General features: G+C 65.9%; 96 protein-coding genes and 1 pseudogene (1 of these 97 running past the window's edge). 43 read left to right on the top strand and 54 right to left on the bottom strand.

Features of this window, described 5'->3' with window-relative positions; all coding sequences use genetic code 11:
• Window positions 1-696, bottom strand: partial view of a ketol-acid reductoisomerase gene (gene ilvC, locus LC062_RS11215; protein WP_181758580.1) — the 5' portion only. The gene continues 324 nt to the left of window position 1, outside the view; only the first 696 of its 1020 coding nucleotides appear in the window; the start codon lies at window positions 694-696; its stop codon lies off the left edge, out of view.
• A gap of 39 nt (window positions 697-735) precedes the next feature.
• Window positions 736-1404: a TetR/AcrR family transcriptional regulator C-terminal domain-containing protein gene (locus LC062_RS11210; protein WP_224911124.1), complete on the bottom strand. Its 669-nt coding sequence runs from the start codon at window positions 1402-1404 to the stop codon at window positions 736-738.
• A gap of 228 nt (window positions 1405-1632) precedes the next feature.
• Here LC062_RS11210 and LC062_RS11205 point away from each other — a divergent pair, with 228 nt between their 5' ends.
• On the top strand, window positions 1633-3351 hold the full coding sequence (locus LC062_RS11205; RefSeq protein WP_224911123.1) for a hypothetical protein: 1719 nt from the start codon (window positions 1633-1635) through the stop codon (window positions 3349-3351).
• A gap of 278 nt (window positions 3352-3629) precedes the next feature.
• Here LC062_RS11205 and LC062_RS11200 read toward each other — a convergent pair whose 3' ends face one another.
• Window positions 3630-4541, bottom strand: coding sequence for a PhzF family phenazine biosynthesis protein (locus tag LC062_RS11200; protein WP_224911122.1), 912 nt, complete (start codon window positions 4539-4541; stop codon window positions 3630-3632).
• 252 nt (window positions 4542-4793) lie between these two features.
• Between LC062_RS11200 and trhO the strand changes: the two genes are divergently transcribed.
• Complete coding sequence (gene trhO / locus LC062_RS11195; RefSeq protein WP_224911121.1) at window positions 4794-5600, top strand: oxygen-dependent tRNA uridine(34) hydroxylase TrhO; 807 nt, start codon at window positions 4794-4796, stop codon at window positions 5598-5600.
• Here the strand turns inward: trhO and LC062_RS11190 are convergent.
• The 3 genes from LC062_RS11190 to LC062_RS11180 form a co-directional block, all read right to left on the bottom strand.
• Entirely contained in the window at window positions 5580-6461 is an 882-nt protein-coding gene (locus LC062_RS11190; RefSeq protein WP_224911120.1) for an SMP-30/gluconolactonase/LRE family protein, read from the bottom strand. The two genes, trhO and LC062_RS11190, sit on opposite strands and share 21 nt — an antisense overlap.
• A 31-nt stretch (window positions 6462-6492) precedes the next feature.
• On the bottom strand, window positions 6493-6972 hold the full coding sequence (locus LC062_RS11185) for a response regulator (protein WP_224911119.1): 480 nt from the start codon (window positions 6970-6972) through the stop codon (window positions 6493-6495).
• An 88-nt stretch (window positions 6973-7060) separates the two neighbouring features.
• Window positions 7061-7762 (bottom strand): Lrp/AsnC family transcriptional regulator, encoded by a 702-nt coding sequence (locus LC062_RS11180; protein WP_455678353.1) that lies wholly within the window; start codon window positions 7760-7762, stop codon window positions 7061-7063.
• Here LC062_RS11180 and ald point away from each other — a divergent pair.
• Window positions 7727-8860 carry an alanine dehydrogenase gene (ald, locus tag LC062_RS11175; protein ID WP_224911118.1) on the top strand — a complete coding sequence of 378 codons (1134 nt, stop codon included), beginning with the start codon at window positions 7727-7729 and terminating at the stop codon, window positions 8858-8860. The genes LC062_RS11180 and ald overlap by 36 nt on opposite strands.
• 171 nt (window positions 8861-9031) lie before the next feature.
• Here ald and LC062_RS11170 read toward each other — a convergent pair whose 3' ends face one another.
• The 12 genes from LC062_RS11170 to LC062_RS11115 form a co-directional block, all read right to left on the bottom strand.
• Window positions 9032-9301, bottom strand: coding sequence for a glycine zipper domain-containing protein (locus LC062_RS11170; protein ID WP_224911117.1), 270 nt, complete (start codon window positions 9299-9301; stop codon window positions 9032-9034).
• 164 nt (window positions 9302-9465) lie between these two features.
• A complete protein-coding gene (locus tag LC062_RS11165) occupies window positions 9466-9735 on the bottom strand; it encodes a glycine zipper domain-containing protein (protein WP_224911116.1) in 270 nt (89 codons plus the stop codon).
• A 51-nt stretch (window positions 9736-9786) separates the two neighbouring features.
• Window positions 9787-10059, bottom strand: coding sequence for a glycine zipper domain-containing protein (locus LC062_RS11160; protein ID WP_224911115.1), 273 nt, complete (start codon window positions 10057-10059; stop codon window positions 9787-9789).
• A gap of 176 nt (window positions 10060-10235) precedes the next feature.
• Window positions 10236-11903, bottom strand: coding sequence for a glucose-6-phosphate isomerase (pgi, locus tag LC062_RS11155; protein ID WP_224911114.1), 1668 nt, complete (start codon window positions 11901-11903; stop codon window positions 10236-10238).
• A 35-nt stretch (window positions 11904-11938) separates the two neighbouring features.
• The gene (gene eda, locus LC062_RS11150; protein ID WP_224911113.1) at window positions 11939-12577 is read right to left on the bottom strand and encodes a bifunctional 4-hydroxy-2-oxoglutarate aldolase/2-dehydro-3-deoxy-phosphogluconate aldolase; all 639 of its coding nucleotides are present in this window, start codon (window positions 12575-12577) and stop codon (window positions 11939-11941) included.
• Between the two features lie 131 nt (window positions 12578-12708).
• Entirely contained in the window at window positions 12709-14544 is a 1836-nt protein-coding gene (gene edd / locus LC062_RS11145) for a phosphogluconate dehydratase (protein WP_224911112.1), read from the bottom strand.
• Between the two features lie 164 nt (window positions 14545-14708).
• Window positions 14709-16181, bottom strand: a complete 1473-nt coding sequence (gene zwf / locus LC062_RS11140; protein WP_224911111.1) for a glucose-6-phosphate dehydrogenase — start codon at window positions 16179-16181, stop codon at window positions 14709-14711.
• Window positions 16181-17152 carry a carbohydrate kinase family protein gene (locus tag LC062_RS11135; RefSeq protein WP_224911110.1) on the bottom strand — a complete coding sequence of 324 codons (972 nt, stop codon included), beginning with the start codon at window positions 17150-17152 and terminating at the stop codon, window positions 16181-16183. Before LC062_RS11135 ends, zwf begins: the two co-directional genes overlap by 1 nt.
• 47 nt (window positions 17153-17199) lie before the next feature.
• A complete protein-coding gene (locus LC062_RS11130) occupies window positions 17200-17982 on the bottom strand; it encodes an ATP-binding cassette domain-containing protein (protein ID WP_224911109.1) in 783 nt (260 codons plus the stop codon).
• Window positions 17979-19055, bottom strand: coding sequence for an ABC transporter permease (locus LC062_RS11125; RefSeq protein WP_224911108.1), 1077 nt, complete (start codon window positions 19053-19055; stop codon window positions 17979-17981). The genes LC062_RS11130 and LC062_RS11125 overlap by 4 nt, the downstream gene beginning before the upstream one ends.
• Before the next feature lie 110 nt (window positions 19056-19165).
• On the bottom strand, window positions 19166-20182 hold the full coding sequence (locus LC062_RS11120) for a sugar ABC transporter substrate-binding protein (RefSeq protein WP_224911107.1): 1017 nt from the start codon (window positions 20180-20182) through the stop codon (window positions 19166-19168).
• A 35-nt stretch (window positions 20183-20217) separates the two neighbouring features.
• Window positions 20218-21537, bottom strand: coding sequence for an ROK family protein (locus LC062_RS11115; protein ID WP_224911106.1), 1320 nt, complete (start codon window positions 21535-21537; stop codon window positions 20218-20220).
• A 258-nt stretch (window positions 21538-21795) separates the two neighbouring features.
• Between LC062_RS11115 and ade the strand changes: the two genes are divergently transcribed.
• From ade to LC062_RS11095, 4 genes are all read left to right on the top strand, one after another.
• On the top strand, window positions 21796-23514 hold the full coding sequence (gene ade, locus LC062_RS11110; RefSeq protein ID WP_224911105.1) for an adenine deaminase: 1719 nt from the start codon (window positions 21796-21798) through the stop codon (window positions 23512-23514).
• Window positions 23515-23760: 246 nt separating this feature from the next.
• The gene (locus LC062_RS11105) at window positions 23761-25425 is read left to right on the top strand and encodes a long-chain-fatty-acid--CoA ligase (protein ID WP_224911104.1); all 1665 of its coding nucleotides are present in this window, start codon (window positions 23761-23763) and stop codon (window positions 25423-25425) included.
• Window positions 25426-25644: 219 nt separating this feature from the next.
• Entirely contained in the window at window positions 25645-26874 is a 1230-nt protein-coding gene (locus LC062_RS11100; RefSeq protein WP_224911103.1) for a sensor domain-containing diguanylate cyclase, read from the top strand.
• Window positions 26875-27018: 144 nt separating this feature from the next.
• Window positions 27019-27891: a helix-turn-helix transcriptional regulator gene (locus tag LC062_RS11095; protein WP_224911102.1), complete on the top strand. Its 873-nt coding sequence runs from the start codon at window positions 27019-27021 to the stop codon at window positions 27889-27891.
• Window positions 27892-27916: 25 nt separating this feature from the next.
• On the opposite strand, the gene LC062_RS11090 is transcribed toward LC062_RS11095, so the two are convergent.
• The gene (locus LC062_RS11090; protein WP_224911101.1) at window positions 27917-28882 is read right to left on the bottom strand and encodes a DMT family transporter; all 966 of its coding nucleotides are present in this window, start codon (window positions 28880-28882) and stop codon (window positions 27917-27919) included.
• Window positions 28883-29290: 408 nt separating this feature from the next.
• Here LC062_RS11090 and LC062_RS11085 point away from each other — a divergent pair, with 408 nt between their 5' ends.
• Window positions 29291-31594: a xanthine dehydrogenase family protein molybdopterin-binding subunit gene (locus LC062_RS11085; RefSeq protein ID WP_224911100.1), complete on the top strand. Its 2304-nt coding sequence runs from the start codon at window positions 29291-29293 to the stop codon at window positions 31592-31594.
• 233 nt (window positions 31595-31827) lie between these two features.
• Entirely contained in the window at window positions 31828-32814 is a 987-nt protein-coding gene (locus tag LC062_RS11080) for a DMT family transporter (protein ID WP_224911099.1), read from the top strand.
• Between the two features lie 59 nt (window positions 32815-32873).
• Here the strand turns inward: LC062_RS11080 and LC062_RS11075 are convergent, their stop codons facing one another.
• On the bottom strand, window positions 32874-33110 hold the full coding sequence (locus LC062_RS11075; protein ID WP_181758608.1) for an Lrp/AsnC ligand binding domain-containing protein: 237 nt from the start codon (window positions 33108-33110) through the stop codon (window positions 32874-32876).
• A gap of 304 nt (window positions 33111-33414) precedes the next feature.
• Here LC062_RS11075 and LC062_RS11070 point away from each other — a divergent pair, with 304 nt between their 5' ends.
• Window positions 33415-34587 carry a TRAP transporter substrate-binding protein gene (locus LC062_RS11070; RefSeq protein WP_224911098.1) on the top strand — a complete coding sequence of 391 codons (1173 nt, stop codon included), beginning with the start codon at window positions 33415-33417 and terminating at the stop codon, window positions 34585-34587.
• Window positions 34588-34613: 26 nt separating this feature from the next.
• Here LC062_RS11070 and LC062_RS11065 read toward each other — a convergent pair whose 3' ends face one another.
• The gene (locus LC062_RS11065) at window positions 34614-35333 is read right to left on the bottom strand and encodes a TetR/AcrR family transcriptional regulator (protein ID WP_224911097.1); all 720 of its coding nucleotides are present in this window, start codon (window positions 35331-35333) and stop codon (window positions 34614-34616) included.
• Between the two features lie 345 nt (window positions 35334-35678).
• Between LC062_RS11065 and LC062_RS11060 the strand changes: the two genes are divergently transcribed.
• The 3 genes from LC062_RS11060 (at window position 35679) to LC062_RS11050 (ending at window position 41932) form a co-directional block, all read left to right on the top strand.
• On the top strand, window positions 35679-36890 hold the full coding sequence (locus tag LC062_RS11060; RefSeq protein ID WP_224911096.1) for an efflux RND transporter periplasmic adaptor subunit: 1212 nt from the start codon (window positions 35679-35681) through the stop codon (window positions 36888-36890).
• Window positions 36887-40060, top strand: a complete 3174-nt coding sequence (locus LC062_RS11055; RefSeq protein WP_224911095.1) for an efflux RND transporter permease subunit — start codon at window positions 36887-36889, stop codon at window positions 40058-40060. Before LC062_RS11060 ends, LC062_RS11055 begins: the two co-directional genes overlap by 4 nt.
• 549 nt (window positions 40061-40609) lie before the next feature.
• Window positions 40610-41932, top strand: coding sequence for an OmpP1/FadL family transporter (locus LC062_RS11050; RefSeq protein WP_224911094.1), 1323 nt, complete (start codon window positions 40610-40612; stop codon window positions 41930-41932).
• Between the two features lie 366 nt (window positions 41933-42298).
• Here LC062_RS11050 and LC062_RS11045 read toward each other — a convergent pair whose 3' ends face one another.
• Window positions 42299-43078, bottom strand: coding sequence for an SDR family oxidoreductase (locus tag LC062_RS11045; RefSeq protein ID WP_224911093.1), 780 nt, complete (start codon window positions 43076-43078; stop codon window positions 42299-42301).
• Between the two features lie 218 nt (window positions 43079-43296).
• On the opposite strand from LC062_RS11045, the gene LC062_RS11040 reads away from it, so the two are divergent.
• From LC062_RS11040 to LC062_RS11030, 3 genes are all read left to right on the top strand, one after another.
• On the top strand, window positions 43297-44097 hold the full coding sequence (locus tag LC062_RS11040; protein WP_224911092.1) for a UDP-2,3-diacylglucosamine diphosphatase: 801 nt from the start codon (window positions 43297-43299) through the stop codon (window positions 44095-44097).
• Entirely contained in the window at window positions 44094-45134 is a 1041-nt protein-coding gene (locus LC062_RS11035; protein WP_224911091.1) for a glycosyltransferase family 4 protein, read from the top strand. The genes LC062_RS11040 and LC062_RS11035 overlap by 4 nt, the downstream gene beginning before the upstream one ends.
• 74 nt (window positions 45135-45208) lie before the next feature.
• The gene (locus LC062_RS11030) at window positions 45209-46195 is read left to right on the top strand and encodes a threonine ammonia-lyase (protein WP_224911090.1); all 987 of its coding nucleotides are present in this window, start codon (window positions 45209-45211) and stop codon (window positions 46193-46195) included.
• A 35-nt stretch (window positions 46196-46230) separates the two neighbouring features.
• Here the strand turns inward: LC062_RS11030 and LC062_RS11025 are convergent, their stop codons facing one another.
• Window positions 46231-47280, bottom strand: a complete 1050-nt coding sequence (locus tag LC062_RS11025) for a DUF2336 domain-containing protein (protein WP_224911089.1) — start codon at window positions 47278-47280, stop codon at window positions 46231-46233.
• Between the two features lie 358 nt (window positions 47281-47638).
• Between LC062_RS11025 and LC062_RS11020 the strand changes: the two genes are divergently transcribed.
• Together LC062_RS11020 and LC062_RS11015 are read left to right on the top strand one after the other, a co-directional pair.
• Window positions 47639-48091: a hypothetical protein gene (locus LC062_RS11020; protein WP_224911088.1), complete on the top strand. Its 453-nt coding sequence runs from the start codon at window positions 47639-47641 to the stop codon at window positions 48089-48091.
• Between the two features lie 82 nt (window positions 48092-48173).
• Entirely contained in the window at window positions 48174-48617 is a 444-nt protein-coding gene (locus tag LC062_RS11015) for an integrase core domain-containing protein (protein WP_224911087.1), read from the top strand.
• Here the strand turns inward: LC062_RS11015 and LC062_RS11010 are convergent.
• Together LC062_RS11010 and LC062_RS11005 are read right to left on the bottom strand one after the other, a co-directional pair.
• Complete coding sequence (locus LC062_RS11010; RefSeq protein ID WP_224911086.1) at window positions 48567-49163, bottom strand: isochorismatase family protein; 597 nt, start codon at window positions 49161-49163, stop codon at window positions 48567-48569. The two genes, LC062_RS11015 and LC062_RS11010, sit on opposite strands and share 51 nt — an antisense overlap.
• A gap of 240 nt (window positions 49164-49403) precedes the next feature.
• Window positions 49404-50651 (bottom strand): protein phosphatase CheZ, encoded by a 1248-nt coding sequence (locus LC062_RS11005; RefSeq protein ID WP_224911085.1) that lies wholly within the window; start codon window positions 50649-50651, stop codon window positions 49404-49406.
• 135 nt (window positions 50652-50786) lie between these two features.
• Here LC062_RS11005 and LC062_RS11000 point away from each other — a divergent pair, with 135 nt between their 5' ends.
• On the top strand, window positions 50787-51947 hold the full coding sequence (locus tag LC062_RS11000) for an MFS transporter (RefSeq protein WP_224911084.1): 1161 nt from the start codon (window positions 50787-50789) through the stop codon (window positions 51945-51947).
• A 571-nt stretch (window positions 51948-52518) separates the two neighbouring features.
• Here LC062_RS11000 and dgcA read toward each other — a convergent pair.
• Both dgcA and dgcN read right to left on the bottom strand, forming a co-directional pair.
• Complete coding sequence (gene dgcA / locus LC062_RS10995) at window positions 52519-53502, bottom strand: N-acetyl-D-Glu racemase DgcA (protein WP_224911083.1); 984 nt, start codon at window positions 53500-53502, stop codon at window positions 52519-52521.
• Window positions 53499-54512, bottom strand: coding sequence for an N-acetyltransferase DgcN (gene dgcN / locus LC062_RS10990; RefSeq protein ID WP_224911082.1), 1014 nt, complete (start codon window positions 54510-54512; stop codon window positions 53499-53501). Before dgcN ends, dgcA begins: the two co-directional genes overlap by 4 nt.
• 158 nt (window positions 54513-54670) lie before the next feature.
• Here dgcN and LC062_RS10985 point away from each other — a divergent pair, with 158 nt between their 5' ends.
• The 4 genes from LC062_RS10985 to LC062_RS10970 all read left to right on the top strand — a co-directional run bounded on the left by LC062_RS10985 (window position 54671) and on the right by LC062_RS10970 (window position 59035).
• Window positions 54671-55816, top strand: a complete 1146-nt coding sequence (locus LC062_RS10985) for an ABC transporter permease (RefSeq protein ID WP_224911081.1) — start codon at window positions 54671-54673, stop codon at window positions 55814-55816.
• Window positions 55817-55819: 3 nt separating this feature from the next.
• Window positions 55820-56623 (top strand): ABC transporter ATP-binding protein, encoded by an 804-nt coding sequence (locus LC062_RS10980; RefSeq protein ID WP_224911080.1) that lies wholly within the window; start codon window positions 55820-55822, stop codon window positions 56621-56623.
• Window positions 56624-56641: 18 nt separating this feature from the next.
• Entirely contained in the window at window positions 56642-58291 is a 1650-nt protein-coding gene (locus LC062_RS10975) for an MlaD family protein (RefSeq protein WP_224911079.1), read from the top strand.
• A 159-nt stretch (window positions 58292-58450) separates the two neighbouring features.
• Entirely contained in the window at window positions 58451-59035 is a 585-nt protein-coding gene (locus tag LC062_RS10970) for an ABC-type transport auxiliary lipoprotein family protein (RefSeq protein WP_224911078.1), read from the top strand.
• Window positions 59036-59583: 548 nt separating this feature from the next.
• Here LC062_RS10970 and LC062_RS10965 read toward each other — a convergent pair.
• Complete coding sequence (locus LC062_RS10965) at window positions 59584-65898, bottom strand: apolipoprotein A1/A4/E family protein (protein WP_224911077.1); 6315 nt, start codon at window positions 65896-65898, stop codon at window positions 59584-59586.
• A gap of 214 nt (window positions 65899-66112) precedes the next feature.
• Here LC062_RS10965 and LC062_RS10960 point away from each other — a divergent pair, with 214 nt between their 5' ends.
• The 3 genes from LC062_RS10960 (at window position 66113) to LC062_RS10950 (ending at window position 67571) form a co-directional block, all read left to right on the top strand.
• Window positions 66113-66463, top strand: coding sequence for a hypothetical protein (locus LC062_RS10960; protein ID WP_224911076.1), 351 nt, complete (start codon window positions 66113-66115; stop codon window positions 66461-66463).
• Between the two features lie 302 nt (window positions 66464-66765).
• Window positions 66766-67128 carry an Hpt domain-containing protein gene (locus LC062_RS10955; protein WP_224911075.1) on the top strand — a complete coding sequence of 121 codons (363 nt, stop codon included), beginning with the start codon at window positions 66766-66768 and terminating at the stop codon, window positions 67126-67128.
• A 122-nt stretch (window positions 67129-67250) separates the two neighbouring features.
• Window positions 67251-67571 carry a 2Fe-2S iron-sulfur cluster-binding protein gene (locus tag LC062_RS10950; RefSeq protein WP_224911074.1) on the top strand — a complete coding sequence of 107 codons (321 nt, stop codon included), beginning with the start codon at window positions 67251-67253 and terminating at the stop codon, window positions 67569-67571.
• A gap of 511 nt (window positions 67572-68082) precedes the next feature.
• On the opposite strand, the gene LC062_RS10945 is transcribed toward LC062_RS10950, so the two are convergent.
• Window positions 68083-69327: an MFS transporter gene (locus LC062_RS10945; RefSeq protein WP_224911073.1), complete on the bottom strand. Its 1245-nt coding sequence runs from the start codon at window positions 69325-69327 to the stop codon at window positions 68083-68085.
• Between the two features lie 281 nt (window positions 69328-69608).
• Here LC062_RS10945 and LC062_RS10940 point away from each other — a divergent pair, with 281 nt between their 5' ends.
• Both LC062_RS10940 and LC062_RS10935 read left to right on the top strand, forming a co-directional pair.
• The gene (locus LC062_RS10940; protein WP_224911072.1) at window positions 69609-70034 is read left to right on the top strand and encodes a DUF2267 domain-containing protein; all 426 of its coding nucleotides are present in this window, start codon (window positions 69609-69611) and stop codon (window positions 70032-70034) included.
• 46 nt (window positions 70035-70080) lie between these two features.
• Window positions 70081-70857, top strand: coding sequence for an AraC family transcriptional regulator (locus LC062_RS10935; RefSeq protein WP_224911071.1), 777 nt, complete (start codon window positions 70081-70083; stop codon window positions 70855-70857).
• 102 nt (window positions 70858-70959) lie between these two features.
• Here the strand turns inward: LC062_RS10935 and LC062_RS10930 are convergent, their stop codons facing one another.
• The 9 genes from LC062_RS10930 to LC062_RS10890 form a co-directional block, all read right to left on the bottom strand.
• On the bottom strand, window positions 70960-73113 hold the full coding sequence (locus LC062_RS10930; protein ID WP_224911070.1) for a methyl-accepting chemotaxis protein: 2154 nt from the start codon (window positions 73111-73113) through the stop codon (window positions 70960-70962).
• Window positions 73114-73311: 198 nt separating this feature from the next.
• Complete coding sequence (locus LC062_RS10925) at window positions 73312-74496, bottom strand: vWA domain-containing protein (RefSeq protein WP_224911069.1); 1185 nt, start codon at window positions 74494-74496, stop codon at window positions 73312-73314.
• A 62-nt stretch (window positions 74497-74558) separates the two neighbouring features.
• Window positions 74559-75662, bottom strand: coding sequence for a YcjF family protein (locus LC062_RS10920; RefSeq protein ID WP_224911068.1), 1104 nt, complete (start codon window positions 75660-75662; stop codon window positions 74559-74561).
• A complete protein-coding gene (locus LC062_RS10915; protein WP_404829707.1) occupies window positions 75659-77128 on the bottom strand; it encodes a YcjX family GTP-binding protein in 1470 nt (489 codons plus the stop codon). The genes LC062_RS10920 and LC062_RS10915 overlap by 4 nt, the downstream gene beginning before the upstream one ends.
• A 76-nt stretch (window positions 77129-77204) precedes the next feature.
• Window positions 77205-77819: a SixA phosphatase family protein gene (locus tag LC062_RS10910; protein ID WP_224911067.1), complete on the bottom strand. Its 615-nt coding sequence runs from the start codon at window positions 77817-77819 to the stop codon at window positions 77205-77207.
• A gap of 108 nt (window positions 77820-77927) precedes the next feature.
• A complete protein-coding gene (locus LC062_RS10905) occupies window positions 77928-78146 on the bottom strand; it encodes a helix-turn-helix domain-containing protein (protein ID WP_224911066.1) in 219 nt (72 codons plus the stop codon).
• 12 nt (window positions 78147-78158) lie between these two features.
• The gene (locus LC062_RS10900) at window positions 78159-78728 is read right to left on the bottom strand and encodes a DUF2975 domain-containing protein (protein ID WP_224911065.1); all 570 of its coding nucleotides are present in this window, start codon (window positions 78726-78728) and stop codon (window positions 78159-78161) included.
• Between the two features lie 217 nt (window positions 78729-78945).
• Window positions 78946-79491 carry a hypothetical protein gene (locus tag LC062_RS10895; RefSeq protein WP_224911064.1) on the bottom strand — a complete coding sequence of 182 codons (546 nt, stop codon included), beginning with the start codon at window positions 79489-79491 and terminating at the stop codon, window positions 78946-78948.
• 5 nt (window positions 79492-79496) lie between these two features.
• The gene (locus tag LC062_RS10890) at window positions 79497-80342 is read right to left on the bottom strand and encodes an AAA family ATPase (RefSeq protein WP_224911063.1); all 846 of its coding nucleotides are present in this window, start codon (window positions 80340-80342) and stop codon (window positions 79497-79499) included.
• A gap of 277 nt (window positions 80343-80619) precedes the next feature.
• Between LC062_RS10890 and LC062_RS10885 the strand changes: the two genes are divergently transcribed.
• The 3 genes from LC062_RS10885 (at window position 80620) to LC062_RS10875 (ending at window position 85546) form a co-directional block, all read left to right on the top strand.
• A complete protein-coding gene (locus LC062_RS10885) occupies window positions 80620-82035 on the top strand; it encodes a flagellar hook protein FlgE (RefSeq protein WP_224911062.1) in 1416 nt (471 codons plus the stop codon).
• Window positions 82036-82118: 83 nt separating this feature from the next.
• Complete coding sequence (flgK, locus tag LC062_RS10880; RefSeq protein WP_224911061.1) at window positions 82119-84002, top strand: flagellar hook-associated protein FlgK; 1884 nt, start codon at window positions 82119-82121, stop codon at window positions 84000-84002.
• A gap of 8 nt (window positions 84003-84010) precedes the next feature.
• Window positions 84011-85546 carry a flagellar protein gene (locus LC062_RS10875; RefSeq protein WP_224911060.1) on the top strand — a complete coding sequence of 512 codons (1536 nt, stop codon included), beginning with the start codon at window positions 84011-84013 and terminating at the stop codon, window positions 85544-85546.
• Window positions 85547-85850: 304 nt separating this feature from the next.
• Here the strand turns inward: LC062_RS10875 and flaF are convergent, their stop codons facing one another.
• From flaF to LC062_RS10850, 5 genes are all read right to left on the bottom strand, one after another.
• Complete coding sequence (gene flaF, locus LC062_RS10870) at window positions 85851-86219, bottom strand: flagellar biosynthesis regulator FlaF (protein WP_224911059.1); 369 nt, start codon at window positions 86217-86219, stop codon at window positions 85851-85853.
• Entirely contained in the window at window positions 86101-86595 is a 495-nt protein-coding gene (gene flbT, locus LC062_RS10865) for a flagellar biosynthesis repressor FlbT (RefSeq protein WP_224911058.1), read from the bottom strand. The genes flaF and flbT overlap by 119 nt, the downstream gene beginning before the upstream one ends.
• Before the next feature lie 198 nt (window positions 86596-86793).
• Complete coding sequence (locus LC062_RS10860) at window positions 86794-88182, bottom strand: flagellin N-terminal helical domain-containing protein (protein WP_224911057.1); 1389 nt, start codon at window positions 88180-88182, stop codon at window positions 86794-86796.
• Window positions 88183-88406: 224 nt separating this feature from the next.
• Window positions 88407-89795 carry a flagellin N-terminal helical domain-containing protein gene (locus LC062_RS10855; protein ID WP_224911056.1) on the bottom strand — a complete coding sequence of 463 codons (1389 nt, stop codon included), beginning with the start codon at window positions 89793-89795 and terminating at the stop codon, window positions 88407-88409.
• A 220-nt stretch (window positions 89796-90015) separates the two neighbouring features.
• Complete coding sequence (locus LC062_RS10850) at window positions 90016-91404, bottom strand: flagellin N-terminal helical domain-containing protein (protein WP_224911055.1); 1389 nt, start codon at window positions 91402-91404, stop codon at window positions 90016-90018.
• Between the two features lie 333 nt (window positions 91405-91737).
• On the opposite strand from LC062_RS10850, the gene LC062_RS10845 reads away from it, so the two are divergent.
• From LC062_RS10845 to LC062_RS10830, 4 genes are read left to right on the top strand one after another with little or no spacing between them, the layout of a single operon-like run.
• A complete protein-coding gene (locus tag LC062_RS10845; RefSeq protein WP_224911054.1) occupies window positions 91738-92607 on the top strand; it encodes an N-acetylneuraminate synthase family protein in 870 nt (289 codons plus the stop codon).
• The gene (locus LC062_RS10840; protein WP_224911053.1) at window positions 92604-93797 is read left to right on the top strand and encodes a polysaccharide pyruvyl transferase family protein; all 1194 of its coding nucleotides are present in this window, start codon (window positions 92604-92606) and stop codon (window positions 93795-93797) included. The genes LC062_RS10845 and LC062_RS10840 overlap by 4 nt, the downstream gene beginning before the upstream one ends.
• Complete coding sequence (locus LC062_RS10835; protein ID WP_224911052.1) at window positions 93794-94546, top strand: class I SAM-dependent methyltransferase; 753 nt, start codon at window positions 93794-93796, stop codon at window positions 94544-94546. The genes LC062_RS10840 and LC062_RS10835 overlap by 4 nt, the downstream gene beginning before the upstream one ends.
• Window positions 94543-95250 (top strand): acylneuraminate cytidylyltransferase family protein, encoded by a 708-nt coding sequence (locus LC062_RS10830; RefSeq protein WP_224911051.1) that lies wholly within the window; start codon window positions 94543-94545, stop codon window positions 95248-95250. Before LC062_RS10835 ends, LC062_RS10830 begins: the two co-directional genes overlap by 4 nt.
• A gap of 21 nt (window positions 95251-95271) precedes the next feature.
• On the opposite strand, the gene LC062_RS10825 is transcribed toward LC062_RS10830, so the two are convergent.
• The 5 genes from LC062_RS10825 to LC062_RS10805 form a co-directional block, all read right to left on the bottom strand.
• Window positions 95272-97092 (bottom strand): tetratricopeptide repeat protein, encoded by a 1821-nt coding sequence (locus LC062_RS10825; protein ID WP_224911050.1) that lies wholly within the window; start codon window positions 97090-97092, stop codon window positions 95272-95274.
• A gap of 84 nt (window positions 97093-97176) precedes the next feature.
• The gene (locus tag LC062_RS10820) at window positions 97177-97551 is read right to left on the bottom strand and encodes a flagellar protein FlaG (RefSeq protein ID WP_224911049.1); all 375 of its coding nucleotides are present in this window, start codon (window positions 97549-97551) and stop codon (window positions 97177-97179) included.
• A gap of 399 nt (window positions 97552-97950) precedes the next feature.
• Window positions 97951-98448 carry a flagellar protein FlgN gene (locus LC062_RS10815; RefSeq protein WP_224911048.1) on the bottom strand — a complete coding sequence of 166 codons (498 nt, stop codon included), beginning with the start codon at window positions 98446-98448 and terminating at the stop codon, window positions 97951-97953.
• Window positions 98445-98771, bottom strand: coding sequence for a rod-binding protein (locus LC062_RS10810; RefSeq protein ID WP_224911047.1), 327 nt, complete (start codon window positions 98769-98771; stop codon window positions 98445-98447). The genes LC062_RS10815 and LC062_RS10810 overlap by 4 nt, the downstream gene beginning before the upstream one ends.
• A complete protein-coding gene (locus tag LC062_RS10805; protein WP_224911046.1) occupies window positions 98771-99883 on the bottom strand; it encodes a flagellar basal body P-ring protein FlgI in 1113 nt (370 codons plus the stop codon). Before LC062_RS10805 ends, LC062_RS10810 begins: the two co-directional genes overlap by 1 nt.
• 257 nt (window positions 99884-100140) lie before the next feature.
• Between LC062_RS10805 and LC062_RS10800 the strand changes: the two genes are divergently transcribed.
• From LC062_RS10800 to LC062_RS10790, 3 genes are all read left to right on the top strand, one after another.
• Window positions 100141-100560 carry a flagellar assembly protein FliX gene (locus tag LC062_RS10800; RefSeq protein WP_224911045.1) on the top strand — a complete coding sequence of 140 codons (420 nt, stop codon included), beginning with the start codon at window positions 100141-100143 and terminating at the stop codon, window positions 100558-100560.
• 182 nt (window positions 100561-100742) lie between these two features.
• Window positions 100743-101159, top strand: coding sequence for an RNA polymerase-binding protein DksA (dksA, locus tag LC062_RS10795; protein WP_224911044.1), 417 nt, complete (start codon window positions 100743-100745; stop codon window positions 101157-101159).
• A 504-nt stretch (window positions 101160-101663) separates the two neighbouring features.
• Window positions 101664-102749, top strand: a complete 1086-nt coding sequence (locus LC062_RS10790) for an HD-GYP domain-containing protein (protein ID WP_224911043.1) — start codon at window positions 101664-101666, stop codon at window positions 102747-102749.
• A gap of 292 nt (window positions 102750-103041) precedes the next feature.
• On the opposite strand, the gene flgH is transcribed toward LC062_RS10790, so the two are convergent.
• The 4 genes from flgH to flgF are packed head-to-tail and all read right to left on the bottom strand — an operon-like array spanning window position 103042 to window position 106333.
• The gene (gene flgH / locus LC062_RS10785; RefSeq protein WP_224911042.1) at window positions 103042-103794 is read right to left on the bottom strand and encodes a flagellar basal body L-ring protein FlgH; all 753 of its coding nucleotides are present in this window, start codon (window positions 103792-103794) and stop codon (window positions 103042-103044) included.
• On the bottom strand, window positions 103791-104762 hold the full coding sequence (gene flgA, locus LC062_RS10780) for a flagellar basal body P-ring formation chaperone FlgA (protein WP_224911041.1): 972 nt from the start codon (window positions 104760-104762) through the stop codon (window positions 103791-103793). The genes flgH and flgA overlap by 4 nt, the downstream gene beginning before the upstream one ends.
• 28 nt (window positions 104763-104790) lie before the next feature.
• The gene (gene flgG / locus LC062_RS10775) at window positions 104791-105573 is read right to left on the bottom strand and encodes a flagellar basal-body rod protein FlgG (RefSeq protein ID WP_224911040.1); all 783 of its coding nucleotides are present in this window, start codon (window positions 105571-105573) and stop codon (window positions 104791-104793) included.
• A gap of 22 nt (window positions 105574-105595) precedes the next feature.
• The gene (flgF, locus tag LC062_RS10770; RefSeq protein ID WP_224911039.1) at window positions 105596-106333 is read right to left on the bottom strand and encodes a flagellar basal-body rod protein FlgF; all 738 of its coding nucleotides are present in this window, start codon (window positions 106331-106333) and stop codon (window positions 105596-105598) included.
• A gap of 278 nt (window positions 106334-106611) precedes the next feature.
• On the opposite strand from flgF, the gene LC062_RS10765 reads away from it, so the two are divergent.
• The 5 genes from LC062_RS10765 to LC062_RS10745 all read left to right on the top strand — a co-directional run bounded on the left by LC062_RS10765 (window position 106612) and on the right by LC062_RS10745 (window position 113604).
• The gene (locus tag LC062_RS10765; protein WP_224911038.1) at window positions 106612-107118 is read left to right on the top strand and encodes a flagellar basal body-associated FliL family protein; all 507 of its coding nucleotides are present in this window, start codon (window positions 106612-106614) and stop codon (window positions 107116-107118) included.
• Window positions 107119-107125: 7 nt separating this feature from the next.
• Window positions 107126-108355 carry a flagellar motor switch protein FliM gene (gene fliM / locus LC062_RS10760; RefSeq protein WP_181758660.1) on the top strand — a complete coding sequence of 410 codons (1230 nt, stop codon included), beginning with the start codon at window positions 107126-107128 and terminating at the stop codon, window positions 108353-108355.
• Window positions 108352-108837 (top strand): DUF6468 domain-containing protein, encoded by a 486-nt coding sequence (locus LC062_RS10755; protein WP_224911037.1) that lies wholly within the window; start codon window positions 108352-108354, stop codon window positions 108835-108837. Before fliM ends, LC062_RS10755 begins: the two co-directional genes overlap by 4 nt.
• Window positions 108834-109607, top strand: a complete 774-nt coding sequence (locus LC062_RS10750) for a MotE family protein (RefSeq protein ID WP_224911036.1) — start codon at window positions 108834-108836, stop codon at window positions 109605-109607. Before LC062_RS10755 ends, LC062_RS10750 begins: the two co-directional genes overlap by 4 nt.
• Before the next feature lie 172 nt (window positions 109608-109779).
• Window positions 109780-113604, top strand: coding sequence for a hypothetical protein (locus tag LC062_RS10745; RefSeq protein ID WP_224911035.1), 3825 nt, complete (start codon window positions 109780-109782; stop codon window positions 113602-113604).
• A gap of 9 nt (window positions 113605-113613) precedes the next feature.
• Here the strand turns inward: LC062_RS10745 and fliP are convergent, their stop codons facing one another.
• Entirely contained in the window at window positions 113614-114330 is a 717-nt protein-coding gene (gene fliP / locus LC062_RS10740) for a flagellar type III secretion system pore protein FliP (RefSeq protein ID WP_224911225.1), read from the bottom strand.
• Between the two features lie 47 nt (window positions 114331-114377).
• Window positions 114378-115343 (bottom strand): annotated as a pseudogene (locus tag LC062_RS10735) (hypothetical protein); the annotation flags it as partial.

Genomic DNA, 115343 nt, shown 5'->3' with positions numbered 1-115343 from the left:
CACTTCGTGCAGGCACTCGAAATAGGCCATTTCCGGGGCGTAACCGGCCTCGACCAGGGTTTCGAAGCCGGCGCGGATCAGCTCCACGAGGCCGCCGCACAGGACTGCCTGCTCGCCGAACAGGTCGGTCTCGCACTCTTCCTGGAAGGTGGTCTCGATGATGCCCGAACGGCCGCCGCCAACGCCGGAGGCGTAGGCCAGGGCGATGTCCAGCGCGTTGCCGGAAGCGTCCTGATGGACGGCGACCAGGCACGGCACGCCGCCGCCCTTCTCGTATTCGCCGCGCACGGTGTGGCCCGGGCCCTTCGGCGCGATCATCAGGACGTCAACGGTGTCCTTGGCTTCGATCAGGCCGAAGTGAACATTGAGGCCATGGGCGAAGGCAATCGCGGCGCCGTCGCGGATGTTGGCGGCGATGTGGTCCTTGTAGATGTCGGCCTGGAGCTCGTCCGGGGTGGCCATCATCATCAGGTCGGCCCAGCCGGCGGCGTCGGCCACGCTCATCACCTTGAGGCCGTCGGCCTCGACCTTCTTGGCGGTGGTGGAGCCCGGACGCAGGGCGACGACCACGTCGGAAACGCCCGAATCCTTCAGGTTCAGCGCATGGGCGCGGCCCTGCGAACCGTAACCGATGACGGCAACCTTCTTCGACTTCAGCAGATTGAGATCGGCGTCGCGATCGTAATAAACGCGCATGTTGGTAGCTCCCGTTTGGCGTTTTCGAAATGGCCGGAGCTAAAGGGCGCCGGCCGGGGTGTTCTCCTGGTCGCGGGGCGTGCCCGTGGCCGGGTAGAGGGTGAGAAACTGGTCGATGGCGGTGCGTGCATGGGCCGCGAAGCCGTCGCGCGCGCCGTCCGGGCTTTCGCCCAGCAGCCAGCGGCCATGCTGGTCGCGGACGATAAGGCCATAGAGCGTGCGGTAGGCCTCGGTCATGTCGTCGCAGGCGATGTGGCCCTGGGCCTGGCCGGCGCGCAACAGGTCCCGGGCGCGCTCGGCGATGCGGCCCCGGCCCCGGTCCAGCAGCAGGCGGCCAAGGGCGGCGCCTTCGCGGCTGGTCTGGCTGATCGCCAGCCGGTTGAGCGCCAGCGACGTCTCGCCGGCAAGCACGGTCAGGAGGTCCTCGGCGAAGGTCACCAGCCGGGCGCGGAACGCGTCCGCCGTCATCCGCTCGGCGCTCTCATGCGGGACCCGGACCTTGGCGGCCTGATGGGCGACGATGGCGGCCAGCAGCCCATCCCGGTCGCCGAACCAGCGGTAAAGGCTTTCCTTGGAGCAATTGGCCGCCCGGGCGAGCGCCGCCGTGGTCAGCGCCTTCTCACCGCCCTCCACGACCAGACGCAGCGCCGAGGCGAGAACCTCGTTCTGGCGGTCGTTGAACTCTTCGGGGGCGGGGGCGCTGATCATGGAAAGCGGCGGGGCTCGTCGCGTCGGTCGAGATGGGGTGTTTGATGTGTACCGTACCGTACGGTTCGGCTGCACCATGACCCGGAACGCCGCCGCCGTCAAGCGGCAAGGGGTGAGGGGAGGGGACATGCTGTTCAGGATGCGCGGATCGGGCCGGCGGCGATTGCAGAGGGGGATAAACGCTGCATAGCGGTTGCGCGTCGTTGGTTGCGCGGTGAGACTGTCAATATGGATGGGATGGGCAAAACAAGCGGCGTCACAGAACGCTTCGACAAGAAAGAGCTTGAGGCTTGGTTGCGAACGCAGCCGGTAGAGGTTTCTGTCGTCCTTGCTGTGCGCTCGGCGCTGCGCGCTTTGCCGCATATCCAGTCGGCGCTCCTTTTGAGGAAGGGCGGGCTCGACACTATCCTGCTGCCACTTATTAGAGCTTCCAGTATGTCCTGGCTCGCTGCGACTCAAGAGTATTTCTTAGATAGGGGAAAAATAGAAAGTATTTCAAAGTCCGCCAACTATGCCGGGATTGATGTCGCGGTTTCCAGTGAGGGAGGTGGATATTATTTGGTTTCAGCGAGATATGCATCTGGCTCTGTAGCGTTTGCGGCGAGCTCTATAAATAATATTTATAATGAGGATTCGCGGAAACTCGCCGAGTATGCGAGCAACTCCATATTTGGATTTATGGAAATTTATGAAATCTCGCCGGGGCCCGATGGCGTTAGGTCGGCGGTTTCTCGTAATTCTCGTGCCGCCGTCAAATTAGATATTCAAAAATTGGAGGCAGGAACGAGTCCTCAGAAGTTAACGTTGACGTCACTATGGCATGGAGGGGTTCCGCAGAGAGAGCGGTCAGAATGGAGGCAATTTCGAAGGTTTTTGCTCTCCCATAACGAGGATTGGGATATCTGGACCGATTGGTATGAAGATCGTCTTGCGGGTAAGCCGGCGATCCCGGTCCTCGACGTCGCGCGGGTGACTTTGCCGGACGGGCTTTGGAAACAAGGCGCGAAGGCGGTCAATGCCGAGTTGAAGCGGATCAGGGCGGACCTCCAGGCCGAGGGGGCGGAGGACCCAAAGGCGGAGACGGGCAACCTGCAGGGCTCAGGCTTGTCCGAAAGCGGGCAAGAGGGAACTGGGCAAGAGCCCAACTGGCACGAGGTGGTGAAACAGCGCCTGCAGGATGAGGCGCCGGTGTCGGCCGTCATCGAGGACGGCAGGATCGCCGCGCGCGACAGCCCGCCGGACGCCAAACCTCCGATTGACCACCCTGAAGATCTTCAGGCACGGCTTCTGGGTCTGAGAGTGGCCGCCGACAAGGTTCTGGCGACGCTTGGCGAGATGCCGCACAATCTTGGGCCCTATCTGGCTCGCGATATTGGTCACTTCTCGAAAGCCGCCAGCCAGTCGCCCCCGGCCTGGTATGCGCTGGACGATGCGGCGGCGTGTCTGCGAGATCATTTGCGGTTGCTTGAGGATCTGGCTTGGCCCGGCGCCACCCGCGAGGATGTGGAGCGGCTGGTCAGGCGCACCGAAGAGCTGCGCCTGCTCTTGCAACCGCAGCAGCCCGAGCCGGCACCCGCAGCAAATGAGAAACCGCCGCTGGAGCTTGATCCCGACAAGGCGACGCCGTGTGCCGTCGGCGAGATCCTGTCGGGAGTGGAGGAGGCAATCCGTGCCGATGGCGGGAGGGTGCTTGCGCCTTCCGCGCAACAGACACTGGAGCACTACACAGAGAAAGCGCGCGAGGTCCTTGCAAGTCCAGATACCAGCGAGGCGTCGGAACCTGTGCGTCAGCGGCGCTTGACCCGTTGGCTGAAAGGGCTTGGGGGATTTGCTGCAAGCACAAGCGGGGCTATCGGGGTGGCTGTGCTCACGGCGCCTGAGGCTGCGTCAACATTGATGATCCGCTTCGAGACGATCTTGAATGCGATTGCACGGCTGTTCACCTGACGTCGCCCGGCGTCCATGCATTTCATGGGGCCGTTTGACCGCACAGATTCCGATGCCTCTCCGACCCCGGGTCGCGCTGACGCTTGCCCGGGGTGACGCAAGAAGAAGCTAATGCGTGGGGACGGAGGTTTCAGCCTGAGAGGGCGCGCGCTCCGGTTGCCCCTCGGCGTCCTCCCGGGCAAGGGCCGAAGGCCCGCGACCCGGGATCGGGGAGCCATGGCGGCCGCAGTCAGTGGGCGGGGGTGAACGCTATCGCCCCCGGTTCGGCTGACGCTGCCTCAGGCGTAGATCTCGCCGCGGGCCATCACCACCGCCTGACCGCCGATGCGCACCGCCTTCAAAGCTGTGTTGGCGATGTCGATTTCCAGGTCGATCAGCGACGGGCGGCCCATATCGAAGCCCTGTTCGATCCGCAGGAAATGGGTGCCGTCGGGCAACCGGTCGAAATGCTGCACCACGCCGGCGAAGGCGGCAGCGGCGGAGCCGGTGGCCGGGTCCTCGGCAATGCCCATGTCGGGCGCGAACATGCGGGCGGAGAAGGTGCTGTCATTGGCCGTCGTCTGGCGGCAATAGACATAGGCGTCATTGTGGTCATGCCGGCCGAAGGCCTCGTCCCAGTGGGTGAGCATGGGCCGGGCCCGGCGCAGGGCATCGAGATGGGCGACTGGGACGAAGGCGAAGGGCAGACCCGCCTCGAAGGAGGAAGGACGGTGGTTTTCGAACCCGACCTCGCTGGGCTCCAGCCCCAAGGCGGCGGCGACGATCTCCTTGTCGGCGAGCGGCGGCGCGGCGCGGGCCAGGCGCGGCACGTCGAATTCGGCAAAGCCGGCGGCACCGTTCTTCAGCACCACGCCGCAGCGGATGTTGCCGATGGTTTCTTCCAGGACCACCATCGCATTCTGGTCCGCGTCGGTGTCGCCGAAGCGCTCCTTGGCGAGCAGGATGGCGGTGCCGATGGTCGGATGGCCGGCGAAGGGCAGCTCCCGGGCGGGGGTGAAGATGCGAAGGCGCGCCGAATGGGCGGGATTCTCCGCCGGCAGCACGAACACGGTTTCGGACAGGTTGAACTCCCGGGCGATGGCCTGCATCCGCTGATCCGACAGGCCGTCGCCATCGAGCACGACCGCCAGTGGGTTTCCGGCGAGGGGCTGATTCGTGAAAACGTCCAGTACGGCATAGCGGCGGGCCATTGGCGGGCGTCCCTTGCTGTTCCATTGAGATCCTGCGATCCGCTCCGGCTTGCGAAGCGGATCGGTGCAGACTGTGGCACGACCGTCGGCGCGTGACCAGCACCGGGAGTGATACGGGTCGGCGCGAGGGACATGAATTTCGCGGGTGCCGGAAACGCTCGCCCACGCGCGGTTTGAACGCGGCCCCGCTTCGGTATAGAACCGCCGGGACCGGCCGAACGTCACGGCCGCTTTCCTGCCCGGGTGCCCTGAATGTCCGACGTTCGCATTTCCGCCTTCTATCATTTCACGCCGCTGGAAGATCATGAGGGCTTGCGTTTGCCGCTCCTCGATCTGTGCCGGGCGGAAGGGGTGCGTGGCTCGATCCTGCTGGCCGCGGAAGGGGTCAATGGCACCATCGCCGGGCCGGAGGCGGGCATCGCCGCGGTGCTGGCGCATCTGCGGTCCGACCCGCGTCTTGCGGACCTGACCGAGAAGGCCTCCCATGCGGAGCGGATGCCGTTCCGGCGGATGAAGGTGCGGCTGAAGCGGGAAATCGTCAGCCTCGGGGTGGAGGGGATCGACCCGCGCCGGGTCGTCGGCACCTATGTGCCGCCGGCCGACTGGAACGCGCTGATTGCCGATCCGGACGTGGTGCTGATCGACACGCGCAACGATTACGAGGTGGCGTTCGGAACCTTCGAGGGGGCGGTTTCTCCCGAAACCCGCTCGTTCCGCAGCTTTCCCGAGTGGGTGCGCAGCGCCCGGCAGGTCGCCAACAAGCCGAAGGTGGCGATGTTCTGTACCGGCGGCATCCGCTGCGAGAAGGCCAGCGCACTGCTGCTGGAGGAAGGCTTTGGCGAGGTCTATCACCTCGAAGGCGGCATCCTGAACTATCTGGAGAAGGTGCCGCGCGAGGAAAGCATGTGGCGCGGCGATTGCTTCGTCTTCGATGAGCGGATCGCCGTCGATCACGATCTGGCGCCGACCTGGGGCCGGGAAGCGCCGGCGGAAGCGCATGCGGTGCTGCCCGCCGACGTGATCGCCGAAACGCCCCGGTCAGATACGGAACAGGTGTGACGCAAGGCCCTTCACCGACGGGGTGAGCGCCATCAGGCCGCCGGAGGTGGGATAGGCACTGAGCAGCGCCGCATCCGTTTCCGGCCGCAGGCTGGTGATCACCAGCTCATCGAGGTCTGGCCCGCAGAAGCACGGCATGGTTGGTCGGGGCAGTGGCAGCGGGATCGTCCGGATCAGGCTGCCGTCCGGGGCGAAGCGGTTGAGGCAGCCGGCCGAGACTCCCGCCGACCAGTAGCAGCCCTCCGCATCCATGGTGGCTCCGTCCGGGCGTCCAGCGTCATTGACAACTTGCGCGAAGCGCCGCCGGTTGGAGATGTCACCGGTCGCCACCTCGAAGTCCCAGCAGTCGATCCATCCCGGGCGTGTGTCGGAATGGTAGAGCGTCGCGCCATCGGGCGACCAGGCCAGGCCGTTGGAGGTGCGCAGCTCCCCCACCATGCGGGTCAAGGCGCCGTCCGGCGTGATCCGGTAGAGGGAGGCGATGGGCTGGCGGTCCGGGCGGTCGTCCATGGTGCCGACCCAGAAGGCGCCGTCCGGTCCCACCTTGCCGTCGTTGAGACGGGTGCGCGGGTCGTCGGCCTCCACATCGGTCAGAAGATCGAAGCGCCCGGTCGGCAGGTGATGCAGCCCGACCTTGTCACGCAGGGCAATGACCAAGGTGTCGACATCGGAGGTCAGGCCGAGCGAGCCGATCGTATCTGGCATGGGCCAGCTCATGTGCCGGCGGTCCAGCCAGTCCAGCGCGTGCAGGCGCTGGCCGGTAATGTCGCACCAGTAAAGGCGGGACAGCCGATGATCCCAGACCGGCGATTCCCCCAGCCGGCAGGTGGGGACATCCAACAAGGCGATTTCCTGGCTCATGAGAGCGTTCTGACATCTCGTGGGGCGTGGTTCAACCGGCGGCGGAAAGCTGTTGTGGCGGGGCGCCATCCTCGTGCAGCCAGGTGCGAAAGACATGGGCGGCAAAGGCGTCGAGCGCGGCCATGGTATCGGGCTTTGCGATCACCGCATCGGCACCGGCGCGCAGGGCTTCGCCATGGGAGCGCGGATCGTCGGCGGTGGTCAGGAACACGACGGTCACCCCGGCAAGTCCCGGGCGGGTGCGCAGCCGGATCAGCGTTTCGATGCCGCTCAGACCGGGCATGTTGATGTCGAGCAGGATCAGGCCGGGTGGGGCGATGCCCGATTGCAGGCGCGCATCAAGGTAGCGCAGCGCCTCGGAGCCGGTGGTGGCACAGGCCACCGTCAGCGGCCGCGCCCACGGGCACGCCTTGCACAGGCTGCGCGTCACCAGCCACAAGTCGTCCGGATCGTCATCGACGAGCAGAAGCGGCGCCGTGAAGTTGCCGCTCTGGGCGTGCGTGGTCGTCATGAGAAACCCGTTGATCCCCTGCCTGCAGAATCGACCTTAGGTGTATATGGTAGAGGTAACCTATACACTCTCCCACAAACCTATACGTTCATTTCGCTTTTGCCTGTTGTGGCAGGTCGGGACCCGCCTCGGGAAGGGGGAAGGCGGTGTTTTTCGACACCGCGCGAATGGCGAAGGAGGTGCGCATGCGCGATACACCCGGCAGGCGGGCAAGATGATCGCGGTGGATGCGCTCGAAATCGACCGGATCGGCGGCGGCAATGCGCAGCAGGTAATCCGCGTCGCCAGCCATCAGGTGGCATTCCATGATTTCCGTTGACCGGGCGACCGCCTCTTCGAAGGCGCTCAGGGTCTCGTTCGATTGCGATTTCAGGGAGATCTCGACGAAGATGTCCATGCGCCGGCCGATCTTGCTTTGATCCAGCAGCGCGACATATCGATCTATGATGCCGGCTTCTTCCAGCGCCCGGACCCGGCGCAGGCAGGCGGAGGCCGACAGGCCGACAACCTCCGCGAGATCGGCGTTGGCGATGCGTCCGTCCCGCTGCAGGCGTTCCAGAATGCGGCGATCGATCCGGTCGAGGGGCATGGAATGCCTTTCGCAGAATATGCGGTCGGTTTTTTGTTTCTTGCAATAATATTGCGTTAAATGCGCATAAAGTGTCAAGTTCGCAACCGAATTCGGAAGAAAAAGACGTATACTGTCAGCATAAGACTCGTGGCGTACAGAGCCCGGGCGAGAGAGGAGACAGCCATGCGTATCGGTGTGCCGAAGGAAATCAAGAATCACGAATATCGGGTCGGCCTGACCCCGGATGCGGTTCGGGAGATTGTCGCCCATGGCCATGAGGTGGTCGTGGAGAGCGGCGCCGGTATCGGCATCGGCGCTTCGGATCTCGATTATGAAGCGGCGGGCGCGCGGATCTTGCCGGATGAGGCGGAGGTGTTCGCCGCTGCCGGCATGATCGTCAAGGTCAAGGAACCGCAGGCGTCGGAACGGGCATTGCTGCGCCCCGATCATGTGCTGTTCACCTATCTGCACCTGGCGCCGGATGCGCCGCAGACGGAAGATCTGGTCAAGTCCGGAGCCACCTGCATTGCCTATGAGACGGTAACGGACGCGCGCGGTGGCTTGCCGCTGCTGGCGCCCATGTCTCAGGTGGCCGGCCGGCTGTCGATCCAGGCGGGGGCGACCGCGCTGGAACGGGTGCATGGCGGGCTTGGCGCCCTGATCGGCGGGGTGCCCGGAGTGGCGCCGGCGCGGGTGGTGGTGGTCGGCGGCGGCGTCGTCGGCGGCCAGGCGATCACCATGGCGCTCGGCCTTGGCGCGGATGTGACCGTGCTGGATCGCAGCCTCGACGTGCTCGGTGAGTTGTCGGCGCGGTTCGGCTCGGCGCTGCGCACGGTCTATTCGACCCGCGCTGCGGTGGAACAATATGTGCTGGAGGCGGATCTGGTCATTGGAGCGGTGCTGGTGGCCGGGGCGGCGGCGCCCAAGCTGGTGACCGCCGAGCATGTGCGGCGGATGAAGCCCGGCTCGGTGCTGGTCGATGTGGCGATCGATCAGGGCGGCTGTTTCGAGACCTCCCACGCCACCACCCATGCGGAGCCGACCTACATGGTCGATGATGTGGTGCATTATTGCGTTGCCAACATGCCCGGCGCGGTGCCGCGCACCTCGACCTACGCGCTGACCAACGCGACCTTGCCCTTTGTCCTGGCGCTGGCCGATCAGGGCTACAAGCAGGCGCTTCTGGATAATCCGCATCTGCTGGCCGGCCTCAATGTGCATGGCGGCAAGGTGACCTGCCAGGCGGTCGCCGAGGCGCTGGGCTACGACTATGTCGACCCGCGCGATGCGTTGGCGGATGTGGCCGCCGCGGCCTGAACACCCCAGCCGCCTCGCGTTGACGCCATGGGCCGGGACGCGAGGACCCACGCCAGATAGAGAAAAGCCCCCGGCGCCGGGCGACGGGGGCTTTTCTGCTGTCATGCGGCCAGAGGCCGGCCTACATCCAGCGATCCCGCATCGTGGTTGCGGTGCGGGATCTCGTTCGGATCAGGGGCAAACGACGCGGTAGCGACGGCCGTACTGGTCGGTTGCAATGCAGTTCTTCGGCGTGGTCGCCGCGCCGACGACGCCGCCGCCAACCGCACCGATGGCAGCGCCGGCAAGAGCGGCACCGGCGCCGCCGCCCGTGGCCGCACCGATCACCGCACCGGTGGCGGCACCAAGACCACCGCCGACGAGTGCGCGATCGCGCTGGCTATCGGACTGGCAGGCCGCGAGCAGGAGCGCAGCCGCCGATACGAGTACAACCTTCTTCATTCAATATGCCTCCAGAAAATCAGGGCTTGGGCCCCTCGTATCGATGCGGTCCCGTTCTCCGGGCGCGCACCGACGCATGTCACCGGGCCTGTTGTTCCTGAAAACACCGGCCCGATCCAGTTTTTTATTTGCCATTCTGCTTATGCCCGCAAGATATGGCGGGTTTATGGGCAGGCGACCCGATAGCGGCGGCCATAGCGATCGCGGGCAACGCAATTCTTCGGCGTGGTGGCCGATCCGATCATGGCGCCGCCGACACCGCCGATCACACCGCCGACAAGGGCGCCGCCCACATCGCCGGTTGCCGCCGCGCCGACGGCCGCGCCGGTGGCGGCGCCAAGCCCGCCGCCGACAAGGGTCCGATCCCGCTGGCTGTCCGACTGGCAGGCTGCAAGCAGCAGGGCTGCGGCTGAAACGAGAACAATCTTCACCATCATCGCCTCCAGAGGTTCATGCAAAAAGCCAGTCGTGTCTTGCGCGGCAGGTTACGGGCAGGCAACCCGGTAGCGGCGGCCATAGCGGTCGCGGGCAACGCAGTTCTTCGGCGTCGTCGCCGAACCGACCATGGCGCCACCGACACCGCCGATCACACCGCCGACAAGAGCGCCGCCCACATCACCGGTCGCCGCCGCGCCAATGGCCGCGCCGGTTGCCGCGCCAAGACCGCCGCCGACAAGGGTCCGGTCGCGCTGGCTGTCGGACTGGCAGGCCGCGAGGGTCAGGGCCGTTGCGGCCACAAGCAAAATTCTCAGCGTCATCGTCGTTTCCTGTTTCTGGGCCGTTTTCGTGCCGAGGCGTGCCCCGCAGCGCAGGCCCGTCCGAGCCTCATGACGTATTTCAGCACCAAATGCGGTGTCAGTCTAGGTGGCAGCCTGCGCGAAGCTGTGACGCAGATCATTGGAATGGCGAATTTTTCTCGGGTGTGACGGTCGAGTCAGGTCCCGGGAGTTGTGCTCTCTTCCCGTTTGGCCCGGCGAAGACGCCGCGCCAGCCCGAGGGTGGAGCTGTCGTGGTCCGGCTCCCCCGGTCCTGTCTCCGGCGTCTGGCCGGACAGCAGCGGCAGCAGGGCGCTGGCCAATTCCTTGCCCAGTTCCACGCCCCATTGGTCGAAGGAGTTGATGTTCCAGATCGTGCCTTCGACGAAGACCCGGTGTTCGTAGAGCGCGATCAGCCGTCCGAGCGCGTATGGGGTCGTCTTGTCATGGACGAGGGTGATCGAGGGGCGGTTGCCGGGAAACACCTTGTGCGGTGCGAGCTTTTCGACGACATCGGCGGGATGGCCCTCAGCCGTGAGCTGGCGCCGAGCTTCCACCAGATCGCGGCCGCGCAGGAGGGCTTCGGACTGGGCCAGGCAATTGGCGACCAGCAGCCGGTGATGGTGCGCAAGATCCGGTTCATGGCCTTCGGCTGCGACAATGAACTCGCACGGGATCACGTCGGTGCCCTGGTGAAGAAGCTGGAAGAAGGCGTGCTGGCCATTGGTGCCCGCCTCGCCCCAGACCAGCGGGCCGGTGGCCTCGGTCACCGCTGCGCCGTCGCGGGTGACGCGCTTGCCGTTCGATTCCATGTCGAGCTGTTGCAGATAGGCGGGCAGCCGGGCAAGCCGTTGATCGTAAGGAAGGATCGCGCGCGCGCCGTAGCCCAGCACATTGCGGTGCCAGACGCCGGCAAGGCCCAGCAGCAACGGCAGGTTGCGGGCCATCGGCGCTTGCTGGAAATGGCGATCCATGGCGTGGGCGCCACTGAGGAATGCTTCGAACCGTTCCGCGCCGATGGCGATCATCACCGGCAGGCCGATCGCCGACCAGACCGAGTAGCGTCCGCCGACCCAGTCCCAGAAACCGAACACGCGGGTCTTGTCGATGCCGAACTCGGCGACCCTGTCGAGCGCGGTCGAGACGGCGGCGAAATGGCTGCCGACCGCCTCCTCGCCGAGCGCCTTGGCGATCCAGCGGCGGGCGGTGGCCGCGTTGGTCATGGTTTCGGTGGTGGTGAAGGTCTTGGAGGCAATGATGAAAAGGGTGGTGGCCGGATCGAGTGGCTTCAACGTGTCGGCGATATGGGCGCCGTCCACGTTGGAGACAAAATGGAGGCGCGGGCCATCGGCGTAAGGGGCAAGGGCCATGGTGGCCATCGCCGGTCCAAGGTCCGAGCCGCCGATGCCGATGTTGACCACATCGGTGATGCGGGCGCCGCGATGGCCGGTCAGGCTGCCGCTGCGGAGTGCGGCGGAAAAGGCGCTCATCCGCGCCAGCGTCGTCAACACCTCCGGCATGACGTCGGTGCCGCCGAGATACATCGGCGCGCCGGACAGATTGCGCAGGGCGACATGCAGGGCGGCGCGGTCTTCTGTGGTGTTGACCGGAGCGCCCTGAAACATCGCCGCGCGCCGGGCCACGAGCTGGCAGCTGTCGGCCAGAGCGAAGAGCAGGCCGAGGGTCTCCTCGGTGATCAAGGTCTTGGAAAGGTCGAGGGTGAGGTCCTCAAGGGAGACGGAGAACCGCTCGAACCGGCGATCATCCGCGGAAAACAGGCCGCGCAGGCCGACGGGCTTCAGCGTTTCGGCATGATCGCGCAGGCGTTGCCAATGGTCCGCCGTCATCCCTGTTCTCCTTCCCCGTTTCACGAATTCTGGTGTCAGCGGCCGAGGGCCGCCGCCTGCCGCGCCCGTTGCTCGATCCCGTCCCAGTCGCCGGCGGAAATGGCGGAGGCCGGCGCGATCCAGGAGCCGCCGACGCAAGCGACATTGCCAAGCGCCAGATAGGCCGGGGCATTGGCCGGGGTGATGCCGCCGGTGGGGCAAAACCGGGCCGCAGGCAGGGGAGAGGCGAGCGCCTTCAACAGCGCCAGCCCGCCCACGCCCTCGGCCGGGAACAGCTTCAGCCGGGAATAGCCGGCCTCCAGCAGGCGCATCACCTCGGACGGGGTGGCGGCGCCGGGCAGCAGCGGCACGTCATGTCCGGCGGCGGCGGACATCAGCGCCTCGGTCGCCCCGGGGGCGACGGCGAAACGGGCGCCGGCTTTGGCGACCGCGTCATACTGGCGAGCGTCCAGCACGGTGCCGGCGCCGACGATGGCGCCTTCCACCTCGGCGGCGACCGCGCGGATCGCCTCCAGCGCCGCTTGCGTGCGCAAGGTGATCTCGATGGCCGGCAGGCCGCCGCGCACCAGCGCCTGCGCCATCGGTATGGCCTTTACCGGATCCTCGACGACGAGGACGGGGATAACCGGGCTTGCGGTCATCACCGCGTCGATCCGCTGGGTGTCTTGTGTCATGGCCTCTCCGGCGGTCTGGGCAAGGGCCGCCCGCAAGGGGGCGGGCATGCGTTTGGCCCGTTTCTAGCGCTTCGTCCTTTAAAACTTCGCTTCCGATGCGTGCAATTTTGACAATTTCAATCGCAATCGCGTCAAATTTTGCCGAAATTCGGGCCAAACACATGGGCGCCCTCATCGGCCGGGCTGGCGGCGGCGCGGAAGGCGGCGAAGAGGTCGCGGCCGACGCCGACCGTGTTGCCGGCAAGCTCGGCGGTCGCCACCGGTCGGGCGGCGAAGGTGTCCGGATCGACCAGCACCTCCAGCCGTCCCGCCTCGGCGTCGACGCGGATGATATCCCCGTCGCACAGCCGGGCGATGGGGCCGCCGTCGACCGCCTCGGGGGTGACATGGATCGCCGCCGGCACCTTGCCGGAGGCACCGGACATGCGCCCGTCGGTGACAAGCGCCACCTTCAGCCCCTGATCCTGCAGCACGCCAAGGGCCGGAGTGAGCTTGTGCAATTCGGGCATGCCACAGGCCTTCGGCCCCTGGAAGCGGACGACGGCGACCACGTCGCCGGTCAGCTCGCCGGCCTTGAAGGCGGCAAGAAGATCGTCCTGCGAGGCGAAGATCCGTGCCGGCGCCTCGATCACCCGGCGGTCGGGCCGGACCGCCGAGACCTTGATAACGGCCCGGCCGAGCGAGCCGGACAGGACCGTCAGGCCGCCGTTTTCCTGAAACGGCTGGGCAGCACTGGTCAGCACCTTGGGATCGCCGCTTTCCGCCGGCGCCGGCTCGCGGAGTACGGTGCCGTCCTCGGCAAGGCAGGCCTCCACCGTGTAGCCGTCAAGACCGGTGCCGTTGACGGTGCGCACGTCCTCGTGCAGCAACCCGGCGGACAACAGCTCGCGAATGAGCAGCCCCATGCCGCCGGCGGCCTGGAAATGGTTCACGTCGGCAAGGCCGTTGGGGTAGATCCGCGCCAGCAGCGGCACGGCGGCGGAGAGGTCTGAAATATCGTCCCAAGTCAGGTGGATGCCGGCGGCGCGGGCCATGGCCACCAGATGCAGGGTGTGGTTGGTGGAGCCGCCGGTGGCATGCAGGCCGACGACGCCATTGACGATGGCCCGCTCGTCGATCACTTCGCCGACCGGGGTGTAGGCGTTGCCAAGGGCGGTGAGGGCCAGGGCGCGCTGGGCGGCCTCGCGGGTCAGCGCATCGCGCAAGGGCGTGTTCGGGTTGACGAAGCTGGCGCCCGGCAGGTGCAGGCCCATGATTTCCATCAGCATCTGGTTGGAATTGGCGGTGCCGTAGAAGGTGCAGGTGCCGGGCGAATGGTAGGACTTGCTTTCCGCCTCCAGCAGCTCGGCGCGGCCGATCTTGCCTTGAGCGTAGAGCTGGCGGGTCTGGGCCTTCTCGTCATTGGGCAGGCCCGAGGGCATCGGCCCGGCCGGGATGAAGACGCAAGGCAGGTGGCCGAAGGAGAGGGCGGCAATCACAAGGCCCGGCACGATCTTGTCACAGATGCCGAGGAACACGGCGGCATCGAACATCTGATGCGACAGGCCGACGGCGGCGCTCATGGCGATTACGTCGCGGGAAAACAGCGACAGCTCCATGCCGGCCTGACCTTGCGTGACGCCGTCGCACATGGCCGGGACGCCGGCGGCGACCTGGGCAACCGCGCCGGCCTCGCGCGCCGCCGCGCGGATCAGCTCGGGGAACCGCTCGTAAGGCTGGTGCGCCGACAGCATGTCGTTATAGGCGGTGACGATGGCCAGATTGGGCACCACATCGCCGGAGAGGCGGTCCTTGTCGGTCAGGCCGCAGGCGGCAAAGCCATGGGCGAGATTGCCGCAGGACAGCACCGAGCGCCTGGGGCCGGCCTCGCCGGCGGCGCGGATGCGGTCGAGATAGCGCGCCCGGCTGTCGCGGCTGCGCTGGCGGATGCGGTCGGTGACCTCGCCGATGGTTGCCTGAACGCTCATCTGCCGTTCGTCCTTCCGTCTGTCTTCTGCCCATCCGGTCGCGGTGCCGTCGGGCCTCTGTCAGGGCGCCGCCCCCGGTGGGACGTCGCCTTCAATTAAATCGATTTAAATTCGCTGCCAACCCCAACCCGAATACCCTTCCGGGCCACCTCGGGGGAGGGAGGTCAGATCAGGTCTTCGAACCAGGTGCGGCCGTCACGCTCGATCAGGGCGATGGCGGCGGACGGCCCCCAGGTGCCGGAGGTGTAGCCCTTCGGCGGCTCGCGCAAGTGTGCCCAGGCCTCCAGGATCGGGTCGACCCAGGCCCAGGCCGCTTCCACCTCGTCGCGGCGCATGAACAAGGTCTGGTTGCCGCGGATCACATCCATCAAGAGCCGTTCATAGGCGTCCGGGTTGCGCACCCGGAAGGCCTCGGCGAAGGACATGTCGAGCGGCACCTGGCGCAGGCGCATGCCGCCGGGGCCGGGGTCCTTGATCATGATCTGCATGCGCACGCCCTCGTCCGGCTGCAGGCGGATCACCAGCCGGTTGGAGGAGATCGATCCGGCCTCCTCCTCGAAGATCGAATGGGGGATCGGCCGGAACTGGACCACGATCTCCGACACCCGGTCGGCGAGCCGTTTGCCGGTGCGCAGGTAGAAGGGCACGTTGGCCCAGCGCCAGTTGGCGATTTCCGCCTTCAGCGCGACAAAGGTTTCGGTCTGCGAGCTCGGATCGTCCAGTTCTTCCAGGTAGCCCGGCACCGCGCCGCCGGCCGACGCGCCGGCCCGGTACTGGCCGCGCACGGTGGCGCGCTCCACCATGGCCGGGTCCATGGGTTTGAGCGCTTTCAGGACCTTGAGCTTTTCATCGCGGACGGAATCGGCGTCCATGGATTCCGGCGGCTCCATCGCCACCAGGCAGAGCAGTTGCAGGATGTGGTTCTGGAGCATGTCGCGCATGGCCCCGGCGGTGTCGTAGTAGCCGGCCCGGCCTTCCACCCCCAGCGCCTCGGCAACGGTGATCTGCACATGGTCGATATGCGCCGCGTTCCACAGAGGTTCGAACAGCGCATTGGCAAAGCGCAGCGCCATCAGGTTTTGCACCGTCTCCTTGCCGAGATAATGGTCGATGCGGAAGATCTGGTCCTCGCGGAACACCGCGCCGATGGCCGCGTTGAGCGACCGGGCCGACTGGCCATCCTTGCCGATCGGTTTTTCGATGACGATGCGGGCCGCGTCGCTGGCCAGCCCATGCCGGCCGATGCGCTCGCAGATCGCACCGAAGAAATCGGGCGAGACGGCGAGATAAAAGGCGCGGATCACCTCGGGCCGATCTTCAAGCGCGGCGGCGAGGTCCTCCCAGCCGCGCTCGCCGGTCGCGTCGACGGCCAGATAGCTCAGGCGCTCCAGAAAGCGGGACAGCGCCGGTTCCTCGATATCGCTTACGTGCTCGCGCACCGCCTCGGCCGCCTTGGCGCGGTACTCCGCATCGCTCATGTCGCGGCGCGAGCAGGCGAGAATGCGGGCGTCCTCAGGCAACTGGCCGTCGAGGTCGCGGTGATAGAGTGCCGGCAGCAGCTTGCGGTAGGCAAGATCGCCGGTGGCACCGAAAACGACAAGATCGAACGGATCGACTTCAATGACACGGACAGCCATCAGGGGCCTCTTGTTGCGGAGACGGGAAGGGGGGCGGGGTGGCAGGCGTTGGCAAGCTCCGCGTGCCGGGGCAGGTCGGCCCCGCGCCGGGTGCAGGTGAGGGCAGCGGCGCCGGCGGCAAAGTGCAACAGGTCGCCGAGGTCCCCGGCCTCGAGCCGGGCAAGAGCTGCGGCGGAAAGCTGGCCGCGTTCGGCAAGCCGGGCAAGCATCGCCGCCTGGAAACTGTCGCCGGCGCCGACGCTGTCGACCACCGCGACCGGGTGTCCGGGGATTGCGACATGGGCGGTGCGGGTGAAGGCCTCCGCGCCATCCGGCCCATGGGTGACGACCACGAGCGACGGTCCCTTGCCGAGCCAGGCGGCGGCAAGCGCGGCGGCGTCCTGATCCGGGTAGAGCGTGGCAAGGTCCTCACCGCTGATCTTCAGAAGATCCACATGCGGCAGCAGCGCACCCAGCCGCGCCCGCCAGGCGGCCAGATCGGCGACCACGGTCGGGCGGATGTTCGGATCATAGGCGATCATCCGGCGGCCATGCTCGCGGGCGACGAGGGCGGCGAGGCTGTCGCCGACCGGCGGCACCAGCATGGCGAAGGAGCCGATATGGATGCAGGCGATCTCCGGCGGCAGGTCGGGCAGATCCTCCGGCCGTACCTGCCGGTCGGCGGCGCCGTCTCCGTGGAAGGTGTATTCGGGGCTGCCCGTGGCATTGAGGCCGACAATGCTCAAGGTGGTGGGCGCGTCCGTGGCCAACACATGGTCGAGCCGGACGCCCTCGGCGGCAAGCGTCGTCCGCAGCCGGCGGCCGAACAGGTCGCCGGAGATCGCGCCGAAGTAGGAGACCGGGGCGTTGAGCCGGGCAAGGCCGATGGCGACATTGACCGGCGATCCGCCGATGCGGGCATCGAGGGTCAGGCGGTCGCCGTCTTCCTCGGCGAAGAGGTCGAACAGCGCCTCGCCGCAGACAAGTATCATGGCAAGTGGTCCTTCAGGCGCCGTCCCGGCCGGGACGGCGGCGGATGTCAGGCAGCGGCATCGGCCTCCGGCGGGTCCATCGCCCCGGTCATGATCGCCACCGCGTCGGACATGGAATAGGCCTTGGGATCGATGACGGCAATGCGACGGCCCAGCCGGTGGATGTGAATGCGGTCCGCCACTTCGAAGACATGGGGCATGTTGTGGGAAATCAGCACGATGGGCAGGCCGCGCTGGCGCACGTCCTTGATCAGCTCCAGCACCCGGCGGCTTTCCTTGACCCCGAGGGCGGCGGTCGGCTCGTCCATGATCACCACCTTGGAACCGAAGGCGGCGGCACGGGCGACGGCCACGCCCTGACGCTGACCGCCGGACAGGGTTTCCACCGCCTGATTGATGTTCTGGATGGTCATCAGCCCAAGCTCGGTGAGCTTTTCGCGGGCGATCCGCTCCATCGCCTTGCGGTCGAGCTTGCGCAGGTAGCGGCCGAGGAAGCCGGGGGCGCGAAGCTCCCGGCCCATGAACATGTTGTCGGCGATCGACAGGGCCGGCGACAGGGCGAGATTCTGGTAGACGGTCTCGATGCCGGCGGCCCGGGCCTGCATCGGCGCGGTGAAATGCACCGGCGCGCCATCGAGGCGGATCTCACCTTCGTCCGGGGTGACGGCGCCGGACAGCGCCTTGATCAGGGTCGACTTGCCGGCACCATTGTCGCCGATCACCGCCAGCACCTCGCCGGGGTAGAGGTCGAAGTCGGCCCGGTCGAGGGCGACGACCCGGCCGTAGCGCTTGACGAGACCGCGGGCGGTCAGGATGGGGGAGCGGGTCATGCGGCCACCTTTCTGATCCACTGGTCGATGGCGACGGCCGAGATGATCAGCACGCCGATGAGCAGGTAGGTCCATTGCGGGTCGGTGCCGATCAGCCGGAGGCCGAGCGAGAAGACGCCGACGATGAGGGCGCCGAACAGCATGCCCAGCACCGAGCCGCGCCCGCCGAACAGCGAGATGCCGCCGATCACCACGGCGGTGATGGATTCAATGTTGGTGAACTGGCCGGTGGTCGGCGAGACCGAGCCGAGCCGGCCGATCATCGCCCAGCCGGCCAGGGCGCAGATCAGCCCGGCGAGGGTGTAGACCGAGATGCGGATGCGGGCGACGCGCACCCCGGCCAGTTCCGCCGCGTCCGGGTCGTCGCCGATGGCATAGACATGCCGGCCCCAGGCGGTGTGGTTGAGCACGTAGTTCAGCACCAGCACCAGGACGAACAGGGCGATCACCCCATAGGTGAAGACCGCGCCCTGAATGTTGATCTTCTCACCGAAGAACTGCAGCAGCGCCGCCTCGCGGGCGATGTCCTGGCTGCGGATGGTCTCGTTGGCGGAATAAAGGAAGTTCGACGCCAGCACGATCTGCCACATGCCAAGGGTGACGATGAACGGGGGCAGGCGCATGAAGGCGATCAGCGCGCCGTTGATGAAGCCGCAAAGGGCGCCGCAGGCGAGGCCGCAAAGGACGGCGAGTTCCACCGGCAGGCCATAGCGGAAGGTGAACTGGCCCATCACCACCGAGGACAGCACCATGATGGCGCCGACCGACAGATCGATGCCGGCGGTGAGGATCACCAGCGACTGGGCGCAGCCGACGATACCGACAATGGCCACCTGCTGCAGGATCAGGGTAAGGGTGAAGGGCGAGAAGAACTTCGCGCCGAGAAGGACGCCGAACACCGCGACCGACAGCACGAGGACGATCAGCGGCACCAGTTCCGGATTGGCATGCAGCCGGTGCTGGATCCGGTCGAGCGTCGAGTGCTTGTGACTGTCGAAGCGGGCGGGCGCGTCCGCGCTGGCGCGCAGGCCCTGTTCGAAGTCCCGGGCATTGCCCGTCTCAAGGTCACTCATGGGTCTCCTCCCCGAAAGGCAGCGCCCGCCGGCCGGGCGGGTGGTGGATCGGTCCGCCGACGGGCAGGGGGCTGTCCGTCGGCGGATGGGTCAAAGGTGCGCCAGAGGGTTCAGCCCCAGCACTTGTCGAGCCCTTCCTTCGTGTCGATCGAGGGCACGCCCTCCGCCGGCTTGTCGGTCACAAGGGCGACGCCGGTATCGAAGAAGGCCTTGCCCTCGGTCGGGGCCGGCTTCACGCCGTTGTCCGCATAGGTCTTGATCGCCTCGATGCCGAGGGCGGCCATCAGCAGCGGGTATTGCTGCGAGGTGGCGCCGATGACCCCTTCGGCGACATTGCGCACGCCCGGGCAGCCGCCATCGACGGAGACGATCAGGACGTCGTTTTCCCGTCCCACCGCCTTCAGCGCCTCATAGGCACCGGCGGCGGCCGGTTCGTTGATGGTGTAGACCACGTTGATGGTGGGATCCTTGGTCAGAAGGTTCTCCATCGCCGTGCGGCCGCCTTCCTCGTTGCCGGCGGTCACGTCATGGCCGACGATCCGGGCATCCTCCTCATCGCCCCATTTGGCCGGGTCCTTCACGTCGATGCCGAAGCCGGTCATGAAGCCCTGATCGCGCAACACGCCGACCGAAGGCTGGCTGACCGCGAGGTCAAGCAGGGCGATGCGGGCGTCCTTGGCGGCTTCGCCAAGGGTGGCGGCGGCCCATTGGCCGATCAGCTCGCCGGCCTTGAAATTGTCGGTGGCGAAGGTTGCGTCGGCGGCGGTGATCGGCTCCAGCGGCGTATCGAGGGCGATCACCAGAATGCCGGCGTCGCGGGCCTGGGTCACCGCCTCGACGATGGCCTTGGTGTCGGAGGCGGTGATGAGGACGCCCTTTGCGCCGTCGGCGATGCAGGTCTCGATCGCCGCCACCTGGGAATCGTGATCGCCGTCGATCCGGCCGGCATAGGACTTGAGCGTGATGCCCAGTTCCTCCGCCTTGGCGGTGGCGCCCTCCTTCATCTTGACGAAGAACGGGTTGGTGTCGGTCTTGGTGATCAGGCAGGCCGAGGTCTCGGCGGCCATGGCCGGCAGGGCCGAAAGGGTGCCGAGCAGGGTTCCGGCGAGCATCAGATTGCGAAGCATGTCAGGTCTCCTCCCATTGGTCGCTAGCGACCGCTTCAAGATCCGGCTGCGTGGTCCTCCCTCAGCCGGGTGCGATCCGGGCTCCCCCTCGGCGCGCCCGCTTCCTGCGGTGTCACGCCGGGATGGCCCGGGCTTGCCTCGGCGCCGGTCAGGATCGCGGCGCGCGGGGAATAGTTGACGAACATCGGCAGGCAGGCGGCGCCGATGGCACCGGCATCGCGGCCGAAGGAGCCGCGCGCGACCCGGGGGGCGACACGGGCTTCGGGCGCGGCGGCCGCCAAGGCTTCGGCAAGGCCGGAGACGATCCGATCGGCGAGGCCGCCGTCGATGTCGAAGTCGATGACCACAAGCGGGATATCGAGAAGGGCGGTGGCGGCCGAAACCGCCGGGGCCAGCGCGGCGATGCAATCGGCCAGCCACTCTTCCGCCGCCGGATGGCGCGCCGCGACGATCCGCTCCAGCTCGTCGCGGGACTGGGCGGTGACGCCGCAATGGGTGAGATGGCGGCGCAGCGCCGCCAGCGAGGCACGGGTCAGCAGGATGTCGAGCGGCTTGCCGGGGCGCGGCGCGGAGGCGAGCGTGCTCGGCGGCACCGGCATCATCGCCACATCGGCGGCATTGCCCGTGACGCCCTTCTGGCAATCGCCGCCCATGACGAGGCCGCCGCCGATGGCCGGTCCGAGGAAGAGATAGAGGAAGTCATCGGCGCTCCGTCCGGCGCCGGAGAACAGTTCGGCGATGGTCGCCGCCGTGCCGTCGTTTTCGACGAACACGGGGAAGTCGGTTGCCGCCTCCAGCAGGGCCCGCACATCGACCGCGTCCCACAGATGAAAGACGCCGGCGGGCAGGCCCAGCTCATGCAGCCAGGCGCCGAGGTTGAACGGCATGGCGACGCCGATGCCGGCGATGCGTGCCCGCTCCTGCGGCGGCACCAGCGGCAACAGCGCGTCGATGTCGCGGCGCACCAGCTCGACGGCCATCTCCGGTTCCGGCAGCAGCATGTCATGGCTGCGCCGGCCGATGATGGCACCGGAAAAATCGGCGAGCACGGTTTCGATCGCGGTGCGGTCGAGGCGGACGCCGAAGCCGTAGGCGCCGGTCGGCGAGAGGGTGAGCATGGTCGCCGGCTGGCCGCGCCCGCCATGGCGGCGCTTGCCGAGGGAGGTGATCAGCCCGGCGGCGGTGAGATCCTGGATGATGGCGCCGATGGCGGCGTTGGTCAGCTGGGCCAGCCGGGCGAGATCGGCCTTGGAGGCGCTGCCGACCCGGCGCAGCGCCTGCAACACGATGCGGGCGTTGTAGCGGCGAAGCTGGACCGAGTTCGACCCTTGTCCGACCAGCGGGCGTCTTGCCATCCGGGCGCTCTCCCTGCCGCCGAAGCCTTCTCCGGCGGATGCCGGCGGGCTGCAATTGCCCGCGCGTTATTAATTTCAGGTGATTAAAATAATGCGCCACACGCGACCGGAGTCAACCGCTTTCGTTGCTGCGGCGCAATGTGAGGCGCAGGCTGGTCGACGGGTTGCGCCAGGTCTTAAAACGCGCTCAACTTTCACGAGATTCAGGGCAAGGCTCGGACGGGCCCACAGCGGCGAACAGGTCAGGAGAGACAGCGGATGCAGCGTATTCCTCATGATGGGGCCTTTCTCGAACGAGCGATTGCCGCCGGCCGGGGCGAGGTGCCGGCGGATCTGGTGATCCGCGATGCGCGGCTGTTCTCGGTGATCGACGGCTCGGTGAGCGAGACCGATATCGCCATCGTCGGCGACCGGATCGTCGGCACCCAGCAGCGCTACAGCGGCACGCGCGAGGTGGATGCGGGCGGGCGCCATGTGGTGCCGGGCTTCATCGACACGCATCTGCATGTGGAATCCTCGCTGGTCACGCCGCTGGAATTCGACCGTTGCGTGCTGCCGCATGGGGTGACCACGGCGATCTGCGATCCGCATGAGATCGCCAATGTGCTGGGCGCGGAGGGGATCGGCTATTTCCTGCAAGCCTCCGAGCACACGGTGATGGACCTTCGGGTCAATCTCTCCTCCTGCGTGCCGGCCACCGCCTTCGAGACCGCCGGCGCCCGCCTGGAAATCGAGGACCTGCTGCCGATGCGCGATCACCCGGCGGTGATCGGCCTGGCGGAATTCATGAACTTCCCCGGCGTTCTCGCCCGCGACCCGGCGGTGATCGCCAAGCTCGCCGCCTTTCAGGACGGGCATATCGACGGCCATGCGCCGATGCTGTCCGGCGCCGATCTCAACGGCTATCTGGCCGCGCGGATCCGCACCGATCACGAGGCGACCACGGCGGCGGAAGCGCGGGAGAAGCTGGCCAAGGGCATGACGATCCTGATCCGTGAAGGGTCGGTGTCCAAGGATCTGGACGCGCTGGCGGAAATCCTGACGGCGGAAACCGCCTCCTTTGTCTGCCTGTGCACCGACGACCGCAATCCGCTCGATATCGCCGAGGAGGGGCATCTGGACAGCATGATCCGCCGGCTGATCGCCGGCGGCGCCCGGCCGGTTGATGCCTATCGGGCGGCAAGCTGGTCGGGGGCGAATGCCTTCGGCCTGCGCGACCGGGGGCTGGTGGCGCCGGGCTGGCGCGCCGACCTGGTGCTGCTCGACGATCTCGCCGATTGCCGGGTGCATCAGGTGATCGCCGGGGGGCGGCTGGCCGATGCGGCCGCTTTCGCCGCGCGCGGCGATGTGGCGCCGGTCGGGCTCGACAGTGTGCATGTGCGGACCATCACGGCGGAGGATTTTCGCATTCCCGCCAAGGGCGCCAACGAGCAGCCGGTGATCGGCGTGGTGCCGGGCCGGATCATCACCGAGCATCTGACCCGCTCGCTGCCGGTCTCCGGCGGCGAGACCCGGGCGGATCCGGCGCAGGATGTGGTCAAGGTCGCGGTGGTGGAACGGCACGGGCGCGGCGGCAACATCGGTCGGGGCTTCGTGTCCGGCTTCGGCCTGAAGAGCGGGGCGATTGCCTCCTCTGTCGGCCATGACAGCCACAACATCTGCGTGGTCGGCGCCGACGACCGGTCGATGGCAACCGCAGTCAACCGGATCGCCGCGCTGAAAGGCGGTTTCGTCGTCGCCGATGGGGACCGGGTGCTGGCGGAGCTGGCGCTGCCGCTTGCCGGCCTGATGAGCCTGGAGCCGTTCGAGACGGTGCGCGGCGCGCTGGAAGCCTTGCGCGCGGCAGCGCGGGAGCTCGGCTGCACCTTGCCGGAGCCGTTCCTGCAGGTGGCCTTTCTGCCGCTGCCGGTGATCCCCCATCTGAAGATCACCGACATGGGGCTGTTCGACGTGGATCGGTTCGCGCTGGTCGGGTGAGCCGCGCCCCGACCTCGCCATGGCCGGGCGGCGCAATTTGCATTGGTGCAACCGGTGTGCAGGCGTATCCTTGCGGTGTCCTTGCCGGGTACGCAGGGTTTTCCGTTGACGTAAACGGAAGCATTCGGCATGGTGCGCCCCCAGATGGCCGGGTGCATCCTGTCGTTGCAAGGATGTTCAGGTGATCGGAACCGCCGCAAGGGGGGCGGCGGGGATCGGTTCAGAAAAAGTCAGGGAGGATCCGCGATGACCGACCCACAGGATTGGCTCGCCACATTCCGGCCGAAGCCGCTTCACAGTTATCTCGAAGCGGCGGTGCGCGATCATGGCGACCGGCCGGCCGCCGATTTCATGGGCAAGGTCTGGCGGTACGACGAGATCGGCGCGCTGACGGACAAGGCCGCGGCGGGGCTTCAGGCCCTGGGCGTGCAAAAGGGCACCAAGGTCGGCCTGTGTCTTCCCAACACACCCTATTACACGATCTTCTATTTCGCGGTGCTGAAGCTCGGCGGGATCGTGGTGAATTTCAACCCGCTCTATGTGGAACGGGAAATCTCCTTCCAGGCGCATGATTCCGAAACCCGGATCATGGTCACGCTGGATCTGAAGATCATCTTCGACAAGGTGGAGACGGTGCGGCGCGAAGGGGCGTTCGACAAGATCATCGTCTGCCCGATGGCCGATATCCTGCCGCAGCCGAAGAAGCTGCTGTTCACCCTGTTCAAGGGCCGCGACCGGGCCTCGATCCCCAAGGATGCGGCGCATCCGCGCTTCGCCGATCTGATCGCCGGCGGCAGGACCGTCAAGGCGGCCGACATCGATCCGGACGAGGATGTGGCGGTGCTGCAATACACCGGTGGCACCACCGGCGTGCCCAAGGGCGCGATGCTGACCCACACCAACCTGTCCGCCAACATCGAGCAGATGCGCACTCTGTTCGCCGCCGCCCAGCCCGGGCGGGAGAGGATGCTGTGCGTGCTGCCGTTCTTCCACGTGTTCGCGATGACCGTGGCGCAGAACCTCTCGGTGGTGCTTGGCGCGGAGATGGTGCTGCTGCCCCGGTTCGAGTTGAAGATGCTGCTCGATACCATCGTGCGCAAGAAGATCACCCTGTTCCCCGGCGTACCGACCATCTACACGGCGATCAACAACGGGGAGCAGACCAAGAGCTACGACCTGACGTCGATCAACCTGTGCATCTCCGGCGGGGCGCCGCTGCCGGTGGAGGTGAAGACGCAGTTCGAGACCCTGACCGGCTGCATTCTGGTGGAGGGGTATGGTCTGACGGAATGTTCGCCGGTGGTGGCGGTCAATCCGCTCGACGAGAACCGGCGCGCCGGATCGATCGGTCTTGCCGCCCCTGGTACGTATGTCGAGTTCCGCGATCTGGAGGACCTGTCCCGCCCCGTTGCGGAAGGGGAGAAGGGAGAGCTGGTGGTGCGCGGTCCGCAGGTGATGAAGGGCTATTATCACCGGCCGGACGAGACCAACCGGGCCATCGAGGATGGGGTGCTGCACACTGGCGATGTCGGCTACCGCGATCCGGACGGGTTCATCTATCTGGTCGACCGGATCAAAGACCTGATCCTGTGCTCCGGCTACAATGTCTATCCGCGGGTGATCGAGGAGGCGATCTACCAGCATGAGGCGGTGGAGGAGGCGATTGTCATCGCCGTGCCGGACACCTATCGCGGCCAGTCGCCGAAGGCCTTCATCAAGCTGCGGGAAGGGGCGCAGGTCTCGGCGGAGGAGATGAAGCTCTTCCTGAAGGGGCACCTGTCGCCGATCGAGATGCCGCAGGAGATCGAGTTCCGCGATGCGCTGCCCAAGACCATGGTCGGCAAGCTGTCGAAAAAGGAGCTGGTCGAGGAGGAAGCGGAAAAACGGGCGGCGGCCCCTGCGGACGGCTGACCTGCCATTCGGGAGATGCGGCGACGGCTTCGCGGGCGGCGATGTCGCGCGGGAAGCTTCGCCGCGCCCCGCGGGAGAATGGGACGTTCTGTCTCGCGGGCTTCCCCGCCGCCGAGTTGACGGGGAGGGCCCCCACGGCCGATAAGAGCCGTCCCGCAGCCATTTGTGATTCTCCCGATGCCCTTCTCCTCGGAAAACAGTAAGACGCTGAATTCGTTCGTGAACGCCATTGGCGCCAGCGTTGCCGTCTTCAGCAAGGGCGAGCATGACGCCTATGTGATGCTGGCCGCCAACCGGCAGTACATGGCGATGCTGGAACGGGAGGAGATGGACGGGGTTGTCGCCTACGGGCTGGCGGACATCTTTCCCCGCTATCTCTGCCTGCCCTTGAGCGAGCAGATGGACGAATGCCTGCGCACCCAAAGCCCGGTGGAATCGGAGGTGGTGATCGACCGGGGCGGCCGGGTGAGCTGGTGGCGTTTCGTGTTCTCGCCGGTGTTTACCGAGCGCGGCGCGGCGCGGCGGGTGCTCAACACCTGCATCGACATCACCGAGAAAAAGTCGCTGCAAAGCTCTCTGGCGCAATCGCAGAGCCGGTTCGAATCCGTCGTTGACGCGGCCTATGACGGCATCCTCTCCGTCAACGAGGACCGCGAGATCGTGCTGATGAACACCGCCGCCTGCGAGATCTTCAAGGTCAGCCGGGAAGAGGCCTATGGCAAGCGGCTGGAGACCCTCATTCCGCAGCGATACCGCGAGCGCCATCCAGGCTATGTGGCATCCTTCGGCACCTCGCCGATCATGTCGCGGCCGATGGAAACGCGGGTGACGGTGATGGGCCTGCGCAGCGACGGGACCGAGTTTCCCGCCGAGGTGACCATCGCCAAGATCAAGGTGGGCACGGCGACCGAGTTCATCGCAGTGGTGCGCGACATTTCCGAGCGCGCCCGGCTAATCGAGGAGTTGCAGCGGGCGGCGACCAACGATCCGTTGACCGGCGTCCATAACCGGCGACACCTGTCGAAGATCCTGCGCGGCGAGCTGGAGCGCTGCCGGCGCTTCGGCCATGAGCTGACCGTCGCCATGATCGACCTCAACGAGTTCAAGACCATCAACGACAGTCACGGCCATCATGTCGGTGACGAGGTTCTGGTCGCGTTCACCCAGGCGGTTGGCAAGCATCTGCGGGACGTGGACACGGTCGGACGCTGGGGTGGCGACGAGTTCCTGGTCATCTGGCCGGAGACGGCCGAAGACCGGGCGGGGCGGGCGATCGCGGCGATCCGCGACGAACTGGCCGACATTCAGGAACGGCTGTCGAAGCCGGGCACCGTGATCGAGTTCAGCCACGGCCTGTTTCAGACCGACGGCGCGCTCGACGCGGATGAGGTGGTGCAGCGCGCCGACCAGATCCTTTATGAAAACAAACGCACGCAGCGGGGCGGCTGACCGGCGTCACCAAAGGGCAAGGCGGGAGGTTGTCGGCGGCATGACGCTTGCGGTGGCGGGTCCGGCTTGGCATTGTCGGCGCAGCGGTTTCAGCGTCTTGCGCTGACCCGACACACCGTACCCGAGCCCAGGACGAATGCGCTGATGAGTGGTGATCTGCCGACCTATCTCACCACCCGGGAAATGGCCGATCTCCTGAGGGTCAAGGAGCGGAAGATCTACGATCTGGCCGCCGCCGGGGAGGTTCCGCACAGCCGCGCCACCGGAAAGCTGCTGTTCCCCCGCGAGGAAGTGCTGGCCTGGATCGCCAGTGCCAGCGATGCGCCCGCCGCCGATGCGATGCGTCCGCCGGTGGTGCTGGGCAGCCACGATCCGTTGCTGGAATGGGCCTTGCGCGAATCCGGTTCCGGCCTTGCCGCGCTGTTCGACGGAAGTCTCGACGGGCTCGACCGGTTCGAGGCGGGCGAGGGCATCGCCGCCGGCCTGCATGTGGTGCAGGAGGAGGGGTGGAACACGGAGGTGATCACCCGTCGGTTTCGGTATCGTCCGGTGGTGCTGGTCGAATGGGCCTGGCGCAGCCGCGGCTTTATCGTCGCGCCGGGCAATCCGGCCGGGATCACCCGGCTTGCCGATCTGGCCGGGCGTCAGGTGGTGCGCCGTCAGGCCAAGGCCGGCGGCCAGTTGCTGCTGGAGCGGCTCGTCGCGGAAGAGGGATTGACGCCGCCGGCGGCCACCGGGCCGATGGCCCGGGATGAGCGCGAGGCGGCACTGGCGGTGCTCGATGGCCGGGCCGAGGTTGCCTTCGGGCTGGAAGCCTCGGCACGCCAGTTCAAGCTGGATTTCGTGCCGGTGTGCGAGGAGCGCTTCGACCTGCTGGTTTCCCGGAGGGACTGGTTCGAGCCGCCGTTCCAGGCGTTTGTCGCCTTTTGCGGCACGCCGGCCCTGCGGGAGATGGCCGCCTCCCTCGGCGGCTACCGGATCGAGCAGCTGTGGAGGCCGCATTTCAACGGCGGCTAGAGCCTTGCCAGCCGACCCGTGCCGCTCAGGGCGGGTCGGAGCGCAGGCCCGACTGGGCGGTCACCTTCTTGCCGAGATAGGCCTCGCGCCAGGCCGTGTAGAGCGCGGCGGCGACGATCAGCGTGGCGCCGGCCAGGGTGTGCAGGCCCGGCAGGTCGGAAAACAGCAGGAAGCCGATGGCGGTGGCATAGAGCAGCCGCACGTAGTCGAACGCGGCGATGGCCGAGGCCTCGCCGGCGCGGAAGGCGCGGATGTTGCACATCTGCCCGGCCCAGGAGACGAAGCCGGCGATCACCAGAAGCCCCCATTCGGTCGGGGTCGGGGTCTTCCAGTTGGCGATGGCAAACGGCAGCATGATCACGCCGACGAACACCGCCTGATAGGTCAGGATGGTGACCGGCCGCTCGAATTGCGACAGCTTGCGGATCAGGATCATCACCACGGCGGCGGCCGCCGCCCCGGCAACCGCAAGGCCGGCGTAGATGTCGATGCCACTGCCCGCATCCGGGCGCAGGATCACCAGAACGCCGATGAACCCGGCGATGGTCGCCAGCCAGCGGTGCCGGCCGACGGTTTCCCCCAGAAACAGGATCGCGAAGATGGTGACGAAGAAGGTCTTGGAAAAGGACAGCGCCGTGGCATCGGCGAGCGGCAGGTGAACCACCGCGGTGAAGCCGGCGAACATGGCGACGGAGGCGCAGGCAATGCGCAGGGCATGCAGGTGTCCGTGCCGGGTCACCAGCGATGCGGGCAGGCCGGCGACGATGGTCGGGGCGACGATCATCGCCATGAAGATCTGGCGGATCAATATGATCTCGGTGACATGCAGCCGCGCGCCGAGCAGCTTGATCAGGGTCACCATGGTCGTGAAGAACAGGCCGGCCACCAGCATCCACAAGATGCCGCGCAGATTGCCCGGCAGGGACGACAGGCGGTGATTGACGACATGGAGACGGCGAATGACGCGGGCGTGCGTCCGGGGAGGGGACATGCGGGAAAGGGATCCGGGCAAGAGAAGGTTGCGGCAAGCATAGACCCGCGCGGCCGGGATGTGGAGTGTTTTGTAGGATGATTGGGGGGCTGACCCATGACTGAGGCTGACGTGGCGCGGGATGGCAGGAAACCCGATTTTCGCGTCTTTCCTGACAGCTCATTGTCGACCCTGCGCCACTCGCAGCCAATTTTATGAGTTTGTGGCCTGGGTACTTGGCGCGGGCGGGTGGTTGCCGCTAAGTTTGGCGAAATGGGGCGCGCTGCACGGGGAGGTGGTGCGTAGGGCCTCGGCCTGGCCGGGCGCGCGGCGGTGGCGGCTCCGGGTTCTGGCGAACGGGCCGGGCCACGCTTTCACAGTCCTTGAAATTCCAAAGCGATAGTCGAGATTCCAAGCGAGGCGGACGGTATGAACGAGGTTGTTCCGGCAAAATTCGGCATGGGCGCACCGGTGCGGCGTCAGGAGGACGCGGCGCTGATCGTCGGCAAGGGCCGGTATGTGGACGACATCCAGCCCGAAGGGGGCTTGCACGGCTATATGCTGCGCTCGGCGATGGCCCATGCGCGGATCTCGCTCGATGGGCTCGACGCGGCGCGGGCCGCCCCCGGGGTGGCGCTGGTGCTGACCGCCGCCGAGATCGGCGATCTGGGGCCGATGCCGACCAAGGCGCTGGTCACCCAGCCGGACGGGTCGCAAAATGACGTGCCCCATCACCCGGTGCTGGCCGTGGACACGGTGCGCCACATCGGCGAGCCGATCGCCTTCATCGTCGCCGACAGCCTCAATGCGGCGAAATCGGCCGCGGAGCTGATCGAGGTCGACTATGAGCCGCTGGCGGCGGTGGTGGAAACCGGCGACGCGCTTTCCCCCGGTGCCCCGTTGGTGTGGCCGGAGCGGGGCAGCAATCTCGCCTACACCGTGGAGCGGGGCGATGCGGCGGCCACCCAGGCGGCCTTTGCGGCGGCGCACAAGGTCACCCGCATCGAGATCGTCAACAACCGCCTGGTCGCCAACTACATGGAGCCGCGCGGCTGCATCGCCGAGTATGACGCGGGCACCGAGCGCTATACCCTGACCGTTGGTACCCAGGGCGGGCACGGAATGCGGGACATTGTTGCCCGCGACATTCTCGGCATTGACCCGGCCCGTCTGCGGGTGGTGACGCCGGATGTGGGCGGCGGCTTCGGCACCAAGGCGTTCGCCTATCCGGAATATCCGCTGAGCCTGGTTGCGGCGCAGCGGCTCGGTCGGCCGGTGAAATGGATCTGTGAGCGGACCGAGCACTTCCTCGCCGATGCCCATGGCCGGGACAATCTCTCGGTCGCCGAAGTGGCGATGGATGAAAACGGTCGCTTTCTGGCGATGCGGTTCGAACTGATCGCGGCGATGGGCGCTTACCTGCATCAGTACGGACCGTCGATTCCGTTCGTCGGCAGCTCGATGGCCACTGGCCTTTACGACGTTTCCACCATCCACCTGACCCTCAAGGGGGTCTACACCAATACGGTGCCGACCGACGCCTATCGCGGCGCGGGACGGCCGGAGGCGGCCTATCTGCTGGAACGGCTGGTGGATAAGGCGGCACGGGAGATGGACCTGTCGCCGGCGGAAATCCGGCGGCGCAACTTCATCGCTCCGGAGCAACTGCCCTACACCACCGTGACGGGCCGGATGTATGACACGGGCGCCTTCGCCGAACATCTGGAACTGGCGCTGCAGGCGGTCGACTGGGACGGATTCGAGGCGCGCCGCGCAGCGTCGGCCGCGAAGGGGCGCTATCGCGGCATCGGCCTTGCGACCTATGTCGAAGCCTGCGCCTTCCCCGGTTCGGAGGAGGCGACGGTGGAGCTGGGCACTGACGGCTCGCTGACCCTGTTGATCGGCACCCAGACCAACGGGCAGGGCCATGCCACCGCCTATGGCCAGATCATGGCCGAGCAGTTTGGCGTCGATCTGAACCGGATCACCACGGTGCAGGGCGATACCGACCGGGTGCGCCGGGGCGGGGGCACCGGTGGCTCGCGGTCGATCCCGATCGGCCTGCCTTCGGTTCTGGAGGCCTCGCGCAGTTTGGTGAAGAAGATCAAGGAGCTGGCCGCCGACCGGCTGGAAGCTGGCGTCGAGGACCTGGAACTGGTCGGCGGCAACGTGCAGGTGGTTGGCACCGACCGGGCGGTGACGCTGGCGGAAATCGCCGCCGACGCGCCGGAGCCGCTGAGCGCCCGCGAGGCGGTCAAGCAGGCCGAGGCGACCTATCCCAATGGCACGCATATCTGTGAGCTGGAGGTCGATCCGGAGACCGGCGAGACCACGCTGCTCGACTATGTGATCGTCGATGATTTCGGCGTGGTCGTGAACCCGTTGCTGCTCACCGGTCAGGTGCATGGCGGCGTGGTGCAGGCCATCGGCCAGGCCTTGATGGAACGCACGGTCTTCGATGCGGACGGTCAGCTCGTCACCGCCTCCTTCCTCGACTACCGCATGCCCCGTGCCGGGGACCTGCCGGACATCCGCTTTGCCACCCACAACGTGCCCTCCACCACCAATGCGCTGGGCATCAAGGGCGCGGGCGAGGCCGGGACCATCGGCGCCTGCCCGGCGGTGATGAATGCGCTCGACAACGCCCTGCGTCACGGCGCCGGAGTGGAGCGGATCGACATGCCGGCAACGCCGGACCGGGTCTGGGAGGCGATCCGCGCAGCCAGCGCCTGACGGGGGCCGGAAGCGCGGCTGCCGGGGAGGGACGCGGTTCGGAGACTTTCAGGGCGCGTTCCGGAGGGAGCGTTGTGGTGACCTAAGGTCATGCAATCGGCGCAGGGGAGATCTGTGCCGGACGCGGGTCGGCGCTCTGTCATTCATCATACGAATGGCCTAACCTGAGCCGATCGTCCCTCCTTGCGGATCAGCCTCGGCCCGGGGCCGATCCGTCCCCCCGAAAGGTTGTCATGTCCGTTCGCAGCGCCGATGCGTCATCCCAGGAGCGCCCGGCAGGGCAGGATCTCAATCGCCACAATCCGAAGCTCGGGATTGCACTGAAGATCGGCGCGACGCTGGCCTTCACGGTGATGGTGGTGCTGATCAAGCTGGTGGCGGACCGCTATCCGGTCGGCGAGCTGGTGTTCGCGCGGAGCCTGTTTGGCCTGGTGCCGGTGTTGATCATGGGGCTCTGGCAGGGGGAATCCCTGTCCGTGGTGAAGACGGCCCGCCCGCTGGGGCATATCGGCCGGGCGATCGTCGGCGGGTCGGCGATGGCACTGTGGTTTGCCGCGCTCGCCCGTCTGCCGTTGCCCGATGCAACGGCGATCAATTTCTCCGCGCCGCTGATCATGGTGGCGCTGGCGGCGCTGCTTCTGGGCGAGCGCGTCAGGGTTTACCGCTGGACGGCGGTCGGCATCGGCTTTTGCGGCATCCTGATCATTCTGTCGCCGCACCTGGGCGCGGCGGTTCCCGGCTCGGACGGGGTCAACGGGCTTGGCGCGGCCTTTGCCTTCGGGTCCGCCTGCATGATGGCGCTGGCGATGATCCAGGTGCGCCGGCTGACGAGCACCGAGCGGACCACCACCATCGTCATCTGGTTCGCCGGGGTGTCCTCGGTCCTTGCCCTTTTGACGGCGCCGTTCGGATGGGTGATGCCGAATGCCGAGGATGCGTTGATCCTGGTCGCCGTCGGGCTGTTCGGCGGCATCGGCCAGATCCTGATGACCCATTGCTACCGCTTCGCCGAAGCCTCGACCATTGCCCCGTTCGAGTACACCACAATGCTGTGGACGGTGATTGCCGGCTGGCTGGTGTTTGCCGAGGTGCCGACCATCGAGGTGATCATCGGTGCCTGTTTCGTCATCGGCGCCGGGGTGTTCGTGATCTTCCGCGAACAGGCGCTGGGCCTCGACCGGTCGAAGGAGCGGCGGACGGTGACCCCGTCCAAGGCCTGAGGCGGGAGCGCTGGGCCGGCGCCTTGTATTGGCGCCGGCGGGAAGCGCCGGAATCCGCTTCAGAATGCCTTGAAGGTGATGATCGTCTTGGTGTCGAGAATGCCCTCGAACGGGTGGACCTTCTCATTGACGAAATGGCCGATGTCGGTTTCGTCGTCGACGTAGAACTTGACCAGAAGCTCGTAATCGCCGGCGGTTGAATAGATCTCGGAGGCGATCTCCGCGTCGGCGATGGCATTGGCGACCTGATAGGCCTTGCCGAGGTGGCATTTGATCATCACGAAAAAGGGAACCATCGAATTCTCCGTTGCATGGCCGGCCCGACCGGGCGCGGCACCGGACGCGAAGTCCGCGCCGGGCGTTGCGCGGCGGGCGACTCGGCGACAGTGAAGCGGAAGCGGCCGTCCGGAGCAAGGGGCGGTTGTTCGGGCCGACCACTGCGGGCCTGTCGCGGGCTGTGCTGGGGGATAAGGCGAGGATGGTCTTGCACCCGGGGCGCCGGACCGCCATTTGAGGGGCGCCCGGGCGCGAGCCGGCCCGCCTGCCCCGGGTGCGCAGGTGATTCCACTTGCCGGTAAAATGCTTTAGGTTTCGGTTCGGATGCTCCTTTCGGGAGGCCTTGCCATCGGCGGGCTGGACAACAGGACGGAATGGCCGATGACGACGCGCCGCGATATCAAGCCGGAACAGGGAACGGCGGTGCTCTTGTCACGGCGCGGCGCGCTGGCGCTCGCCGGAGCGGGGGCCGCGGTCGGACTGGCCCGCCCCGCCATTGCCCAGACCACCATCGAATGGAAAATGGCCACGGTCTGGCCGAAGGACCTGCCCGGCCCCGGCCAGTCGGCGCAGCGCATCTGCGATGCGATCGAGGTGATGAGCGGCGGGCGGATGCGCGTGCGGCTGTTTTCCGCCGGAGAGCTGGCACCGCCGGCCGGGGTGTTCGATGCGGTGTCCGGCGGTACGGCGCAGATGGGGCATGCGGCCTCGGCCTTTTGGCAGGAGCGGATGCCGGCGGCGGTGTTCTTTTCCGCCGTGCCCTTCGGCCTGTTGCCGCAGGAACAGATGACCTGGATCGAACTGGGCGGCGGGCAGGGCCTGTGGGAGCGGCTTTATGCGCCCTATGGGGTGCAGCCGTTCATGGCCGGCAATAGCGGCGGGCAAATGGGCGGCTGGTTCACCCGTCCGGTGGAGCGGCTGGAGGATCTCAACGGGTTGAAGGTGCGGATGCCGGGGCTGGGCGGCGAGGTGCTGCGCCGGCTCGGGGCGACGCCCGTGTCCCTTCCAGCGGAAGAGCTGATCCCGGCCCTGCGCAGCGGCCTTCTCGACGCGGCCGAATTTCTCGGTCCGGCCAGCGACCAGGCAATGGGCTTCCAGTCCGTCTCGAAGCTCTACTATGCTCCGGGGTTCCAGGAGCCCAATGGCACCTATGAGGCGCTGGTCAATGCGGTGGCCTTCAACGGATTGCCGGACGACTTGCGGGAAATTGTCCGCGCTGCCTGCCGGGTCGAGACCTCCCGCGCCCTGTCGGAAAGCAACTGGCTCAATGCGGAAGCGCTGCGCCAGTTGACGGAAACCGACGGGGTGGAGGTGCGCCACTATCCGGAGGACGTGCTGCTGGCGCTGCGCTCCACCTCGGCGGATGTGGTGTCTGGGCTGGCGGCCACCAGCGATCTCGCCCGGGAGATCTACAACAGCTACGCCGAGGCGCAGGCCCATCTCGGCCCCTGGAGTGCGGTCACCGAAGGGCTGATGCTGCGGGCCCGGGCGCTGTAATCGGCCCCGCCGGCTGGCGGCGCGCCTCAGCAGTCCCGGTCGTGCGGGGCAAGCAGCTCCGGCGAAAGTTCCCGGAAACGGCCGTCGCGCAGGGCGGCGAGGGCGAAATCGACCATCGGATCGAACATCAGGTCCTGATGTCCCTCGCTGAGACAGCGGCAGCTCTGGGCGACCAGCGCCGGATGGAAGAACATCACCAGCGAATGCTGGAACAGCATCGCCGAGGCATCGGCGTCCTGCTGGGGAAACTCCCCGGTCTCGATGCCCTGGCGGATGGCCACGGCGAAGGTCTCGCGCATGGCCGTCTTGTGCATTTCGATCTCGTCCCAGGCTTCCTCGATCGCCGCTTCGAGCAGATCGTGGATCTTGCGGTTCTCGGTGTAGCGTTCGCGCATGTGGTGGAAATGGCTGCGCACCATCACCCGCAGCCGCTCCGAGGCGGTGGCGCCGGGATTGTCCGCGATGTCCTTCAGCATGACCTCGCGCAGATGCTGGGTGACGACGCCGGTGACCGCCTTGGTCAGCTCGGATTTGGAGGCAAAGAACCGGTAGACGTTGGCCGGTGACATGCCAAGTTCGCGGGCGATGTCGGCGATGGTCGTCTTCTGGTAGCCGTAGATGTGAAACAGGCTGTTGGCCTTGTCCACGATCCGCCGGCGCGTCTCCCGGGCGGCGGCGCTGGTGATGCCATCGCGGGTCGCTGCGACTTCATCCTCTGGTCTTTGCCGTTCCGCTGTGTCCGTCATGGGCTGTCCAATCACATGTGTTCCGCTGGCGGGCGACATTCGTCCGCGCGGCGACCGGCGCTCCGTTCGGGGCCTGCCGCGCCATGCGCGCGCCCCGGGACGCAGACCGAACGCCATCCACCATCCACCATCCAGAAGCCGGATGGGGAAGATTCCATCTCCATTGGAACATGCGAGCCCCATGGAGATCCGTCAACCGCTGACTTCTGATATATATTCTCTGACGTTTATTGACAATCGTCAGTTTTGCGCAAATATAGCAGGCCTGCGCTGCCAGCGACGGGCTGGCGGGACTGCGTCGGCGGGTGACGACCGCCACGCCGGCAACTGTCTGGAGCCATCGCTATGCCAGGACTGACCGATTTCATGACGCCGAGCCGGCGCCGAGCAAGGCACGCCGGATTGCGGCAGGTAGCGCGTGGGCAGGCAGCGCGCGGGGGCGCGCCTGTCGCTCCCCGGCTGCTGGCTCTGGGGCTGGTTGCCGGTCTGCTGGCGGGGTGCCAGCCGGATGCGGCGGAGGATGTCGTGGTGGCGCCGCCGCCGCGCACGGTCTGGGTCGAGCCGGTGGTGGCAGCCTCTGAACAGACGCTTGAGTTTTCCGGCACGGTGCGGGCACGCAGCGATGCGCCGGTGGCCTTCCGGGTCGGCGGCAAGCTGGCCGAACGCACCGTCGATGTCGGCGATCTGGTGACGCGCGGCGATGTGCTGGGCCGGCTCGACGCGGATGATCTTCAGGTGGCGATGCGGGCGGAAACCGCTCGGGCGCGCGCGGCGGCGGCGGAGGCGGAGCGCAGCGCCGACGAGCTGATCCGGTTGCAGGCGTTGAAAGAAAAGGGCCATGTCAGCCAGGCGGCGCTTGACCGGGCGGTGGCCGGCGCCGATGCGGCGGCGGAAAACCTGAAGGCGGCGCGTGAGCGCGAGCGGCTGGCGGAAAACCAGCTGGCCTATGCCACGCTGACGGCCGAGGTCGATGGGGTGGTGACGGCGACCCTGGCCGAGCCGGGCGAGGTGATCGCCGCCGGTCAGCCGATCGTGCGCATGGCCCGCAATGGCGAGCGCGAGGCCGAGGTCGCGATCCCGGAAACCTATGTGAAGGCAATCGGTACCGCCCGGGCCGAGATTACCTTGTGGGTGGCGCCGGATCGGCCGCTGGCCGCGCGGCTGCGCGAGCTGTCGCCCCAGGCCGACCCGGCGGCGCGCACCTTCACCGCCCGCTTTGCCATGGAGGATCCCGACGACCTGGCCCGGCTCGGCATGACGGCGGTGGTCGCGCTCACGCTGAACGGGGCGGAGGGCGAGATGGCGGTGCCGCTCTCCGCCGTCTGGTACAAGGGCGAGGCCGCCCATGTCTGGCGCGGCAAGGAGGGGGCGTCCCATGTGGAGGCGGTGCCGGTGACCGTCTCCCGGCTGTCCGGCGAGCAGGCCTTCGTGACCGGGGCCCTGCACCCGGGCGATCTGGTGGTCAGCATGGGCGTTCATCGCCTCGACCCCGACCTTGAGGTGCGTCTTGAGCGGCGCCCGGCGTCGGCGCGGGTGCAGGTGGGGGCGCTGCAATGAGCGGGTTCAACCTTTCCGCCTGGGCGCTGCGCCATCAGGCGCTGGTGCTGTTCTTCATCCTCGTCACCGCGGCGGCGGGGATCTGGTCCTATACCAATCTGGGGCGCAACGAGGATCCGGCCTTCACCGTCAAGGTGATGGTGGTGACCGCCGCCTGGCCCGGCGCCAGCGCGCAGGAAATGCAGGAGCAGGTGGCCGATCAGATCGAGACCCGGCTTCAGACCCTGCCCTGGCTGGGCCGGCTGGAAACCTACGCCACCCCCGGCTTCATGGCGACGCAGATCGTGCTCGACGATGCGACCCCGCCCTCGGAGGTCGCCGATCTGTGGTATCAGGTGCGCAAGAAGGTGGGCGACATTCGCGGCGATCTGCCCGCCGGCGTGCTCGGGCCGTTCTTCAACGACGAATATTCCGACGTCTTCGTGCAGGTGCATGCGATCACCGCGCCGGATGCCCATTGGTCGGAACTGTCCGACCTGGCGGAGATGGCGCGCCAGTCGCTGCTGGCCGTGCCCGGCGTGGAAAAGGTCCAGCTCTTCGGCGAGCAGGATGAGAAGATCTACGTCGATATCTCCTATGCCAAGATGGCGACGCTGGGCATTCCGATCAGCGCCATTTTCGATGCGCTGGCGCGGCAGAACGCGGTGGTGCCGTCGGGCTCGGTCGACACCCCCAGCGAAACGGTGCAGGTGCGGGTGAGCGGCAAGCTCGCCGGCGTCGAGGCGGTGGCGGCCGTGCCGGTGCGGGCGGGCGAGCGGACCTTCCGCCTGGGCGATGTGGCGCGGATTCACAGCGGCATTTCCGATCCGCAGCGCTTCGCCACCCGCTACAACGGCAAGCCGGCGATCATGCTTGGCGTGGCCATGGCCGATGGTGGCAACGTGCTGGAGCTTGGCGAACGTCTGGCGGAAAAGGTCGCGGAAATCCGCGCCCGGCTGCCGCTCGGCGCCGAGTTGCATCAGGTCTCCAACCAGCCGGAGGTGGTGGAAGAGGCGATTGGCGAGTTCCTCCTGAAATTCGTCGCGGCGATTTCCATCGTCCTCTTGGTGTCGTTCCTGTCGCTGGGCTTTCGCACCGGCATTGTCGTCGCCCTGTCGGTGCCCCTGACCCTTGCCGGCACCTTCCTGGTGATGCTGCAGATGGGCATCGACCTGGAGCGGATCTCGCTCGGGGCGCTGATCCTGTCGCTGGGGCTTCTCGTGGACGATGCGATCATCGCCATCGAGATGATGGTGGTGAAGATCGAGCAGGGCTGGGACCGGTACCGGGCGGCGACCTTCGCCTGGGAATCGACCGCCTTTCCGATGCTGACCGGCACGCTGGTGACGGCGGCAGGCTTCCTTCCGGTCGGCTTTGCCAAATCCTCGGCCGGCGAATATGCCGGCGGCATCTTCTGGGTGGTGACCAGCGCGCTTCTGATCTCCTGGCTGGTGGCGGTGGTGTTCACCCCCTATCTCGGCCTGAAGCTGCTGCCGCGCTCGCTGGAACGCCATGCGGCGGAGCGCGGGGATGTGGACGAGGACGCGATCTATCGCACGCGCGGCTACAATGCCTTGCGCGGCATGATCAACGGTGCGGTGCGCTTTCGCCTGCCGGTCGTGCTCCTGACGGTGGGGCTTCTGGCCACGGCGGTCTACGGCATGGGCTTCGTCAAGAAGCAGTTCTTTCCCAACTCCTCCCGGCCGGAAATTCTCGTTGACCTGCGCGGTCCGGAAGGGGCGGCCTTTGCGGCGACGGAGCGGGAGGTGCGCGCGGTGGAGGCGATGCTCGCCGAAAGCCCGGACCTTGAGTATTTCACCTCCTACATCGGTGCCGGCGCGCCGCGCTTCTTCCTTGCCTACAATCCGGCGCTGCCGAATGCGAATTACGCGATGATCCTGATCCAGACCAAGGGCGGGGAGCACGCCGAAAAGCTGTTGGCGGAGCTGCGCGCCCGGTTCGCGGCCAGCGAAGGGGCGGTGCGTGGGCGCGCCAACCGGCTCGAACTGGGGCCGCCGGTCGGCTATCCGGTGCAGTTCCGGGTGGTGGGGCCGGATATCGAGGAGGTCCGGCGCATCGCCGCACGGGTGCAGGTTGCCATGCGCGCCAATCCCGATACCCGAGATTCCGAATTGCAATGGGGCGAGAAGGTCAAGTCGGTGCGCCTGTCGGTCGATCAGGACCGGGCCCGGGCGCTTGGGCTGACCAGCGAGGAAATCGGCCTCGCCCTGCAGGCGCTGTTGTCGGGGGCGGAGGCGACCAGCCTGCGTGATGGACGGCACTCGGTCGGTGTGGTGGTGCGGGCGGATGCCGCGGAACGGGCAGCGCTCGGTGACATCGGCGATCTGGTGATCGCGGTGCGCAACGGGCAGGCGATCCCGGTCTCGCAGGTCGCGCGGATCAGTTATCAGGCGGAAGAACCGATCCTGTGGCGCCGCAACCGCGAAACGGTGCTGACGGTGCGCTCCGACATCATGCCCGGGGTGCAGGCGCCGGATGTGACGGCGGCCCTGATGCCGCAGATCAAGGCCATCGAGGCGACCCTTCTCCCGGGCTACCGCATCGACGCGGGCGGCGCGGCGGAAGAATCGGGCAAGGCCAATGCGGCGCTGTCCAAGGTCTTCCCGGTGATGCTGCTGGCGATGATGCTGCTGATCATGATCCAGATGCAGTCCTTCTCGAAGATGATCCTGGTGTTCCTGACCTTCCCGCTGGGGCTGGTCGGGGCGGTGGGCGCGCTGCTGATCTCCGGAGAACCCTTTGGCTTCGTTGCCATTCTCGGGGTGATCGCCCTTGGCGGCATGGTGATGCGCAACACGCTGATCCTCGCCGACCAGATCGAGCACGACCTTGCCGCCGGCGCGACCATGCGCCAGGCGATCGTCGAATCAACCGTGCGCCGGGCACGGCCGGTGATCCTGACGGCGCTGGCCGCGGTTCTTGCCTTCATCCCGCTCACCACCAGCATCTTCTGGGGGCCGATGGCGGTGTCGATGATCGGCGGGCTGACGGTCGCCACGGTGCTGACGCTGCTGTTCATGCCGGCGCTCTATGCCCTGTGGTTCCGCCGCCGGCTCGACAGGACCGACGCGCAGGTGCTTGAGCCGGAGGATGAAGGCAACCAGCGGAACGCGGACACGGCAGAACGGAAAACGGACCCCGCGACGGTTCTGCCGCAGGCGGCGGAGTGATGCGCGCCCCGCCGGTTTCAGCCGGCGGGGAGAGCGGGGCCGACCCATGTGCGTCGATGCTCGTTCGTTGCATTTCTCCGCCGCAACCTGAGGCTTTATGCGGGTGCCTGGGATGTGTGCCTGGAGGTCAGATCCACCACGCGAAACTCTGTTTCAATCCGCAATCTCATCTGAATCGCGTTATGCGATTCGCTATCACTGGTTGTTTTGACAGGTGCGATTGTCGCATTTTTGCCACAGCTTCGACCAAATCGAAGAGGTGTTATTTAGGGGTCTGATTTGCCTAAAATATGGGCATTCGTCCGGTCGGTGACCGCGACCGCAATCAAATTGACACAAATCGAACGAATTCTGGCAAATCTCCCACTGATGCCGATTTTGTTCCGTTACGGAATGGCTGAAAGCCGCCAGTTTTCCGGCATGACGGGGTGCCAGGGGGCGCCGTTTCGGGTTTGCCTGACCGGGATTTCCTGCCCAACATGACGCTTACGTTAACGGTGCACAGGGGTGGTGCGCCGCGTTTGCGTTGTTGGGAGGAAAAAACCGGATATGACGAACAGGATTAAGAACGCGCTTCTCGCCGTATCGGCGCTGACCGCTGTCGGGATCGCCACCGAAGCTTCCGCGGGCGGGTTCGCCCTGCGTGAGCAGAGCTCCTATTATCAGGGTATGTCCTTTGCTGGCTATGGCACCACCGGTCCGTCGATCTCCTCGATCTTCTGGAACCCGGCGACGATCACCGGTGCGCCCGACGGGCTGACCTTCGAGGCGCATAACACGCTGATTGTGCCGACGGGGAAGATGGATGGCACCTTCACGTCCTCGGGAGCGGCGCTTCCGCCGTTCGGCATCGTGTTGCCTAACAGTAACGCGCCCTCCGGCGACGTCGCCAATGATGCCTATATTCCGGCGAGCTACACCGCCTACAAGGTGACCGATCAGGTGTTCTTCGGCCTGGCGATCAACGCGCCCTTCGGCCTGTCGACCAAGCCGAACGAGAACTGGGCCGGGCAGTTCTACTCCCGCTCCTCCAAGGCCGCCTCGCTGAATGTGACGCCGATGATCGGCTACAAGTTCAACGAGATGCTGTCCTTCGCCTTCGGCCTGCAGATTCAGCAGTTCGCCGTGGCCCTGAAGACCGGCGTTCCAAACGTTCCGGGCTTCCCGACCGGCTCGCTGGAGGGGGACGATATCGGCTTCGGTGTCACCGCCGGTGTCACCCTCAAACCAATCGAGGGCACGGAAATCGGTCTGGGCTACCGTTCTGGTGTGTCGCATCAACTGAGCGGCACCTTCGTCGCGCCGGGTACCAGCATTCCGATCACGGCCAACCTGATCACGCCGGACATGGTCAACCTGTCGGTCAAGCAGCGGGTGACCGATGCTTTCCGCGTTCTCGGCACGGTGGAATGGACCAACTGGAGCCGTTTTAAGACGCCGCGCGCGCTAGCGCCAAATGGCGCGACGGTGAAGGCATTGCCGTTCAATTACAGCGATGGCTGGTATTTCGCGCTCGGCGGCGAATATGACTTCAACGAGGATCTGACCTTGCGCGCCGGTATCGCCTATGAGCTGTCGCCGATCGACACGGACATTCGCTCCACCCGCCTGCCGGATAATGATCGGCTGTGGCTGTCGGCCGGTGCCAGCTACCAGGTGATGGACAATCTGGCGGTCGATTTCGGCTACACCTACATCCATACGGCCGCCACCCGGGTCAACATCGGGCCGGGCCATCAGGATTATGTCCCCGCGCTTGGTACCTACAGCTCGAATGTCGATGCCAACGTCAACATTGTCTCGGCCTCGCTGCGCTATACTTGGGGCGGGCCGGTCGAGCGGCCGGAGCTGGATCCGATCCGTAAGTACTGAGGCGGGACGCGCCTCTGATCGTTGAGTGTGGACAGGGGGCGTCCACATGACGAAAGGCCGGTGGAGCGATCCGCCGGCCTTTTGCGTGACAGGGAAGCCCTTCGGGGGGCGAAGCGAAGATCCGGGACCGGGGAGCCACGTCTCTCGGCTTCAATCTCCTGAAAATGCGCCTCTTTCGGCTCTCCGATCCCGGGTCGCGCCAAGGCTTGCCCTGGATGACGCCGAGAGATGGGCAAGGGTTGGTTTTCTCTGGATATCGCCCCACGCTCCGCGTCCTCCCGGACGGAGCAGAGATCCGGGACCGGCAAGGCACAGTGGGCGGTTCGGGCATGGCGGGCCGCTCCCATTGCAGGGGAGGCGGTGTGCTCAGAACGCAGCCGGATAGAGACCGCCGTCGACCAGAATGTTCTGGCCTGTGACATAGCCGGCCTGACGCGAGCAGTAGAAAGCGCAGACCTGACCGAACTCCTCGGCGGTGCCAAAGCGGCGGGCGGGGATTTCCGCCGCCTGCGCCGCGCTCACGTCTTCGATGCTGACGCCGCGTTGGGCCGCCGCGCGCTCGAAGCCACCGCGCAGCCGGTCGGTGTCCATCTTGCCCGGGAGCAGGTTGTTGATCGTCACATTGCGGTGGGCGTAGGTCCGCCCGACCCCGGCGAGGAAGGCGGTCAGCCCGGCCCGGGCGCCGCTGGACAGATCGAGCCCCTCGATCGGCATCCGGACCGTGATCGAGGTGATGTTGACGATGCGGCCGAAGCCGCGCTCGGCCATGCCGTCGGCGACCTGCTGAATCATTTCGATGGGCGAGATCATGTTCTGGATGACACCGGAGATCATCGCCTCCCGGTCCAGATCGCGAAAGTCGCGGCGCGGCGGGCCGCCATTGTTGTTGACCAGAATGTCCGGCTGCGGGCAGGCCGCGAGCACGGCCTTCTGACCCTCGGGCGACGACATGTCGGCGGCAACCGCCTCGACCGTGACGTCGAATCGGGCGCGCAGATCCGCTGCTGTCGCCTCCAGCCGCTGCGGGTCGAGACCGTTGATCACCAGATCGCAGCCGGCTTCGGCAAGCGCCTCGGCGCAGCCGCGCCCAAGCCCGCGGCTCGATGCGCAAACGATTGCCTTGCGGCCGGAAATGCCCAGGTCCATGACCTTCCTCCCATCCTGTCTCCAAGCCGCTGCCGGCGCGGATTTCCTTCTTGTCTGATAGCGGGAAACGCGCTCGCCTGTCCATCGCGGCAGCGGTGAGCCGTGGCTCTGCGCGCCCATGCCGGCAAGCAAGCCTCGCGCTCTTTTGTCGGGCGGTGTCATATTTCTGAGACCGAAGTCGCGCACTACTCTCGGCGAACCCACGTCGGGAGGTCATCATGTCCGCCGAGCAAGCACCCAGGCACTACAGAACGCTTTTCCTGTCGGATATCCACCTTGGAACGCGGGGATGTCAGGCGGAACTTCTGCTGGATTTTCTGCGCTACAACGATGCGGAGACCATCTATCTCGTCGGCGATATTGTCGATGGCTGGCGCCTGCGCCGCATGTGGCACTGGCCGCAGCTGCACAATGACGTGGTGCAGAAGCTGTTGCGCAAGGGGCGCAAGGGCGCGCGGATCGTCTACACGCCCGGCAATCACGACGAGTTCCTGCGCGACTTCCTCGGCACCCATTTCGGCGGCATCGAGGTGGTGGACGAGACGATCCACGAGACGGCGGACGGCCGGCGCTATCTGGTGATCCATGGCGACCGGTTCGATGTGGTGGTGCGCCACGCCAAGTGGCTCGCTTATCTCGGCGACTGGGCCTATGTGACCGCGCTCAACCTGAACACCGGGCTCAACATGGTGCGCCGGCGTCTCGGGCTGACCTACTGGTCGCTGTCGGCCTGGGCCAAGCTGAAGGTCAAGAATGCGGTCAATTTCATCGGCAAGTTCGAGGAGACGCTGGCCCAGGAGGCCGAGCGCCAGGGCGTTGATGGGGTGATCTGCGGTCACATTCACCATGCGGCCGACCACAGCGACTATGGCACCCACTACATCAACACCGGCGACTGGGTGGAAAGCTGCACCGCCGTTGCCGAGCATCACGACGGGACCTTCGAGGTGATCCACTGGGCGAAGCGGGGCGAGCAGGCGCGTCTTCCCAAGCCGGCCACCACGCGGGCCGCAGCATGAGGTCTCTGCTGATTGTCTCCGATGCCTGGCATCCGCAGATCAACGGCGTGGTGCGCTCCATTGAGCGCACGCAAGGGGAGATGGAGCGGCTCGGCGTGCGGGTGGAAATCCTGTCGCCGGCGAATTTTCGCACCGTTCCCTGTCCGACCTACCCGGAAATCCGCCTGACACTGGCAACGCCGGCAGTGGTGCGCCGGGAGATCGCCGCGCGGGATTGCGAGCATCTGCATATCGCAACGGAGGGACCGCTCGGGCTGCTGGCCGCGCGTGCCGCGCGCCAGTCCGGCCGGATCTTCACCACCAGCTACCACACCCGCTTCCCCGAATACCTGTCGGCGCGGATGCCGGTGCCGCTCGACTGGTCCTATTCCTGGCTGCGCCGGTTTCACAATGCCGGCCATGGCTGCATGGTGGCGACCGGCACGCTGGAGCGGGCGCTTGGTCGGCGCGGCTTCGTCAATCTGATGCGCTGGTCGCGCGGGGTCGATCACGACCTGTTCCGCCCGTTCGAGGGCAGCGTGCTGCCCGACGACCTTCCAGGACCGGTGTTCATGTATGTGGGCCGGGTGGCGGTGGAAAAGAACATCGAGGCGTTCCTCGATCTCGATCTGCCGGGCAGCAAGGTGGTGGTCGGCGACGGGCCGCAGCTGGCGCCCTTGCGCGCCGCCTATCCGGATGTGCTGTTCACCGGCGCGCGGGTCGGCGAGGATCTTGCCCGCCACTATGCCTCCGCCGATGTGGTGGTGTTCCCGAGCCTGACCGATACATTCGGCAATGTGCTGCTGGAGGCGCTGGCCTGCGGCGTGCCGGTGGCGGCCTATCCGGTGATGGGGCCGGTCGACATCGTCGCCGATACCGGCGCCGGAGTGCTGCACGCCGATCTGGGGCTTGCCGCGCGCGCCGCGCTGCAGATCCCGCGCGCCCGCTGCCGCGAAGTGGCGCTCGGCTATACCTGGGAGCGCAGCACCCGGCAGTTCATCGACAACTGCATGGCCGCCAAGCGCCTGGCCGCCGCCGGTGCTGCCCGGGCGGCATGAGCTGAAACGCGCCCGGCGGCTTCAACCGGGCGGGGGAATGGTGTACCGGTCATATCCTGATGGAGGAAATGACCATGGATGCCATGCTTGCCGGACCGCAGTTCCAGGATGTTCTCGATGCCCGCGCGCGCATCGCCGGGCGGGCGGTGGTGACGCCGCTGCTCAACTCGCCCTTTCTCGATGAACTGACCGGGGGAACCATCCTGCTGAAGGCGGAGACGCTGCAGCGCACCGGCTCGTTCAAGTTTCGCGGCGCCTGCAACCGGTTGTCGATGATCCCGGACGCGCAGCGGCCGGCCGGCGTGGTCGCCTGTTCCTCCGGCAATCACGCGCAAGGGGTCGCCGAGGCGGCGCGGCTTTTCTCCATGCCGGCAACCATCGTCATGCCGGAGGATGCACCGGCCTCCAAGATCGCCCGTACCGAGCGCTCCGGCGCGCGGGTCGTCACCTACCGGCGCGGGGTTGACGACCGGGAGGAGATCGCCCGCACCCTCGCCGAGGAAACAGGTGCCATCCTGGTGCACCCGTTCAACGATGCGGGGGTGATCGCCGGACAGGGCACCGCCGGTCTGGAACTGGCGGAGCAGGCGCGGGCAATGGGGCTGGAGCCGGAAGCGATGCTGACCTGCGCCGGTGGCGGCGGGCTGACCGCCGGCATCGCCCTGGCGCTGGAAACCCTGGTGCCGGATTGCGCGATCCATCCGGTGGAACCGGAGGGGTTCGACGATCATCGCCGCTCGCTGATTGCGGGGGAAATCCTGGCGAACCCGTCGGAGAGCGGATCGATCTGCGATGCGCTTCTGTCGCGCGCGCCGGGAACGCTTGGCTTCGAGATCACCCGGCGACGGGCAAAGGAGGGGCTGGTCGTCAGCGACGCGGAAGCGCTGGCGGCGGTGGCCTTCGCGTTCCGGGAGCTGAAGCTGGTGGTGGAGCCGGGCGGGGCGGTGACGCTGGCCGCCGTGCTGTTCGGCAAGTTGCCGGTGGCCGGGCGCTGCATCGCGCTGACGCTTTCGGGTGGCAATATCGACCCGCCGATGCTGGCAAAGGCTCTGGCGGAATAGCACTTGCCGCGTCGCCGTCTTCCGGGCCGCGTCCGTCAGTTGACGCGGCGCGGGGAGGCGGCTTGTCGCATGGCGCGGAAGCGGTAGACCTCATCGGCGACACCGCTGCCGCTCAGGCCCAGCCAGGCGTGGCGCAGGCGGGCGAATTTCCCATAGGTCTTGTGGCCGATCCCCGTCTCCTTCATCAGCAGGGCGACGGCGCCGTCGGCCTGTGAGGCGAAGGTGTCGCGGATCGCACCCTCGCGCATGTTGAGATGGTGCGCCAGCAACCAGACGATGCCGGCCATGTCCTGGCGGTCGATCAGGATCAGGAGGATCGTCTCGAAGCTGAGTTCTCCGGCGGCGATCTGGATGCGTACCTCGTGCCGGCTGAGGCTTTCGCCATCCACATCGAAATGCGGGTCGCGGTCGTCGGCGACAGCGGTTTCGGCAAGCCGGAAAAGTGCGTCGTCGTTGTCCAGCGCCTGCGACAGGGCCACCGGCATCAGTGGGCAGTTGCTCTGGCCGATCAGCCGCAGATCGTCGCAAAACACCTCGTCGTGGGTGCAGCGGCCGGCCATCGCCCCCATCAGCCGCGCTTCGGAGGCGGAGAGGATCAATGTCGCCAGCAGCGCGCGCACCTCGAACACCGCCCCCGGGTTATGCAGCAGCGCATTGACCACCGGAAAGGCGCCTCTGGCGATCAGCGTGTCGACGATCTCCGCCGGCACACGGCGGCGGCGGGCAATCGCCAGCCGGTGCCGGTCGGAGCGTTGGCGGGCAATGTCGGCAAGGCGGGCGCCGCTGATCACCGGCGAGTGTTCCAGCACCGGTTCGCAGAGTTCGAAGGCCTCTCCGGCCAGCCGGTCGGCCAGCGGGGAGGTGATGCGGTCGGTCTTGGCAAGGCGCACGACGATGTCGAGCCGGGCGGAGCGGTCGAGCTGATCGAAGACATCGAGGACCAGGGCGGAGAAAAGCTGACGTTCCGCCTCCGACGGTTCGCTTTCCTGCTTGTCCGAATATTGCGCGCTCAACATGCGAACGAGCTCGGACCTTGCGGAAGGCGCCTTGATCTTGGCGAGTTTCTCCAGCTTTTCCATGAGCATGGCGGCGATCCGTTCCGTCAGGTCTCGGCGTTATTCGGCCGAAATCCTTTTAATTTTTCTTTTTGGAAACAAACTATCGCAGGGAGATCGTTAAAAATACTTATAGAGCCTCGCGATTTTGCCCTGAGCTTTGGTCTCGCACAGGGTGGCATGAGAAAGTTGACGTTGCGTTTCCCGCCGAACGCGAGGGGATGCCACCCTGTGTCGCGGGATGCCTTGCCCGGAGGGCCGGCGATGGTTGCCGGACGCAGTATGGAAAAGCTGCGCTGCTCCGGTTGATTTTAGAACAGTGCTCTGTACAACCACTCCGCTTACAACATTGATAGAAATACCAGTATGCGAGGTGGAGATGGCTAGAGTGGCGGGAATCGCGGCGGCGCTGATCGTGGCGGGTTGCGTATCGGACGGGGGATCGGAGCGCTCGTGGGAACCGGATGTGCCGAAGCCAAGCCGCGAGGAACTGATCTGCCTGGCGTCCAACCTCACCCCCGGCACTCAGGAGTTCAACCAGTGCCTGGCGATGGTGAAGGTCAGTGAAATGACCGAGGAGGACTACCGCAAGGAGCGCGAACGGCGCGAGACCATCGGCGATGGGCTGGCGGAGGAAATCTGCGACGGGTTCGCGCGGGACCGGATGGGGTATCCGGTCAAGAGGAAGGTGTTCAAGGAGGTGCGCGGCGATTACGAGAAGACCGTCAAGATCACCTACGAGATCGATAGGACGCAAGAGAATCCGCAGGTTATCCTGGCTTACAGGAACGGCATCTGCACCTTGCGCGGGAGCAAGGTGGTGGACTTCAAGACCAACTAGATGTGGGATCTGGGGTGGTTGTTCATCCAGCTTGAAAGTTTGAAGGTGCTTGCGACCAAACCTTCACCGGAAGGCTTCTAGGATGAACAACCCGCTCAAGACGGTCGTGGAGGAGTTCGGCTTGAGTGAGCGCCGGGCCCTGCTCTGGTTCGAGGCGTGCGGCGTCAGGGTCGAGCGTGTGATGACCGTCAACGGGCCGGGCTACATCGCAAAGCTGTTACGAAAAATCCCGAAAAGGCTTTCCATCCGCTACACAAGGACTAGGCTCTACACGCCCAGAACCAACGGCATGGCAGAGCACTTGATCCAGACCATACGCCGGAACCGGCCCTACGCCATCCCGTTCAAGTCGTCACTCTCACGCGAAGCTGATCTGCCGAGATGGTTCGACGGGTACAATCACAAATGGCCCCATATGGGAATCAAGCCCCCCAGTTCAGGCTCTTCACGGAAGTACCGGATCACAAACCACAGGTCAGATTTCCGAAGGTATACATCCGGGGAACCACTTGATCACCTCATCTGAGGTCATGACCTTTGCGTATTCGCCGCTGAGTATGGCCAGAGTCAGGTCGTGAACCGTCTCCGCATTCCACGATTTCCCGTTTAGCCCGACGACCGGTACGGCTGTAGTGGCATCTGACGGCAGGATGATATCATATCCAAGCGCCTTACCGGCGCGCACCGTGGCATCCATGCTGTTGTGGATGACAACCCCCGTCAAAACCAGGCGGTTGGTCCCCGTATCTCTGAGAACCCGGTCCAACTCAGTTCCGATGAACGCGCAGTTCTGCTGTTTGGCTATAACCGTTTCGCCCGCTATCGGTGCAACTTCAGCCTTGATGCCGTTCCACGGACCGTGCGTGTGATAGCTTGACGCCAGTGTCGGCTCGTCATGCTTGATGTGAAGAACTGGCCAGCCGTTCAGTCGCCAGTGCGCCAAAAGACGCATGATCACGGCCAAATATTGGGGATTATTCTTGCCATCCCAGACCGGCTGGTCGATGGCGTCCTGCACATCGAGGATGACGAGGGGACAGGGCGCGGACTGAACATTCATGTTCTGCGACATCTTTCTCACGAGGGACGTTTTTTTGTGAGTGTGATTGGCATCCACTTTTTCTTATCGCATCCAGGAGAGCCGAGTACCATAGGTCTGCTTCGTCCCTCACTCGGGACATAGACTGCCCCTCGGGTGGACATCTGCATTTATGAGTACACGGCCTAACCCGTTCGTCCGGGGGGCGGCAGGCGCCCCCGGATCGTCTCCGCTGAGCGGTCAGAAGAGCGCTTGCTGTGTACGGATTTCGGCCTAGCTGAACAGGGACTGGCGTTCGCCGGGGGACAGGCGATCGAGCGGATCCGGCTCCTTGGGGCTGTCCTCATCGTTCCGCCAGTTCAGATCATCCGCCTCATCGACAATCACCACATCGTCTTCCGGTTCAGCCGGCGCGGCCTCCGCCTCGACATGGTCCGCCTCGACAGGGGATGCGTCCGGTGCCTCGGCCCCGGTTTCGACCTCGGTGCTGGCCTTGGTCTTGTCCGAGACGTCCGGGCTGGCAAAGATATCGGCGCCGACCAGATCCTCGGCGCTGAGGTCGAGGGCGGCCGTGCCGAGCCCGGTATCGGGCGCTGCGGCGGGGGCCGGTGCGGCGAAGACATCGGCTTCGCCATCGGCGCCGCTGGTCTCCTCGTCATCCTCGGCGGTTGCGGTATTGGCGAACAGGGCGTCGAGATCGTCGTCGGTCACGGTCGCTCCGGCGACGAGACCGGCCATGTCGTCCATGCCCTCGAAGGCGGCATCGATCTGCGCTTGCTCGGCGGCGTGCGCATCCGCCGACGGGGTTTCTTCCTGCTGGCTGAACAGCTCATCGACCGTATTCTGGCAGACGCCGCGCCCTTTGAGCTGCGGGCCATTGAGAAGATGCGCATCCGGCCGGCTGTCCTGCCGGATCTCGGTGTCCTCGCCCTTCACGTCCTCGATGCCCCAGATAGAGATCATCAGATTGATGCGCGATTCCAGGTATTGCAGCACCTGAACGATCTTCTGGGTGCGCTGGCCGGTCAGGTCCTGGAACGAGCAGGCCATGAAGATTTCCGTGGCCCGGCCGTCGATGTCGTCGCAGATCGCCTGGTCGGCGCCGCTTTCGCGCAGGGTCCAGGCATGCTCCTGAATGGCCTCGGCGGCGGCGAGAATTTCCTGGGTCGCGCTTTCGGTCTGTGTGACGATGGCATCCAGCTCGTTGGACGCCTCGACGAAGCGGTTCCCCTCTTCGGCCTCATGCTTGATGTTGGCAATCTCGCGCTTGGTGCGCTCGATGGCTTCTTGCATGTCGGCGATATCGAGGCGAATGCGGTCGAGATCGGGCACCGTGCGCTCGCGGGTCATCACCTTTTCGAGGCGGCCGATCGCATCGAGAACGATCTGCGTATCCGGCTTCTGGTTGCGGACCAGATATTCCTGAAGGAACCGGCGACCGCGATCCGTTTCGCTCAACGCATTGAAGAGGGCGTCGTAGTCGCTGTCCCGGATCGCGCTCGGTGTACCGTTTTCTGCCATTCTTCTTCTATCCGCGTCATGTCACACCGCCGGAACGCAGCACTTGGCGTGCGGTTTGCCCGGCTCAATGCTTAATCGCCAAATCCTTAAAATCGGTATAGAAGGGCGCGTCCCTTCCAAACTGGACTTTCGTTCATGCAATTGCGAACCCGGGTGGCGGCCTTCTTCGCCGCCCAGTTTTTCGGCCTTGGCCTGTTCCTGCCGTTCTTTCCGCTGCTGCTGAACGAAGCCGGGCTCAGCGCAGGCGAAATCGGCACCCTCTTGGCGGTTCCGATGATCGTGCGGCTCATCGCCAATCCGCTGGTCAGTGGGCTGGCGGACCGCTACGCCACCCCGGCCAGCGCCATCACCACCTTGTCGCTCCTGTCGCTGGTGGGCTTTTCCGGATTTTTCTTCATTGGCGGCTTCGTGCCCATGTTCCTTCTGCTACTGGTGACCGCTTTCGTCTGGTCACCGCTGATGCCGCTTGGCGACGCGCTGGCCGCCCGGGTGGAACGGGAAGGGGGCGGGGACTATGGCCGCATGCGCCTGTGGGGCTCGGTTTCCTTCATCGTCGCCAACCTGATCGGCGGTGTGCTGGTCGGCGGCTGGACCCGGGAGGTGGTGATCGGCGGCATCATCGCCGGGCTCGTGTGCGCCGTGGCCGTGGGCCGGGGCTTGCCGGGGCGCCCGGAGGCGGCGGTGACGGATGGGGAGGTCCGGAGCTGGACCGGCGTGACGACGGTGCTGACACCGGGCTTCCTCATGGTGCTGTGCGCCACCGGGCTGATCCAGGCCAGTCACGCGGCCTACTATGCCTTCAGCGCGCTGTTCTGGGCGAAGGCCGGCATTCCCGGCTCGGCGGTCGGGGTGTTCTGGGGTCTGGGCGTGGTGACCGAGATCGGTCTGTTCGCCATTGCCGGGCAGCTTGGCCTGCGGCTTGGCATCGCCGGGCTCTTGGGCCTTGGCGCCGCCGGAGCCACCTTGCGCTGGCTGCTGTTTCCGCTGGCCACCGATCCTTTGAGCGTGGCGCTGTTGCAGGCGCTGCATGGGCTCAGCTTCGGCGCCAGCCATCTGGGGGCGGTGGCCTATGTGGCACGAACCGCGCCGCCGCGCTGGGCCGGAACGGCGCAAGGGGTGATGTCGATGATGGTCGGTCTTCTGACCGCGCTGGCCTCGGCGATGGCCGGGCAGCTTTATTCGCTTGGCCCGGAGCTCGCCTTTCACGCCATGGCGGGGCTGTCAGCGGCCGGCGGGGCCTTGCTGGTGGCCAGTGCGCTGCGCCGGCGCTGGCGCGGCGGCGGAGCGGGCCTTTAGGCGGGCGCTCTGCCGGCGTTCGCGGCGGGGGATGTGAAAACGGGCGCGGATCGGAAAGGATCCGCACCCTGAACGTTGTGACAAATCCTCTGGGGGCGTCCTCCCGGACGACGCGCAAGCGGAGATCCGGGATCGGCGAGGCACGGCCTTTCGGTTCCAGCCGATTGAAAACGCACACCTCCTTTCGGCTCCCCGATCCCGGGTCGCGCTAAAGCTTGCCCGGGATGACGCCAAGACATGAGGCGACTCTGGTCTCCGCCGCACCTTGCCCCACTCTCTGCGTCCTCCCGGACGGAGCAAAGCGGAGATCCGGGATCGGGGAGGCACGGTCTCCCGGTTCCAGTCCTATCTTTCGGCACCCCGATCCTGGCTCGGGGGCCGAGAGGACGCGGGGCCATGGGGCATCGACTTCGATCATACGCAAGGAACATCGTCATCTTCAATGTCTGAAGGAGAGACGAACTCACCGCAATGAGTTGATGACGCCAGGAAATGTTTCGCCTCTTGCCAGCAGTGGATGGGCGCGGATCCGAAAAGAGCCGCGCCCGTCTTGTGTGTGCCTGAGGTGGGATCAGCCCCAGAGATCGGCTCCGGCGGGGTACATGGTGCTGCCCTCGAATCGCAGGCCGGGCACCCGGTCGGTGGCCAGGAGCAGCGGCGCGTCGAGATCGACGAAATCGGCCCGCTGGGCCAGGATCATCGCCGGCGCCATGGCCAGCGAAGTGCCGACCATGCAGCCGGTCATGATCGCCAGCTTTTGCGCGCGCGCGGCCTCGAACAGGGCGAGCGCCTCGGTCAGGCCGCCGGTCTTGTCGAGCTTGATGTTGACCGCGTCATAGAGCGGTGCCAGCCGGGGGATGTCGGCGGAGGTGTGCAGGCTTTCATCCGCACAGACCGGCACCTTGCGGGCAAGGCCGGCGAGCGCCGCATCCTCGGCCGCCGGCAGGGGCTGCTCGATCAGCTCCACCCCGGCCTCGGCGCAGGCGCTCATGTGGGCGTCGAAGTCGGCAAGGCTCCAGCCCTCGTTGGCATCGACGATCAGCCGGGCCTTCGGCGCAGCAGTGCGCACGGCGGCGATCCGCTCCGCGTCTCCCGCCCCGCCGAGCTTGATCTTCAAGAGCGGCCGCTCCGCCGCCTTCGCCGTGTCGGCGGCCATCTTCTCCGGCGTGCCGAGGGAGATGGTGTAGGCGGTGACGACGGGTCCAAGCGCCGGCAGGCCGAGCAGTTCCGCGACGGTCTTGCCTGCCTTCTTCGCCTCCAGGTCCCAGAGCGCGCAGTCGAGCGCGTTGCGGGCCGCGCCCGCCGGCATGGCCTGTTGCAGGCCATGCCGGTCGAGACCGCGTTCCAGCTCGGGTGCCAGCTTGCGGATGTCCTCCATCACCCCGTCGACGGTCTCGCCGTAGCGGGGGTAGGGGACGCATTCGCCCTGACCGGCATGATCACCCTCGCGCACGCGCGCCACCACCACATGGGCGTGGGTGCGGCTGCCGCGGGCGATGGTGAAGGCGCCTTCGATCGGCCAGCTTTCGGTTGTGACCTCCAGCGCGATGGTCATGGCGCGCCGAACTCCTGCGCCAGCTGGTCGACCACCTGATCGGCGCCGAAGCGGACCGGATCGCAGGCCGGCAGGCCGTATTCGGCGGAAAGCTCCGCCAATACGCGGCGGGCCTCGGCCTCGTCGAGGGCAGCGGTGTTGACGCAGATGCCGACGCAGCGAATGTCCGGATTGGTGAGCTTGCCGCAGGCGATGGTCATGTCGATCACCTGCTGGATCGTCGGCAGGGGCGTGGAGACGCCGCGCATGGTCTTGCGGGTCGGCTCGTGGCAGACGACGAAGGCATCGGGCTGGGAGCCGTGCAACAGGCCGAGGGTGACGCCGGCGAAGGAGGGGTGGAACAGCGAGCCCTGACCTTCGATCACGTCCCAGTGATTCGCGTCCGCCGCCGGGGAAATCCATTCGGCCGCCCCGGAAATGAAGTCGGCGACCACGGCGTCGAGCGAGACGCCGCGTCCGGAGATGAAGATGCCGGTCTGGCCGGTGGCGCGAAAGTCGGCATCGAAGCCACGGGCGCGCATGGCCGTTTCCAGCGCCAGAGCGGTGTACTTCTTGCCGACCGAGCAGTCGGTGCCCACGGCCAGGAGCCGCTTGCCGCTGCGCTTGGTGCCCTTGCCCGTGTCGAATCGCTCGTCGGAATGGCGCACGTCGAAGAGCTTGCGGCCGGTGCGTTCCGCCGCTTCCCGGATCGCGGGAACGGCGCCGAGGCGCATGTGCAGGCCGCTGGCGACATCCAGTCCCGCTTCCAGCGCGTCCACCACCGAGGCAACCCAATGCTCAGGAAGCACACCGCCGGCATTGACGGCGCCGATCACCATGGTACGCACACCGGCGGCGGCGGCCTCCTTCGGGGTCATCTCGTCGAGCGCGGCATCGGCCTTGCAGCCCGGCAGGCGGTATTGCCCCAGGCACCAATCGCGGCGCCAGTCGACAATGCCAAGACCGGTCTTGGCGGCCAGCGCATCGGGGACATCCCCCAGGAAGAGCAGGTAAGGATGGGCGATTTCCATCGAAGGCTCCTTGAGCGATTGAATGTGTTCCGTTTCCGGTCGCAGCGGGTCTGTTGCCGCCTTGCCGGGCAGAAGGTGCCGCCAATCTGGACGCTGGCAGCGGCTGCAAGGTATACGTGGCCTTCGGGATGGCCGGCAAGAGGCGACGCAAGACAGTCATGACGATCCATGCGGCACAAGATCTACCAAGACTGAGCGTTTCCGGCGATGCGCATACCTGCCGCGTCGTTGCCGAAGGCCCCTGGACGATCTTTCACAGCGAGGTTCTGGAGGCGGCGCTGGCCGATCTTGCCGTGCCGCCCGCGGCGAAGGTGATTCTCGACCTGTCGCGGCTCAATGGCCTCGACACGGCGGGGGCATGGCTGCTGCACCGCCTGCAGGCGGAACTGGAGTTTCAGGGGCGCCGGGTCATCATCACCGGGCTGGAGGGCTCCTACCGCGCGCTGCTTTCCGAAGTGGAGCAGCATCACCCGCCGGAATGGGTGCCGGAACGCCATCCGCTGTCACTGGTGCGGCTCTTGGAGATGACGGGCCGGCAGGTGGTCGAGGTCTGCAAGGATGCGGTCGCGGTGCTGCACATCGTCGGCTCGATGGTGACGGTGCTGTCGGGGGTGTTCGTACGGCCGCGCTGCCTGCGGCTGAAGTCGGTCGCCAACCAGTTCGACCGCTCCTGCATTGGCGCGGTGCCGATTGTCATGCTGATGAGCTTCCTGATCGGCGCGATCATCTCGCAGCAGGGCGGCTTCTATCTCAAGCAATTCGGTGCCGATATCTACGTGGTCGACCTGGCGGGCGTCCTCGTCCTGCGTGAGATCGGGGTGATCCTGACGGCGATCATGGTGGCCGGCCGCTCCGGTTCGGCCTTCACCGCGGAGCTGGGTTCGATGAAGATGCGCGAGGAAATCGACGCGCTGCATGTCATCGGCCTGCATGTGACCGAGGTGCTGGTGATCCCGCGCCTGCTGGCGTTGATCCTGGCGCTGCCGGTGCTGACGTTCCTGTCCGATCTGGCGGCGCTGTTCGGCGCCGGGTTGGTGAGCTGGGTCTATCTCGATATTCCGCCGCGTGTGTTCATCGACCTGATGCAGGTGGCGGTGTCCACGGACACGCTGCTGGTGGGGCTGGTGAAGGCGCCGTTCATGGCGCTGATCATCGGCCTCGTTGCCTGCGTGGAAGGCATGAAAGTGTCCGGATCGGCCGAATCGCTGGGCCGTCACACCACCTTGTCGGTGGTGAAGGCGATCTTCATGGTGATCGTCGTCGACGGTCTGTTCGCGATTTTCTTCTCCTCGATCGGGATCTGACAGATGGCCAATCCGCTGAACGATCCGCTGACAAAGGCCCCGCATGGCGATGACGACGATGTGATCCTGCGCGCGCGCGGCGTCACCGTCGGCTTCGGGCCGGTGCTGGTGCTGAAGGATCTCGATCTCGACGTGCGCAAGCGGGAAATCCTCGGCTTTGTCGGTGGATCGGGGACAGGCAAATCGGTGCTGATGCGCGCCGTTCTCGGGCTGACCCCGCGCCGGGCCGGCAGCATCGAGGTGTTTGGCGTCAATCTGCAGGACGCCGCCCCGGAGGAACGGCTGGCGGTGGAGCGGCGTTGGGGCGTGTTGTTCCAGCAAGGGGCGCTGTTTTCCTCGCTCAATGTGCGGCAGAACATCCAGGTGCCGATGCGCGAGCACATGCGCATGTCGGAACGGCTGATGGATGAGCTGGCGCTTCTCAAGCTGGAAATGGTGGGATTGCCGCGCAGTGCCGCCGAAAAATTCCCCTCCGAACTGTCGGGCGGCATGATCAAGCGGGCCAGTCTTGCCCGCTCGCTTGCGCTCGATCCGGAGCTGGTGTTCCTCGACGAGCCGACGGCGGGGCTCGATCCGATCGGCGCGGCGTCCTTCGATGCCCTGATCCTGAAACTGCGGGAGACGCTGGGTCTGACCGTCTACATGGTCACCCATGACCTGGACAGCCTGCATTCCATTTGCGATCGCGTCGCGGTATTAGGGGACAAGAAGGTCCTGCGAGCCGGCACCATCGAAGAGCTGATGCGCTTCGACAATGCCTGGGTCCAGTCCTACTTCAACGGCGAACGTGCCTTGCGTCGGGTATAGGCATAAATCGAGGTCAGAATGGAAACCCGCGCAAATTATGTCGTCATCGGCGCTTTCGTCTTCGTCACCCTGTTCGTCGGCTTTGCGTTTATCTATTGGCTCGGCAGCCGGGCGGAAGGGCCACGCGCCTTGCCCGTCAAGGTGGTCTTTCCAGGCGCGGTGACCGGGCTTTCGGTCGGCGGACAGGTGCTGTTCAACGGTATCAAGGTGGGCGATGTGGGCAATCTCGGCTTCGATCCGAAGGACCCCAGCGTCGTGATCGCCACCATCCGTGTCAGCCCGACGACGCCGCTGCGCAAGGACGTCAAGGCAACGCTCGGCTTCGGCACCCTGTCCGGCATCGCCTATGTGGAACTCTCGGGGGGATCGCTCTCCGCGCCGTTGTTGCTCGATCCGGAGGCGGAAGAGCCGCCGGTGATCTATGCCGAGCGCTCCGCCTTCGAGGATATCGTCGAAGGCGCCCGCGATATTCTCGGTCGGGCCGATTCCATGCTCGCGGCGGTGGAGACCATCGTCAACGAGAACCGCGACGATGTGGACGAGATCATGACCAATGCGCGGATCTTCTCCGGTGCGCTGGCCAAGAACGCGGATGGGGTCGAGAACTTCATGAGCAGCGTCGCCAGCACCGGTGAGGCGCTGACGCGCCTGTCCGGGCGGTTGGAGGGGCTGGTCGACAGCGCCACGGCGATTGTCGATGCGGTGCCGCCGGAGAAGGTCACCAGCATCGTCAATGACGCGGCGGAGGTGACGCACAAGGTCGCCGGAGCGGCCGATGGGCTGACCGAGTTGCTCAAGACCGCGGAGGCCGCCGGCGCCGATCTGGAGAAATTCACCCGAGGCCTGAACCAGAGCCTCCAGGAATTCGACAAGGTGATCGCCGCGGTCGAACCGCAGTCGATCGCCGAGATCGTTGATGGGGTCGCGGCCTTCGCCAAGGTGCTCGAAGATCGCTCGGCCGATATCGACCGGCTGGTCGTTTCGACGTCGGAGACGATGGCAAACATCGAACAGGTCACCCAGCTTGCCGTCGAGGAGAAGGCGACGGTCAAGGAGGTCATCGAGGACGCCAAGATTGTCAGCGAAAAGCTGGTGAGCACCGTGGAGAGCGTCAACGGTATTCTGGAGGCCGTCGATCCGGCCAAGGTCAGCAACGTGATCGCCTCGGTCGACCAGTTGACCGCAGGCATCGCCGGGCGCACGGAAAAGATTACCACGGCGATCGACGATGCCTCTGAAGCGGTGGCGAATGCCACTGAGTTCTCGCGCAGCCTGAAGGGACGCGGTCCGGAGATCGACCAGATCATGACCGATGCCAAGGACCTGGCGGCCAAGCTGAATGCCAGCGGAACCCGTATCCAGGGGATCGTCGAGAAGGTCGGCGTGATGGTCGACGGCGATGGCGAGGGCTTCATCGCCGAGGCAACCAAGGCAGCGGCCTCGGTGCGCCAGGTGGCAGATGTGCTGGCGGAGCGCGTGGGGCCGATCACGGCGGGCTTGCAGAAGTTCACCCAGCGGGGCTCGGCCGACTTCTCGGCGGCGATGACCCAGCTCAGCCGGACGCTGGTGGAAATCCAGCGCACGGTCACCAATCTCGACCGCAATCCGCAGCGGGTGATCTTTGGTGGGCCGGACAAGCCGACATTCGGCGGGGCGCAGCGTCGATAATGCAGGGGCGGGGGCGACTGGGGGTTGTTGGCAGCTTTTCAATGTTGCTACAAAGCCCCGTTGCCGCTCGGTCCGTTGTCACCGCGGGGCGATTCTCGGGTTGGGGTGGTGCATAGAATGGAAAATGGGGCTGGCAAGACGGGGATTCGGGCGCGCCGGATGGCGGATCTGACCCGGGCGTTCGTTGTTGCGGGACTTCTCGCCCTGACCGGTTGCGCGAGTAGCGGGCCGGATGCGCTCTATGGCCTGACCACGCCGACCGGCGAACAGCTGCGGGTGCGGACGACCAGCCGTCAGGTTCTGGTTCCCGAACCGCGTGCCTTGCAGTCGCTCGACACCAATTCCATCGCCGTGGTCGATGCCGGGCCGGTCTACACCTACTTTCCGAAAGCCGCCTGGACCGACACCCTGCCGAAGGTGGTGCAGGCCAAGCTTGTTCAGGCACTGGAGAACACCGGTGGCCTGCGCGGTGTCGGCCTGCCCGGCGAAGGGCTGTTGATCGATTATCAGCTGCAGACCGACCTGCGCGCCTTCGAACTGCGCATCGATGGCGCGGATCGGGCGGTGGTCGAGGTGATGGCCCGGCTCGTCAACGACCGCAATGGCCGCACCCGCGCCAGCCGTGTGTTCCGCGCCGAGGTTCCCGCCTCCGGCACCGATGTGGCCAAGGCCGTCGAGGCCCTGAACGTGGCCGCCGACCGGGTGCTGCGCGAAATGACCGCCTGGGTTCTGACCCAGGTCTGAGCCGGGCGCCGTCCGGTCCAGTCATCACGAAAATACAGTCAGGCTGCCTGTCCCTCGCCGCAATGAGGGGCGGAAGCGTTGGCGCGCGTGCGGGCTGCCGGGGTGTCTTCTGACAGGCGCTGAAACTACGTGAGGGGAGGAGGGCGAAGGCTGTGCCGCCCCTGAAAACCAGCCCCGTCTCGGCCTCTTCGGTTCTCCGATCCCGGCTCGGGGGCCGGGACGACGCCGAGAGATGAGGCGGGGGTATTCTTCCTCCAGCTAGCGCCTCGCTCTACGCGGCCTCCCGGACGCAAGCGCATGCGAAGATCCGGGATCGGCGCGCCACAGCCTTGCGGCTCCAGCCTCATGAAAATGCCGGCCGTTCCGCTCTCCGGCCCCGGTGGTGCTGACGCCAGGCGGGGGGGAGGGGGCGCGAAGAACCAGGCAGGTCCGTCCTGAAAAAAAAGCCCCGCCGCTGGCTGCGACGGGGCTTTGCTATTGGTTCCCTCCCGAGGGAGGGCCGTTGTCTTGCCCTGCCGCCGGTTGAGGGGCGGCAGGGTTGAGGACGATCAGTCGAGACGCCCGCTGGCATGGGCCAGCATGGTGTAGACCTTGCCCGTGTCGGAGGTCAGGTAGGTCTGGCTCATGACGTTGTCCCGGTCGTTGCGCGAGACCTGCGACAGGAGCTGCTCGAAGTCCTTCAGGTAGCGGTCGACGGCCCCCCGGAATTCCGCGTCGCGCGCGTATTTCTGGCGGATCTCATCGAAGGTCTGCTGTCCCTGCAGGGTGTAGAGCCGGCGGGTGAAGACATGACGCTCACCCTGCTTGTAGCGGTCCCACAGGTCGATGAAGGTCTCGTGATCGATGGCCCGGGCGATGTCGATCGACAGGGAGTTCAGCGACTCCACCATCTGCAGCGGCGAGCGCGGCGACGCCTGGTCCGCTTCGCTCGTCGGCTGCTCGTCCTGGGAGGCGCGGCGCAGCAGGTCGCTGACCCAGCCCTTGCCCTGCTGTCCCTGATCCGCCGCCGGACGCTTCTCGCTCCGCTCCGGCGCCTTGGCCGGCTCGAAGTCGCTCAGGGTCGTGCGGCGCAACTCGCCACGCACCGACTGGGGCGTCGGTGCCTGAGCGGGGGTCGGTGCGGCCGGCCGGGGGGCCGGCTCGGCGGCGCGCGGTGCGGCAAGGGTGCCGGCCGACGCCATGGCCCGTTCGCCAGCCCGGGAGGTGTCGAGGGCATTGCTCTGCCGTGCGACGATCTCCGACAGCTCGCTCAAGGCGCGAACCTGCTCGCTGACCACCTTGCGCAGGGCAGAGGCGGACTGCTCGGCTTCTTCCGGCAGGTCGAGAATGCCGCGCTTCAGCTCGCCGCGGGTCTTCTCCAGCTCGCGATGCACATCACGGGCGACATCGCGCATGCGCGTGGTCGCATCGGTGAAGCGCTCGGAGGCATCGGCGAGGGTCTTGGACATCTCGGCAACGATCTCGTCCTGGGTCGCCCGGACGGCCTCGCGGGCCTTCTGGCCTTCGATGCCGGCGGACATGCGCATGGACTCGAACTGCTCGGTGACGGCCGCGGTGGCGGCTTCCGCCGCCGCGGTCAACATCCGCGTGACTTCGCGGCTCTTGTCATCGGCGGCGTTGAGCGTCGTTTCAAGCTGCTTGGAGAACGTCCGCATCAGGCTGTCGACCGCCTCGGTCTTGGCCAGCAGCGTGTCGGCAACCTCCTCGATGGCGGTCTTGCGCTCGCCCACCCGGGTTTCCACGTCGCGGTTGGTCTCTTCCAGATGCTTGGCCGCATCGGTGAGCTGACGTCCGTGCTCCTCGAACCGGCCCGCCAGAGCTGCAAGGTCGGAAAGGACCGTGTTGGACACCTCCTTCAGCACACCGGTCTGGTCGGTGATGAGGCCGGTCGAACTGGTGGTCTCGGTAACGGCGCGGTCAACGGCGGTGCGGAATTCCCCGGCGCTGCGCGACAGGGAGCTTTCGATCTGGCCCAGGTTGGTCCCGGCGTTCTCCACGACCTCACTGAGCTGCGCGTTCGACTGGGTGAGCCGGTTGAGCAGGGCGGTGATGTCGCTTTCGAGCTGGTCCTTGGTGCCGGACAGGATCTCGGCCGCCGACTTGCTGCGCTCGTCGAGGCGCGCAACCAGCTGGTCGCCTGCCTCCATCAGCGAGCGGGTGGCGTCGAGACCGGTGCGGGCGAAGCTGTCGGCCACATCCCGGCCCTTGACCGTGATGGCTTCGAGGATCGCGTCATGCACCTCGCCGACACGGCCGGTGAGATCCTGCGCGCGAGCCTCGATCGCCTTGACGAGGGCATTGCCATCGGTGGCGACAAGCTCGGACAGGGTGCCGGTGCGCTCCTCAAGCGCCTGATTGAGCGCATCGGCACGGGCGAGCAGATCGTCGGCGACCGCCTGGCCGCGCTCGGACAGAAGCTCGGCCGCTTCGCGAACCGCGCCAGCCACCTTGGAGCGAACCCCATCGGCCTCGCCGGCAACGATGTTCTGGATCTCCTCCATGGTCCGGGCCAGCACGACACGGGCCTGCTCGCTCTCGGCGGTCAGGGTGCCGGACACCTCGGCGACGGTGCGGGTCAGGTCCTCGCGAACCTTTTCGCTTTCGCCGCCAAGCGCACCGCTCATCTCCGACAGGGAGCCGACGAACAGGGTGCGGGCCTTCTCGCTTTCCGCTGCCAGCGACCGGGCCGCTTCGCCGATGGCCGAGAACAAGAGGTCGCGGACCTGCTCGCTCTCGCTCGACAGGGAGCCGGTGGCGGTGTTGAGCGCCTGGATGATGGCGTCGGCCGCTTTCTCGCTCTCGCTCTGCATCGCGCCACGCGCTTCGCCGACCGAGCCGAGAATGATCTGACGCAGACGCGCGCCCTCGCCGCCGAGCTTCTCGGTGGCGCTGTCGAGGGTCGTCTCGACGATCTCACGCAGCTTGTCGCCTTCGCCGGTCAGGATGCCGGACATGCGCTCGACCGTGCCGCCGGCCTCGGTCAGCACATCGGTCAGGATCAGGCGCGCCCGCTCGCTCTCGGAGGAGAGGGTGCCGGAAATCGCCGCCAGACGGTCGGCGAGGATGCGTTCCAGCTCCGCCGAACGGTTGTCGAGGGTCTCGGCGACCTCGAACACCTTGGAGCCGAGCGACACATTGATCTCGGCGATCCGGTCGGACAGGGTTTCGGTGAGTTCCTGGCTCTGACGCGACAGCACCGCACCGGCGTCCGTCAGCCGCTCGTCGAGGGCATGGGACATCTCGTTCTGACCGTCGACGAAGGCGGTGGCGATCTCGCGGGTCCGGGCGATCAGCGTCTCGCTGATCTGACGGGCGCGGGCGTCCAGCGCCTGGTCGATGCGTTCGGTGCCGGTCGACATGGTCTCGGCCAGATGCTCGGCCTTCTCCGACATGGACGTCGCGGCCAGTTCGACCTTCTCGCTGATCTTGCCTTCGAAGCTGGCCAGATGCATTTCGATCGACCGGCCGATGCTTTCCGAGCGCGCCGACAGGCTGTTGCCGATCTCCTCGGCGCGGTTGCCGAGCGAGGCGCTGACCTCCTCCACCTTGGTGGAAAGCTGGAGGGTGATCGCCTCGGAGCGGTCCTCCAGGATATCGGCCATGGCAACGGTCCGGGCGTTGAGGGCTTCGGACAGCTTTTCGGTGCGGCTGTCGATGGTCTCCGCCAGCGAACCGGTGCGCTGTTCGAGGGTGGTCTCGAAATGCGTGGTGCGGTCGCGCAGGGTGGTGTTGATGGCCTCGACGCGGCTGTCGATGGTCTCGGCCAGGGCGCCGGTGCGGGCTTCGAGGGTGGTCTCGAACTGCGCGGTGCGGTCGCCCAGGGTGGCGTTGATGGCCTCGACACGGCTGTCGATGGTCTCGGCCAGGGCGCCGGTGCGGGCTTCGAGGGTGGTCTCGAACTGCGCGGTGCGGTCGCCCAGGGTGACGTTGATGGCCTCGACACGGCTGTCGATGGTCTCGGCCAGGGCGCCGGTGCGGGCTTCGAGGGTGGTCTCGAACTGCGCGGTGCGGTCGCCCAGGGTGGCGTTGATGGCTTCGATCCGGCTGTCGATGGTGCTGGCCAGGGTGCCGGCCCGCGCATCGAGAGAGGTTTCGAACTGCGCAGTGCGGTCGCCCAGGGCCGTGGTGATCGTCTCGATCCGGTTGTCGATGGTGCGGGCCAGGGTGCCGGCGCGCTCATCAAGGGAGACCTCGAACCGTGCCGTGCGGTCGCCCAGGGTCGCGCTGATCGTGTCGATCCGCGTGTCGAGGGTTTCGCCAAGCGCGGAGGCGCGCAGATCGAAGGTGGTGTTGAGAGACTCGATCCGCCCGTCGAGGGTCTCGCCGAGATCCGCGGTGCGCCGCTCGAAGGACGACACCAGCGAGGTGCCGCGCTCGTCGATCAGGAACTCCATCCGCTGCAGATGACCAGAGAGGCCCTCCTGCAGGCTGGCGCCGCGTGCACCCAGGGTGTTGTCCAGCTTGTCGCCGATGGCGGTCAGCTCGCCGGCAACCCGCTCGCCGCGCGACCCGATCAGGTGGGCCAGCTCGGTGCCGGTCTCCGACAGGGTGAGGGCGAAGCTGGAGGTGTGCTTCTCCAGCGAGGTGTTGAGCGAGGCGGCCGCCGTCTCCAGCGTCTCGCGGAACGAGCTGGTCTGGCTGTCGATGAGCGTGGCCATTTCGCGGCTGCGCTGCTCCAGACGGCTGTCGAGGGCTTCGCCATTGACGGAGATCGCCTGGTGGATCTTCTCGCCGACGGAGCCGAGCCGGTCGGCCAGCTCGGTGCCGCGCACGGTGATGGTCTCCGACAGGCTGCCGGCGGTCTCGTCCAGCTTGGAGGCGATTTCGCCGCCGCGCAGGGACAGATCGACAACGATGGACTCGCCGGTGCCGCGCAGGATCTCGGCGACCTCGTTGGTGCGCGAGGAGAGGGTCTCGACGATCTCCGCGCCCTTGACGGAGATGGTGTCGGTAACCTCCTGGCCGCGCAGGGAAATGCTCTCCACCACCCGGTCGCCGGTGTTGGCCAGCGAGGTGTCGAGGCCGGTGACGCGCTCGTCCAGGGTGGACAGCAGTCCCTCGGTGCGGGTGGTGATGGTGTCGATCAGCTTGCCGCTGGTCAGCGACAGGTTGGCGGTGATCTCGTCGCCGCGCTGAGCGATGGTGTCGCCGACGGTGGTGCCGGTCAGCGTCAGTGCCTCGGTGATCTCCGTGCCGCGCTGCGACAGGGTCTCGACGATCGTGCCGCCGGTGGAGGCGATGGTGGAGGTGATCTCCTCGCCGCGCTCGGACAAGGTGGTGACGATCGAGCCGCCGGTGCTGGCGATCGAGGAGGTGATTTCCTCACCGCGTCCCGACAGGGTCTTGACGATGCTGTCGCCGGTGGAAGCGATGGTGGAGGTGATTTCCTCGCCGCGCTCGGACAAGGTTGCGACGATCGAGCCGCCGGTGCTGGCGATGGAAGAGGTGATTTCCTCGCCGCGACCCGACAGGGTCGAGACGATGCTGTCGCCGGTGTTGGCAATGGCGCTGGTGATCTCGTCGCCGCGCCCGGACAGGGTGTCGATGATGGAGCCACCGGTGGTGGCGATGGCGGTGGTGATCTCCTCGCCGCGACCGGACAGGGTCTCCACGACCGTATCGCCGGTCTTGGCCAGGGTGTCGTTGATCTGGGTGCCGCGCGCGGTGAGGGTCTCCACGAATTCGCTTGCCGTCGCGGCGAAGCGGTCGTTGATCTCCGTACCGCGGCTTTCCAGCGTCTCGGCAAACAGGGTGCCGGTGCTGTTCATCGTGTCGACCAGGTTCTGGCCGGTGCCGGTCAGGCGCTCCACATAGGAATCGCCATGGGAGGCCAGGTTCTCGATCAACTGGCCGCCAGCGGTGTTGAAGGTCTCGGTGATCTCGCGCACGCGGCTGTCGACGGTGGCGGTCAGATCGCCGACACGACCGTCGATGGCAACGGTGAGGCGTTCCGTTGCGGTGTCGGCGATGCTGCCGATCTTCTCCGAGGTGGAGGTGAGCTGGGCGGCAAGGCTCTCATGGGCGCCGGTGATGGAATCGCGCACCCGGTCGGCATTGGAGACCACGGCCTCGCGCTGGGTGACCAATTCCTCGATCAGAGAGCGGATCTTCAGCTCATTGTCGTTATAGGAGCGCTCCAGCGAGGAGACCTCGTTGTGCACCAGCACTTCCAGTTCGCTGGCGCGGGCAATGGCGCGCTCGATGCCGTCGCCCATGGCGGCGACCTCGCGGCGGATGGCCTGTCCGACGCTGAGAATGGATTCCTTGGCAACGTCCTCCGGCTCGGCGAGGCGCAGGGCGACCTCGGTCATGCCGCGGGCGACGATGCGCATCTCCTGGGCGCGCCAGATCATCAGCGCCATGATCCAGAAGAACAGGATCGGCACGAGGATGGCGACGCCGGACAGAACGAGGAACGGCGCGGCGACGAGATCGTCGAAGGACGAGATCGCGGCGATATCGCCGGAATAGGCGGACAGGGCGAGGCGGCCGCCGAGGCCACCCCAGATCACGGTGAGGGCGAGGGCGAACCAGAAGGGCGCCGCGGACGGACGGCGCTGCAAGGCGTAGATCAGGTTGCCGATGGTGCGGCGGTCGTCATTGGCCGCAGATGTGGGGCGGCCGCCGCCGCGACCGCGCCGGCGCGCGGGGCCTGAGCCTTCCGCCTCCGACGTATCGCCATTGGCGGGGGTTGGCAGGGGCTTGCCGCCGGTCGCCTCCGGCCGGGCCCTGGTTTCGGCGGAGGCGGTTGCGGCGCTGTCGCCGTCGGACCCTTCCGTATCTCCGAAGTCGATCTTCAGCGCCTCTTCGACTGCCGAAAGGGCTGCCTCGGAGGGATCCTTCACCTTCGGGGGATTTGCCATGTTCAACTCGCCTCGCGTCCGTACTCGTTACACATCGGGTGCCACGGCGCTGTTCAGCGCGCCGTAAAACCTCACGGCACAGCTCTCGGTTCCGGCGCCGGGCACCGGAGGACGAGATGGCGGGAAAACGCCGCATGTCGGGTCGGCCTCTGACCCGAAACATACGTTTCCCAACCTTGCCGCATCCCCTTAGCTAATGACACAATCCTAACAGGTGAACAAGAATTTGCAGAATCCGCACAAGGGGATGACGGAGATGGCTCGTGCTCGAAACGAAGTCGAAAATGGCGCTTCGAAGCGTGCCGGAGCCCGGCACGGATCCCGTTCGCCGATGCGCAAGCCGACCCGCGCGCAGCGGGCCTGGCTGCGCCGGGGGCTCGATCAGGCGGGTGGGAAACTGCCGCTGTTCGATGCCGAGGGGCGCAAGGTGCCGGAGAAAACGATCCATGCATGCCTCGCCTGCGGTTGGGCAGAGCCTTGGTTTTCCAATCCAATCAAGCCTGACTGGCTGGTTTGCCGGCTGATGCAGGAAGGGCGCCGGGCGGTTGCCGACCCCGACGGCTGAGCGGTCCGGGCGCGTCGATCTCACACCTCTATGGGCAGGCCTCAACGGCTTTGGCGCGGCGCTTTCGGCGTGCGTGGTCGGGTGCGCCTGGGCCGTACCCGCAAAGCCGTTCAAATGCGTTTATTTCCGTTAACCAAAGATTCACTTTGTTGGAAGGCGAGGTGGTTCTCGCCCGTTTTCCTTAACGTCGCTTTCGCCGATGTCGGCAAAACTGGCCTCCTGCGGGGCGCGGTGTCCGGTTTCAGGCGGAATCAGCGGGTGCAGCGAGACCCGCTTGCAAGGTGAAGGGGAAGGGGACGACCATGAGGCAGATGGCGACGGCCGAGAGCCCGGACGCGAGTGCAGCACGGGACCCGGCGCCGATCGATCTGGCGCATCTGTCGCGGCACACGCTCGGCGACCGGGATCTGGCGCGGGAGGTGCTCTTGCTGTTCGCCCGGCAGGCGGAGCTTTTGATGGGGCGGATCGACGCACAGGAAGCGGCGGCGGACCTTGCCGATACGGTGCACACCATCAGCGGTTCGGCCAGGGGCATTGGCGCCTGGAAGGTCTCGGCGGCGGCGGAGGTGGCGGAAGCGGCGTTGCGCTCCGGTGAGCCGGCGGATCTTTCCCCCTTGCGGGCGGCAATCGAAGAGGCACGTTTCTTCATTGACGGGCTGGTCTGACAGCAACCTGTGGTGGTGAAAATCTCGTAGGGTGGTGACGGTTGCGCTTGACCTTTGGCGCTGATTGGGTATGTCGGTGGACGGAAATCCCATTCGTCCTACAATGCCGAGACCGCCAGCCCATGCCAAAGATCACCTACATCACCGCCGACGGAGCCGAGACCGTCGTGGACGCGCCCGCCGGATCGACGGTGATGGAAAACGCCATCAAGAACATGGTGCCCGGGATCGAGGCGGAATGCGGCGGTGCCTGCGCTTGCGCCACCTGTCATGTCTATGTGGATGATGCCTGGGCGGCGGCCACCGGCGCGCCAGAGGCGATGGAAGAGGACATGCTTGACTTTGCCTATGACGTGCAGCCGTCCTCGCGGCTGTCCTGTCAGATCAAGGTGAGCGATGCGCTCGACGGTCTGGTGGTGCGCATTCCCGAGCGCCAGGCCTGAGCCTGGGTCTTCGCGCTGGCTGAAGGCATTGGGCTTCAGCCGCTGGCGCTGAGCCTGCCAGAGCTTTGACCTCTCGACACGCAAGACACCGCGATCAGCGATGTCATCGTGGCAAGATCGCACTTGAAAGGCGCCCGTCCGGTGGCGCAAGCGCTGAGTGTGATGACAAAGCCCCACACTCCGCGTCCTCCCGGACGTAAGCGAAGCGGAGATCCGGGACCGGAGAGCCACGGCCTCGCGGCTCCAGCTGATTGAAAACGCACGCCTTTCGGCTCCCCGATCCCGGGTCGCGCTTGAGGCTTGCCCGGGATGACGCCGAGGCGTAGGGCATTCGTTTCCCTCATGCGCAAGATCATCGTCATCCTCAATGCCCGCATGAGAGACGAAGTCGCCGCAGTGAGTTGATGACGTGGGTGAGGTCCCTGACGCGGAACGCCGGCCTTGCGGTTTGTCAGCAGTCAGGGCGCCCGTCCGGTGAGACAGGCGCCTTTTTTGTGTGTCGGTTGGGGCGTTATTCGGCCGGTGCGGCGGCCGGGCGTTGCCAGAAGAAGGTGACCTCGTTGCCCTCGCGCGGATCCTGCGGCACGAGACGGGCCAGGAACAGGCTGATCGCGGCCATGCCGGCGCCGATCAGGAAGACGGCGGCAGGGGACACCAGCCAGATCAGACCGAACAGCGCCGGGATGAAGACGGCGGCGATGTGGTTGATGGTGAAGGCGACGCCGGCGGTCGGCGCGATGTCGGCCGGGTCGGCGATCTTCTGGAAATAGGTCTTCATGGCAATCGCCACGGCGAAGAAGGCGTGGTCGATCACATAAAGGGCGGCGGCCAGCGTCGGATTGGTGACGAAGGCATAGGTTGCGAACACGCCGATCAGGCCGATGTATTCGAAGGTGAGGGCGGTGCGTTCGCCGAACCGGACAATCAACTGACCGATCTTCGGCGCCAGCAGCATGTTGAACACCCCGTTCAGCAGGAACAGGCCGGCGACCTCGTGCACGTCATAGCCGAAGCGCTCCACCATCAGGAAGCCGGCGAAGACGATGAAGATCTGGCGCCGGGCGCCGCCCATGAAGGTCAGCGCATAGTAGAGCCAGTAGCGGCGGCGCAGCACCAGCTGCTTGCGCTGGGGCACGCCTTCGCGAAACTGGGGATAGGCGATCACCAGAAAGGCGAGCACGCACAGGGTCAGCAGCCCGGCGATCAGGAAGACCGTGGCGAAGCTCAGGTTGAAGGTCTTCCAGGCGACGAAGATCAGGCCATAGGCAATCAATTGGGCAAAGGCGCCGACGGAGATGATCTTGCCCATGCCGGCAGCAGCGGTCTGTTTCGGCAGCCACTGCAGCGACAGGGACTGGTTCATGGTCTCGTAGTAGTGGAAGCCGACCGACATCACCAGTGTGGTCAGGTAGAAGCCCCAGGTCGTCGGGAAGTAGCCGGTGACCGCGACGCCGATGCCGAGGAAGGCGAGCGACAGATAGGCGAGCGTCTGCTCGCGCATGATCAGAAGCACATAGATTGCGGTGAAGGCGAGAAAGCCCGGGATTTCCCGGATCGACTGCTGAATGCCGATCTCGCGGCCGGTGAAGGCAAGCTCCTGCACCGCGAAATTGTTCATCAGGTTCCACCAGGCGGCAAAGGAAAGCTGCATGGCAGCGGCCATGACCATCAGCATCACCAGCGGCGAGCGCCAGCCGGTGCGAATTTCCGGTGCCGTCGGCGGCAGGGGGGCGGTGGAGGTGGCGGGCGACGTCATTTTACCAAGACCTTCAGGGCGTACGGGACGGTCGAACGCCCGCAAGGACCGGGAATGGTCCGGTGTGGACGAACAGAAACAGGCATGAGGCCGGGCCGGGTGACGGGAAGCGGTATCGCTCTTCCGCGTCCAACCAGGCGCGACCATCTCCGTAATACCCCGGAGAGAGGTTGCCGCGTTATCGCTATTTTGTCAGATTATGTCTATGATACGTCAGGATCGGTCTCCGATGTTCCGTGTGCAACGGGCAAGAGGGCTGCGATCAGGGGAAGGCGAGCGACATGCCCATGCCACGCGACTATCAACTCGCCGCTGCGGAGTTCGACCGGCTGTTGAGCCTGGCGCGGGAGGCTGCGGATCTGGCGACCCGCAATCAGTCGTGGACGATGGTGCAGGCGGTGTTTCTGGTCTTCCGGAGGCGATTGACGCCAGCGGAGGGGATCCGCTTCGCGCAGACCTTGCCGGCCATGGCGCGGGCGCTTTTCGTGGCCGAATGGGATCCGGCGCAAGCAGTGGTTCCCTTTGTCGATCGCGCTACGCTCACCCGAGAGGTGCAGGCGGTGCGCCAGCACCATAATTTCGCGCCCGATAGCTGCATCGCCGATGTGGCGGCGGCGGTCCGGGGCTGTGTCGATGGGCAGGCGTTCGAGCGATGCCTCGCCGATCTGCCTGTCGAGGCGCGCGCGTTCTGGTCCGTGCCGGCGTAGGGAACGGACGGGCGTTGTGGTGCCCCGTCCGCAGGAGACTTGAGTCATGACGATCCATCCGCTGCGCTACGGTCCTCAGCCGGAGGACCATCCGGATCCGATCATTTCCTTCGTCGGCGAGCAGGCGCGCGGATCGGAGACCACCCCGCATTCCCATGATCGGGCGCAGCTGTTTCACATCCAGCGCGGGTCGGTGACGGTGCAGACCCAGGAGGGCAGCTTTGTCGTGCCGCCGGAGCGGGCGATCTGGTTGCCGCCGGGGGTGGTGCACTGCTCCACCTATCACACGGCGACGGATATTCGCTTTCTCTACATTCGCACCGAAGATTTCGGGAGCCTACCGGGGCGCACCAGCGTCGTCCACGTGACACCGCTGTTGCGGGAGTTGATTTCGGCCTTCATGGCCTCGGCGCCGGATTATGCGAAAGGGTCGGCGACGGCGCGGCTGGCGCATGTGCTGGTCGACCAGATCGCCGGGTCGCGGGCGGTGCCGCTGCATCTGCCGTTGCCGCAGACGGAGCGATTGCGCGCGGCGGTGGCGCCGCTGGCGGAGGATCCGGCACGGGAGGTCGCGGTGGAGGAGCTGGCGGCGCGCGCCCACCTGTCGCTGCGCTCCTTCGAGCGGCATTTCTCGCGCGAGACCGGGCTGACCTTTCGCGCCTGGCGCCGGCAGGCGAAGCTGATGAAGGCGGTGGAATGGCTGTCGCAAGGCACTGCGGTCGGCGAGATTTCCGACCGGCTCGGCTATGAGGGGCCGAGTGCCTTCGTCGCCACGTTCAAGAAGGCCTTTGGCGTCACGCCGGGGCGGTATTTCGCCGGGTAGGCCTGGGGCAAAAAGAAAACGCCCCCGTGCCGAGGGGGCACGGGGGGCGTCATCTGCAATCGGCCATGGACCCGCCTCAGACGGCAGAAAGCGCCGCGCCGGTCAGGCGGCGCGCACCTGGCGCAGGAAGTTGGTCACCTCCGTGCGCAGCATTTCCGACTGACGGGACAGCTCGTTGGCCGCCTCGACGAGTTGGCCGCTCGACTGGCCGGTCTCGCTGGCGGCGGAGCTGACGCCGGTGATGTTGGAGGTGACATCATGCATGCCCATGGACACCTGCTCGATGTTGCGGGCGATTTCATGGGTGGCCGCGCCCTGCTGCTCCACCGAGGCGGAGATTGCCGTGGAGACGGCACGGATCTGGCCGATGGTCTCGCCGATGGAATCGATGGCCGTCACGGTTTCCTGGGTCGCGCCCTGGATGCCCTTGATCTGATGGCCGATGTCTTCCGTGGCGCGGGCGGTCTGGCTGGCCAGTTCCTTGACCTCGGCGGCGACGACGGCAAAGCCCTTGCCGGCCTCTCCGGCGCGGGCCGCCTCGATGGTTGCGTTGAGGGCCAGAAGGTTGGTCTGTTCGGCGATGTCGGTGATCAGGGCGATCACCTGGCCGATCTTGTCGGCGGCGGTGGTCAGTTCGCCGACCCGCTGGTTGGTGACTTCGACATTGCGCACCGCCGTTTGCGAAATCTCCTGGGAGTCGCTGACCTGGCGGTTGATCTCGGCGATGGCGCTGGACAGCTCTTCGGCGGCACCGGAGACGGCCTGAACGTTGGTGGAGGCTTCCTCGGCCGCCGAAGCGACGGTGGCGGAGCGGCTTGAGGTTTCCTCTGCCGTCGAGGACAGGGTCTGGGCGGCGGAGAGCATCTCGGTGGCGGCGGAGGCGACGGTGTCGACGATGCCGCCGATGGCCGCCTCGAAGTCCTGGGCCATGCGCTCGCGCATCTCGCGGGCTTCCGCCTCGCTGCGGGCGGCGGCTTCGGCCTGCTGCTCTTCCAGACGCTTCACCTCAAGCGCATTGTCCTTGAACACCTGCACGGCGGAGGCCATGTCGCCGATCTCGTCGCTGCGCTGGGTGTAAGGGATCTCGGTTTCCAGCTTGCCCTCGGCAAGCGAGGCCATCGCCACGTTCATGGCGGCGATCGGCTTGGAGATGGTGCGGGCGAAGAAGAAGCCGATCGAGGCCATCAGCACCACGACGCCAAGACCGAGCATCAGGATCTGGTTGCGCATCTGCACCACCGGCCGCTGCACTTCTTCTTCATCGATCTCGGCCATCAGCGCCCAGGTCAGGCCGTTGAAGGCAAGCGGGATATAGGCCGACAGCACCGGCTCGCCGCGATAGTCGGCGATGTGCTGGGCGCCGGATTGTCCAGCAAGCGCCGCGCGAACCGTTGGTGTGTCGGCCTTGCGCTTGAGAATGGTCGAGGGATCGCCAGCCTTGCGGAAACGGGTTTCCGTGCGCATCAGGAAATCGGAGCCGACAAGGAAGGTCTCGCCGCTTTCGCCAAGTCCGGCGCTCTCCGCCATGATGCCATTGAGACGGTCGATCGGCATCTGGAAGATCAACGCGCCGGCGAAGGCGCCGCGAGCATCAAGCACCGGTGTGGCGATGAAGCTGGCAGGGGCGCCGGCGGAGGGGGCATAGGGCGCAAAATCGGTGAAACCGATGCGGCCGGCGGCCGGATTGGCCTTCACGGTCTGGAAAACCTTGCCGATATCGGCGCCGCTCCACTCGCCGCCCAGAATGTTGGTGGCGTAGTCGTTTTCCTTGAACACCGAATAGACCAGGTCGCCATCGGCATTGATCAGGAAGATGTCATAGTAGCCGCGAGATTCCAGATACTTGCGGAACCAGGGATGATACCGCGCATGGGCCTTGCTGTAGTCGCTGCCGTCGGCGGCGGCATCGAGCTTGTGCTTCTGCCCGGCCGGGTTGGGGTTGCCGGTGATGTAGGCCTTGCGCAGGGCCGCATTCGGCGAGGTTCCGAGCTCTCCATAGGTTCTGTCGAATTCGGCAAGCGCGTCAATCACCGTCTCATTGCTTGCGGTCAGCTTGAGGTCTTCCTCGATACTGCCAAGATAATCCGCAAGCTGTTCCTTGCGTGCGTGCACCAGGGCAACCATCGAATTGGAGGCGGCCTCCGAAAGCTGGGCGCTTGAGGACACATAGGCCGCGATGCCCGTTGCAAGGGAGGTTGCCGCAGCGATTGCGACTATAAGTAGCGGTATTTTTGCCGAAATTCGAAGCGTTGCCATGACCGATGTCGCTTTTTTTGGTTTCGATATCGGCGAGAATCAAGAAAATCTCTTTCTATTCTATTAAGTATACATAAGGTTGCATTCGTGTATACTTCGTTCAATCCTGAGTTATGTCGTGCTTTCCCTTAGTAATTTCTATTTGAATATATCAGGGTAAATATGAATCCCGGATCCGCTCGATGATGTGACGCCAGACTACCGCGACAGCTCCTTCATCGCGTTGTCGAGCCCGTCGAGGGTCAGTGGGAAATGTCGCCCGCCCATCAGGGTCCGGATCATCTCGATGGAATGGGTGAAGGACCAGTGCTGCTCGGGCACGGGATTGAGCCAGACGCTCTTGGCGTAGTGCGAGGTCAGCCGTTCCAGCCAGACCGATCCGGGCTCCTCGTTCCAGTGCTCCACCGAGCCGCCCGCATAGGCGATCTCATAGGGGCTCATCGAGGCGTCGCCGACGAAGATCAGCTTGTAGTCCGGCCCGTAGGTGTGCAGCACATCGAAGGTGGGGATCCGCTCCGAATGGCGTCGGGCGTTGTTCTTCCAGACGAATTCATACGGGCAGTTGTGGAAGTAGAAATACTCCAGAACCTTGAATTCGGTGCGGGCGGCGGAGAAAAGCTCCTCGCAAACCCGGATGTGGTCGTCCATCGAGCCGCCGATGTCGAAGAACAAGAGAACCTTGATGGCATTGCGCCGTTCGGGGCGCATCTTGATGTCGAGTAGCCCCTTGTGGGCGGTGGACTGGATCGTGTGATCGAGATCGAGTTCCTCCGCCGCGCCGCTGCGGGCAAAGCGGCGCAGCCGTTTCAGCGCCACCTTGATGTTGCGGGTGCCCAACTCGACCGTGTCGTCGAGATCCTTGAAGGTGCGTTTGTCCCAGACCTTGACCGCGCGCCGGTGCCGGCTTTCCGCCTGGCCGATGCGCACCCCTTCGGGATTGTAGCCATAGGCGCCGAAGGGCGAGGTGCCGGCGGTGCCGATCCACTTGCTGCCGCCCTGATGCCGACCTTCCTGCTCCTTCAGCCGTTCGCGCAGGGTCTCCATCAGTTTCTCGAAGCCGCCGAGCGCCTCGATCTCGGCCTTCTCTTCCTCGGTGAGGTGCTTTTCGGCGAGCTTGCGCAGCCAGTCCTCGGGCAGCTCGCGCGGCTCGGTCCCGTCGCCGCCGCCGCCCAGCTCCAGCCCGTTGAAGGTGGAGGCGAAGACCCGGTCGAACTTGTCGAGATTGATCTCGTCCTTGACCAGGCAGGTGCGGGCGAGGAAGTAGAAATCCTCTACCTTCTTGTCCGCAAGATCGGCCTTCAACGCTTCCATCAGCGTCAGGTATTCGCGCAAGGAGACAGGAACGCCCGCATCGCGCAGGTTGGTGAGGAAGGTGATGAACATGGCTCTGTTATACGAAGAGCAAGGGCGCTTCGCCAGTCATCTTGCAGCCTGAGGGAGGACAATCAGTCCTTTCGCGGCGGGGCGGCCTTGGCCTCTTCCAGCAGCGCCTGGGCCTCCGGGTCGCCCTTGAACAACTCGCCCATGACATCGGAGACATTGGGACCGCGCGCGGCGATGAAGGGCGCCGGGCGGCAGACCTCGATGGCGGCGATGCCGACCCGGGCGGTCAGAAGTCCATTGATCACACCCTCGCCGAGACGGGCGGAGAGGCGCGCGGCAAGCCCGTGGCCGAGCAGTTGCGACACCAGGCTGTCGCCGGCCGCCATGCCGCCGGTCACCGCCAGATGCGCGGCGACGTGGCGGGCGAGGCGGAGGAAGCCGAAGACCCCGGGCCGGCCACCGTAGAGCGCGGAAATGCGCCGCATGATCCGGAGGTTCTCGACCAGGACGATGGCAAGATCGAGCACGGCGCGCGGCGAGATGGCGGTGACCAGCGAGACCCGCTTGACGCTGTCGTTGACGATCCGCAGGGCCCGGGCGTCGAGCGGCTTCAAGAGATCCCGTTCGGCGAGAATGACCAGATCGCGGCCGTCGATCACCTCGCCGAGATGGTCGGTGAGGGCGCGCCGTCCCCGGGCGGTTTCCGGCCGCTCCCGGTAAAGGGCGATCAACTGGCGCAGGCCCGCGCGCGCCGTCGCGTCGTCGTCGTCCTCCGCCGCCGCCGTCAGGCTGGTGCGGATCTCGTCGATCTTCTTCAGCCGCAAAAGGCCGGTGACCTCGCGCAGGATCAGGCCGAGCAGGGCCATTGCCGCCAGGCCCGCCAGCGCCACCGCCAGCCAGCCGAGCCAGTCCGTGCGGGCGAACAGGTCGCGGATCAGCGCGTCGATCGACAGGCCGATGGCCAGCGAGGCCAGCCCGCCCAGGCCGATGGTCAGCCAGCGTCCCCAGGAAACGCCCCGGGGGCTGCGCTCCGGTGTCGCCGCGGCCTGACGCGGGGCGGTGGCGCCGGTGGGAACGACACGGGTCTCGCCCCGTGTCAGGGCCTCATGCGCATCGCTGTCGAGGCGCACGCGGGCGTCATCGAGACGAAAGGCGGCGGGTTTGCGTTCGCGGTCCGGGCGGCGGCGGTGTGCCGCGCCGTCCGGCGGATGGTCCGGGCCGGTCATGCCAGATGGTCTCCGATCAGGAATTGCAGCGCCCGGTCAAGGCGGATGTGCGGCAGCGAGAGGGTTGCCCCCTCGGCGGTGGTCTGCAGGGCGGGGGGGCGAAAGCGGACGAAGCGGACCGGCGGGTTGCGCGCCTCGCTGCCGGCGAACACCTCTTCGGGATCGTCCGGCAGGTCGCCGGGGAAGAGGGCGATTTCGGTGTTGCCGTCATAGGTGTCGCCATTGACCCGTTCGCCGGGCAGGGGTGTGCCGAGGATGGCGGGCATGGTTTCCCCGTCGTGGGTGACGCTGGCCTCACGGGTGGCGCGGATGGCGGCAAGGGCCAGCGCATCGACATCGGCACCGGAGTATTCCGCCCGCTCGATGGCGCGGGCGACGGTGCGTTTCAGGATGGCTTCGAGCCGGTCATGGTCGGCCCGGTGCAGGTGATCGGCCTTGGTGGCGGCGAACAGGATCCGGTCGATCCGCCGGGTGAAGATGGAGAACAGACGGGAGACCCGCCCGGGCCGGAAGGCGGCAAGGATTTCCGCCAGCGCCGCTTCCAGGTCGCGCAGGGCCGCCGGGCCGGCATTGAGGGCGTTCAGTGCGTCGACCAGCACGATCTGCCGGTCGAGCCGGGCGAAGTGATCGCGGAAGAACGGGCGCACGATGTGTTTCTTGTAGGCCTCAAAGCGCCGCTCCATCATCGCCGCCAGGGAGCCGGGGCGCGGCGATCCCTCCAGCGTCGCCGGATCGAGCGGGGCGAAGGTGAGGGCGGGCGAGCCTTCCAGATCGCCCGGCATCAGGAAACGGCCGGGCGGCAGCATCGACAGCGCCCGCTCATCGGCGCGGCAGGCGCCCAGATAGTCGGTGTAGCGGCTGGCCAGAAGCCGGGCGGTCGGCTCGGCAGCCTCCGCTCTGGCATCGGCGGCGGCGAGGGCGGCAAGAAAGGGCGCGGCGACGTCCGCCCGGGCCGGGTCGCGGGCGCGGGCCAGAGCTTCCTCGCAGAAGCTGCGGAAGTCCTTTTCCAGAAGCGGCAGGTCGAGCAGCCACTCGCCCGGATAGTCGACGATATCGAGATGCAGCCGGCCCCGGCCGAGGGTGCGCGACAGGAGGCTTGCCGATTCAAACTCGATGGTCAGCCGCAGTTCGGAGATTCGCCGGGTGGATTGCGGCCAGAGCCGTTCGTTCAGCAGGGTCTCCACATGCGCCTCGACATCGAAGCGCGGCACGTCGTCATCGGGCTGCGGCTCCAGCGCGGCCCGGGCGATCCGCCCCTCGGCGGAGGCGTCAAACATGGGCAGGCGGCCGCCATTCACCAGATTGTGTATGAGGGCGGTGATGAACACGGTCTTGCCGGCGCGCGACAGGCCGGTGACGCCGAGCCGCACCGTTGGTACCGCCAGGTCACCGACCGTCTCCGTCAGGTTGTCGAGGGAATAGCGGAGCTCATCGCCCAGCCGTGAGAGGAAGTTGCGTTGTGCCACGTGTTTTTTCTCCGACCGGCCATGTGGGGAGTATGGGCGCCGGCCGCAACCGCCCCTGACCATGTCCAGGGCGTGTCTACTCCGGTTCGGACGAGCCGCCCCCGCCGTTGCCGCCGTCGTTGGCGGCCAGGGGCGGGGGGCCGAGAGGTGTGGCGGCCAGGGGCGGCAGGGCGCCGCCGGGCAACTGGCGCGGCAGGCAATAGGCAACCACCCGGCCGCTGCCACGCTCGGCATCGGACCAGCGGTTGATGGCGAAATCCACCACCGCGAGGGCAGCGGTGGGAAACTTGGTGGCGATGCTCTCGCGCAAGGCGGGGTTGCCCTCGCCGATCAACTCCAGCGCCGTGTCCTGCATCGCCGGGTTGTGGCCGATCACGAGGACGGTGCGGGCGCCGCCGCCGAGGGCGCGGATGCTGTCGACGTAGTCCAGCTCTCCATCCTCATAAAGGTCGCGGGTGACGCGGATCTCCATGTTGCCGGACAGGTGGGGCAGAATCAGCCCGAGGGTTTCGCGGGTGCGGCGGGCGCTGGAACACAGCACCTTGTCGGGCACCAGCCCATGCCGGGCCATATGCGCGCCCATCTGCGGGGCGGCCCGCTGTCCGCGTATGTTCAGCGGCCGGTCGAAATCGATCTGGGCGGCATCGCTCCAGTCGGACTTGGCGTGTCTCAACAGCAGAAGGCGCAGCATGGCACGGATATCCCGGAACGGTTGTCTTCGGAGCCGGGCCCAGCATAGGCGATAAGATCGCGCCCGGTCGATGGTTTCCGTGTTCGGGGGCGAGGGGAAGCGACCGGTTCAGGTCGCCTCCTCGTCGTTGCGGTATTCGAGCAGGTCGCCCGGCTGGCACTCCAGAACCTGACAGATGCGTTCCAGGGTTTCGAAGCGCACGCCCTTGACCTTGCCGGATTTCAGCAGGGAGACGTTCTGCTCGGTGATGCCGATGCGTTCGGCCAGTTCACGCGAGCGCATCTTTCGGCGCGCCAGCATGACGTCGAGATTGATGATGATCGGCATGACCCGCTCCTCTTACACGAAGCGGCTGTTTTCGTCCGCTACCGAAGCGGCTTCCTCCAGCGTCCAGCCGAGAACGATCAACAGCATTCCGGCGATCAGCGTGGTGAGATCGCTGCTGCCGATACCGATGGCGAGCTCCCGCTCGCCCGGCGGGTTGGGCAGGGAGAGAACAACGCTGGCCGCTGCGCGAAGCACGATCTCCAGCGGGGCGAGGATGGCGATGATGAGGCCGATGTGCCGCAAGATCCTGCCGCTCGCCGGGACCAGCACGGCGCCCTTGGAAAAGCCGAGGAACAGCTTGTGGAGCAGCATCAGCACCGCCACCGCGAGGATGACGGGAATGCTGGCGATGGCGAGCGTGGCGATCCGTGTCGCCGGGGTGAGGACAGCGGAACCGGAGGCGTCAACGGAACTGCGCAGCCAGTCGTCAAGTCCGCTTGGTTCGAACGCAGCAACGGCCATGAGCGTTGCCGGCACAAGCAGCGCCCCGGCCAGTGTGACCCAGGCCATGGCGCGGCTGACACGGCGGATGCGCTGAAGCCGGGAGTTGGTAGCCTCGGTGGCTGGTGGGTTGAACGTCATTCAATCAATCCTTCATAAGGGAGCTTATGAAATTATTGTTTCACGATAAAAAATAGCCGTCAATTGCGAAATCGTTTTTTGCCCTGTCCGAGGAGGAGGCTGCGGGCGGCGCAAGAGGGGAGGGCAGCGCAAACGGACGCTGAGGGAGCGGCTTCAGCGCTCTCTTGGCGTCGGGGTCAGCGGATGTGGTGTCGGAGTGTCGCCGAAACAGCGCCGCCTAGCGGGCCGAATGGGCCAGTTGCCGGGTGAAATCGGCCACGAGCGGCCCGACCAGATCGCCCTGGTCGGGAAGGGAGTAGGCCATCCACAGGGTGTAGTCGGTGCGTCGTCCGGTCAGGCGCCACAGGGTCTCGCAGCGGGTCCGCTCACCGGTGGTTCCGGTGTTGAAGGAAAGGCCGGCGGCCGCCGCTCCGGTGGCGGCCAGGCGCTTGAAACCGGCGGCGCTGTATCGGCGGTCGAAGGCGCGCGCGGTGGCCGCGCTGGAGCCGGGCAGGTGGCTGCGCACCACGACGCTGATGCCGTTGGTCGCCAGATAGACGCAGCCGGCGATCCGGTCCGCGGCGCTGGTCAGCACCCGCACCCGGCTCAGCATGCCGATCCGGTCCGGGCAGGTCAGCCCGGCGAAATGGCGCATGCCGCCGATCACCGTGTGCCAACCGGAATCGGAGCCGCGCTCGTCAGCTTGTGCCGCCGCCGCAGGGGCGAGCTGCACGGTCAGCGCCAGCAGCAGCGGCAAGGTCGCTCGGGAGCGCCAGCGGCGCACGCCCGCTAGCCCCGGCCGCGCCTGTTGATGAAGGCGAGGCGCTCGAACAGATGCACATCCTGCTCGTTCTTGAGGAGCGCGCCATGCAGCGGCGGGATCAGCTTGCTGGCGTCGCGCTCGCGCAAGGTGGCCGGGTCCACGTCCTCGTTCAGCAAGAGCTTGATCCAGTCGAGCAGCTCTGAGGTGGAGGGCTTCTTCTTCAGCCCGGGCATGTCGCGGACATCGTAGAAGATCTTCAGCGCCTCGCGCAGCAACTCGCCCTTCAGGCCGGGGAAATGCACCTCGACGATGTCGGTCATCGTCTCCGTGTCCGGGAAGGTGATGTAGTGGAAGAAGCAGCGGCGCAGGAAAGCGTCCGGCAATTCCTTCTCGTTGTTGGAGGTGATGATCACCACCGGCCGCTGGCGGGCGCTGACCGTCTCGCCGGTCTCGTAGACGTGGAACTCCATCCGGTCGAGCTCCTGCAACAGATCGTTGGGGAACTCGATGTCGGCCTTGTCGATCTCGTCGATCAAGAGCACCGGGCGTTGCTCGCTGGCGAAGGCCTCCCACAGCTTGCCCTTGCGGATGTAGTTGGCGATGTCGTGCACCCGGTCGTCGCCGAGCTGGCTGTCGCGCAGGCGCGAGACCGCGTCATACTCGTAAAGTCCCTGCTGTGCCTTGGTGGTGGACTTGACGTGCCATTCCAGCAGCGGAGTGTTGAGGGCGTCGGCGATTTCCTGGGCCAGGACGGTCTTGCCGGTCCCCGGTTCGCCTTTCACAAGCAGCGGGCGCTCCAGTGTGATCGCCGCATTGACGGCGATCCGCAGATCCTCGGTCGCCACATAGCCCGCAGTCCCTTCAAAGCGCATGGAAGCCTCGCATCAAGATGATCTTGCGCCGCACAGTATGGGGCGCGGCAAGGCTGCGCAAGATCCCGAAAGGGAGGGGTGGGCTCGGCAAATCTTGCCGGCCTGTGTCGGTCAAAGCTGCCGGTTGCCGGGCTTGGTGCCGCGCCTTGTGCCGGGCCGCCTCAGGAATTTCAAGGGGTTGGGTGCGATTTCTGGTCTGGCACGGGCCTTGCGTCAGTCTGGTCAAGACCGGCGTCTCCCCGCGCCGCAAGCCATTCGTTCCGTTCTGGAGGATCCCATGGGTGTTTTTGGTGCATTGAATGCGGCCGTCTCCGGCCTGTCTGCACAGGCCTACGCGCTTGAGAATATCTCGGGCAACATCGCCAACGCGTCGACCGTTGGCTACAAGCGGCTCGATACCTCCTTCTCCGATCTGGTTGGCGGCGGGCGCGGTGCGCAGCCCGGCCAGCTCGCCGGTACGGTGTCGGCCAGTTCGCGCGCGACCAACGGCATTCAGGGCGATCTCCAGCAAAGCCAGGTCAATACCTACATGGGGATCAACGGCAGCGGTTATTTCGTTGTGCAGGGCAAGGCGGGCGAGGTCGATGGCCGGTCGATCTTCTCCGGCGACGATCTTTACACGCGCCGTGGCGATTTCGATCTCGACAAGGAAGGTCGCCTGGTCAACGGTGCCGGCTACTACCTGATGGGCCAGCCGATCGATCCGGTGACGAAGAATGTGTCCGGCAGCGTGCCGTCGATCATCACCGTCGATACCTCGGTGATCCCGGCGGTGCTGACCGACCGGATTCAGTACGAAGGCAACCTGCCGACCACGCCGCAGACCAGCGCCAAGCTGGCCGGTGGCGACGATCTTCTGGATTCGGCACTGACCAAGGCCTCCACCGGCGCGGTGCCGGACGGGGCGGCGGCCGGCCATACGGTCGGCGTGGATGCGATCTCCGCCGATGACGAGGTGGCGTTCCTGAATTCGTCCATCGCCGGTGAGGCAATCACGGTCTACAACTCCAGCGGCACGCCGGTGAACGTGCAGATGCGCTGGGCCAAGACCTTTGAGGACGACGGCTCCCAGCCGGACACCTGGTCGCTCTACTACCTGTCCGATTCCGATGCCACCGGCGCGAACCCGAAATGGACCAAGGTGTCGGACGCACAGTTCGATTCCAGCGCGGCCAATGGCGGCAAGATGACCGTGCCGGCCAACGACCAGATGGCGATCACCGGGCTTACCGTCGATGGTGAGACGGTGGGCGATGTGTCGCTCGATTTCGGGACCAATGCCCTGACCCAGTTCTCCGACAGCAATGGTCGGGCCAAGATCTCCAAGCTGACCCAGAACGGCTACCCTTCCGGCGATCTGACGGGCGTCTCGGTCTCCGAGGCCGGACGCCTTGTCGCGTCCTATTCGAACGGCCGGACCCGGGAGCTCTATGACATCTCGCTGGTGTCTTTCTCCGGTGAGGCGTGGCTGGAGCGGGTTGATGGCGGTGCCTATGAGGTGACCCCGGAATCCGGCGAGCCGATCGCCGGAGCGCAGGGGCGGATCGTTGGCAAGCGGCTCGAAGCCTCCAACACCGATATCGCCGACGAATTTTCCAAGCTGATCGTGACCCAGCAGGCCTATTCGGCCAACACCCGGATCGTCAACACGGGTGACCAGATGCTGAAGGAAGCGATCAACATGATCCGATAGCGGCCCTGGTGGGGTGCCGGTCGGGATCCGCCGGCCGGCGCCCTGCCATGACAGCCGCATTCGGATGAACGCTGGACGAGGCCATGGGACTTAGCAGTGCTCTGAACACCGCGTTGATCGGGTTGGGCTTCAATCAGCGCCAGCTCGAGGTCGCGGCCACCAATATCGCCAATTCCGACACGGTCGGCTACACGCGGAAGTCCATTTCCGCCTCGGCGAGCTATGATGGAAACGGCCGGGTCACCGGGGTCGATACCGACAGCATGCGCCGTCATCTGGACCTGGCGGTTCAGGGGCAGTATCGCACCTCGCTGGCGGAATACACCTTTGCCGGCGTCTCCCAGCAATACACCGGCCGGCTGGACACGCTGTTTGGCAGTATCAACGACGCTGGGTCCCTGCCAAACACGGTGAACAGCTTCATCGGTTCGGTGTCCAATCTGGTCTCGGGGCCGGAAAACTACTCCAACCGCCTTGAGGTGGTCCGCACGGCGCAGGCGCTGGTGGGCAAGATCACCGGCATGTCCGATCAGATCCAGGGCATGCGGCAGGAGGTCGAGTATCAGATCGCCGAGCAGGTCGATCGGGTCAACGAATTGCTGACCGACATCCAGGCGCTGGACCGGCAGGTGGTGCTGCACACCCAGGATGGCGACATGCCGGTCGGGCTGCAGGATGAGCGCGACAAGCTGCTGGAGGAGCTCTCCGGCTACATGGACATTGAGGTCAAGCCGACCGAGCAGGGCGGTATCCGCATTCACACCTCCGGCGGTACGCCGCTCTACGACGTGAATGTGCAGAAACTGACCTTCGATGCACGTGGCAATGTGGGGGCGACCTCGGTCTATGACGTCGACCCGGCCAAGCGCGGCGTCGGCACCATCGCGCTTGAAAACTCCGAAGGCAGCCGCATCGACCTGCTGTCGACCAAGACCCTGCGCTCAGGTTCGCTGGCGGCGCTGGTCAACATGCGCGACGAGGTGCTGGCCGATGCCCAGACCCAGCTCGACGAGCTGGCCGCCTCCATGTCGCGGGCATTTTCCACTCATACCGAGCCGGGAACCGCCTATCCGGCGACCGGGACGCAGACCGGCTACGAGATGGATCTGGCCAATCTGCAGCCCGGCGACAGCCTGACTTTCGACTACAAGGACATGGCCACCGGCCGGACCAAGTCGGTGACGATCTATCGCAGCGATGGGCCGGAACCGCCGGCGTTGACGGACACCAACGATCCGGACGACATCTACCTCGCGGTGGATTTCTCCAGCGGCAACCATGCAACCATTGCCGCGGGCATTCAGTCGGCGCTGGACGCGGATCCGCGTGTCGGTGCCGGCGTGTTCGCCGCCGCCAATCCGGGCGGCTCGGTGCTTCGGCTGGAAAGCACGGCGCCGGGGGCGGTGCGGATCGAGAACGCCAGCACCCGGGAGACGGTGACCAGCTCTTCCGCCCATGGCGACGCTTTCGCGCTGTTCGTCGACGATGGCGGTGAGGTCTTTACCGGCATGGCCGACGGGCGGCCGAATGTCGCCGGTTTCGCCTCGCGTCTCACCGTCAACAGCGAATTGATCAACGATCCATCCCTGCTGGTGGAATATGCGCCGGGTATTCCCAATGGCGATGCCACCCGGCCGGAGGCGATCCTCGACAAGCTGACCAAGGCGAAGACCGCGTTTTCGCCGGAGAGCAAGACCGGCGGCCGGACGGCGATCTTCGAAGGCTCGATCAATGACTTCGTGACGGCGATCGTCTCGCACCAGAGCGGGCGGGCGGCCCAGGCCAAGGCGACGGCGATGGGCCAGGAGGTGGTCACCGCCAATCTGAAGGGCCGGCTGGACGAAAGCGCCAAGGTCGATGTCGACAAGGAGTTGGCGCAACTGGTGCAACTGCAGAACGCCTATGCGGCCAATGCCCGGGTGATGCAGGTGGTTCGCGACCTCTATGACATCCTGATGCGGAGCTAGTGACGACGATGGCGATCAATCCCTATGGCGGCTATGGCCTGCCGCGCCAGGTGTCCTATCTGACCAACCTGCGCACGCAGATGGAGGACCTGGGGCGGCAGCTCGGAACCAACCTGAAATCCGACACCTATGGCGGGCTCGGCTCGGAGCGGGTGCTGGACCTGTCGCTGAAGCAGCAGCTCTCCGAGCTGGGGGTCTACAAGCAGACCATCCAGATCGCCAATCTGCGGCTCGACACGCTGGACAAGACCAGCGAACGGCTGGAGGCCATTCGCAGCGAGGGCAAGCAGGCGGCGGATCGCAACAATTTCGAGCTGTTCGGCAATGGCCGGACCTCGTCCCAGTCGGCGGCCGAGATTTCGCTGCGCGAGTTCATGGCGCATCTCAACACCGATGTCGGGGGGCGCTACCTGTTCTCCGGCAAGAGCGCGGATACGCTGCCGGTGCAGAGCCTCGATTACATTCTGGCAGGCGACGGCAATTATGCCGGCCTGAAGACGGTGATCGACGAGTACAATCAGGCCGATCTGGGTCCGCTCGACAATGGCCGGATGACCACATCGCGCACCGGATCCCAGGTGACGCTGGCCGAGGACGGGACCCATCCCTTCGGCTTCAAGATCGACAGCATTGCCTCCGGCGCCAGCAATGTCACGGTCAGCCAGACCGCCGGGCCGCCCGCATCGCTGGATGTCGATTTCACCGGACAGCCGGAGCCGGGGCAGGCGATCCGGGTGTTCCTGACCCTGCCCGATGGCAGCCAGAGCGAGTTGACGCTTGGCGTGGCCGGAGGAGAGGACGATCCGGATATCACCTTCCAGCGCGGCGCGACGCCCGATGACACGGCGCAGTTCTTCAAGGACGCGCTCGACACGGCCCTGAGCGTGGCCGCGGGCTCGGAGTTGAAGGCGGCCTCCAGCATTCGCGCGGGCGAAGCCTTCTTCGACACGGCGCCGAAATCACCGGTGCCGCCGGGCTATCAGCCGATGGCCCGGGTGGTGCCGAGCGCCGGGCCGCCGGTGGATTTCTCGACCGCGACCAGCTTGCGGGACGGCACCGGGGATACGGTCAGCTGGTACACCGGCGACAACTCTACCGGCGATCCGCGCAAGGATTCCTATGCCCGGGTGGATGAAAACCTCTCGGTCAACTACGGCGCCCGTGCCAATGAGGACGGCTACCGGACGGTGGTGCAGTCGCTGGCGGTGCTGGTGGCGGCGGATTTTTCCGCCGGCCAGCCGCAGAACGACAAGTTCTATCAGGAGATGGCGCAGCGGGTGAACGACGGGCTGACACCGCCGGGGGCGGAAGCTTCGGGCATTCGCCAGAACCACATGGAATTCGCCTCGGTGCAGCGGACGGTCAAGGATACGGAAGGCCGCCACCGGGTGGCCGAAGGCACGGCCAAGGCGATGATCGACGGCATCGAGGGCATCAACAAGGAAGAGGTGTCGATGCAGCTCCTCACGCTGCGCAACACCCTTGAGATCAGCTATCAGGCGACCAGCATCACCTTGAACATGTCCCTGTCGAAGTACCTGTAAGGGCAGCGTTCGGCGCCGCTCGCCTTGCGGCTCACGCGGTACGCCGCGTTGATCCTGCCTGGCCCCGTCCAAGCGGGGCGTCAGCGCCTGCGGCGATGCCGCGAGAATGCCGTAATCGGGCGCGCTGCGCCGGAGGGCGTCACGAGTTCAGCCAGATATCGGGAACGCGCGTTGGCACTGAAGCGAATGCGCTGCAGCGGGGCTGGCGACCTTTGTCGCCCGCAGGCCGGGCGCTGCTTTGCGCGCCGGGCAATGGATACTGGGTGGCCGTGTCGGGCGAGACCAAAGGGCACGGGGCGCGGCGTCAGCCGCCGCGCAGACCCTGGGCGATGTTGCGATTGATGGAGATCAGTGTCGTCAGCCGTTCCGGCTTCGGATCGGTCATCACATCCAGCGTGTGCTTCAGGACGAAGGCGCCGAGCGAGCCAAGGTTCTGCTTCACCTCATGCGGCAGCGGATTGTCCTGGCTGGTGACCGAGGTGGCGAGAATGGTCCACAGACGGCGGTTGTAGGACAGCGCCTCATCGAGCGTGATCGGCCCACCGGTGTCCCAGTCATCCTTGACTGCCTGAAGACGGGCCGCCGCCTTCAGAAGAAGTGTCGCTTCCAGCTCCCTCGGATTGACCGTCGATTGGGTTGTCTGCTGGTATGCTGCGGTGGCCAGATTGTACATTCTCGATCAGTTCCCGTTCACATTCAACCAGGTCGCGTGCCCGTTTCAAGGCACCGTAGAGCGATCCGGTTAAGATCTCATTGTTGATGGCGTCAACGAGTTTGATGGTACTTGGAGCTGCCCGAATAAAGTCGTCTATCAACTCGAAGTAGATTTCCCTGTGGCTCTCGATATCCTGGTTGAGGTACATCAGCTGAACAGCCAGATAGATCCGCTTCGCCGGCGTGTTGGCCGTTTCCGCCGTGTAGATGTCTTTCTCACGCAGCAGCGGTTCCTTGCCCTCGATGAAGATATGGGTGCGGTGATCTCCATTGGTGATGACCGTGGAGCCGACGATGAATCGTTCGCGGGGGCGGAGTTCAATCTTGAGAGCCATAGAGTGACGGTCGCATAGGCGTAGACGTCAATCAAGAATAAACTGAATCTCAACTAGGTTTTTTGTGCGCGTCTTGCGCTGTGGGAAATAATTACCTGGTAACTATACTTTAGGCGGGCGGGTTCGCGTCCAATGCGAACAGGGCGGCGAATGGCTCGCCGCCCCGAGGTTCTGGAGCCATCGTGGTCCAGGTGCTTATTAGAAGAGCCGCAGCACCGCCTGGTCGGCCTGGGAGGCCATGGACAGCGCCGTGGTCGAGAGCTGCTGGCGGGTCTGCAGCGCCAGGAGGTTGGCGCCTTCCTCGTTGGTGTCGGCCAGCACCAGGTTGTCCGCACCCGTCTGCAGGGTGTTGATCGAGGCCTTGGTGTAGTCCTTGCGGATCTGCACCATCGACAGGCTGGAGCCGAATTTCGAGCCGGCCTCACGCAGGGTGATCAGGGCATTGGCCAACTCGTCGAGCGCGGCGTTGGCTTCCGAGTCGTTGAGGCTGGTGGTCCGGGTGATGTTGAGCCCGGAGGAGGTCAGGTCCTCACCGGTCAGCTTCAGTTCCGACTTGGTGGCCGCGTCGCGCTTTTCGTTGAAGGCGACGGTCAGCTTCGATGAGGAGCTGTCGATCAGGTTGATGCCATTGAAGCTGGCATCGCCCGCGAGCTTGTCGATCTGGCCGAGAATGTCGTTGAACTGGGTGACCAGCTTCTGACGGGTGGAGGAGTTCGACGCCGGGTTGGCCTGGGTGGTGATCGACAGCACGTCGGCCGCACCGGCGGTGGCACCGTCGGTGAAGGTGACGGCGGTCTCACCGGCATCCACGTAGTCGCCATCGGCGGGCGAGGACAGGTCGACGTTGGTGTTGCTGCCAAAGCCCAGCGAGGCGGCCAGCGAGGTGGCCTGGGTCGTTGCCGTGGAGGCGTCGCCGCCGGTGTCGGTGATCGACAGGTTGACGGTCTGGGCGTCCGAGCCGGTCAGCTTGAGCTTGCCCGCATCGGTGACTTCGGCGGTGACGATGCCCGAGGCGTTGATGACATCCAGCGCATCGGCGACGGTGGTCACCGGACCGGATCCATCGGCCTTCTGGGTGGTGCCGATGATGATGTCGAAATTCGAGACCGTGCCGGTGTTGGTGTCGGTGGTCTGCACCTGGATGGTATCGCCTGCGGCGAAGCCGAGGTTGGCGAAGGTCTGACGCTTGGCCTGATCCTGGATCGATTCACCGGCGATGGGCGCAAGGCCATTGGTGGAGATCGAGGAGGAGCTTTCCACCACGGTGCCCGAACCGGCGCCGCCGTCCTGCAGGGCCTGACGGGCGGTCGACTGGGCGCTTTCCACCAGCTTGGTGATGGCGGTGATGCCGTTGTCGGCAGCCTCGATCGTCTTGATGGCGTTGCTGATGCCGTCAAGCAGGGCGTCGAGGTCGTTGGCGCGGGCCGAGAGGGCCTGGGCGGTAAAGAAGTTGGTCGGGTTGTCCAGCGCCGAGTTGACCTTCTTGCCGGTGGCAAGACGGTTCTGGGTGGTGGCCATCATGTCCGCGGTGTTCTGCAGCGTCAGCAGGTTCTGACGGACACCGGCGGAAAGGGTGATATCGGACATTCGGAAAATCCTTTCGGGCCGTCCAGGATCGGCGTGGGGCTCTCGTCCTGAGATTTTTCGCAGCTTCTTACGCGATTTACTAACAAGACGTTAACAAGGCGCGGAAGCCCTCCCAAAATGCGTCAGAGAGCAAGGATTTCTTCACCATAATTGCAAAAACGACAAAAAAGGCGGCGGGAAGACCCGCCGCCTCTGCGTCTTGATTCGGGGAAAGTTCGCTTCCCTTAGAAGAGCCGCAGCACCGCCTGGTCGGCCTGGGAGGCCATGGACAGCGCCGTGGTCGAGAGCTGCTGGCGGGTCTGCAGCGCCAGGAGGTTGGCGCCTTCCTCGTTGGTATCGGCCAGCACCAGGTTGTCCGCACCCGTCTGAAGGGTGTTGATCGAGGCCTTGGTGTAGTCCTTGCGGATCTGCACCGTGGAGAGGCTGGAACCGAACTTCGATCCGGCCTCGCGCAGGGTGATCAGGGCGTTGGCCAACTCGTCGAGCGCGGCGTTGGCTTCCGTGTCGTTGAGGCTGGTGGCCTTGGTGATGTTGAGCCCCGAGGAGGTCAGGTCCTCACCACCGATCTTCAACTCCGACTTGGTGGCCGCGTCGCGCTTTTCGTTGAAGGCAACGGTGAGCTTGGACGACGAGGTGTTGATCAGGTTGATGCCGTTGAAGCTGGAATCCTCGGCGAGCTTGTCGATCTGGCCGAGAATGTCGTTGAACTGGGTGACCAGCTTCTGACGGGTGGAGGAGTTCGACGCCGGGTTGGCCTGTGTCGTGATCGACAGGACGTCGGCAGCGCCGGCGGTGGCGCCGTCGGTGAAGGTGACGGCGGTTTCACCGGCATCCACATAGTCGCCATCGGCGGGCGAAGACAGGTCGATGTTGGTGTTGGTGCCGAAGCCGAGGCTGGCGGCCAGCGAGGTGGCCTGGGTCGTCGCCGTGGAGGCGTCGCCGCCGGTGTCGGTGATCGACAGGTTGACGGTCTGGGCGTCCGAGCCGGTCAGCTTGAGCTTGCCCGCATCGGTGACTTCGGCGGTGACGGTGCCCGAGGCGTTGATGACATCCAGCACGTCGGCCACGGTCGAAACCGGACCGGAGCCGTCAACCTTCTGGGTGGTGCCGACATTGATGCTGATGCTGGAGACCTGACCCGTTTCGGTGTCGGTGGTCTGCACCTCGATGGTGTCGCCAGCGGCGAAGCCGAGGTTCGACAGGGTCTGACGCTTGGCCTGATCCTGGATCGATTCACCGGCGATCGGCGCAAGGCCATTGGTGGAGATCGAGGAGGAGCTTTCCACCACGGTGCCGGAGCCGGCACTGCCGTCCTGCAGGGCCTGCCGCGCCGTCGACTGGGCGCTTTCCGCCAGTTTGGTGATGGCGGTGATGCCGTTGTCGGCAGCCTCGATCGTCTTGATGGCATTGCCGATGCCGTCAAGCAGGTTGTTGAGGTCGTTGGCGCGGGCCGACAGGGCCTGGGAGGTGAAGAAGTTGGTCGGGTTGTCGAGGGCCGAGTTGACCTTCTTGCCGGTGGCAAGACGGTTCTGGGTCATGCCCATCATGTCTGCGGTGCTCTGCAGCGTCAGCAGGTTCTGGCGCACACCGGCGGAAAGGGTGATATCGGACATTCGGAAATCCTTTCTGGCTGTCCAAAATTCATGGCAAGCCTCGTCCTGAGGCTTGCGGCCAGACTAGGAGCGGAAAGACTAAGTTAAGGTTAATGCGGTCTTGTCCGGGCAGGGATTTTGGCGCCTCTGTAAGGGGTTGGCTAACCATGACGAGCCGGGCACAAAAAAGGGCGGCGGGATTGTCCCGCCGCCCCTGAAGGCTTGTCCTGGCTCCGAAGGATCAGAGCAGGCGCAGCACTGCCTGATCGGCCTGCGAGGACAGCGACAGGGCCGTCGTCGACAGGGACTGGCGGGTCTGCAGCGCCAAGAGGTTGGCGCCTTCCTCGTTGGTGTCGGCCAGCACCAGGTTGTCCGCACCCGTCTGAAGGGTGTTGATCAGGTCCTTGGTGAAGTCCTGACGGATCGTAACCGTGTTCAGGTTCGAACCGAAGGTCGAGGACGCCTCGCGCAGGGTTCCGAGCGCGGCGCTGAGGTCGTCGAGCGTCGCATTCGCCTCAGCGTCGCTGAGGCTGGTCACCTGGGAGATGCCCAGACCGGACGAGGTCAGGTCCTTGCCGCTGACCGTCAATTCGGACTTCGAGGCCGCATCGCGCTTTTCGTTGAAGGCAACGGTGAGCTTCGACGACGAAGAGTCGATCAGGTTGGTGCCGTTGAACGAGGAATCGGCGGCCAGCTTGTCGATCTGACCCATGATATCGTTGAACTGTGACACCAGCTTCTGGCGCGAGGTGGAGTTCGCCGCCGGGTTGGCCTGGGCGGTGATCGACAGGCTGTCGGCTGCACCGGCGGTGGCACCATCGGTGAAGGTGACGGCGGTTTCGCCGGCATCCACATAGTCGCCATCGGCCGGATCGGACAGGTCGACGCTGGAGTTGGTGCCGAAGCCGAGGCTGGCGGCCAGCGAGGTGGCCTGGGTCGTCGCCGTGGAGGCGTCGCCGCCGGTGTCGGTGACGGTCAGGTTCAGCGTGTCCGTGTCGCTGCCGGAGAGCTTCAGCTTGCCGGCATCGGTGACTTCCGCAGAGGCAACACCCGACGCGTTGATCACGTCGACTGCGTCCTGGACGGTGGCCACGGCACCCGAGCCGTCGGCCTTCTGCGTGGTGCCGACGGTGATCGAGATCGTTGAAACCGATCCGGTCGTGGTGTCGGTGGCCTGCAGCTCGATGGTGTCGCCGGCGGCGAACCCGAGGTTCGACAGGGTCTGGCGCTTGGCCTGATCCTGGATCGATTCACCGGCGGCCGGGGTCAGGCCGTTGGTGGAGATCGAGGACGAGGATTCGATCACCGTGCCGGAGCCGGCACCGCCGTCCTGCAGCGCCTGACGCGCCGTGGACTGGGCACTTTCCACCAGTTTGGTAATGCCCTTGATGCCGTTGTCGGCAGCTTCCAGCGTCTTGGTGGCGTTGGAAATGCCGTCCAGCAGGTTGGACAGCTCGTTGGCGCGGGAGTTCAGGTTCTGCGAGGTGAAGAAGTTCGTCGGATTGTCCAGCGCCGAGGTCACCTTCTTGCCGGTGGCAAGGCGGTTCTGGGTCGCTGACATCATGTCGGCGGTCTTCTGGAGAGAGAGCAGATTCTGGCGAACGCCAGCGGAAAGAGTCACATCGCTCATTGGTCGTACCTTTCTGGTGCGTTTACGCAACGTATTCTCGTTGCAGTTCCAATGTAGCGCCGTGTGGGGAGAGCATGTGTAAACACATATAGTTAACGTACGTTATGGTTAATTTGACGTTGGCGAGTGAAAGACTCCGGTACCTCTACGGTTGCTGTGAAAGCGCGGGTGACCAAAAAGATCTCGCCGAATCAGGTCAAACGGGGATATTGATGCCGCGCGGTGACCGGCAGGGGGACGATCGTCCGCCGGCGCAAGACCAGCGAAACCCGCGAACGCGCCAGGCCAACCGCCCTAAGGCCGCGTTCGCCGCGAGCCCGAAAAGATCGCGAGATGAGTCTCTTCACCTTTGATACCTGTACGGTCGTCGCCGAGATCGGCATCAACCACAATGGCAGCATCGATCTGGCGCTTGAGATGATCCGGGCGGCCCATCGGACCGGTTGCGACGCGGTCAAGTTTCAGAAGCGCACCGTCGATGTGGTCTATTCCGCAGAGGAACTTGCCCGTCCGCGTGTCTCCCCGCTCGGCGAAACCAATGGCGACTTGAAGCGGGGGCTGGAGTTCGGCCGCACCGAATATGAGCGGATCGCCGCCCTGTGCGCTGAACTTGGCATCGTCTGGTACGCCTCGCCCTGGGACGAGGCGTCGGTGGATTTCCTGGTCGCGCTCGACGTTCCTTATCTGAAGATCGCTTCCGCCTCGGTCACCGACAGGGGGCTGTTGGTGCATGCGGCCCGCAGCGGGGTGCCGCTGCTCATCTCCACCGGCATGTGCGATTTGAAGATCGTCGAGGCCGCGGTGGAGACGATCGAGGCGGCCGGCGGTGAGATCGCCTGTCTCTATCACTGCACCTCGACCTATCCGGCGCTGCCGGAGGAGATCAATCTCGCCGGCATTTCCACCTTGCGCGAGCGGTTCCCGCATCTGAAGATCGGCTATTCGGGGCACGAGGAAGGCATCCTGCCCAGCATCCTGTCGATTGCCTTCGGCGCGGTGTCGGTGGAGCGTCACTTCACCCGCGACCGGGCCATGTGGGGCTCCGACCAGGCCGCCTCCATCGACGGTGCCCAGATGAAGGAGATGATCGAGGGGATCCGTCTTGCCGAGAAACTGCGCGGCAACGGGGTGATCGACATTTACGGCCGCGAGCGTCCGATCATGGAAAAGCTGCGCCGGAAGGACACGCTGGCGTCATCGTGACAGCCGCCCTCACGCCCCGCAGGGCACCGCTGAAGGCCCTGCATCTTGCCTCCTTCGTCGGCAATCTTGGTGACAATGCCATGCACGACGGCGAATACCGGACCCGTGCCGCCGATCTGCCGTTCGCACTCGACCATCGCCCGTGCGAGGTGCGCCAGTTCATTCACTGGCGGGAGCGGGCCTTCGATGCGGCGTTCATCGCCGAGGCGAACCGTGCCGATCTCGTGGTCATCGGCGGTTTCAGCCTGTTCCAGCTCTGGCGCGAGACAACGGTGTCTGGAACCTATCTGGAGGCGACGCCGGATCTGTTTGCCGCCATCCGACGGCCGATCCTGTTTCACGGGCTCGGCTGCGACGCCACGCGCGGTGTCAGCCCGCTGGCGGTGGAGCGCAGCCGCTCCTTCCTCGATGCGCTTCTGGCGATGGATCACTGCCACTTTTCCTTACGCAACGACGGGTCGGCGGATCTGATCCGCGATCATCTCGGCGCGGCCTATGCGGATGCGATGGCCATCGTTCCCGACGGCGGGCTGTTCGCCGAGCCGGGGGGCGGGCGTCTCCCGGGCCTTGCCAAGGGCAGCCGCTTCATCGCTGTCAATCTTGCCGGTGATATGCCGGACAAGCGCTATGCCGGCGCAGGCGGTGAAGATCTGACAAAGGCCTTCGCCGCCGATATCGCCAAGGGGCTCAATGAGCTGCTTGCCGCCGATGAAACGCTGGCTTGCGTGTTCGTGCCGCATATCTACTCCGATTTCGGCCCCATCGGCGCGGTGCTCGACGCGCTGGACGACCGGTTGCGGCGCGAGCGGGTGGTAGTCGCCGGACTGGCGCAAGGCGAGCATGGATGGGCGCCGACCTTCGATCTCTATCGCCGGGCCGAGGCAGTGGTGGCGATGCGCTATCACGCCTGTCTCGCCTCGATGGGCTTCGGCACGCCGGTTTTCGGCATCGCCACCCATCACAAGATCGCCGGTCAGTTCGCCGCCTATGATCTGGCGGCACGCTGCCATGAATGGCGCGAGGGGGCAGACCTTTCGCCGCTGTTCGCCGAGCTTGCGCGCGATCTTGCCGACCCGGCACCGGTGCGGCAGCGGTTCGGTGACATCCGCGCCAGTGAACGGGCGGTGCTGAAGCGCTATCACGCGGATCTGGCCGGCTGGCTCGCCGGCCAAGTGGAGGGGCTGTCGTGACGTCGATCATCGACCGCTGTCTGGCGCTCTACGGGGCGCGGGATTATTTCGTGCGCTATCCGGCCCGTCCGGCGGCGGAGGAATATTGGGACGGCAAGGCCGATCCGGATGGGCGGGTGCGTGACCTTGCCTCCGAACGCGATCAGCGCAAGGCGGATCTGGCCTATATCGCCGAGGCGGTCAATGCGCGCCCTTCCGGGCGGGTGGTCGATGTCGGCTGCGGCCTTGGCGAGTTGCTGGAGCAGATCGACGACCGGCATGAGCGGATCGGCATCGACCCGTCCGAAAAGGCGGTGGAGGTGGCGGCGGCCGAAAGCGGCGCGCGAACCTTGCGCGGGGAGCTGACGGGGGAGACGTTCCCGGCCGGCAGTTGCGATGCGATCCTGGCTCATCACGTGATCGAGCATATGGATGCGCCGGTCGATTTCGTGCGCAGCGCCGCAACAGCGCTCAAGCCGGGCGGGTTGTTCGTGGTCGGCACGCCGAATTTCGCCAGCGCCGCCGCCCGCCTGTTCGGCGATCGCTACCGCTTGCTCCATGATCCGACCCATGTCAGCCTGTTCACTGACGAGTCCCTGATGCGCCTGATGCGCGACAGCGGGTTCCGTATCCTCTCCGTGGAGTATCCGTTCTTCGGCACGCGGTTCGCGACCGCAGAGGCCTGGGAGCGCATGCAGCGGCCGGAGGAGGGGGTGTCACCAGCCTTCTGGGGGTCATTCGTGACGGTATTTGCGGAAAAAGAGCAATGATTTGTGATGCGATCGTGCTGGCGCGCGGTGGGTCGAAAGGCATTCCGGGCAAGAACATCGTGCCGGTGTTCGGCAAGCCGCTGATCGCCTGGACCATCGAGGCGGCGCGAGAGGCCGGCTTCGTGCGCGATGTGATCGTCTCCACCGACAGCGAGGAGATCGCCGGGGTGGCGCGGGCCCACGGCGCGCGCGTGCCGATGTTGCGCCCGGCGGAGTTCGCCACCGACACTTCGCCGGCGGAAGCTTCCTTGCGCCATGCGCTCAATGAGATGTGCGGGCCGGACAAGCCGGAGGCGGTGCTGTTTCCGCAAGTCACCTCGCCGGTGCGGCGCCGGGAGACGCTGGCCGGTGCGTTTCGCCATTTTTGCGAAGACGGGCTCGACTCGCTGTTCTCCGCCCGGCTGATCCGCAACTACATCTGGCGCAACCTGCCCGAGCCGCAGCCGCTTTACGACCCACACAACCGGCTGATGCGCCAACAGATTCCGGCCGAAGACCGGTATTATCGCGAGACCGGCAATTTCTACCTGTTCCGACGGGAAAGCTTCGAGCGCACGGGCTGCCGGCTGACCGGGCGGACCGGCTTCTTCGAGACAAGCGACGAGGAAGTGGTGGAGATCGACGAGCCGGACGATATCGCCGTCGCCGAACTGATGCTGGAACGGCTGGCGCGCAATCTTGAGGTTCATCCTATCCAGATGTGATGTGACGGGGGCGAGCGCGGGTCAGGCCCGTGTCGCCAGCCAGTTGCGCAGGTCCGCTTCTAGTCGGGGCACCGCCGCAGCGGCGGGCTGCTCCGGATCGAGGCGCAGATAGCGGGTCGACGGCGCCCAGGGCGGGGCCTCCTGACCGAGCAGGATGGTGCCGGTCACCGGGCCGAAACGCCAGGTCAGCACGCCAAGCGCGCCGGACATGTCGGCCACCGAGGTGTTGGCCGAAATCACCAGATCCATGCAGGCGGTGAGGGCTGCGGCGGTTTCCAGATCGTCGAACAGGTCGAGATCGTCCCAGCGGTGCAGGGTGATCGACGCCTTTTCCTGAAGGGCGGCGATTTCCGCGCTGCGGTCGGTGTAGTCGAGCAGCACGAATTCGGCATCGGGGATGGACAGGAGCGGCAAGAGGTCGGCAAGCGCCAGATAGGAGCGCGCGCGCTGGCCGGTCCGGTTACCACTGGTCCAGGACAGGCCAATGAGGGGCCGTGTGCCATCGAGCGGCGCACGCTTGCGCAACTCCGCGACGCGCACCGGATCGGCGGTGAGGGTGGCGGGGCGCTCGGGAAAGGAGGCGATGTCGGGGCGCAGCTGCGCCGGCAGCGCACCGAAGGCACACTGGCAGTCGAAATCCTCGCTGCTGAACAGGGCATTGGCGCCCTCGTGCCGGCGCTGGCGCACCTCGATTTGCGGGAAGTTGCGGGCGAGCAGCGGCACGACCTTTGGATGACACTCGACGATCAGGCGGTCCGCGCGCTCTGCCAGTTCCTCGAACATGGAGGCGGAGCGCAGCACATCGCCGATGCCCTGGTCGTCCCAGATCATCAGCGTCTTGCCGGTTAGCGCCTCGCCCCGCCATGTTGGCCGGGTGAAGCGCCGGGTGATCAGGCCCTTGAGCCTGGCTTCCACACGCCGTTCGGCGAGCGTCCAGCCGCGGGCCAGGTCCCCTTGGGACAGCAGCGCCAGGCCAAGGGTCATGGCCGCGTCATGGCGCTGCGGATCGAGCGCGAGCGCCTGTTCCAGCTCCGCCGCGGCCTCGGCGAACCGGCCGAGATGGTAGAGCGCCTTGCCGCGCAACAGCCGGGCGTCCACGCTGGTAAGCCCCAGCCGGATCGCCTCGTCCGTCTCGGCGAGCGCGGCGCGGTAGGCGCCGCAGCCCCAATGGGCATTGGCCAGGCTGAGATGGTAGCCGGCATCCCGCCCGACGGCGAAACGGTCGGCGGTGATGCGCAGCACCTCCAGCGCCTCGGGCGCGCGGTCGAGCTGGTTCAGCGCATCGGCGAGGGAGAGAATTGCCAGTCGGTGGGTCGGCTCGGCGGAAAGGACGAAGCGCAGGATCCGTTCGGCCTCTTCATGCTTGCCCGCAAGGATCAGGGTCTGGCCGAATTCGACCAGGATCTCCGTGTTTTCCGGCGCGGCGCGGGCGGCGGCGTCATAGGCGGCAAGGGCCTCGGCGAAACGGCCGGTCTTGCGCAGCAGGCCAGCGCGGCGATGCAACAGGTCCGGCGTGGGCGAGGGAAGCTCGGCAAGCGCGGTCTCGGTTGCCGCGAGCTGTGCGCCGTCGTCGCCGAGCCGGTCGAGCCCGTCGAGAAGATTGACCCGGTAGCGCTCTTCCAGCGGGGCGAGCCGGACTGCCCGCTCGAACAGGGGAAGCGCCCGCTTGGCAAACCCCTGTTCCAGAAAGCACAGGCCAAGAAGGTTCGCTGCCTCGGCGTTGTCGGGCTCCTGCTTCAGGATCTTTTCATAGATCGGACGAGCGCGCGCCGGCTTGCCGTCGCGCTGAAGCACCAGTGCCTTGCGCATCTGGGTGAGGGTCGTCTGGGAAAGTGCCGGCATCCAAGGGTCCGCGCTGGAGAAAACAGGCGCGCACTATAGCCGATTCGGCCCGCTGGGGGCGGCGCGACGGCGCTCGGGGCACATCTAAAGGCTGCGGTTGAGGCCGAGCCCGGTCATGTCCTTGTGCGTGGTCTCGGCGAAGGCGCGGCGCAACCGCAGCAGGGACTCATCCGGGATCTGACGAAGGATCTCGCCGGTTTCCGTGTCGATGGCGCGGAACACCAGGGAATCGGTGATCTCGTCCCGGTATTCTTCCCGCTTCACCGGCCCTTGCGGAGAGGACGCGGTTTCCCGGTCATTCTCCGCCGAGGGGCGCAGGGCCTCGCTCGCGCGGCTGGGGGTAACCGCCTGCTCGGGCGGAATATCGGTGGCGACCGAAGGGGTATTGACCGGTTCGACGCTGCGCATCGCCGGTGTGATGACCGAGTAGCCCGGTGTCCTGACTGCTCCAGGTTCCATCCCGTTACTCCTGCGCCTGTGGCGGCGAAAGATTAATTCTCGCGTCGCTCCAGAGGTTTTTCCGCAAACCTTGCGGAAATAGGCCTCGGTTATCAATTCTCGAAATGACTGTCTTCGACGGCATGTGGAATGCTGATCTTGCCATCGAGGAAAATATTTTTACAAGATAATTCTGAATACTGCGTTAACGAAATCGTCAGAGTTTGAACCGTGTTGGATCATTCCCGATTCGTTCCTGGAAGGGAAGAGATTTCGCGCAAGACGTGGCGCGCCGTCGAGGCGCCGCCCCGTGCGTGGGGGCGACGACGGTGGGGCGATGACTGGACGCGCGGGTGGGGATGCTGGCGGGCTTGCCCACCGCGATAGGCCGGCTAGCGAGCAAGCGGGGGCGCCGGGCGGTCAGAGTGACCGATTGATGGAGATGCCGTCGGCGAGGGTTGGCGCGCGGGGGGCAGTGCCGGCTGGCCCATAGGTGGTGGGCGCGCGGGTCACACCGGCGCCTTCGGCGACCTTGCGCATCAGGGTGTCGGAAACCTCCCGCGCCGTGGACAGGACGGCGAGATTGATGCGCAGGATGGGTTGGAATTCGCCATGGCGCCGCTTGAGCGCCTCCACGGAGCCGGGTGCCAGATTGCCAAGGGCAACCGCATGGTCACGCACAAAGGTCATGCCGCGCATGTAGACGCTGACCAGATTGGCCTTTTCCGGCTGCAACTCGCCGGCCTCAGCGAGCTTGCCGGCGCGGACCAGTTCGGTTTCCGTCTCGATGACGGCGATGAGCTGATCCATGGCCAGGCGCAGGCGATCGCAGGCCGCCTCCGCCGCTTGCCGATCGGCGATGGTGCCGGAAAAGAACTCGGGCGCCAGCTCGGCGATCGCTTGGGTGTCGAGGCTCATTGTCCGTTGGTCTCCTGAAGAGCAAGCAGTTCGCGCTGGATTGTGTCGGCAATGCCGATGCCGCCGGATTTGGCGATGGTGTCGGCGTAGGTTTCCACCAGCATGCCGCGCCAGGCGTCCGAGCCCTGGCTGTCGCCCCAGCTTCCGCCCTCTTCCAGCCCGGCGAACATCTGCTGCAGCATGGTGTTGAGGAATACCGATTCAAATTCCTCGGCATTCTGGCGCAGGCCCGCGCCAGCAGCGCCGGTGGGGCGAGCCGGGCCGGCGGACATCATCCGCCCTTGCGCGGCGCCCAGAACGGTATCGATGGCGGGTGCGCTCATCACATCACCTCGATTTCGGCCTGGAGCGCGCCCGAGGCCTTGACCGCCTGCAGGATGGAAATCATGTCGCGCGGGCCGATGCCGAGGGCGTTCAGCCCATCGACGAGCTGCTGCAGGGTCACCGTCTGCGGCAGCACCGCCAGCCGGTTGTCGCTGGCATCGTCCACCAGGATATCGGTGCGGGGCTCCACGGCGGTCCGGCCATTGGCGAAGGGCAGGGGCTGCACCACCTCCGGGCTCTCGGCGACGGTGACGGTGAGGTTGCCCTGGGCGATGGCCACGGTCGAGACCTTGACGTTCTGGCCCATGACGATGATGCCGGAGTTCTCGTCGATGACGATCCGCGCCGGCAGGTCCGGCTCGATGATGAGCTGCTCGATGTCGGTGAGAAGGTCGACGATGTTGCCGTTGAACTCGCGCGGCAGGTCGATGCGGACCGTGGCCGGGTCGACCGGCTCGGCGGTCGGCAGGCCGATCAGCTCGTTGACCGCCAGCGCCATGCGGCGGGCGGTGGTCAGGTCCGGATTGCGCAGGGCGAGCCGCAGGCTGGTCATCGAGGCCAGCTTGAAGTCGATCTCCCGCTCCACCAGGGCTCCATTGGCGATACGCGCGGAGGTGGGAACGCCGCGCACCACCGAGGCGGCATCCCCTTGCACGGAAAAGCCGCCGATGGCGAGCGGTCCCTGGGCAATGGCGTAGACCTCGCCGTCGGCGCCGAGCAGCGGGGTCACCAGCAAGGTGCCGCCCTGCAGGCTTTCCGAGTCGCCAAGCGCGCTGACGGCGACGTCGATGCGGGTGCCCTGGGTGGCGAAAGCCGGCAGGTTGGCGGTGACCATCACGGCGGCGACATTGTCGGTGTTGAGATTGAAGCCGCGGGTGTTGACGCCAAGCCGTTCCAGCATGGCTTCCAGGCTCTGGCGCGTGAAGGGCGCATTGCGCAGGGAATCGCCCGTGCCGTGCAGGCCGACCACCAGGCCATAGCCGATCAGCTGGTTATCCCGCACGCCCTCGAAGCTGGCAATGTCCTTGATGCGTGAGGCCGCGCCCGCCCCCGTGGCGGCGAAAAGCGCCGTCAGGAGGAACAGGCAACGAAGGACATGTGCGAGTGTCATCGGTCAGGATCCGCCTATGGGACGCCCGCGCGGGCGTCTGGTTTGTCTTCCAGTATGCGAGCGGCGTGCCAAGTTGCGGGTTCGATGTGAGAATATTTAATTATTTGAAATATAATAATAAATTTCTGTTCAGGTGGAAATGTTGCTGGCGTTGGGCGGTGGTGGTGGGTAAAACTTGCCGGGTCGTTAACGTTTCGTTTACCAAGCGGGAAAATCCTACAGGAGGAAGATGCCCTCCTCAAAGGCCGGTTCAGATCATGAGAATCACAGGATATACCCCCACAGCCGGCGTCGCGGGACGCGCGAACAAGAAGCGCGTCGGGGGAAGCGGGAGCGGTTTCGATCTGCATCAGCAAGAGGAAGCCAGCGCTGCGGCAAGCGGCGGGGCGGCGGCCGGAATCGCTGGGCTCGATGCCCTGCTGGCGTTGCAGGAGGTGGAGGATCCGCTGGTGGGACGCCGTCAGGCCTTCGCCCGCGGTCACGATCTGCTCGATACGCTGGAGGCGGTGAAGGCGGATCTGCTCGGCGGACGGATTTCTTCGGAGCGCCTGCAGCGGCTCGCTGGTCTGCTGGAGCGGCGCAAGCCGAGTGGCGATACGGCCCTCGATGGCATCGTCGAGGAGATCGAATTGCGCGCAAGGGTGGAGCTTGCAAAGCTCGGTCATTTCCCCGGTTGAGGGGGGCGGAACAGGTGCCCTGGTCAGGGCCCGCTTGGCGCGAAACCGGGCAGCGTCACGATAACTACATGAAAAATATAGGCGAAAATTGACCGCATTTTCCGCAAAGGCAACATTGTCGAGCGGGCGCAGTCCCGCTATATTCCGCCCGGCCTGTTAGGGAGTGGGAGCCGGAGCAGATTATGGCGGTTGAGCTGGATGCCGAGTATCGTCCGACCGAGGACGAAGTGTTCATGAACGAGCGTCAGCGGGAGTATTTTCGGAACAAACTTCTGAAGTGGAAAGAGGACCTTCTCCAGGAGTCGCGCGAGACGCTGGCGAACCTTCAGGAGGAGAACCAGAACCACCCGGATCTGGCGGACCGGGCATCGTCGGAAACCGATCGTTCGATCGAGCTGCGCGCGCGTGATCGCCAACGCAAGCTGATTGCCAAGATCGATTCCGCTTTGGACCGCATCGCCGATGGATCCTACGGATATTGCGTCGAGACCGGAGAGCCGATTTCCTTGAAGCGGCTTGAGGCACGGCCGATCGCGACCCTGTCGCTGGAAGCGCAAGAGGCGCATGAGCGGCGGGAAAAAGTCTATCGGGACGACTGAAGCCAGGTGGCCGGCCCGCGACAGCGGGCCGGCGGCAAACTCTGCGGCTTGCGCTGCTCTGTTTGTCAGCTCGGGCAGCCGAGCTCGGACAGCCCTCCGAAGGGGTATGCCTTCCTGATCCCGGAATTGCATGTCCTCGCGTCCCGGATCCCCCCTGAGGAGCCTGTCACAACGCACAGCCCGGCTTGCCGGGCTTTTTTTGTGCCCGGGAGCGGGTGCATTGGATTTCCTTCATTTCAGGACACAGGAAAGCGCCAGCAGATGCGTTTCTTCGGGGCGCAGGCACGCGCGCGCGACCGACAATTCGCCTTCTCCAAAAAAGCAGCTCTGCCGATTAAGGCTTTGAGAAGAGTGCTGTGTTCTGTCTTGGAGGGAGGAGGGATCTCCAATCGAGCAGAGGCGTGAAAGATATACAACTTTTGATCTGGGGGAGCGATGCGGGATGTTCTTTTAATCTTCGACGCAAAGCTTGAGAAGATTCCGGTTTTCGGGACGCTCTGGTCCATGTTTAGCGTGCGATCGGTGCCCTTCGCGGAGGTGGGGCCCGAGGACGTTACGAGCGCGACATGTCTGGTTGTGCACTCGTTTCTCGGGTCTGCGGATGCGGTGCGGCATCTGGAGCGGTTGGCCGGGGGCGCGCGATTGCGGGAGCAGACGGTTTTTCTTTCGCCGGACACCGGGCGCACGGCGCAGGTTCAGGCGCACTCCATCGGCATCGAACGCATTTTCGATCCGCGCAGCCGCGAGGCAGATATCGTGGCGGCTGTCTCGGCGGTGCTGGAGCAGTCGCTGGACCGGCAACTGGAGACCTGCTCCCGGCAGATTGCCTCGGCGATCAAGCAGAGCGATTTGCTGCATCGGCGGCTCTGTTCGGCGATGCGCGGGAAAAAACCACTGCCGATGGCGGCTCTGGACCAGAGCGCGGCCAGCATCTGCGATGCGGTGGAAGACGAGGGGTTCGCCCGCTGGCTGAAGGCGATCGAGCTGCATCACGGACAAACCTGCCGCCACATGATGAACGTCGCGGGCACTGCCGTGGCCTTCGGGCGCTACCTCGGTCTGCCGCGCGTGGATCTTCTGCTTTTGGCCCAGGCGGGCCTGCTTCATGATGTCGGCAAGTTGTTCATCCCGATCTCGGTTCTGGAAAAGGACGGCCCGTTGACCGAGGACGAGCGGGCGCTGATCGCCTGCCATCCGGAACGCGGAGCGAAGGCGCTCATGCGCGAGCAGGGCGTGGACCGGCAGGTGATTGAGGCGGCGCTCTGCCATCACGAATATCTCGACGGCAGCGGTTACCCGAATGGCATTTCCGGTGACGCGATCTCGCCGCTGGTGCGGCTCTTGACGATCGTCGACATCTTTGCGGCGCTGACGGAACGGCGCGCCTACAAGGAGCCTATGACGGCGCGCATGGCAATCGGCCACCTGATGCAGATGAAGGACAAGCTCGATCAGCCTTTGTTGCGGGCGTTTCGCGGGCTGGTGCTGGAGCCGGTGTTCGCGGTCACGAAGACGCCTGAGCCAGCGCGTTCGGTGACCACTGATGGATGCCTCACCTGCCGGCATCATCCCCTGGGCGAGGTTGCCTGATATTGCCCGGTGCGATGGATGGAGCCGGCTGTTCTTTGTGATGTGTCTCCAGCTTGGTCTTGGGGGCGGTGAAAAGCTGGAACGGGCACGGCCTGCCGGGGAGCATTGGGCCGTGCCCGTTCACCGTTCGCGCCTGGGGAGCGTTGGAACGGCTGGGGAGAGAGCGTCTTGCCTTCGCCGGGGAGAGGCAGGGCGAGACGCTAGGGCCTGGGGAGGCCGGACGGGGGCCTTTTCTGTCTGGTATGGGGGTGGCTCCGCACGGGCACGGCCGTGCGGAGTGCACGATTGGGGGTTAGAAGGGCAGAACGATATCGAGCACCTGGCTGCCGTAGCGCGGCTGCTGCACATCGGTGATCTGGCCGCGTCCGCCATAGCCGATCCGCGCCTCGGCGATCTTGGCGCTTTCGATGGTGTTGTTGGCCGAGATGTCCTCCGGCCGGACCACGCCGGCGACGATCAGCTCGCGCACCTCGAAGTTCACCCGGATCTCCTGACGGCCCTCGATCACCAGGTTGCCGTTCGGCAATGTCTGGGTGACGACTGCGGCGACCTTGGTCTGCAGCTTTTCCTCACGGTCGACCTTGCCCTTGCCCTTGAAGGTGGAGGTTCCGGAACTGGTGACGAGGTTTTCCGAAGCGGTTCCGGCGGGCAGGAACAGGGTGTTGATCGCCGCGCCGACGGCGCCGCCGGTGCCGCTGGAATCGCTGCCGACCCGGTTGCGCTCGGTCTCGTTATCGAACTCGGCCTTGTCGGAGATGGTCACCAGAACGGTGAGGATATCGCCGACCCGCGCGGCGCGCTGGTCCTTGAAGAAGGCGCGGGCGCCGGACCGCCAGAGCGAATTGGAGTTGTAGTGCACCGACTGGGGTGTCGGCATGGGCATTTGCACCGGACGATAACCTGGCGTGGTCGTCGGGTCCTGGATCGCCGACAGGGCCGGGGCCTTTCCGACCTGGGACAACCGGTCGGCAGCACCACAGCCGGCGGTGACAAGCGCGAGGGTCACAGCCAGCAGCGGCTTGGTGTAGCGGGCGCTCCCGTTCATCGGATCGTCTCCTGAAGCTGTGCCATGCGGTGGCGGGCGAGGCCGACCTCGACCTGGCCGCGCGCCTTGACGGTGCCGGAAACGGTCCGGCGGGATTGAAGGTTGAGAACGTCGATCACGTCGCCGTCGGTGCCGTTGGCCAGTGCCTGCCCGATGGTCGTCAGGGTCATGCCGGCGACGCGGTAGTAGAGGGTGATCTTGTCGCCGCGCCGGACCAGGGTCGGCTCTTCGAAGTCGGTCTTCATCAGTGGCCGACCCGGGCGAATGCTGCGCCGTGCGGCAAGCCCTGCAATGGCGGCCATGTCGGCCACTTGCTGGCCGGTCAGCCGGCTACGGGGGATGCGGTGGGGCTTCAGGTCGGCGGCGGTGACGATGGCGCCCCGGTCCAGCGGTGCGGCGGCGGCAAAGACCGTGGCCATTTCCGTCGCCGTGCCGGTGACCTGGCGGCTTTCGAGGCGTGCGCCGGTGTGGATCTGCAGCCGGGCGCTGAGGCGGCCGGAGGCGGGGTGCCAGTTGATGGCGGTGACGCGCAGCGGATCGGGGATCGAGGCGTCGGCGCGGATGATTTCCGGGGCGCCGGTGAAGGCGATCTCCAGCGCCTCCGGGTCGAGCTGCGGATGGCGCTCGACCAGAGCCGCGCGAATCGCGGTTTCCAGCTCGGAGGTGCCGATGGTGACCGCGAGACGCTCCACCGTGACCTGACGCAAGCCGTCTGTGCCGGCCGCCGCATAGCCGGCGGCGCGGGCGCGCTCGGCGACCATCGCGGCGGGAACCGTGCCGCGGGTGCCGAGATCGGGGGCGCGGAACAAGGGGGTTGCGGCCAGCGGGCCGGCGTCGGGGTAGAAATCGCCCAGGGTGACGATGGCGGCGGCCACCTGAACCTCGGAGCGCAGCGTGCCGGCGGCAACGGCTGGCAGCGTGGCCGACATGAGCAGCGCCAGGGCAAGAATTGTCCGTGTGAACGACATGGGGTTCGCCTTCCGGGTCATTCTGGCGTTAGCGCAGGTTCGAGGTGGTGGCCGACATCTCGTCGGCGGCCTTGATGATGCGCGAGTTCATCTCGTAGGCACGCTGGGCGGCGATCAGATCGGAAATCTCGCCGACCGCCTCGACGTTGGCCATTTCCAGATGCTTCTGCATCAGATCGCCGAAGCCGGCATCGCCCGGGTTGCCGACCACGGCCGCACCGCTGCTCTCGGTTTCCAGAAACAGGTTGTCGCCGATCGCCTCAAGGCCCGACTTGTTGACGAACCGGGCGATCTGCAACTGACCCAGAACCTGAATGGCATTGTTGCCATCCAGCACCTGGACCTCGCCGACGGCGCTGATAGTGATGTCGCGGGCGTCCTCGGGAATGACGATGCCCGGCTGCACCGCATAACCGTCGATGGTCACGAGCTGACCGTTGGCATCGCGCTCGAACGAGCCGTCGCGGGTGTAGGCGGTGCCGCCATCGGGCAGGTCGATCTGGAAGAATCCTTCGCCGCGCACGGCGACGTCCAGTTCCTTGCCGGTTGGCGCGACGTTGCCCTGGCTCATGATGCGCGCGGTCGCGGCGGTCTTCACGCCGGAGCCGATCTGCACGCCGGTGGGCACGATGGTGCCCGAGGCGGAGGAGGTGGTGCCCATCCGGCGCAGGTTCTGGTAGAGCAGATCCTGGAAGTCGGCGCGCTGGCGCTTGTAGCCGGTGGTGCGCATGTTGGCGACGTTGTTCGAGATGACCTCGACGTTCAGTTCCTGCGCCCGCATTCCGGTCGCGGCGATGTGAAGTGCCTTCATCGGAAACTCTCCTTTTCGCCGCTCAGGCCTGAACCGAGCCGAGTCGGTCGATGGCTTTCTTCAGCAGCTCGTCGCCATCGGCCATCATCTTCGAAACGGTGGTGTAGTTGCGGGTGATCTCGATCATGCGGGTCACCTCGGTCACGCCCTGGACGTTGGAGCGCTCGATCGCGCCCTGAACCACGCGAATGCCATCGGCCGGCTGCGGATCGTTGCCGGCGAACAGGTTGTCGCCGATCCGGGTCAGGGTCTGCGGATTCGCAAATTGCACGACCTTGAGCCGGCCGCGCACGCCAAGCGCGCTGGAAATGGTGCCATCCTCGGCGATGGTGATGTCCGCGTCCTCGGTTCCGAAGGTCAGCGGGCCGGCCTCGCCGAGAACCGGACGGCCGTCGGCGGTCACCAGTTGCCCGGTGGAATCGAGGTGAAAGGCGCCGTTGCGGGTGTATCTCTCGCCGTCCGGCGTCTGGATCGCGAACCAGCCTTCGCTTCCAAGCGCGACGTCGAAGGTATTTCCGGTCATGGACGTGGCGCCGGCGTCGAAATTCGACGACGCACCGTAGTCCAGGACGTAGGAATAGTTCTGATCCTGCTCCTGGAAGCTCGTGGCTTCCGCTACGGGCATCAGATATTCCTCGAACATCAGGCGCTGGGCCTTGTATCCGGTGGTGTTCATGTTGGCGAGATTGTTCGCCACCACGCTCAATTGATTGCGCAGGGCTGTCTGACGCGACAGCCCGATCAGCAAGGAATTCTCCATCGTGTCCGTTCCTATGCTCCCCAGCGAGCGCCCATCTCCCCAGATCGGGTGCTCGTTAACCATGAAGCACGGACCGTGCCAGTTTCTATCTTGTTGAAAAGATTGACATCAGGCTGTTTCGAGTCGGCCAAAGGTGGGAATAAACGGGCCGAAAATGTTACCGCCCGGCAAAACTTGCCGCGTTCTGCAATCCGTTAACCATTTGGTAACGAACGGTTAACCATTATGACTTTAGAAACTAATCTACGCGCGAGGGCGGCGCGGATGAGGGGCAGGGAATGGCAGCCGAAGCGGACGCGGTCGAGGCCGAAGGCGAGGGGCAGGAAGGCGCTGGCGGCGGTGGCCGCAAGAAGCTGATCCTCATCGCCGCAGCAGCGGTGCTGCTCCTGGTCGCCGGCGGTGCCGGGGTGTATTTCCTCGGAGGGGTCGGCGGCGATGCGGCGCCTCGGGCTTCCGAAGAACAGGCGGCGCCCGCGCAGCGCCCGGTGGTGTTCTACGATCTGCCGGAGATGACGGTGAACCTGTCGACCGACGGACGTGCGACCTACCTGAAGGTGCGGATCGCGCTGGAGGTTCAGGACCGGGATACCATTGCCCAGATCGAGCCGTTCCTGCCGCGCATTCTCGATGCGTTTCAGGTCTACCTGAGAGAGTTGCGGCCGGCTGATCTGGAAGGGTCGTCCGGCCTGTTTCGGCTCAAGGAGGAGCTTCTGCGCCGTATCAACACGGCGGTTTATCCGGCACGCGTCGATGGCGTGCTGTTCAAGGAAATCCTGGTTCAGTAGGTGTCCGATGGCGGCCGAAGAAGACGATCTTGGCAATATCGACGAGGCCTGGGGCGAAGCGCTGGCTGAACAGCGCGACGGCGAGGACGAGGACGACGAGGACCTGGCTGCCGCCTGGGGGGCGGCGCTGGAGGAGCAGGGCGTCGCTGGCGGCGACGACATGGCCGCCCAATGGGCGGCGATGATCGATGACAGCGAGCCGGAGCTGGAAAGCGCGACGCGCGGCGCCGATCGCATCCTCAACCAGGAGGAGATCGACAATCTCCTCGGCTTCAACATCGAAGACACGATCGCCGCCGACCAGAGCGGCATTCGCGCACTCATCAACTCGGCGATGGTCTCCTACGAGCGTCTGCCGATGCTGGAGATCGTGTTCGACCGGCTGGTGCGGCTGACCACCACCTCCTTGCGCAACTTCACCTCCGACAATGTGGAGGTGTCACTCGATTCCATTTCCTCCGTGCGTTTCGGAGACTACCTGAACTCGATTCCGCTGCCGGCGATCCTCGGCGTGTTCAAGGCCGAGGAGTGGGACGGGTTCGGTCTCTGCACGGTGGAATCGAGCCTGATCTACTCGATCATCGACGTGCTGCTCGGCGGTGGCCGTGGCATGTCGGCGGTTCGCGTCGAGGGGCGGCCCTACACGACGATCGAAACCAATCTCGTGCGACGGATGATCGAACTGATCATGCAGGACATGGAGATGGCGTTCTCGCCTCTGTCGCCGGTGCATTTCAATCTGGAGCGCCTGGAGACCAACCCGCGTTTCGCGGCGATTTCGCGTCCGGCCAATGCGGCCATCCTCGTCGAGCTGCGCATCGACATGGAGGATCGCGGCGGCAAGATCGAAATCATGATGCCCTATGCGACGCTGGAGCCGATCCGCGATCTGCTGCTGCAGATGTTCATGGGCGAGAAGTTCGGCCGCGATCCGATCTGGGAGGGCCATCTGGCGACCGAGATCTATGCCGCGGAAATCGACATCGATGCGGTGCTGTACGAGACCCACATGCCGCTTGGACGGGTGCTCGATCTCCAGGTCGGCGAGACCCTGCTGTTCGACATTTCCCCGAACGACCCCGTGGCCATCAAGTGCGGCGGCATTCCGCTGACATCGGGCACCATGGGCAAGGACGAAGACGCGATCGCGATCCGCGTCGACAAGGGATTGCAAAAACCAAAAATGACGCTGGCCGCATTCGAACGCGCCATGCAAAAAGAAATGGACCCGTCATGAGCACGTTGCCCGTTGGACTGATCATCGAAAGCCTCGTCGCCATCCTGCTTCTGGTGACCATTGGCTATTGCGTCGTCCTCAACAACCGGCTGAAGCGGCTGCGCGCCGATGAGGAAAGCCTGCGCGCCACCATTTCCGAGTTGATCACCGCTTCGGAGATCGCCGAACGGGCGATCCTGGGTCTGAAGGCGACCGCAGGTGAGGCGGACCGGACCCTAGGCGAGCGGCTGGTGGAGGCCGAGCGCCTGTCGCGGGAGCTGTCCGACCAGATCGGCGAGGGCAACACCGTGCTGGAGCGCATCACGCAGATCGCCGAAGCGGCGAAGCCGGCGGCGCAGGCCACCCAGTCCGTCGCCGAGCGACCTGCACCGGCGCCGGCGCCGGCCGCGCCGATCAGGGCCAGCGACATTCGTTCCGCCGCCATCGAGGCGAGCGCCCGGCTTGAGCACTTCCGCAAGCGCGCGGCGGAGCAAGCTGCGTGACAAGCCTGCGTCTGATCCCCACGCTCGTCATTGCGGCGAGCGCGCTGTTCCTGCTCAAGCTGATCGGCTTCGCGCTGAACGACGGCCATGATGCGCCGTCGCCGGTGTCGGTGGCGGTTGCGCAGTCCGCTTCGGCGGCGGGTGGGTCTGCGGGAGAGGACGCGGGAATGTCGTCGGAGACTATTGCGGCGGGCGCGGATGCGCCCGGTTCAGGGGCGCCCCAGGCCGATGGTGCGGCGGCAACCGCCGCCATGCCGGGAGAGACGGCACTGCCGCCGGGGGGCGGTCTGCCGGCCGGAAGTCTGGAACTGGGCGGCTCGATCGCCGAGCGCAAGGTGCTGGAGTCGCTGAGCGGTCGTCGCCGCGAACTCGACAAGCGAGAAAAGCAGTTCGACCTGCGGCAGGAAATTCTCAAGGCGAGCGAGGCGCGGCTGCAAAAGAAGGTCGAGGACCTGAAGGCGCTGGAGGCCAGCATCAAGTCGCTACAGGAAGAGCGGGAAGAAAAGCGCAATGAGGAGCTGCGCGATCTGGTCATCATGTATGAATCGATGAAGGCCAAGGACGCGGCGCGCATTTTCGATCGGCTGGATCTGGATATCCTCTTGCAGGTGGCCAAGCAGATGAAGCCGCGCAAGATGGCCGATGTGATGGCGCGCATGTCTCCCGAGGCCAGCGAGCGGCTGACCGTTGCGCTGGTCAAGGGCGGAGATGCGGCCATGGCCACCGTGGAGACGGTTCCGGCCGAACTTCCGAAAATTCGGGGAAACTGATCGGCAAACGGGCTTTCGGCCGCGTGGGGCTTGCCTCGATGCGTGAAAGGTGGCGTTAAGTCGCCATGCGTAGACTGAGCGCTCGAATGGCGAGCGATGGGGAAGCCTGGTGACGGACAGGGGTCGGAGTGCATGGACAGTCAGGTCCGCCGCCCGTTGGGCGGTGCGGGCGGTGCTGCCGGCTCTGATCGTGCTGGCCGGGGCCCTTGCAGGGGCTGCACCTGCGCATGCCGAGCCCTTGCGCGTGGATGTGCGTGCCGCGCAGCAGGACGGGTATGGCCGTCTGGTGCTGACCTTCCAGGACCGCACGCTGCTGCCCGAGTATGACGCGCTGGTCGCCAACGGGGTGCTGCGCATCCGGTTTCGCGACGAGGTGCGCACATCCGTCGATCATGTGCCGGTCAAGCTGCCGGGATTCATTTCGATCGCGCGCCGCGATCCGGATGGCTCGGCCCTGCGCTTCGCCCTGACCGGCGACCATCGCATCAACACGATGGAGGCGGGCGAGAAACTGTTCATCGATCTGTTGCCGTCGAACTGGCAGGGCATGCCGCCGGGATTGCCCGACGACGTGGTCCGCGAGCTGGCACGGCGGGCGGAGGAGGCCATCCGCAGGGCGCGGGCGTTGGAGCAGGGACGCCTGCGCGGGCAGGTCGAACCGAAGGTGGAGCTGCGCATCGGCACGCATCCGACCTTCACCCGCCTGGCCTTTGAGTGGAACCTTGCCTTCGATTCCGCCTTCGTCCGGGAGGGCGATCTCGTCAAGGTGACGTTCAATCACCCGGTTGACCTCGATCTGGGGCAGTTGCGCGCGCATCTGCCGCCGGGGGTCGTCGATGCCACCGCCTTTACCGATGAGGGCAAGCTGAAGTTTTTGTTGCGCATCGAGCCGGACGTGGACATTCGCGCGTTCCGCGAGGAGGACAGCTACATCGTCGACGTGACCCCGCGCTCAATGGAGGTGGATCCGGTCAACGCGGCGATTGACGAAGCGCTGAGCCCGGCGGAGGAGACGCCCGCGAAGGCGAGCGAACTGGTGCTCGCGCCGGCCGGTCCGGAGAAGAAAGACCCGGTGGCTGCGCGCACCGAGGTCGAGCCGGCCCCGGAGGGCGAGATGCCCAAGGTGTCGCCGGCCCCGCGCGAAACGGTGACGGGCGCACCGTTGCCGGCCACCAAGCCGGCCGCCACCCCAGCCGCCGCCGAAGCAGCTTCCGATCCGGCGCCGACTGCCGAGGCACCTGCCGTACCCGTGTCGGAAGAGGCGGAGACGAACGAACCGGCCGCGTCGCCAGCGCCCCCGGCTGCAAAGGCCGAAGGTTCGGTGCCCGCACAGCAGGCATCCGTAGCGGCGAAGGCCGCCGATTTGCCTGAGAAGAAGGCGGAAACGCCATCCTCCCGCGGCGGTCTGGCCGAATTGCCGGAGGCGATCGACCTGACCCGGGTGACGCCGGATGTGGGGGGGATCGCGGATGCGGTTGCCCTGTCGCCGGAGGCGCCGCCTGCGGGGTATGAGGACGAGGCACGCCGGCTGGTCACGGCCGAGGCCCGGCGCATTGGCGATATCGTCCGCGTGGTCTTTCCCTTCGCCGAGCCGGTGTCCTCCGCCGTCTTCCGCCGTCACCGCAGCCTGTGGATGGTGCTCGACACCGCTGATCCGATCGATGTGCGTGGAATGCGCTCGGTGCTCGACGACATGGTCGATGCGGTCGAGGTGACCGAGATGCCCGACTGGCAGGTCATCCGCATCGATCTCGGCGAGAACGCGCTGGCCACCGTCGGTGTCGACGGCAGCGCCTGGGTGATGACCATCGGCAATACGATCCTGGAGCCGTCCCGGCCCTTGTCTCTGGAGCGCAATGTGCGCGGCGATGGCGGGACCGTGATCCGGGTGCCGTTCCACGACCCGCAAAACCTGCGGGAGATCGAGGACCCCTTCGTCGGCGACACGGTGTCGGTGATCACCGGCTTCGGCCCGGCGCGGGGCTTGCTGAAGCCGCAGCGGTTTGCCGAATTCGATGCGTTGATGTCGGCCCATGGGGTTGCCATCCTGCCGCGGACCGACGATCTCGACGTGAAGATCGACGGCGACGCGGTGATGGTGGAGCGCCCTCGCGGCCTGTCGATCTCCAACGGTCAGCTGAACGACGGATCGCGCGTGTTGAAGGCGGTTGCCGATCCGGCTGTTCCGGGACAGATCGACCTCGGTCACCTGATGACCAGCACGACCGAGGACTTTCTCGACAAGATCAAGGCGCTGGAGTTTCGCAGCGCGAATACGCCGCCGGAGGACCGGCTGGGGCCGCGTATGGACCTGTCGCGGTTTTATCTGGCGCATGGGTTCGCGCATGAGGCGCTTGGCCTGATGCGGCTTGCCGCCGACGAAGATCCGGCATTGGTCCGGGATCCGAGCTTCAATCTGTTGATGGGGGCGGCACAATCGCTGGCGGTGCGCCCGAAGGAGGCGGAGGCCTATCTGGAGCGCCCGGGGTTGGAAAACAACGCCGATGCGGCGGTCTGGAAGACGATCAACCTGACGCGCCTTCGCGACTGGACCGGGGCAAAGAGCGCTCAGCCGCGCGGCCGGGCGGTGATCGGCAATTATCCCTTGCTGGTTCAGACCGAATTCAATCTCGCCGCCGCAGAGAGCCTTGTCGAGATCAACGATTTCGGCCGTGCCGCCGCGGTGTTGTCGGAGATCGATCCCAGCCAGGTGGACAGCGCGCAGGCGGGTCGCTACGACATTCTGCGCGGGCGGATCGCCGATGCCTCGGGCCGGTCGCGCGAGGCGTTGACCGCATTCGACATCGTCGCCCGCTCGGACGAGCGGCCGCTGGCGGCGGAGGCGACCTATCGCGCGCTGCGGATCCGGCACCGGGATGGAGACATTGCCACCGAGGAGGCGGCCAACCGTCTTGCCGGGTTGGCGACCTCCTGGCGCGGTGACGAGATCGAGCTGAAGGCGCTGCGCTTTCTTGCCCAGCTGCGGGTTCAGTCCGGGAATTACCGTCAGGCGTTCGAGGCGATGACCTCGGCGCTGCAGGCGAACAGCGATGCGGAGACCGCACGCCTGCTGCAGGACGAAATGGGGGCGGTCTTCGCCGAGCTTTTCCTGGAAGGTGGCGCCGACGCGATGGCGCCGGTCAAGGCTCTGGCCCTGTTCTACGACTTCCGCGAGATGATGCCGATTGGCCGGCGTGGGGACGAGATGGTGCGGCGGCTCGCCAACCGTCTGGTGGCAATGGACCTGCTGGACCAGGCGGCCGAGCTCTTGAAGCATCAGGTCGACCACCGGCTGAAGGGGGCGGCCCGGGCGCAGATCGCCGCCGATCTCGGTGTGGTCTACCTGATGGACCGCAAGCCGGAGGAAGCCCTTCGCGTTCTCAGCCAGACCCGGCAGGCCAAGCTTCCCCGGGAGTTGGAGCGGCAGCGCAACATGGTGGAGGCGCGGGCGCTGACAGAAAGCGGGCGTCCGGATCTGGCGCTGGAGATCGTGCGCAACATGCGCGGCGAGGATGTGGAGCGGCTGCGGGCGGACACCTTGTGGGCTGCCCATAGCTGGCGCGAGGCGGGCGAGCAGTTGGAGGGCATCGTTGGCGGGCGCTGGTCCGACCCGATCCCGCTGGCCGATCAGGAACGGGCGGATATTCTCAAGGCGGCGATTGCCTATTCCCTTGCGGACGATGCCTTCAGCCTCAGCCGGCTGAAGTCGAAATTCGCCACCAAGATGAGCGACAGCCCGGAGGCGGATGCCTTCGATGTCGTCACCCGGCAGGCCGGAGACCGTGGCGTGGAATTCATGTCGGTGGTCGACCGGCTGGAGGCGATCGACTCCCTCGATATCTTCCTGTCGGAATATCAGCGCAAGTATCTCAGGCCGCGGAACGCCGAGGTGCCGATCGCCAACTCAGGCGAGGCGCCAGAGCCGGCGCGTGCCGTGCGGCAAGCGGTGCCCAACGATCTGGTGCCGACACAGGTGGCGAGCAAGCCGGCGGGCTGAGCCGGCGCGTCAGGCGCCGACGAAACTTTTCACCAGGCTGCCGGCGATCAGGTTCCAGCCATCCACCAGCACGAAGAAGATCAGCTTGAACGGCAGGGATATCACCACTGGCGGCAGCATCATCATGCCCATCGACATGAGCACCGAGGCAATTACCAGGTCGATGATCAGGAACGGCAGGTAAAGCAGAAAGCCGATCTCGAAGGCCCGGCGCAACTCGCTGATCATGAAGGCCGGAACCAGAATGCGCAGGCTGAGGTCTTCCGGCCGCTCGGGTACCGGCTGGCCCGACAGTTCCACGAACAGCATCACATCCTTCTCGCGCACATTGGCGCGCATGAAGCTGTGGAAGGGAATGGCGGCGCGATCGAATGCCTCGTTCAGCTCGATGGTACCCTCCACCAGCGGCCGCACCCCCTCGTCATAGGCGGCCTCGAAGGTCGGGGCCATGATGAAGGCGGTGAGAAACAGCGCCAGACTGGTCATCACCGCGTTCGGCGGGGCGGTTTGCAGGCCGATCGCCGAGCGCAGCAACGACAGCACCACCACGATCCTGGTGAAGCTGGTCACCATGACGATGATCGACGGCGCCAGGCTGAGGATGGTCAGCAGGGCGACAAGCTGAACCGCCCGTTCGGTGAGCGTGGTGCCTTCGCCGAAACCGATGGAGATATCCTGCGCCGCCGCCGGTGACAGGGCGGCGGCAAGGGCGGTGGCGGCAAGCATGACAACCGCGGCGGTGCGCCTCAGCGGACCGCCGCGAAAGTGTGGCGTCATTTGCCTTTCGGTCCGCTGATCTCGCTGAGCAGCTTGGCCATTTCCTCTTCGATGGCGTCGATGGTGATCGCGCCATTGTCGGGTTTGGCCGGTGCGTCCGGCTTGTCGTCGGCCTTGGTGTCGGCCGCCTCGGCAGGCTTATCCGCAGCAGCGTCATCGGCGGCAGGCGTGGCCGCCGGCTTCTGCGCTGGTGTCTCGTCCACCGGATCCTTGGCGGCGGGCTTGTCCGCCTCCGGCTCCGAGGCGATGACGGTCGGCTTTTCGGTCGGGCCTGCGGATGCCGGAGCCGAAGGCGCCGGTGCGGCAGGTGCCTTGCGCGCCTGGGTGAACTCGCCGAGCAGCGCATCCTCAAGCGACAGTTCTTGCTCGGCCGCTGCGGGCGCCGCAGGAGCGGCGGTGTCCGGCTTGGCCGGGCTTTCCGGCTTGACCGCTGCAGGGGCGACCTCGGGCGTTGCCGGGCTTTCCGGCTTCTCCGCACCTTCGGGGGCAACCGGGGTAACCGGGGCAGCGGGCGCTTCGGGCTTGACCGAGACCTCGGGCTTCGGCGCCGGTTCTGCCTTTGCGGGTGCTTCCGGTTTCACCGTTGGTGCTTGGGCTGCGCCGGCAGGGGCAGGCGTATCGCCAAGCGGCAGCTTGACGCCCGTCGCAGGTTCCGCGCCTTCCGCCGGGCGTGCCGGGGCCGGCTCGGGCGGACGGAGGGTGCTGTCCCTGCGTGCGGCACGATCCTCTTCGCCCAGCTGCGGGAAGGCCGTGCGCGCGGTGGCGGCGGGGCCGGAGGATGGCGGGGTGATGGTGCGGCGGACCGGCGGTTGCGGTTCTCGCCGTGCGGGCGCCGGCGGCCGGGGCGTGGGAGCCTCGGGGCGGGTGCCTGTGGACGGAGCCGGCGCCGCGGATGCGGCCGAAGTCGAGCTCGCCTGTCCGGCGGCGCCCTTTGCCAGACCGGCAACGGCGGCACCGGCGGC

It is taken from the genome of Stappia indica (assembly GCF_020177335.1).
GTDB classification, from domain to species: Bacteria; Pseudomonadota; Alphaproteobacteria; order Rhizobiales; family Stappiaceae; genus Stappia; species Stappia indica_B.
Note: the sequence above shows the minus strand (reverse complement) of the source record. Positions and strands in the feature narration are given on the sequence as shown.

Excerpts from the sequence above, each read along its gene's own strand:
- LC062_RS11210 (WP_224911124.1), bottom strand. The coding sequence starts at position 1,404 with ATGATCAGCGCCCCCGCCCCCGAAGAGTTCAACGACCGCCAGAACGAG.
- LC062_RS11205 (WP_224911123.1), top strand. The coding sequence starts at position 1,633 with ATGGATGGGATGGGCAAAACAAGCGGCGTCACAGAACGCTTCGACAAG.
- LC062_RS11200 (WP_224911122.1), bottom strand. The coding sequence starts at position 4,541 with ATGGCCCGCCGCTATGCCGTACTGGACGTTTTCACGAATCAGCCCCTC.
- trhO (WP_224911121.1), top strand. The coding sequence starts at position 4,794 with ATGTCCGACGTTCGCATTTCCGCCTTCTATCATTTCACGCCGCTGGAA.
- LC062_RS11190 (WP_224911120.1), bottom strand. The coding sequence starts at position 6,461 with ATGAGCCAGGAAATCGCCTTGTTGGATGTCCCCACCTGCCGGCTGGGG.
- LC062_RS11185 (WP_224911119.1), bottom strand. The coding sequence starts at position 6,972 with ATGACGACCACGCACGCCCAGAGCGGCAACTTCACGGCGCCGCTTCTG.
- ald (WP_224911118.1), top strand. The coding sequence starts at position 7,727 with ATGCGTATCGGTGTGCCGAAGGAAATCAAGAATCACGAATATCGGGTC.
- LC062_RS11170 (WP_224911117.1), bottom strand. The coding sequence starts at position 9,301 with ATGAAGAAGGTTGTACTCGTATCGGCGGCTGCGCTCCTGCTCGCGGCC.
- LC062_RS11165 (WP_224911116.1), bottom strand. The coding sequence starts at position 9,735 with ATGGTGAAGATTGTTCTCGTTTCAGCCGCAGCCCTGCTGCTTGCAGCC.
- LC062_RS11160 (WP_224911115.1), bottom strand. The coding sequence starts at position 10,059 with ATGACGCTGAGAATTTTGCTTGTGGCCGCAACGGCCCTGACCCTCGCG.
- pgi (WP_224911114.1), bottom strand. The coding sequence starts at position 11,903 with ATGACGGCGGACCATTGGCAACGCCTGCGCGATCATGCCGAAACGCTG.
- eda (WP_224911113.1), bottom strand. The coding sequence starts at position 12,577 with ATGACACAAGACACCCAGCGGATCGACGCGGTGATGACCGCAAGCCCG.
- edd (WP_224911112.1), bottom strand. The coding sequence starts at position 14,544 with ATGAGCGTTCAGGCAACCATCGGCGAGGTCACCGACCGCATCCGCCAG.
- zwf (WP_224911111.1), bottom strand. The coding sequence starts at position 16,181 with ATGGCTGTCCGTGTCATTGAAGTCGATCCGTTCGATCTTGTCGTTTTC.
- LC062_RS11135 (WP_224911110.1), bottom strand. The coding sequence starts at position 17,152 with ATGATACTTGTCTGCGGCGAGGCGCTGTTCGACCTCTTCGCCGAGGAA.
- LC062_RS11130 (WP_224911109.1), bottom strand. The coding sequence starts at position 17,982 with ATGACCCGCTCCCCCATCCTGACCGCCCGCGGTCTCGTCAAGCGCTAC.
- LC062_RS11125 (WP_224911108.1), bottom strand. The coding sequence starts at position 19,055 with ATGAGTGACCTTGAGACGGGCAATGCCCGGGACTTCGAACAGGGCCTG.
- LC062_RS11120 (WP_224911107.1), bottom strand. The coding sequence starts at position 20,182 with ATGCTTCGCAATCTGATGCTCGCCGGAACCCTGCTCGGCACCCTTTCG.
- LC062_RS11115 (WP_224911106.1), bottom strand. The coding sequence starts at position 21,537 with ATGGCAAGACGCCCGCTGGTCGGACAAGGGTCGAACTCGGTCCAGCTT.
- ade (WP_224911105.1), top strand. The coding sequence starts at position 21,796 with ATGCAGCGTATTCCTCATGATGGGGCCTTTCTCGAACGAGCGATTGCC.
- LC062_RS11105 (WP_224911104.1), top strand. The coding sequence starts at position 23,761 with ATGACCGACCCACAGGATTGGCTCGCCACATTCCGGCCGAAGCCGCTT.
- LC062_RS11095 (WP_224911102.1), top strand. The coding sequence starts at position 27,019 with ATGAGTGGTGATCTGCCGACCTATCTCACCACCCGGGAAATGGCCGAT.
- LC062_RS11090 (WP_224911101.1), bottom strand. The coding sequence starts at position 28,882 with ATGTCCCCTCCCCGGACGCACGCCCGCGTCATTCGCCGTCTCCATGTC.
- LC062_RS11085 (WP_224911100.1), top strand. The coding sequence starts at position 29,291 with ATGAACGAGGTTGTTCCGGCAAAATTCGGCATGGGCGCACCGGTGCGG.
- LC062_RS11080 (WP_224911099.1), top strand. The coding sequence starts at position 31,828 with ATGTCCGTTCGCAGCGCCGATGCGTCATCCCAGGAGCGCCCGGCAGGG.
- LC062_RS11075 (WP_181758608.1), bottom strand. The coding sequence starts at position 33,110 with ATGGTTCCCTTTTTCGTGATGATCAAATGCCACCTCGGCAAGGCCTAT.
- LC062_RS11070 (WP_224911098.1), top strand. The coding sequence starts at position 33,415 with ATGCTCCTTTCGGGAGGCCTTGCCATCGGCGGGCTGGACAACAGGACG.
- LC062_RS11065 (WP_224911097.1), bottom strand. The coding sequence starts at position 35,333 with ATGACGGACACAGCGGAACGGCAAAGACCAGAGGATGAAGTCGCAGCG.
- LC062_RS11060 (WP_224911096.1), top strand. The coding sequence starts at position 35,679 with ATGCCAGGACTGACCGATTTCATGACGCCGAGCCGGCGCCGAGCAAGG.
- LC062_RS11055 (WP_224911095.1), top strand. The coding sequence starts at position 36,887 with ATGAGCGGGTTCAACCTTTCCGCCTGGGCGCTGCGCCATCAGGCGCTG.
- LC062_RS11050 (WP_224911094.1), top strand. The coding sequence starts at position 40,610 with ATGACGAACAGGATTAAGAACGCGCTTCTCGCCGTATCGGCGCTGACC.
- LC062_RS11045 (WP_224911093.1), bottom strand. The coding sequence starts at position 43,078 with ATGGACCTGGGCATTTCCGGCCGCAAGGCAATCGTTTGCGCATCGAGC.
- LC062_RS11040 (WP_224911092.1), top strand. The coding sequence starts at position 43,297 with ATGTCCGCCGAGCAAGCACCCAGGCACTACAGAACGCTTTTCCTGTCG.
- LC062_RS11035 (WP_224911091.1), top strand. The coding sequence starts at position 44,094 with ATGAGGTCTCTGCTGATTGTCTCCGATGCCTGGCATCCGCAGATCAAC.
- LC062_RS11030 (WP_224911090.1), top strand. The coding sequence starts at position 45,209 with ATGGATGCCATGCTTGCCGGACCGCAGTTCCAGGATGTTCTCGATGCC.
- LC062_RS11025 (WP_224911089.1), bottom strand. The coding sequence starts at position 47,280 with ATGCTCATGGAAAAGCTGGAGAAACTCGCCAAGATCAAGGCGCCTTCC.
- LC062_RS11015 (WP_224911087.1), top strand. The coding sequence starts at position 48,174 with ATGAACAACCCGCTCAAGACGGTCGTGGAGGAGTTCGGCTTGAGTGAG.
- LC062_RS11010 (WP_224911086.1), bottom strand. The coding sequence starts at position 49,163 with ATGTCGCAGAACATGAATGTTCAGTCCGCGCCCTGTCCCCTCGTCATC.
- LC062_RS11005 (WP_224911085.1), bottom strand. The coding sequence starts at position 50,651 with ATGGCAGAAAACGGTACACCGAGCGCGATCCGGGACAGCGACTACGAC.
- LC062_RS11000 (WP_224911084.1), top strand. The coding sequence starts at position 50,787 with ATGCAATTGCGAACCCGGGTGGCGGCCTTCTTCGCCGCCCAGTTTTTC.
- dgcA (WP_224911083.1), bottom strand. The coding sequence starts at position 53,502 with ATGACCATCGCGCTGGAGGTCACAACCGAAAGCTGGCCGATCGAAGGC.
- dgcN (WP_224911082.1), bottom strand. The coding sequence starts at position 54,512 with ATGGAAATCGCCCATCCTTACCTGCTCTTCCTGGGGGATGTCCCCGAT.
- LC062_RS10985 (WP_224911081.1), top strand. The coding sequence starts at position 54,671 with ATGACGATCCATGCGGCACAAGATCTACCAAGACTGAGCGTTTCCGGC.
- LC062_RS10980 (WP_224911080.1), top strand. The coding sequence starts at position 55,820 with ATGGCCAATCCGCTGAACGATCCGCTGACAAAGGCCCCGCATGGCGAT.
- LC062_RS10975 (WP_224911079.1), top strand. The coding sequence starts at position 56,642 with ATGGAAACCCGCGCAAATTATGTCGTCATCGGCGCTTTCGTCTTCGTC.
- LC062_RS10970 (WP_224911078.1), top strand. The coding sequence starts at position 58,451 with ATGGCGGATCTGACCCGGGCGTTCGTTGTTGCGGGACTTCTCGCCCTG.
- LC062_RS10965 (WP_224911077.1), bottom strand. The coding sequence starts at position 65,898 with ATGGCAAATCCCCCGAAGGTGAAGGATCCCTCCGAGGCAGCCCTTTCG.
- LC062_RS10955 (WP_224911075.1), top strand. The coding sequence starts at position 66,766 with ATGAGGCAGATGGCGACGGCCGAGAGCCCGGACGCGAGTGCAGCACGG.
- LC062_RS10950 (WP_224911074.1), top strand. The coding sequence starts at position 67,251 with ATGCCAAAGATCACCTACATCACCGCCGACGGAGCCGAGACCGTCGTG.
- LC062_RS10945 (WP_224911073.1), bottom strand. The coding sequence starts at position 69,327 with ATGACGTCGCCCGCCACCTCCACCGCCCCCCTGCCGCCGACGGCACCG.
- LC062_RS10940 (WP_224911072.1), top strand. The coding sequence starts at position 69,609 with ATGCCCATGCCACGCGACTATCAACTCGCCGCTGCGGAGTTCGACCGG.
- LC062_RS10935 (WP_224911071.1), top strand. The coding sequence starts at position 70,081 with ATGACGATCCATCCGCTGCGCTACGGTCCTCAGCCGGAGGACCATCCG.
- LC062_RS10930 (WP_224911070.1), bottom strand. The coding sequence starts at position 73,113 with ATGGCAACGCTTCGAATTTCGGCAAAAATACCGCTACTTATAGTCGCA.
- LC062_RS10925 (WP_224911069.1), bottom strand. The coding sequence starts at position 74,496 with ATGTTCATCACCTTCCTCACCAACCTGCGCGATGCGGGCGTTCCTGTC.
- LC062_RS10920 (WP_224911068.1), bottom strand. The coding sequence starts at position 75,662 with ATGACCGGCCCGGACCATCCGCCGGACGGCGCGGCACACCGCCGCCGC.
- LC062_RS10910 (WP_224911067.1), bottom strand. The coding sequence starts at position 77,819 with ATGCTGCGCCTTCTGCTGTTGAGACACGCCAAGTCCGACTGGAGCGAT.
- LC062_RS10905 (WP_224911066.1), bottom strand. The coding sequence starts at position 78,146 with ATGCCGATCATCATCAATCTCGACGTCATGCTGGCGCGCCGAAAGATG.
- LC062_RS10900 (WP_224911065.1), bottom strand. The coding sequence starts at position 78,728 with ATGACGTTCAACCCACCAGCCACCGAGGCTACCAACTCCCGGCTTCAG.
- LC062_RS10890 (WP_224911063.1), bottom strand. The coding sequence starts at position 80,342 with ATGCGCTTTGAAGGGACTGCGGGCTATGTGGCGACCGAGGATCTGCGG.
- LC062_RS10885 (WP_224911062.1), top strand. The coding sequence starts at position 80,620 with ATGGGTGTTTTTGGTGCATTGAATGCGGCCGTCTCCGGCCTGTCTGCA.
- flgK (WP_224911061.1), top strand. The coding sequence starts at position 82,119 with ATGGGACTTAGCAGTGCTCTGAACACCGCGTTGATCGGGTTGGGCTTC.
- LC062_RS10875 (WP_224911060.1), top strand. The coding sequence starts at position 84,011 with ATGGCGATCAATCCCTATGGCGGCTATGGCCTGCCGCGCCAGGTGTCC.
- flaF (WP_224911059.1), bottom strand. The coding sequence starts at position 86,219 with ATGTACAATCTGGCCACCGCAGCATACCAGCAGACAACCCAATCGACG.
- flbT (WP_224911058.1), bottom strand. The coding sequence starts at position 86,595 with ATGGCTCTCAAGATTGAACTCCGCCCCCGCGAACGATTCATCGTCGGC.
- LC062_RS10860 (WP_224911057.1), bottom strand. The coding sequence starts at position 88,182 with ATGTCCGATATCACCCTTTCCGCCGGTGTCCGTCAGAACCTGCTGACG.
- LC062_RS10855 (WP_224911056.1), bottom strand. The coding sequence starts at position 89,795 with ATGTCCGATATCACCCTTTCCGCCGGTGTGCGCCAGAACCTGCTGACG.
- LC062_RS10850 (WP_224911055.1), bottom strand. The coding sequence starts at position 91,404 with ATGAGCGATGTGACTCTTTCCGCTGGCGTTCGCCAGAATCTGCTCTCT.
- LC062_RS10845 (WP_224911054.1), top strand. The coding sequence starts at position 91,738 with ATGAGTCTCTTCACCTTTGATACCTGTACGGTCGTCGCCGAGATCGGC.
- LC062_RS10830 (WP_224911051.1), top strand. The coding sequence starts at position 94,543 with ATGATTTGTGATGCGATCGTGCTGGCGCGCGGTGGGTCGAAAGGCATT.
- LC062_RS10825 (WP_224911050.1), bottom strand. The coding sequence starts at position 97,092 with ATGCCGGCACTTTCCCAGACGACCCTCACCCAGATGCGCAAGGCACTG.
- LC062_RS10820 (WP_224911049.1), bottom strand. The coding sequence starts at position 97,551 with ATGGAACCTGGAGCAGTCAGGACACCGGGCTACTCGGTCATCACACCG.
- LC062_RS10815 (WP_224911048.1), bottom strand. The coding sequence starts at position 98,448 with ATGAGCCTCGACACCCAAGCGATCGCCGAGCTGGCGCCCGAGTTCTTT.
- LC062_RS10810 (WP_224911047.1), bottom strand. The coding sequence starts at position 98,771 with ATGAGCGCACCCGCCATCGATACCGTTCTGGGCGCCGCGCAAGGGCGG.
- LC062_RS10805 (WP_224911046.1), bottom strand. The coding sequence starts at position 99,883 with ATGACACTCGCACATGTCCTTCGTTGCCTGTTCCTCCTGACGGCGCTT.
- LC062_RS10800 (WP_224911045.1), top strand. The coding sequence starts at position 100,141 with ATGAGAATCACAGGATATACCCCCACAGCCGGCGTCGCGGGACGCGCG.
- dksA (WP_224911044.1), top strand. The coding sequence starts at position 100,743 with ATGGCGGTTGAGCTGGATGCCGAGTATCGTCCGACCGAGGACGAAGTG.
- LC062_RS10790 (WP_224911043.1), top strand. The coding sequence starts at position 101,664 with ATGTTTAGCGTGCGATCGGTGCCCTTCGCGGAGGTGGGGCCCGAGGAC.
- flgH (WP_224911042.1), bottom strand. The coding sequence starts at position 103,794 with ATGAACGGGAGCGCCCGCTACACCAAGCCGCTGCTGGCTGTGACCCTC.
- flgA (WP_224911041.1), bottom strand. The coding sequence starts at position 104,762 with ATGTCGTTCACACGGACAATTCTTGCCCTGGCGCTGCTCATGTCGGCC.
- flgG (WP_224911040.1), bottom strand. The coding sequence starts at position 105,573 with ATGAAGGCACTTCACATCGCCGCGACCGGAATGCGGGCGCAGGAACTG.
- flgF (WP_224911039.1), bottom strand. The coding sequence starts at position 106,333 with ATGGAGAATTCCTTGCTGATCGGGCTGTCGCGTCAGACAGCCCTGCGC.
- LC062_RS10765 (WP_224911038.1), top strand. The coding sequence starts at position 106,612 with ATGGCAGCCGAAGCGGACGCGGTCGAGGCCGAAGGCGAGGGGCAGGAA.
- fliM (WP_181758660.1), top strand. The coding sequence starts at position 107,126 with ATGGCGGCCGAAGAAGACGATCTTGGCAATATCGACGAGGCCTGGGGC.
- LC062_RS10755 (WP_224911037.1), top strand. The coding sequence starts at position 108,352 with ATGAGCACGTTGCCCGTTGGACTGATCATCGAAAGCCTCGTCGCCATC.
- fliP (WP_224911225.1), bottom strand. The coding sequence starts at position 114,330 with ATGCTTGCCGCCACCGCCCTTGCCGCCGCCCTGTCACCGGCGGCGGCG.